General features: G+C 37.0%; 116 protein-coding genes, 12 tRNA genes and 1 other annotated feature (1 of these 129 running past the window's edge). Of the genes, 92 read left to right on the forward strand and 36 right to left on the reverse strand.

The window, feature by feature from the left end:
• Positions 1–221: 221 nt before the first annotated feature.
• The 15 genes from H9650_RS15370 (at position 222) to H9650_RS20695 (ending at position 4312) form a co-directional block, all read left to right on the forward strand.
• Positions 222–298 (forward strand) — tRNA-Met (locus H9650_RS15370).
• Positions 299–301: 3 nt separating this feature from the next.
• Positions 302–377 (forward strand) — tRNA-Asp (locus tag H9650_RS15375).
• Between the two features lie 22 nt (positions 378–399).
• A tRNA-Phe gene (locus H9650_RS15380) sits at positions 400–475 on the forward strand.
• A 4-nt stretch (positions 476–479) separates the two neighbouring features.
• Positions 480–555, forward strand: a tRNA-Thr gene (locus H9650_RS15385).
• A gap of 9 nt (positions 556–564) precedes the next feature.
• Positions 565–648, forward strand: a tRNA-Tyr gene (locus H9650_RS15390).
• A gap of 9 nt (positions 649–657) precedes the next feature.
• A tRNA-Trp gene (locus H9650_RS15395) sits at positions 658–731 on the forward strand.
• A gap of 25 nt (positions 732–756) precedes the next feature.
• Positions 757–832, forward strand: a tRNA-His gene (locus H9650_RS15400).
• Positions 833–867: 35 nt separating this feature from the next.
• Positions 868–943, forward strand: a tRNA-His gene (locus tag H9650_RS15405).
• Position 944: 1 nt separating this feature from the next.
• A tRNA-Gln gene (locus H9650_RS15410) sits at positions 945–1016 on the forward strand.
• A gap of 6 nt (positions 1017–1022) precedes the next feature.
• A tRNA-Gly gene (locus tag H9650_RS15415) sits at positions 1023–1097 on the forward strand.
• A 6-nt stretch (positions 1098–1103) separates the two neighbouring features.
• Positions 1104–1177: transfer RNA gene (locus tag H9650_RS15420), tRNA-Cys, on the forward strand.
• A gap of 31 nt (positions 1178–1208) precedes the next feature.
• Positions 1209–1290: transfer RNA gene (locus tag H9650_RS15425), tRNA-Leu, on the forward strand.
• Between the two features lie 479 nt (positions 1291–1769).
• A complete protein-coding gene (locus tag H9650_RS15430; protein ID WP_144541901.1) occupies positions 1770–2240 on the forward strand; it encodes a potassium channel family protein in 471 nt (156 codons plus the stop codon).
• A gap of 200 nt (positions 2241–2440) precedes the next feature.
• Positions 2441–4006, forward strand: coding sequence for an alkaline phosphatase family protein (locus tag H9650_RS15435; RefSeq protein WP_191697574.1), 1566 nt, complete (start codon positions 2441–2443; stop codon positions 4004–4006).
• Positions 4007–4177: 171 nt separating this feature from the next.
• The gene (locus H9650_RS20695) at positions 4178–4312 is read left to right on the forward strand and encodes a hypothetical protein (RefSeq protein ID WP_263619340.1); all 135 of its coding nucleotides are present in this window, start codon (positions 4178–4180) and stop codon (positions 4310–4312) included.
• A gap of 34 nt (positions 4313–4346) precedes the next feature.
• On the opposite strand, the gene H9650_RS15440 is transcribed toward H9650_RS20695, so the two are convergent.
• Complete coding sequence (locus H9650_RS15440) at positions 4347–5423, reverse strand: threonine aldolase family protein (protein WP_191697575.1); 1077 nt, start codon at positions 5421–5423, stop codon at positions 4347–4349.
• Positions 5424–5557: 134 nt separating this feature from the next.
• Positions 5558–5774, forward strand: a binding site (T-box leader).
• Positions 5775–5818: 44 nt separating this feature from the next.
• Here H9650_RS15440 and proS point away from each other — a divergent pair.
• The 3 genes from proS to H9650_RS15455 all read left to right on the forward strand — a co-directional run bounded on the left by proS (position 5819) and on the right by H9650_RS15455 (position 9192).
• Positions 5819–7258, forward strand: a complete 1440-nt coding sequence (gene proS / locus H9650_RS15445) for a proline--tRNA ligase (RefSeq protein WP_191697576.1) — start codon at positions 5819–5821, stop codon at positions 7256–7258.
• 124 nt (positions 7259–7382) lie between these two features.
• Positions 7383–7898, forward strand: a complete 516-nt coding sequence (locus H9650_RS15450; protein ID WP_151112963.1) for an RNA polymerase sigma factor — start codon at positions 7383–7385, stop codon at positions 7896–7898.
• Entirely contained in the window at positions 7879–9192 is a 1314-nt protein-coding gene (locus H9650_RS15455) for a hypothetical protein (RefSeq protein ID WP_191697577.1), read from the forward strand. Before H9650_RS15450 ends, H9650_RS15455 begins: the two co-directional genes overlap by 20 nt.
• 221 nt (positions 9193–9413) lie before the next feature.
• On the opposite strand, the gene H9650_RS15460 is transcribed toward H9650_RS15455, so the two are convergent.
• Together H9650_RS15460 and H9650_RS15465 are read right to left on the reverse strand one after the other, a co-directional pair.
• A complete protein-coding gene (locus tag H9650_RS15460) occupies positions 9414–9932 on the reverse strand; it encodes a hypothetical protein (RefSeq protein WP_151112967.1) in 519 nt (172 codons plus the stop codon).
• Between the two features lie 4 nt (positions 9933–9936).
• Positions 9937–10626, reverse strand: a complete 690-nt coding sequence (locus tag H9650_RS15465) for a B3/B4 domain-containing protein (protein WP_151112969.1) — start codon at positions 10624–10626, stop codon at positions 9937–9939.
• Positions 10627–10683: 57 nt separating this feature from the next.
• Here H9650_RS15465 and queG point away from each other — a divergent pair, with 57 nt between their 5' ends.
• The 7 genes from queG to H9650_RS15500 all read left to right on the forward strand — a co-directional run bounded on the left by queG (position 10684) and on the right by H9650_RS15500 (position 15992).
• Positions 10684–11823, forward strand: coding sequence for a tRNA epoxyqueuosine(34) reductase QueG (gene queG, locus H9650_RS15470; RefSeq protein WP_191697578.1), 1140 nt, complete (start codon positions 10684–10686; stop codon positions 11821–11823).
• 12 nt (positions 11824–11835) lie between these two features.
• Complete coding sequence (gene trmL, locus H9650_RS15475) at positions 11836–12309, forward strand: tRNA (uridine(34)/cytosine(34)/5-carboxymethylaminomethyluridine(34)-2'-O)-methyltransferase TrmL (RefSeq protein ID WP_144541919.1); 474 nt, start codon at positions 11836–11838, stop codon at positions 12307–12309.
• Between the two features lie 308 nt (positions 12310–12617).
• Positions 12618–12800, forward strand: a complete 183-nt coding sequence (locus H9650_RS15480) for a hypothetical protein (protein ID WP_144541921.1) — start codon at positions 12618–12620, stop codon at positions 12798–12800.
• A 374-nt stretch (positions 12801–13174) separates the two neighbouring features.
• The gene (locus H9650_RS15485; RefSeq protein ID WP_151112973.1) at positions 13175–14008 is read left to right on the forward strand and encodes an aldo/keto reductase; all 834 of its coding nucleotides are present in this window, start codon (positions 13175–13177) and stop codon (positions 14006–14008) included.
• A 388-nt stretch (positions 14009–14396) separates the two neighbouring features.
• A complete protein-coding gene (locus H9650_RS15490; RefSeq protein WP_191697579.1) occupies positions 14397–15101 on the forward strand; it encodes a DUF2711 family protein in 705 nt (234 codons plus the stop codon).
• A gap of 80 nt (positions 15102–15181) precedes the next feature.
• A complete protein-coding gene (locus H9650_RS15495; RefSeq protein WP_151112977.1) occupies positions 15182–15499 on the forward strand; it encodes a putative quinol monooxygenase in 318 nt (105 codons plus the stop codon).
• 82 nt (positions 15500–15581) lie between these two features.
• Positions 15582–15992: a hypothetical protein gene (locus H9650_RS15500; RefSeq protein WP_191697580.1), complete on the forward strand. Its 411-nt coding sequence runs from the start codon at positions 15582–15584 to the stop codon at positions 15990–15992.
• 203 nt (positions 15993–16195) lie between these two features.
• On the opposite strand, the gene H9650_RS15505 is transcribed toward H9650_RS15500, so the two are convergent.
• The 5 genes from H9650_RS15505 to H9650_RS15525 all read right to left on the reverse strand — a co-directional run bounded on the left by H9650_RS15505 (position 16196) and on the right by H9650_RS15525 (position 21058).
• Positions 16196–17533, reverse strand: a complete 1338-nt coding sequence (locus H9650_RS15505) for a uracil-xanthine permease family protein (RefSeq protein WP_191697581.1) — start codon at positions 17531–17533, stop codon at positions 16196–16198.
• 30 nt (positions 17534–17563) lie between these two features.
• Complete coding sequence (gene guaD / locus H9650_RS15510) at positions 17564–18931, reverse strand: guanine deaminase (protein WP_191697582.1); 1368 nt, start codon at positions 18929–18931, stop codon at positions 17564–17566.
• 330 nt (positions 18932–19261) lie between these two features.
• Positions 19262–20110 carry an RluA family pseudouridine synthase gene (locus H9650_RS15515; RefSeq protein ID WP_225216118.1) on the reverse strand — a complete coding sequence of 283 codons (849 nt, stop codon included), beginning with the start codon at positions 20108–20110 and terminating at the stop codon, positions 19262–19264.
• 50 nt (positions 20111–20160) lie between these two features.
• On the reverse strand, positions 20161–20631 hold the full coding sequence (locus tag H9650_RS15520; RefSeq protein ID WP_144541933.1) for a thioredoxin family protein: 471 nt from the start codon (positions 20629–20631) through the stop codon (positions 20161–20163).
• A 1-nt stretch (position 20632) separates the two neighbouring features.
• Positions 20633–21058: a disulfide oxidoreductase gene (locus tag H9650_RS15525; RefSeq protein ID WP_144541935.1), complete on the reverse strand. Its 426-nt coding sequence runs from the start codon at positions 21056–21058 to the stop codon at positions 20633–20635.
• Between the two features lie 129 nt (positions 21059–21187).
• On the opposite strand from H9650_RS15525, the gene H9650_RS15530 reads away from it, so the two are divergent.
• From H9650_RS15530 to H9650_RS15545, 4 genes are all read left to right on the forward strand, one after another.
• On the forward strand, positions 21188–22729 hold the full coding sequence (locus H9650_RS15530) for a carbon-nitrogen hydrolase family protein (RefSeq protein ID WP_144541937.1): 1542 nt from the start codon (positions 21188–21190) through the stop codon (positions 22727–22729).
• An 18-nt stretch (positions 22730–22747) separates the two neighbouring features.
• On the forward strand, positions 22748–24466 hold the full coding sequence (locus H9650_RS15535; RefSeq protein ID WP_191697583.1) for a phospho-sugar mutase: 1719 nt from the start codon (positions 22748–22750) through the stop codon (positions 24464–24466).
• Positions 24467–25219: 753 nt separating this feature from the next.
• Positions 25220–26335: a GAF domain-containing sensor histidine kinase gene (locus H9650_RS15540; RefSeq protein WP_191697584.1), complete on the forward strand. Its 1116-nt coding sequence runs from the start codon at positions 25220–25222 to the stop codon at positions 26333–26335.
• Positions 26336–26346: 11 nt separating this feature from the next.
• The gene (locus H9650_RS15545; RefSeq protein ID WP_154310043.1) at positions 26347–26994 is read left to right on the forward strand and encodes a response regulator; all 648 of its coding nucleotides are present in this window, start codon (positions 26347–26349) and stop codon (positions 26992–26994) included.
• A gap of 258 nt (positions 26995–27252) precedes the next feature.
• Here H9650_RS15545 and H9650_RS15550 read toward each other — a convergent pair whose 3' ends face one another.
• On the reverse strand, positions 27253–28590 hold the full coding sequence (locus tag H9650_RS15550; RefSeq protein WP_191697585.1) for a hemolysin family protein: 1338 nt from the start codon (positions 28588–28590) through the stop codon (positions 27253–27255).
• Between the two features lie 217 nt (positions 28591–28807).
• Here H9650_RS15550 and chrA point away from each other — a divergent pair, with 217 nt between their 5' ends.
• The 4 genes from chrA to H9650_RS15570 all read left to right on the forward strand — a co-directional run bounded on the left by chrA (position 28808) and on the right by H9650_RS15570 (position 35365).
• Positions 28808–29962 (forward strand): chromate efflux transporter, encoded by a 1155-nt coding sequence (chrA, locus tag H9650_RS15555; RefSeq protein WP_154310044.1) that lies wholly within the window; start codon positions 28808–28810, stop codon positions 29960–29962.
• Between the two features lie 463 nt (positions 29963–30425).
• Complete coding sequence (locus tag H9650_RS15560) at positions 30426–32168, forward strand: ABC transporter ATP-binding protein (protein ID WP_191697586.1); 1743 nt, start codon at positions 30426–30428, stop codon at positions 32166–32168.
• Complete coding sequence (locus tag H9650_RS15565) at positions 32165–33904, forward strand: ABC transporter ATP-binding protein (protein ID WP_151112992.1); 1740 nt, start codon at positions 32165–32167, stop codon at positions 33902–33904. Before H9650_RS15560 ends, H9650_RS15565 begins: the two co-directional genes overlap by 4 nt.
• 207 nt (positions 33905–34111) lie before the next feature.
• Positions 34112–35365: an MFS transporter gene (locus H9650_RS15570; protein WP_191697587.1), complete on the forward strand. Its 1254-nt coding sequence runs from the start codon at positions 34112–34114 to the stop codon at positions 35363–35365.
• A 198-nt stretch (positions 35366–35563) separates the two neighbouring features.
• Here H9650_RS15570 and H9650_RS15575 read toward each other — a convergent pair whose 3' ends face one another.
• The 4 genes from H9650_RS15575 to H9650_RS15590 all read right to left on the reverse strand — a co-directional run bounded on the left by H9650_RS15575 (position 35564) and on the right by H9650_RS15590 (position 39852).
• Positions 35564–37288, reverse strand: a complete 1725-nt coding sequence (locus tag H9650_RS15575) for a GMC family oxidoreductase (protein ID WP_144541737.1) — start codon at positions 37286–37288, stop codon at positions 35564–35566.
• A gap of 23 nt (positions 37289–37311) precedes the next feature.
• Positions 37312–38079 (reverse strand): gluconate 2-dehydrogenase subunit 3 family protein, encoded by a 768-nt coding sequence (locus H9650_RS15580; RefSeq protein WP_144541739.1) that lies wholly within the window; start codon positions 38077–38079, stop codon positions 37312–37314.
• Positions 38080–38153: 74 nt separating this feature from the next.
• On the reverse strand, positions 38154–38411 hold the full coding sequence (locus tag H9650_RS15585) for a hypothetical protein (protein WP_144541741.1): 258 nt from the start codon (positions 38409–38411) through the stop codon (positions 38154–38156).
• Between the two features lie 802 nt (positions 38412–39213).
• Positions 39214–39852, reverse strand: coding sequence for a GntR family transcriptional regulator (locus H9650_RS15590; protein WP_144541743.1), 639 nt, complete (start codon positions 39850–39852; stop codon positions 39214–39216).
• Positions 39853–40453: 601 nt separating this feature from the next.
• Here H9650_RS15590 and H9650_RS15595 point away from each other — a divergent pair.
• Both H9650_RS15595 and H9650_RS15600 read left to right on the forward strand, forming a co-directional pair.
• Positions 40454–41872, forward strand: a complete 1419-nt coding sequence (locus tag H9650_RS15595) for a YfcC family protein (protein ID WP_154310048.1) — start codon at positions 40454–40456, stop codon at positions 41870–41872.
• A gap of 33 nt (positions 41873–41905) precedes the next feature.
• Positions 41906–43081: a M20 family metallopeptidase gene (locus tag H9650_RS15600; RefSeq protein ID WP_191697588.1), complete on the forward strand. Its 1176-nt coding sequence runs from the start codon at positions 41906–41908 to the stop codon at positions 43079–43081.
• Positions 43082–43193: 112 nt separating this feature from the next.
• Here H9650_RS15600 and H9650_RS15605 read toward each other — a convergent pair whose 3' ends face one another.
• Positions 43194–43397 carry a YheE family protein gene (locus H9650_RS15605; protein WP_144541784.1) on the reverse strand — a complete coding sequence of 68 codons (204 nt, stop codon included), beginning with the start codon at positions 43395–43397 and terminating at the stop codon, positions 43194–43196.
• Between the two features lie 73 nt (positions 43398–43470).
• Between H9650_RS15605 and H9650_RS15610 the strand changes: the two genes are divergently transcribed.
• The 6 genes from H9650_RS15610 (at position 43471) to H9650_RS15635 (ending at position 48614) form a co-directional block, all read left to right on the forward strand.
• Positions 43471–43860 carry a ferritin-like domain-containing protein gene (locus H9650_RS15610; protein ID WP_144541749.1) on the forward strand — a complete coding sequence of 130 codons (390 nt, stop codon included), beginning with the start codon at positions 43471–43473 and terminating at the stop codon, positions 43858–43860.
• Between the two features lie 65 nt (positions 43861–43925).
• Complete coding sequence (locus H9650_RS15615) at positions 43926–45068, forward strand: DUF445 domain-containing protein (protein WP_191697589.1); 1143 nt, start codon at positions 43926–43928, stop codon at positions 45066–45068.
• A gap of 41 nt (positions 45069–45109) precedes the next feature.
• Positions 45110–45454: a YlbF family regulator gene (locus H9650_RS15620; RefSeq protein WP_151113008.1), complete on the forward strand. Its 345-nt coding sequence runs from the start codon at positions 45110–45112 to the stop codon at positions 45452–45454.
• Positions 45455–45572: 118 nt separating this feature from the next.
• Positions 45573–46352 carry an enoyl-CoA hydratase gene (locus H9650_RS15625; protein WP_191697590.1) on the forward strand — a complete coding sequence of 260 codons (780 nt, stop codon included), beginning with the start codon at positions 45573–45575 and terminating at the stop codon, positions 46350–46352.
• A gap of 704 nt (positions 46353–47056) precedes the next feature.
• Positions 47057–47611: a sigma-70 family RNA polymerase sigma factor gene (locus H9650_RS15630; RefSeq protein WP_154310050.1), complete on the forward strand. Its 555-nt coding sequence runs from the start codon at positions 47057–47059 to the stop codon at positions 47609–47611.
• Positions 47598–48614: an anti-sigma factor gene (locus H9650_RS15635; protein WP_191697591.1), complete on the forward strand. Its 1017-nt coding sequence runs from the start codon at positions 47598–47600 to the stop codon at positions 48612–48614. Before H9650_RS15630 ends, H9650_RS15635 begins: the two co-directional genes overlap by 14 nt.
• A gap of 45 nt (positions 48615–48659) precedes the next feature.
• Here H9650_RS15635 and H9650_RS15640 read toward each other — a convergent pair whose 3' ends face one another.
• Positions 48660–48845, reverse strand: a complete 186-nt coding sequence (locus H9650_RS15640) for a YhzD family protein (protein WP_144541759.1) — start codon at positions 48843–48845, stop codon at positions 48660–48662.
• A gap of 139 nt (positions 48846–48984) precedes the next feature.
• Here H9650_RS15640 and H9650_RS15645 point away from each other — a divergent pair, with 139 nt between their 5' ends.
• From H9650_RS15645 to yhaM, 6 genes are all read left to right on the forward strand, one after another.
• Positions 48985–49185 (forward strand): helix-turn-helix transcriptional regulator, encoded by a 201-nt coding sequence (locus H9650_RS15645; RefSeq protein WP_144541761.1) that lies wholly within the window; start codon positions 48985–48987, stop codon positions 49183–49185.
• Entirely contained in the window at positions 49186–49497 is a 312-nt protein-coding gene (locus H9650_RS15650; RefSeq protein WP_191697592.1) for a DUF3796 domain-containing protein, read from the forward strand.
• A gap of 17 nt (positions 49498–49514) precedes the next feature.
• Entirely contained in the window at positions 49515–49703 is a 189-nt protein-coding gene (locus H9650_RS15655) for a hypothetical protein (RefSeq protein ID WP_151113016.1), read from the forward strand.
• A gap of 90 nt (positions 49704–49793) precedes the next feature.
• On the forward strand, positions 49794–50999 hold the full coding sequence (locus H9650_RS15660; RefSeq protein WP_191697593.1) for a metallophosphoesterase family protein: 1206 nt from the start codon (positions 49794–49796) through the stop codon (positions 50997–50999).
• Between the two features lie 3 nt (positions 51000–51002).
• Positions 51003–53720, forward strand: coding sequence for an ATP-binding protein (locus tag H9650_RS15665; protein ID WP_191697594.1), 2718 nt, complete (start codon positions 51003–51005; stop codon positions 53718–53720).
• Positions 53717–54655: a 3'-5' exoribonuclease YhaM gene (yhaM, locus tag H9650_RS15670; protein WP_144541771.1), complete on the forward strand. Its 939-nt coding sequence runs from the start codon at positions 53717–53719 to the stop codon at positions 54653–54655. The genes H9650_RS15665 and yhaM overlap by 4 nt, the downstream gene beginning before the upstream one ends.
• A 267-nt stretch (positions 54656–54922) precedes the next feature.
• Here the strand turns inward: yhaM and H9650_RS15675 are convergent, their stop codons facing one another.
• Positions 54923–55858 (reverse strand): peptidylprolyl isomerase, encoded by a 936-nt coding sequence (locus H9650_RS15675; protein ID WP_144541773.1) that lies wholly within the window; start codon positions 55856–55858, stop codon positions 54923–54925.
• 139 nt (positions 55859–55997) lie between these two features.
• Between H9650_RS15675 and H9650_RS15680 the strand changes: the two genes are divergently transcribed.
• The gene (locus H9650_RS15680; protein ID WP_144541775.1) at positions 55998–56111 is read left to right on the forward strand and encodes a YjcZ family sporulation protein; all 114 of its coding nucleotides are present in this window, start codon (positions 55998–56000) and stop codon (positions 56109–56111) included.
• A 100-nt stretch (positions 56112–56211) separates the two neighbouring features.
• Here H9650_RS15680 and H9650_RS20500 read toward each other — a convergent pair whose 3' ends face one another.
• The 6 genes from H9650_RS20500 to H9650_RS15705 form a co-directional block, all read right to left on the reverse strand.
• Positions 56212–56397, reverse strand: coding sequence for a hypothetical protein (locus tag H9650_RS20500; RefSeq protein ID WP_090570160.1), 186 nt, complete (start codon positions 56395–56397; stop codon positions 56212–56214).
• Between the two features lie 68 nt (positions 56398–56465).
• Entirely contained in the window at positions 56466–57011 is a 546-nt protein-coding gene (locus tag H9650_RS15685) for a DUF3267 domain-containing protein (RefSeq protein ID WP_144541776.1), read from the reverse strand.
• 121 nt (positions 57012–57132) lie between these two features.
• A complete protein-coding gene (locus tag H9650_RS15690; RefSeq protein ID WP_144541778.1) occupies positions 57133–57666 on the reverse strand; it encodes an HTH-type transcriptional regulator Hpr in 534 nt (177 codons plus the stop codon).
• A 273-nt stretch (positions 57667–57939) separates the two neighbouring features.
• A complete protein-coding gene (locus H9650_RS15695; RefSeq protein ID WP_144541780.1) occupies positions 57940–58317 on the reverse strand; it encodes a YtxH domain-containing protein in 378 nt (125 codons plus the stop codon).
• 105 nt (positions 58318–58422) lie between these two features.
• Entirely contained in the window at positions 58423–58947 is a 525-nt protein-coding gene (locus tag H9650_RS15700) for a tryptophan transporter (RefSeq protein WP_191697595.1), read from the reverse strand.
• Positions 58948–59057: 110 nt separating this feature from the next.
• Positions 59058–59486 carry an HIT family protein gene (locus tag H9650_RS15705; protein WP_151113022.1) on the reverse strand — a complete coding sequence of 143 codons (429 nt, stop codon included), beginning with the start codon at positions 59484–59486 and terminating at the stop codon, positions 59058–59060.
• Positions 59487–59633: 147 nt separating this feature from the next.
• Here H9650_RS15705 and H9650_RS15710 point away from each other — a divergent pair, with 147 nt between their 5' ends.
• Together H9650_RS15710 and H9650_RS15715 are read left to right on the forward strand one after the other, a co-directional pair.
• Positions 59634–60383: an ABC transporter ATP-binding protein gene (locus tag H9650_RS15710; protein WP_191697596.1), complete on the forward strand. Its 750-nt coding sequence runs from the start codon at positions 59634–59636 to the stop codon at positions 60381–60383.
• On the forward strand, positions 60367–61563 hold the full coding sequence (locus H9650_RS15715) for an ABC transporter permease (RefSeq protein WP_191697597.1): 1197 nt from the start codon (positions 60367–60369) through the stop codon (positions 61561–61563). The genes H9650_RS15710 and H9650_RS15715 overlap by 17 nt, the downstream gene beginning before the upstream one ends.
• Before the next feature lie 351 nt (positions 61564–61914).
• Here H9650_RS15715 and H9650_RS15720 read toward each other — a convergent pair whose 3' ends face one another.
• Together H9650_RS15720 and H9650_RS15725 are read right to left on the reverse strand one after the other, a co-directional pair.
• The gene (locus tag H9650_RS15720; protein ID WP_144539146.1) at positions 61915–62187 is read right to left on the reverse strand and encodes a 2TM domain-containing protein; all 273 of its coding nucleotides are present in this window, start codon (positions 62185–62187) and stop codon (positions 61915–61917) included.
• A gap of 659 nt (positions 62188–62846) precedes the next feature.
• Entirely contained in the window at positions 62847–63335 is a 489-nt protein-coding gene (locus tag H9650_RS15725; protein ID WP_144539144.1) for an antibiotic biosynthesis monooxygenase family protein, read from the reverse strand.
• Positions 63336–63628: 293 nt separating this feature from the next.
• Between H9650_RS15725 and hemE the strand changes: the two genes are divergently transcribed.
• From hemE to H9650_RS15760, 7 genes are all read left to right on the forward strand, one after another.
• Positions 63629–64681 carry a uroporphyrinogen decarboxylase gene (gene hemE / locus H9650_RS15730; RefSeq protein ID WP_191697598.1) on the forward strand — a complete coding sequence of 351 codons (1053 nt, stop codon included), beginning with the start codon at positions 63629–63631 and terminating at the stop codon, positions 64679–64681.
• Positions 64682–64698: 17 nt separating this feature from the next.
• The gene (hemH, locus tag H9650_RS15735) at positions 64699–65631 is read left to right on the forward strand and encodes a ferrochelatase (protein WP_191697660.1); all 933 of its coding nucleotides are present in this window, start codon (positions 64699–64701) and stop codon (positions 65629–65631) included.
• A gap of 165 nt (positions 65632–65796) precedes the next feature.
• Complete coding sequence (locus H9650_RS15740; protein ID WP_191697599.1) at positions 65797–66276, forward strand: FixH family protein; 480 nt, start codon at positions 65797–65799, stop codon at positions 66274–66276.
• 92 nt (positions 66277–66368) lie between these two features.
• Entirely contained in the window at positions 66369–66938 is a 570-nt protein-coding gene (locus H9650_RS15745) for a TetR/AcrR family transcriptional regulator (RefSeq protein WP_191697600.1), read from the forward strand.
• A 67-nt stretch (positions 66939–67005) separates the two neighbouring features.
• Entirely contained in the window at positions 67006–69195 is a 2190-nt protein-coding gene (locus H9650_RS15750) for a YhgE/Pip domain-containing protein (protein ID WP_191697601.1), read from the forward strand.
• A 300-nt stretch (positions 69196–69495) separates the two neighbouring features.
• Positions 69496–70236, forward strand: coding sequence for an alpha/beta hydrolase (locus H9650_RS15755; protein WP_225216120.1), 741 nt, complete (start codon positions 69496–69498; stop codon positions 70234–70236).
• Between the two features lie 105 nt (positions 70237–70341).
• Positions 70342–70896, forward strand: a complete 555-nt coding sequence (locus H9650_RS15760) for a GNAT family N-acetyltransferase (protein WP_225216121.1) — start codon at positions 70342–70344, stop codon at positions 70894–70896.
• A gap of 365 nt (positions 70897–71261) precedes the next feature.
• Here H9650_RS15760 and H9650_RS15765 read toward each other — a convergent pair whose 3' ends face one another.
• A complete protein-coding gene (locus H9650_RS15765; RefSeq protein ID WP_154310057.1) occupies positions 71262–72314 on the reverse strand; it encodes an LLM class flavin-dependent oxidoreductase in 1053 nt (350 codons plus the stop codon).
• A gap of 190 nt (positions 72315–72504) precedes the next feature.
• Positions 72505–72630 (reverse strand): protein YhfH, encoded by a 126-nt coding sequence (yhfH, locus tag H9650_RS15770; RefSeq protein ID WP_144539133.1) that lies wholly within the window; start codon positions 72628–72630, stop codon positions 72505–72507.
• A 122-nt stretch (positions 72631–72752) separates the two neighbouring features.
• On the opposite strand from yhfH, the gene H9650_RS15775 reads away from it, so the two are divergent.
• Positions 72753–73745, forward strand: a complete 993-nt coding sequence (locus H9650_RS15775; RefSeq protein ID WP_144539131.1) for a lipoate--protein ligase — start codon at positions 72753–72755, stop codon at positions 73743–73745.
• 594 nt (positions 73746–74339) lie between these two features.
• Entirely contained in the window at positions 74340–74591 is a 252-nt protein-coding gene (locus tag H9650_RS15780; RefSeq protein ID WP_144539129.1) for a DUF3006 family protein, read from the forward strand.
• Positions 74592–74662: 71 nt separating this feature from the next.
• Here H9650_RS15780 and nadR read toward each other — a convergent pair whose 3' ends face one another.
• Both nadR and pnuC read right to left on the reverse strand, forming a co-directional pair.
• On the reverse strand, positions 74663–75742 hold the full coding sequence (nadR, locus tag H9650_RS15785; RefSeq protein ID WP_191697602.1) for a multifunctional transcriptional regulator/nicotinamide-nucleotide adenylyltransferase/ribosylnicotinamide kinase NadR: 1080 nt from the start codon (positions 75740–75742) through the stop codon (positions 74663–74665).
• The gene (gene pnuC, locus H9650_RS15790) at positions 75720–76442 is read right to left on the reverse strand and encodes a nicotinamide riboside transporter PnuC (protein WP_191697603.1); all 723 of its coding nucleotides are present in this window, start codon (positions 76440–76442) and stop codon (positions 75720–75722) included. The genes nadR and pnuC overlap by 23 nt, the downstream gene beginning before the upstream one ends.
• A 222-nt stretch (positions 76443–76664) precedes the next feature.
• On the opposite strand from pnuC, the gene H9650_RS15795 reads away from it, so the two are divergent.
• From H9650_RS15795 to H9650_RS15820, 6 genes are all read left to right on the forward strand, one after another.
• Entirely contained in the window at positions 76665–77369 is a 705-nt protein-coding gene (locus tag H9650_RS15795) for a response regulator transcription factor (protein ID WP_144539124.1), read from the forward strand.
• Position 77370: 1 nt separating this feature from the next.
• Positions 77371–78396, forward strand: a complete 1026-nt coding sequence (locus H9650_RS15800) for a sensor histidine kinase (RefSeq protein ID WP_144539122.1) — start codon at positions 77371–77373, stop codon at positions 78394–78396.
• Positions 78377–79147, forward strand: a complete 771-nt coding sequence (locus tag H9650_RS15805; RefSeq protein ID WP_144539120.1) for an ABC transporter ATP-binding protein — start codon at positions 78377–78379, stop codon at positions 79145–79147. The genes H9650_RS15800 and H9650_RS15805 overlap by 20 nt, the downstream gene beginning before the upstream one ends.
• Positions 79148–79185: 38 nt before the next feature.
• The gene (locus H9650_RS15810; RefSeq protein WP_144539118.1) at positions 79186–81120 is read left to right on the forward strand and encodes an FtsX-like permease family protein; all 1935 of its coding nucleotides are present in this window, start codon (positions 79186–79188) and stop codon (positions 81118–81120) included.
• Positions 81121–81296: 176 nt separating this feature from the next.
• Positions 81297–82850 carry a fatty acid--CoA ligase family protein gene (locus tag H9650_RS15815; protein ID WP_151113042.1) on the forward strand — a complete coding sequence of 518 codons (1554 nt, stop codon included), beginning with the start codon at positions 81297–81299 and terminating at the stop codon, positions 82848–82850.
• 204 nt (positions 82851–83054) lie between these two features.
• Positions 83055–85031: a S9 family peptidase gene (locus H9650_RS15820; RefSeq protein ID WP_191697604.1), complete on the forward strand. Its 1977-nt coding sequence runs from the start codon at positions 83055–83057 to the stop codon at positions 85029–85031.
• Between the two features lie 325 nt (positions 85032–85356).
• Here H9650_RS15820 and H9650_RS15825 read toward each other — a convergent pair whose 3' ends face one another.
• Entirely contained in the window at positions 85357–86724 is a 1368-nt protein-coding gene (locus tag H9650_RS15825) for an amino acid permease (protein ID WP_191697605.1), read from the reverse strand.
• Positions 86725–86850: 126 nt separating this feature from the next.
• Between H9650_RS15825 and H9650_RS15830 the strand changes: the two genes are divergently transcribed.
• From H9650_RS15830 to H9650_RS15840, 3 genes are read left to right on the forward strand one after another with little or no spacing between them, the layout of a single operon-like run.
• A complete protein-coding gene (locus tag H9650_RS15830) occupies positions 86851–87396 on the forward strand; it encodes a GNAT family N-acetyltransferase (RefSeq protein ID WP_225216122.1) in 546 nt (181 codons plus the stop codon).
• Entirely contained in the window at positions 87380–88099 is a 720-nt protein-coding gene (locus H9650_RS15835) for an ABC transporter ATP-binding protein (RefSeq protein ID WP_191697606.1), read from the forward strand. The genes H9650_RS15830 and H9650_RS15835 overlap by 17 nt, the downstream gene beginning before the upstream one ends.
• Positions 88096–88842 (forward strand): ABC transporter permease, encoded by a 747-nt coding sequence (locus tag H9650_RS15840; protein WP_191697607.1) that lies wholly within the window; start codon positions 88096–88098, stop codon positions 88840–88842. Before H9650_RS15835 ends, H9650_RS15840 begins: the two co-directional genes overlap by 4 nt.
• A 170-nt stretch (positions 88843–89012) precedes the next feature.
• Here H9650_RS15840 and H9650_RS15845 read toward each other — a convergent pair whose 3' ends face one another.
• Positions 89013–89213, reverse strand: a complete 201-nt coding sequence (locus H9650_RS15845; protein WP_191697608.1) for a hypothetical protein — start codon at positions 89211–89213, stop codon at positions 89013–89015.
• Positions 89214–89272: 59 nt separating this feature from the next.
• On the reverse strand, positions 89273–90274 hold the full coding sequence (locus H9650_RS15850; protein ID WP_191697609.1) for a S66 family peptidase: 1002 nt from the start codon (positions 90272–90274) through the stop codon (positions 89273–89275).
• Positions 90275–90417: 143 nt separating this feature from the next.
• On the opposite strand from H9650_RS15850, the gene H9650_RS15855 reads away from it, so the two are divergent.
• The 8 genes from H9650_RS15855 to H9650_RS15890 all read left to right on the forward strand — a co-directional run bounded on the left by H9650_RS15855 (position 90418) and on the right by H9650_RS15890 (position 98026).
• On the forward strand, positions 90418–90921 hold the full coding sequence (locus H9650_RS15855) for a GNAT family N-acetyltransferase (protein ID WP_191697610.1): 504 nt from the start codon (positions 90418–90420) through the stop codon (positions 90919–90921).
• A 184-nt stretch (positions 90922–91105) separates the two neighbouring features.
• Positions 91106–92950, forward strand: a complete 1845-nt coding sequence (locus H9650_RS15860; protein WP_154310067.1) for an SLC13 family permease — start codon at positions 91106–91108, stop codon at positions 92948–92950.
• Between the two features lie 50 nt (positions 92951–93000).
• Positions 93001–93483 carry an NUDIX hydrolase gene (locus tag H9650_RS15865; protein WP_154310068.1) on the forward strand — a complete coding sequence of 161 codons (483 nt, stop codon included), beginning with the start codon at positions 93001–93003 and terminating at the stop codon, positions 93481–93483.
• A gap of 263 nt (positions 93484–93746) precedes the next feature.
• Positions 93747–94388 (forward strand): class I SAM-dependent methyltransferase, encoded by a 642-nt coding sequence (locus tag H9650_RS15870; RefSeq protein WP_191697611.1) that lies wholly within the window; start codon positions 93747–93749, stop codon positions 94386–94388.
• Between the two features lie 13 nt (positions 94389–94401).
• Positions 94402–94872: an S-ribosylhomocysteine lyase gene (locus tag H9650_RS15875; RefSeq protein WP_144539095.1), complete on the forward strand. Its 471-nt coding sequence runs from the start codon at positions 94402–94404 to the stop codon at positions 94870–94872.
• Positions 94873–95802: a PLP-dependent cysteine synthase family protein gene (locus H9650_RS15880; protein WP_144539093.1), complete on the forward strand. Its 930-nt coding sequence runs from the start codon at positions 94873–94875 to the stop codon at positions 95800–95802. It begins immediately after the preceding gene.
• A 3-nt stretch (positions 95803–95805) separates the two neighbouring features.
• Positions 95806–96939 (forward strand): bifunctional cystathionine gamma-lyase/homocysteine desulfhydrase, encoded by a 1134-nt coding sequence (locus tag H9650_RS15885; protein WP_191697612.1) that lies wholly within the window; start codon positions 95806–95808, stop codon positions 96937–96939.
• A gap of 334 nt (positions 96940–97273) precedes the next feature.
• Positions 97274–98026: an SDR family NAD(P)-dependent oxidoreductase gene (locus H9650_RS15890; protein WP_225216123.1), complete on the forward strand. Its 753-nt coding sequence runs from the start codon at positions 97274–97276 to the stop codon at positions 98024–98026.
• Between the two features lie 374 nt (positions 98027–98400).
• Here H9650_RS15890 and H9650_RS15895 read toward each other — a convergent pair whose 3' ends face one another.
• The gene (locus H9650_RS15895; protein WP_144539087.1) at positions 98401–98652 is read right to left on the reverse strand and encodes a hypothetical protein; all 252 of its coding nucleotides are present in this window, start codon (positions 98650–98652) and stop codon (positions 98401–98403) included.
• A 163-nt stretch (positions 98653–98815) separates the two neighbouring features.
• Here H9650_RS15895 and H9650_RS15900 point away from each other — a divergent pair, with 163 nt between their 5' ends.
• Entirely contained in the window at positions 98816–99664 is an 849-nt protein-coding gene (locus H9650_RS15900; RefSeq protein WP_144539085.1) for a DUF2268 domain-containing protein, read from the forward strand.
• A 7-nt stretch (positions 99665–99671) separates the two neighbouring features.
• On the opposite strand, the gene H9650_RS15905 is transcribed toward H9650_RS15900, so the two are convergent.
• A complete protein-coding gene (locus H9650_RS15905; RefSeq protein WP_154310074.1) occupies positions 99672–100376 on the reverse strand; it encodes a class I SAM-dependent methyltransferase in 705 nt (234 codons plus the stop codon).
• Between the two features lie 130 nt (positions 100377–100506).
• Between H9650_RS15905 and H9650_RS15910 the strand changes: the two genes are divergently transcribed.
• The 8 genes from H9650_RS15910 (at position 100507) to H9650_RS15945 (ending at position 106688) form a co-directional block, all read left to right on the forward strand.
• Positions 100507–101052, forward strand: coding sequence for a GNAT family N-acetyltransferase (locus H9650_RS15910; protein WP_191697613.1), 546 nt, complete (start codon positions 100507–100509; stop codon positions 101050–101052).
• 13 nt (positions 101053–101065) lie between these two features.
• A complete protein-coding gene (locus tag H9650_RS15915) occupies positions 101066–101470 on the forward strand; it encodes a hypothetical protein (RefSeq protein WP_191697614.1) in 405 nt (134 codons plus the stop codon).
• A 236-nt stretch (positions 101471–101706) separates the two neighbouring features.
• Complete coding sequence (locus H9650_RS15920) at positions 101707–103014, forward strand: aspartate aminotransferase family protein (protein WP_144539077.1); 1308 nt, start codon at positions 101707–101709, stop codon at positions 103012–103014.
• A 22-nt stretch (positions 103015–103036) separates the two neighbouring features.
• A complete protein-coding gene (locus H9650_RS15925; protein WP_144539075.1) occupies positions 103037–103837 on the forward strand; it encodes a transporter substrate-binding domain-containing protein in 801 nt (266 codons plus the stop codon).
• Positions 103838–103883: 46 nt separating this feature from the next.
• Positions 103884–104540: an amino acid ABC transporter permease gene (locus H9650_RS15930; RefSeq protein ID WP_144539073.1), complete on the forward strand. Its 657-nt coding sequence runs from the start codon at positions 103884–103886 to the stop codon at positions 104538–104540.
• Complete coding sequence (locus H9650_RS15935) at positions 104533–105255, forward strand: amino acid ABC transporter ATP-binding protein (RefSeq protein ID WP_144539071.1); 723 nt, start codon at positions 104533–104535, stop codon at positions 105253–105255. Before H9650_RS15930 ends, H9650_RS15935 begins: the two co-directional genes overlap by 8 nt.
• 184 nt (positions 105256–105439) lie before the next feature.
• Positions 105440–105859, forward strand: a complete 420-nt coding sequence (locus tag H9650_RS15940) for a DUF2262 domain-containing protein (RefSeq protein ID WP_191697615.1) — start codon at positions 105440–105442, stop codon at positions 105857–105859.
• A gap of 70 nt (positions 105860–105929) precedes the next feature.
• Positions 105930–106688: a hypothetical protein gene (locus H9650_RS15945; RefSeq protein ID WP_191697616.1), complete on the forward strand. Its 759-nt coding sequence runs from the start codon at positions 105930–105932 to the stop codon at positions 106686–106688.
• Positions 106689–106818: 130 nt separating this feature from the next.
• Here the strand turns inward: H9650_RS15945 and H9650_RS15950 are convergent, their stop codons facing one another.
• A complete protein-coding gene (locus H9650_RS15950; RefSeq protein ID WP_191697617.1) occupies positions 106819–107211 on the reverse strand; it encodes an MFS transporter permease in 393 nt (130 codons plus the stop codon).
• Between the two features lie 212 nt (positions 107212–107423).
• Complete coding sequence (locus H9650_RS15955) at positions 107424–108407, reverse strand: papain-like cysteine protease family protein (protein WP_191697618.1); 984 nt, start codon at positions 108405–108407, stop codon at positions 107424–107426.
• Between the two features lie 212 nt (positions 108408–108619).
• Between H9650_RS15955 and H9650_RS15960 the strand changes: the two genes are divergently transcribed.
• The 5 genes from H9650_RS15960 to H9650_RS15980 all read left to right on the forward strand — a co-directional run bounded on the left by H9650_RS15960 (position 108620) and on the right by H9650_RS15980 (position 112492).
• Complete coding sequence (locus tag H9650_RS15960; RefSeq protein ID WP_191697619.1) at positions 108620–109315, forward strand: response regulator transcription factor; 696 nt, start codon at positions 108620–108622, stop codon at positions 109313–109315.
• 1 nt (position 109316) lies between these two features.
• Positions 109317–110252: a sensor histidine kinase gene (locus tag H9650_RS15965; protein ID WP_191697620.1), complete on the forward strand. Its 936-nt coding sequence runs from the start codon at positions 109317–109319 to the stop codon at positions 110250–110252.
• A 100-nt stretch (positions 110253–110352) separates the two neighbouring features.
• On the forward strand, positions 110353–111273 hold the full coding sequence (locus H9650_RS15970) for an ABC transporter ATP-binding protein (RefSeq protein WP_191697621.1): 921 nt from the start codon (positions 110353–110355) through the stop codon (positions 111271–111273).
• Positions 111266–111961 (forward strand): ABC transporter permease, encoded by a 696-nt coding sequence (locus H9650_RS15975; protein WP_191697622.1) that lies wholly within the window; start codon positions 111266–111268, stop codon positions 111959–111961. The genes H9650_RS15970 and H9650_RS15975 overlap by 8 nt, the downstream gene beginning before the upstream one ends.
• Positions 111962–112009: 48 nt before the next feature.
• Entirely contained in the window at positions 112010–112492 is a 483-nt protein-coding gene (locus H9650_RS15980) for a DMP19 family protein (RefSeq protein ID WP_144539053.1), read from the forward strand.
• A gap of 39 nt (positions 112493–112531) precedes the next feature.
• On the opposite strand, the gene H9650_RS15985 is transcribed toward H9650_RS15980, so the two are convergent.
• On the reverse strand, positions 112532–113164 hold the full coding sequence (locus tag H9650_RS15985; protein WP_370455706.1) for a GntR family transcriptional regulator: 633 nt from the start codon (positions 113162–113164) through the stop codon (positions 112532–112534).
• A gap of 226 nt (positions 113165–113390) precedes the next feature.
• On the opposite strand from H9650_RS15985, the gene garR reads away from it, so the two are divergent.
• Positions 113391–114284 (forward strand): 2-hydroxy-3-oxopropionate reductase, encoded by an 894-nt coding sequence (gene garR, locus H9650_RS15990; protein ID WP_191697623.1) that lies wholly within the window; start codon positions 113391–113393, stop codon positions 114282–114284.
• Positions 114285–114286: 2 nt separating this feature from the next.
• A protein-coding gene (locus H9650_RS15995) for a four-carbon acid sugar kinase family protein (RefSeq protein ID WP_191697624.1) crosses the window boundary here: on the forward strand, positions 114287–115343 show its 5' portion. Its footprint extends 383 nt past the window's final position; the window shows 1057 of its 1440 coding nt (coding positions 1–1057); its start codon is at positions 114287–114289; the stop codon falls past the right edge of the window.

The following is a 115343-nucleotide window of genomic DNA, read 5'->3' on the forward strand; positions in this document are numbered from 1 at the left end:
GAGGATTAGCTCAGCTGGGAGAGCATCTGCCTTACAAGCAGAGGGTCGGCGGTTCGAGCCCGTCATCCTCCACCATTATAAATTTTCAACACTTATTATTGTCGCGGGGTGGAGCAAATCGTTTCACGAAGAAAGCGATTAACGTCGACGCAAGCGTAGCGTGGAAGACGTAAAATTCACTAATTGCGTAGTTGATTTAAATTTCAACACTTTCTTATTGTCGCGGGGTGGAGCAGTTCGGTAGCTCGTCGGGCTCATAACCCGAAGGTCACAGGTTCAAATCCTGTCCCCGCAACCAAATGGTCCCGTGGTGTAGCGGTTAACATGCCTGCCTGTCACGCAGGAGATCGCCGGTTCGATCCCGGTCGGGACCGCCATTTATCTTTAAAATACATATGTGGCTCAGTAGCTCAGTCGGTAGAGCAAAGGACTGAAAATCCTTGTGTCGGCGGTTCGATTCCGTCCTGAGCCACCATTATGCCGGAATAGCTCAATTGGTAGAGCAACTGACTTGTAATCAGTAGGTTGGGGGTTCAAGTCCTCTTTCCGGCACCACTCACCAGTGGAGGGGTAGCGAAGTGGCTAAACGCGGCGGACTGTAAATCCGCTCCTTAGGGTTCGGCGGTTCGAATCCGTCCCCCTCCACCAGTTTTTAATAGGGGCATAGTTTAACGGTAGAATAGAGGTCTCCAAAACCTTTGATGTGGGTTCGATTCCTACTGCCCCTGCCAAATAATAAGTTAACTTTGAATAATGGCGGTTGTGGCGAAGTGGTTAACGCACCGGATTGTGATTCCGGCATTCGTGGGTTCAATTCCCATCAGTCGCCCCATATTCCTTTTAGTTAGCTCTTTTTTTTATTCTGTGGCGGTCGTGGCGAAGTGGTTAACGCACCGGATTGTGATTCCGGCATTCGTGGGTTCAATTCCCATCGGTCGCCCCATTGGGGTATAGCCAAGCGGTAAGGCAACGGATTTTGATTCCGTCATGCCCTGGTTCGAATCCAGGTACCCCAGTTTTTTGCGGAAGTAGTTCAGTGGTAGAACACCACCTTGCCAAGGTGGGGGTCGCGAGTTCGAACCTCGTCTTCCGCTCCAAATTAAGGCGGCATAGCCAAGTGGTAAGGCACAGGTCTGCAACACCTTTATCACCGGTTCAAATCCGGTTGCCGCCTCCAATTTTTAAAAAGTATTTACTGCCTTCATTATGCCGGTGTGGCGGAATTGGCAGACGCGCGGGACTCAAAATCCCGTATCTTCGGATGTGTCGGTTCGACCCCGACCACCGGTATCTATTATGAAATATCACTTACAATTTGATATTTTGACTAAAGCTTATGAATGCTGTTACCGCAGCTTTTGTAAGCTTTTTTTATATTCTCATTCATGATTATTTTTTAATAGTTTCCATTGATTTTAATTTTTTTACTTATGTTTTACACAGACGTCACAAGCTTTCTCATCTTCTATCCTCAGTTCTTTTATTTCATTAGAATAATCCCTTGAGAGTCATTTCAATGTCTTTATGTCCTATACGATCACTTACTTACTAAATTAATACTTTATTATACATATGTACACTAGCATGCAAATGTCTTAATCCATGAATTGAGAATGCATCTCTATTCCGTTTCCTATATTAATTAATTTGTATATATTTTATATTCGATTGACAAGATAGTCATATCGACATTAATTATATTCATTATTGAGGAATTCATACAACTAAAACTGAATGAACTAGAGAGACGATAAGAGAGGGATAGATGTATGTTTTCCACGATACTAATGGGATTGACGATTTTATTTATGGTAACAAACTTATACTATTTCTTTTCAGGTCGTAAGTATAAGAAAAGTTATTTTCAGTCAACTTTATTCCAAAAACTATTTTTTACTATGCTTGGCATTACCTTTGGATTTGCTGTTCTTTATTATTTATTGTCCATGGAAGGGGATGTAGTAAGAGTTAGTACTGAAGAGGGGAAAGATGGAGGAGAAAATTTTTGGGATTATCTCTATTTCAGTGGAGTCACCATATTATCAGTAGGTTATGGGGACTTGGTACCTGTCGGAAAGGCGCGATTCTTTGCACTTATACAAGCAGCCATCGGTCTTTTGTTGCCAACCGCATTTTTTATCAGAGCTTTGGGTGAAAAGGAAGATAGCCCTGGGGAAAGCACAAAAAACGAAAAAGAAGGTGAGCAAAGCAATGGCGGTGATGGAGAAAAAGGTAGTTGAAGCGGATGAACAATTTTGATTCTTATAAAGATAAATCAACCGGTGAAGGTGTTTTCTTTTTATGTTTGATATATATAAATGGATGTCGATTAATATTTTTACATACTTTCTGACTAAACATGAGTTTTTAACATTAAACAAGCATGTATTCATTTGTAAATCACCATACTAAAGCTACGAATGGAAGATAGGTGACTACAGTGAAGAAAACAATACTCATCATATTAGCTTTATTGCTTGTTATATGCGGAGGCCTTGTATTGAGTATTTCTATGTCTCCGACAAAAAATCTTAATGAAGTAAAGATAGCAGCCTCCAAAAAGCCGGTGATTCTTATTGTTGTCGATTCATTAATGACTGAGCCGCTACAAGAGGCACTGAAAGAGGGGAAGGCACCTGCTTTCTCATTTTTAACAAAGAACGGTGATTTTTATCCAGAGTTTATTAGCTCTTATCCAACTATGTCAGTTACGATTGATAGCACCTTGTTGACGGGAACATATGCAGACCGACATAAACTACCAGGATTGATATGGTTTAAAAAGGATGAGAATCGTATGATTAGCTATGGGAGTGGTATAAGGGAAATGTGGGATAACGGGATAAAGCATGTGGCAGCGGATAGTGTTATTCACCTGAATGAATCGCATCTAAGTAAAGATGTTTTTACGATTCACGAAGAACTTGCGAACGCCAAAATGCAATCTGCTTCCATCAATGGTCTCTTATATAGGGGAAGCATTCCCCAAAAATTAAATGTCCCTAAGCTTCTTTCTTTTGCAGATTTATTGCCAAAAGAACTAGAGGTGAATGGTCCAATGATTTTGTCGCTCGGTGCCTTATCTCAATATAATCCAGAGAACGACAAATATAAATACAACTGGAAACGAATGGGTGTTAATAATGATTTTACCGTAAATGAGATGACGTACTTAATTGAACAAAAGAAGCTTCCTCCGTTTACGCTCGCTTATCTTCCGGATGCTGATGCTTCCATACACAAAAACGGTCCTACTGATAGTACAGCGATTGAAAAGGCTGATCAAGCGATCCAGGAAATGTTCGGTAGTTTTGGATCTTGGGAAGAGGCCATTCAAGAGGTAACCTGGATTGTCCTTGGTGATAGTGGACAATCATCAGTTAAGGAAAAGAAGGAAATGGGTTTAATCGATTTAAATGACTTGTTGAAGGGTTACACATTCTGGGAACGTGGAAAAGAAAATGTGCAGTTGGCAATCGCAATCAATGAACGAATGGCCTATATTTATTTGCAGGATGAACAGATTCCTTTTACTGAGGTAGTAGATATTCTCAAAAAGGATGAGCGAATTGGTTTTATTGCATGGAGTGATCAGCAAACGAATCATGTCGTGAGCGCAAGTGATAAAGAATTCACCTTTTCACCAAACGGACCTTATATTGATGAATATAAGCAGTCGTGGCAGTTGGATGGGGATATGTCTATTTTAGATATAAAACCGGATGAGCATGGAACTATACTCTATCACACGTATCCTGATGCGTTAGCAAGACTACACGGAGCGCTTCACTCGCAAGAAGGCAAAGTTATTATAGTAGATGCAAAGCCATCTTACGAATTTATTGAAAAACATAGTCACGATCATGCAGGTGGAGGAGCGCATGGGTCACTCCATCGGGTAGATTCTGTTGTTCCCTTGGTGATTGTTGGTGAGACAGAAAGACCCCCTTCTAATCGTCTTGTGGATGTAAAGGAATGGGTTATAGAATTGTTGGGTGGCTCTTAAGTATGGAGCCACTTTTTTTCTGATGCTTCTTTTAAATACAAATTCTTCAGTAGTAGTCATTCAACCTTAATATGAGTATAAATATGAAATAACATAATTAGGAAGTTTTATTTTTCTAAAATAGGGAATAACATACCTAGACGCGATAAACATGAAAGTGAGGAATTTAAAATGATTAAAACATACAATTTTATTATTGACGGAAAAATTATCGAGGTACATGCAACTTCCAAAACAGAAGCTGAAAGTAAGGCAAACCATATATATGAAGAACTAAAAACAGAGCAATTTCAACAGCAACAATAAAAAACTCTCAACTAAGCGTTGAGAGTTTTTTATATTATTTCATTTCTTCTCTTAAGCTATCGAATAATTTGTCTATTAGATTCTTGAGGATTTCTAAGCAAGAGTCTCCGATACTAAGTTCAAAAGTACAGCTATTCCCATCTTGCTTGCTTAGATAGCTTGTAATCCCTATATGGTTAGCTAACTGTACTTTCGCCAAGATAGCTGCTATTTCTTCTTGGTTACGCTTAAAATGCACATGAAACATATTTGAAACTGGTACCTCTGGAATTGTATAAATATCCTTACAGTCATTAAATAGCTTTGCGAGTTCCATTGCACTATTATAATATTGTTCCATATTATTTGCTCGTTTATCAAAATAATAGTCAGCTGATAGAATATAAGGATATAAGCTTATGAGCGTTCCACCATAACGTTTTCTCCAGACTTTAGATTTCTCTATGAAATCCTTATCACCGGCTAGTACTGCTCCTGCAATCCCGCCAATTCCTTTATAAAAGGACATATAGACACTGTTAAAAAGGTCGCAAACTTCAGCTGCAGTTTTTTTGTAAAAAGGCAACACTTCTAGAAGACGTGCACCGTCCAAATGAAGCATAATAGACTTTTCACGACAATAAGCGGAAATCTGTTTTAATGTTTCAAAACTAGGAAGTTGGCCACCGATTTCTCTTTGGGGTAGTTCCAATAAAAGACAGGCAATGTCCTCTTCAAGGTTTACCACATCATCTAACTCTATGACTCTATCTTTGTCAGCTAATAAAATAGTCTTGATATGGTGTATTTCCTTTAATCCATCCATTTCATGAATTTCTAAATGGGATAAGGGATGATATGCAACCTTATTTAATTTTTTCTCATCGCACCATATGCGTAAGGCGATTTGTTGGGCCATTGTACCGCTAGGGAAAAACGCAGCTGTGCCTTTGCCTAGTAATTTAGCCATTTTATTTTGGAAATCTTCGATAATATGCCCCTCACCATATATATCACTTAGCTGTTCTCCAGAAATGTCCTTCAATGCATCTTGTAAAACAGAAACGTCTCGTTTTCCATGACCAGCTAATCGATAAGTACACTTGTCATAGGAATTTTTTAAATGGTTCATTTAATTTCCCCCAACGTATTTTTACTTTGTTATAAGATAAGTATAATGTATTTTTTATCTTCTGATAGTTTAAATTTTTGGTTAAAAAGAAGTGCATTGTATTAAAGCTCTGATTTTGGTATATTATTAATAATATATAATCTGTGATGTGAACAAGTAAATAAGAATTGTGAGACAGAAAATATAGCAATTGCTGAGAGCTATATCACCGCTTCTTGTTGAAACCTACCACTGAGATGTTATGCAAACATAACCGATTCGTTTTCGTTACCAAACGTTTAGAGGGCTTAAATTATTTTAAGCTAAACTAAGGTGGTACCACGTCTATTCAAGCACAAGGACGTCCTTTTCCAAGGACAGCTTTGTGCTTTTTATATTTTAAGGAGGGAATTATCATGACTAATCAACAACAAAACGATTTTACTAAATGGTATATTGACACAATCCAAAATGCTGATTTAATGGATTACACACCAGTGCGTGGATGTATCGCATTTAAACCGGACGGGTACGAAATCTGGGAGCATATCCAAGCAGAAATGAACAAACGCTTTAAAGAAACGGGACACCGCAATGCGTATTTTCCAATGCTAATCCCTGAATCTTTTTTCCAAAAGGAAAAGGATCATATTGAAGGTTTTTCTCCAGAGCTTCCATGGGTAACTGAGGCAGCAGGCGAAAAGCTGGAGGAACGTTTAGCGCTTCGTCCAACTTCCGAAACAATGATCGGTCATTTGTATTCTGATTGGATCAAGAGCTACCGTGACCTACCTGTATTGATCAACCAATGGGCTAACGTGTTCCGTTGGGAAAAGAAAACACTTCCTTTCATACGCACTTCTGAATTTTTATGGCAGGAGGGTCATACCGCTCATGTGGACGAAGAAGAAGCTCGTCAAGAAACAATGCAAATGCTAAATATTTATAAAGAGGTAGTGGAGGGTCTATTGGCCATTCCAGTATATGATGGACAAAAAACTCCTTCAGAGCGCTTTGCAGGGGCTGTAGATACGTTTTCTATCGAGGCAATGATGAAGGATGGAAAAGCGGTTCAAGCGGGTACATCTCATTATCTTGGGACTAAATTTGCTGAAGCATTTGATATTAAATATTTGAACAAAGAAAACAAACACCAACATGTGCATACAACATCTTGGGGAACATCTACTCGATTAATCGGCTCTGTGATTATGGTTCACGGTGATGAGCAAGGTCTTGTATTGCCACCACGTATTGCACCGACACAAGTTGTATTAATACCAGTTGGACCATGGAAAAAGAACCCAGCAATTATTGAAAAATTAGATGAAATTTTTGCTGCTTTAAAAGCAAAAGGTATCCGTGTTCGATTAGATGACTCTGATCAATCACCTGGATATAAATTTAACGAGTGGGAACTAAAAGGTGTACCAGTTCGTGTTGAGCTAGGACCACGTGATTTAGAAAACAGTCAAGTGCTTATGAAGGCACGTGATTTAGATGAAAAAGAATCCATTGATATTAATGGCATCGTTGAGCGCGTAGAAGAAGAGCTAAATACAATGCAAACTCGTCTTTTAGAAAAAGCACGTGCATTCCGTGATGCAAACTCTCATACTCATGTAGATTCCATGGATCAGCTAAAACAACATTTAGACGACTCTGCAGAAAAAGGAGAAATCCCAGGATGGATCCTTGCAGGATGGTGTGGAGACGATGCTTGTGAAGAGCATGTAAAAGAAGAAACGAAATTCACAACACGCAATATTCCATTCAATCCACCTGCTGAGAAATCAACTTGTATTAACTGTGGAAAAGAATCGAAACACACAGTTTGGTTCGGAAGATCCTATTAACCAAATAAGAAAGTACAAATCAGTCATTGTTTATTCAATGGCTGATTTTTTTATTTTCAAAAATCCTGTAAGATTAAGTAAAATAGATCGTCTAATTAAATAGTAGAGAGATAGGGGGGATCACTTGGAAAGGCAGCTAATCGAGGAGTGGTTTGAGTTATATGAGCGAGATGTAACCAGTTTCCTCATTTACTATACAGGGTCAATGGATGTACAGGATCTTGTACAGGAAACTTTTCTTCGTGGAATGAAAAAGATTGCCCATTTTAGAGAAGGGTCACATCCGAAAACATGGTTAATAACGATTGCCAAAAATATCGTCATTGATCGGGCTAGAAAAAATAATATTTGGAATCGGATAAAATACTTACTACGAGATGAAAAACAAACAGAAAATCTAGACCATACTATTTTGCTTGGTGAGATGAATCGTGAACTTTATATAGCAATTAATAGATTGCCAGCAAAAAACAAAGAGGTAATAATTTTAAAAGCAATACTTGAAATGACCTCTAAACAAGTAGGAGAAATACTAGAGGCCAATGAAAACCATGTGAATGTTCTTTATCATCGATCGCTCAAGAAACTGAAGAGCATTCTAGAAACGGAGGGATTTGAGTATGAAGCGAGAACACGATGATTTAGAGGAACAGCTTAGAAACCTTCCGAAGCATTCTCTTACTCAAGAGGATAAAAGAAAAGTTATCCATAGTATTCGCAGTGCTGCAAAACCAAATCGTTTAAAATTTCTAAAACCGCTATCTGTATTTGTAGCAGCAGCTTGTCTTTTAATGGTTGCTTATTTAGCAAGTCCTATGTATAAATCAGAGATAACTCAAGAGTTGAAGTTAGGTCTCGGTTCAATGGAGGAACAGAATTTTTTAAAAAGCTTTGAGCTCGAAATAGCCGGCATTAAAAGCTCGGAGGTCACAATGGATTCATCGAAGGAGACATTGCATGGAGTAAGAGTAAAAGTATTTTTGAAATCTAAGAAGCTTATACCAATCGATGTGTGGAATTCTGTAGAGTTTCGAGCTGCTAACCCACACCTCTTCTTAAAGGATGGATATGGTATTGGAAATTCAGTAAGCTATAGTTCAACCCCGAGCGAGGATGGATACCATTATACGGTAGCTTTTGAATCACTGTACGCAAATTATTCGGAAGTGGAAATACAAAAATTATTAGAGGCAAGCGAAGAAATCAAGTTCACTATGGAATATCAGGGGAAAATATATGAACTAAATAATAAATCTCAAAAAACGGTTAAAGTAGAAGCGCCATTAGCTACTTCTTTTACTTTACCTGATCGAGATCAAAACGTAATAGGGCTGGATGGAAAAATTGGCATCCTTGGTCCTGAGAATTTCGTGGCAGAGGACACTCGTCGAGTTGCGAAACTCATGCTCTACTATTGGGGTAATCCTGAATCGTTAGTAGGGAAGGAATATAAAGTGGAGGCTATGAACATTTACGGAGAGACTTTTCTATTATCAGAGGGAGTATTAAGCGCTGGTTTATATAGTGAAGATGCTCACATTTTAACAAGTTTCCCGGCTTTTACGGGAGAGGGAGAATGGCAGCTTTCCTTTTACGTAGAGGAGAATTTGTTCGAGGCATTTAGAATTGAGGTTCTTCCGCCCTTACCAAAAACCGAAAACTATATCCTTTTAGATGCACCAAAAGAAATCCCAGTTGGAAAGACTCATGAACTAATCATAGAAAACCGCAGTGGTGAGGAACAAAGTATAGAGGTACAGCTGATGAATTCAAAAGGAATAATAGAGCAAGAAAGTATATTTCAACTAGATCCCAATGCCCCTTATGATAATCAAGGAACAATTTATCATTATCAAGGAAATATTACAATTCCAGAAAAAGGGGAATGGTCCCTTGTCATAGACGGAGAACAAACACAGCTATTTGAAAATTAACCAAGTAAAAACGCTCCCTCCAAATATGGAGAGGAGCGTTTTTCATAGCAGAAGGTCGGGTAAAACACTAATTAATTGTGGGTTGATTGCCATTGCAATGGTTAGTCATTAGTCATTAGTCACAAAGTAAATGGTAAATGGTCATTGGTTTGCCATCATTTAAATTGTAATGACCTCCTGCTATGCCTTGGCAAGGAGTCTCACCTTACCAAGGATTTATGTTAAGCATATTTTTCTTCATCAAAGGCAATAGTAACAGAATAGTTTTTGGCATTAATAAGTCCAGATAATTTATTTGCGTCCTTCTCAAAGTCCAATGCTTTTTTTCGATATTCCTCTGGCTCATATAAGGCAACCTCTACATAAGTAGTTCCTTCGCCATAGCCTCCAAACTGGATTCTTTGTTTTTCATGGCTTCCTAACTGTTTATATACTCTTGCCTGTGCGCGTAGCTGAGTAGCAAGCTCAATTGCCTCTACGATGGTGAGAGGGTCTTCTTTATAGGTAATTGTATTATTTAAGTTTGCCTCGTAAATAAGTCTATCAAGCTTTCGGATATCATTGCGAATATCGTTCATTTCTAAATCTATTGCTTCCACAGTTCTTATAGGAGGAGCAGGAAGAGTCCCCTTTTCAATAACAGTGAAACCAACGCGCATGATTTCCATTTCCAATTCTTGAACTCGTTTCAATAAAATACTCTTTAGCTTCACTGCCTCTGCAAGAAGTATATGTGCCATAAATTTATATCCTCCATTCAACTTGGTTATTATCTAAAATAATGCTTGCGGCTTCTCCACCATGAACTTGGGTAAACATTTGACCCATAGATTCTAATAATTTATCCGCCTCTTCTTGACCCATAGAAGGTCTTAGAAAGACTACCTGTAAAGCACTCGTTGTATGTTCTGTAACAGCTGTCCGCTTAGAATCGACAAATGGACTTCCAAATGCTTCAACTTCATCTTGAAGTGTTAAAATCCCACTTAAGTTGTTTTCTCTACCATTCAGCCCAAGGTAGCTTGTTTCTTTATTGCCAACTGTGAGGAAGATATCCCCTTTAACCTCATCCAGATCATAAATTCCTAATGGAATTTCATATCTCATGGAGAAGAAGTTATTTAAATCTACAGCAGAATGCATAGGTGTGATATAATTTTGTTTTGCAATCCTTCTATACATTGCTTCCATGGAAGGACGATAACGATTCGGGTCCGCTCCAAGCTTTTTCCAAAGAGCTCGCCATTCCTTTATTCCTTCAAAATCATTAACAGATTTTTCCTCTAGTTCGAAGAATAATTGTTCTTGAAATAATTGGAGACGCCCCTTAAGCATTTGTGGCGAAGTGGATACAATAATTTTGTTATAATAAATAAGGCCGATTTTAAAAGTAGGCTCTATTTGTAATAGAGCTGTATCTAATTTTACAAACATTTTAAACCATCCTTGTATATATTTTCTTCATTGTAACATAAAGAAAGGAGAACTCTAGTGAATATAAACCAGTTTCAACAAAACCTCATAGAATATGCTGCTACCATTGGAATTGATAAAATTGGGTTTACCACTGTTTCTCCATTTCATGAGTTGAAAAATAGATTGATTCGCCAGCAGGAGCTAGGATATGCTTCAGGCTTCGAAGAGCCTGACCTTGATAAAAGAACTCACCCTGAGCTTTTATTGGAGGAAGCACAAAGTATTATTTCGATTGCAATTGCTTATCCATCTAAGATGAAGAACGCTCCACAAAGTGTAAAGGGAGCTAGAAGGGGAATATTTGCTAGAGCATCTTGGGGAATAGATTACCACACAGTTTTAAGAGAAAAGCTTGCTCAATTAGAATTATATATTTTAACGCATATACCAGATGCTAGACTACGTTCTATGGTCGACACTGGTGAGTTGTCTGATCGTGCTGTTGCTGAACGCTCCGGGATTGGCTGGAGTGCAAAAAACTGTTCCATAATCACACCAGAGTTTGGATCCTATGTCTATTTGGGTGAAATGATTTCCTCTATTCCCTTTGCACCGAGTGAACAGATGGAGGATCAGTGTGGGGACTGCAGTCTTTGTTTAGACGTTTGCCCTACTGGAGCTTTAATAGAAGGTGGTCAGCTTAATGCACAGCGATGTATCGCCTTTATCACTCAGACAAAAACGATGGTTCCAGATGAGTTTCGAGCAAAGATAGGAAATAGAATTTATGGCTGTGATACATGTCAAACGGTTTGCCCAAAAAACAAAGGCAAGGCTAATTTACACCAAGAGGCCTTCACGCCTGATCCAGAGTTAGTGAAGCCTTTACTTTTACCACTGTTAAGCATGTCAAATCGGACCTTTAAAGAAACGTATGGGCATATGTCTGGTTCGTGGAGAGGAAAGAATCCTATTCAGCGGAACGCAATCATTGCATTGGCTCATTTTAAAGAAGAGGCAGCTGTTCCCACTCTTATAGAACTCATGCTTCACGATGCAAGACCAGTAATTCGAGGGACTGCAGCATGGGCAATAGGGAAGATTAATACAGAGGAAGGCTTAATTGCCTTAAAGAAAGCCGAAAAAAAGGAACAAGAAGAACAGGTAATAGAAGAGATTCGTAAGGGTCTTGCATTTTACACAATTCAAAATTAGGAAGTGGAAACATTGAGTATTAATGTTGTATTATATCAACCAGAAATTCCTGCCAATACAGGTAATATTGCTAGAACCTGCGCAGGAACAGGAGCTAAGCTACACCTTATTCGTCCATTAGGTTTTTCTACAGACGATAAAATGTTAAAGCGTGCAGGACTTGATTATTGGGAGCATGTAGATATTACTTATTATGATGGGTTAGAAGAGTTTTTCGCAGCACATCCTGAAGGTGAATATTATTTAATCACTAAGTTTGGTGCGAAGCCGCATACTACGTTTGACTTTAGCGATTCAGATAAAGAACATTTCTTTATATTTGGACGTGAAACGAAGGGACTTCCTCGTGACTTCATTGACGCACATCCAGATCGCGCCCTTCGAATTCCTATGAATGATAATATTCGATCCTTGAACTTATCGAACACTGCAGCAATTCTTATATACGAAGCATTGCGCCAACAGGATTATCCAAACTTACATTAAAAAAACGGACGAAGTCTTATAAAGACTCGTCCGTTTTTATGTTGAATATTAATTATTTTTCAGATGCACCTGGTTTGTCGTCGTATCCTGCAGTGAAAATTGCAGAAAGAAACGTAATACAAACGCCAAGAATAAGGATTAGTTTCATACTTAAGCGCCTCCTATATATATTCTAATCATTAGTATAACCTAATTCTTGAAAAAATGAAACGAAACAATAATACGAAATTATGTCCGAATTATTTCATGTTAAAGTTGCATGTAACGTGTGATTCTACTAGGATAGATAAAAAGGAGTGATTTTTTAAATGGATAATTTGAAAAATGGTCCAGAGAACGGTTCAATGGCAACAAACATGGACGAAGTAAAAACATTAGGTAAACAAATGGAACGAATGAGAGATAACCAAGAGCTAGAAGAAGATAATCGTGTATCAGACCCTGCACAGTCCGACAGTGCTACAATTATGAAGAAGAGGAAAGACGACTGATTCTTCAGTCGTTTTTTCTTGAAAGTTAAAGCTGTAAAGCTGCCTCCTCGCATGTCCCCATTTGCTTGTCGGGGCAAACATAGGCACTTGCGCTTTTCTAATTGTCTAGCTCCATCGCCTTGCCCCTCGGGGTCAAATAGGAAAATACTGCGGTGGCTGAGAAGCTGCCTCCTCGCATTTTCCCATTTGCCTGTCGGGGCAGATATAGGCGATTGCGCTTTTCTTATTGTCTAGCTCCATCGCCTTGCCCCTCGGGGTCAAATAGGAAAATACTGCGGTGGCTGAGGAGCTGCCTCCTCGCATTTTCCCATTTGCCTGTCGGGGCAAATATAGGCGATTGCGCTTTTCTACATAAAAAGGGAAGGATGATGTAAATGGAATTACTAGAGAATTCAACAAAGAGACTGGCTAATGGAGTGGAGATGCCACGTATTGGATTAGGAGTATATAAAATGACAGAGCCAGAAGTTGCTCTAAAAGCTATTACCTATGCTTTGGAATCTGGTTACCGTCATGTTGATACGGCTTCTCTCTACGCAAATGAAAATGAGGTTGGAGAGGCAGTACGAGCTTCTGGAATTTCACGTAATGAAATATTTGTTACTACTAAGGTTTGGAATACAGATCAGGGCTATGACCAAACTTTAAGAGCTTTTGAAAAGTCATTGAAGCTATTAGGAATGGATTATGTAGATTTATATTTAACACATTGGCCAGTTGCTGACAGTTTTGTAGATACATATCGTGCCATCGAGCGTTTGTACGAGGAAAAACTTATTCGAGCAACAGGAGTGTCTAATCATAACCAGCATCACCTTGAAGCTATAGCAGCTAAGGCTAATATTAAGCCTATGGTCAATCAAATTGAGTGTCACCCTCGTTTGACGCAGTATGATTTACGAGAATATTGTGCTTCTCAAGGTATTGCAGTTACCTCTTGGTCCCCACTTGCAAGAGGTGGATTACTTGGGGAACCAACTCTGTCTCGAATAAGTGATAAGTACGGAAAGTCTACCGCTCAGGTAATTATCCGTTGGCATTTACAGCATGATTTAATTGTTATTCCAAAGTCTGTAACGCCTGAAAGAATACACGAAAATTTTGATGTCTTTGATTTTGAATTATCGTTTGAGGATATGAAAAACATTGATGCACTCAATCTAAATGAGCGTACTGGAGCAGACCCAGACAATTTTAGCTTTAAATAATACAAAAAGGTCATTACTGAGGGGATATCAGTAATGACCTTTTTTATGCGCTGTTATTATTTGATTGTAAGAATTTTCCCTGAGAGAAAGTATAGGAAGTTATAAAAGGGAAAACAGCGTCAATAAAGGGGGTTTATCTTAATATTTCCCATAAGGCGATACTTTATACAAAAAAATTGAAATTGATTTACGCTTTCACACATGTTGTGATGTCTTATCTGTCTCACACATCCCAACGGAGTCGCCGTCTGCCGCTACAATCAACAAAGAGGGTTCGTTTAAAGTTGGTAAAGAACTATTTAAGAAACAACTGAAATAAGAAGGGAATAATAATCTTTTCTAAAAATTATGTTAGAAGGTATGATGTTTCTTCAAGGAGGGATTACTAATGACAAAAGAGAGGATTTTACCTAAACCGGATAGATATGCTGTTTGTTCGACAGAAGGTATTCCAATTAAGGAATATTACAAAGGAGTATTTGAGGAAGTTTTTCTCTTTTTTCATCCTTTTATTCAACCAAAAACGATTACTTATGAACTCTTTGAGCCAGATACATATCCAATGATAAATGACATTATAAAACATTGTGAGATGCTTACTTGGAAACAGTTTTTAAAAATATCTAAGATTGAAAACTATAAACAATTGGATATTGGACTAAGAACTAGTATTTCAGGGCTAAATAAGAATGTTGCAAATGAAGATGTAGCTAAGACAATTCTAGATGTATGTAAAAATGAAGAGATTATTGCTCCCTCGGAGGGATGTTTTCCAGTACTGTTAATAACAGGTTTACTTGAGAGTATAAAAAAAGAAGGACATGAATGGATTTGGTATGGTGATGAATTAGGTACAGAGCGAAAATTAGAATATATTGATGATTTAGTTGGAGATTGTAACGCATTTCCTAACCATCCAATAAACCTCTTTACTCATGATCATAGTATACTGTTAACCACCCATTGGGATAGTCATTTCTCCATGTTGTGCTCAGATAAAAATACAGTAAATAAAATAGTTAAATCTTGTAATCTGGAAGGCTTTTATTGTGGTGAACGCACTAAAATATACTGGAGTTTATATCAATGCTAACAAACATTCTTTATAGAAGGTAGGATAATTATCTCTCAATGTAGAAATAATTACCAGGTGACATAATAGAGGAGGAAAATATGAGTAAATTTAGTTTGTTTATTAAGTTTATAGTACAAGAAGGCGAACGAGACGCAATGGTAGATATTTTGTTAGAAGCAGCAGAATCAATGAAAAATCTGGATGAATGTGAGATATATCTAATAAACATTTCTGAAAGTGAACTAAACTCTGTTTATGTTTATGAAGTGTGGAGCAATGAAAATGCCCATCAAGCTTCTCTTACTCATGAAGCTACTCAAGAATTAATAAAACGTGCAAAACCATTTATTACTGGAATGGAAAGAATCCGCACCTTAGAAACAAAGGGTGGGAAAGGTATTTTATCGAATTTCTAATAGACCACGGTGCTATCTTTAGTAACAAAGGACAGCATTACTTTGGAACTTAACAAGCTTTAACAGAAATGAGGGGTGCCAAATGTCATTTGATGAGCTGACGAAAGAAGAAGGATATCATATTTCTTTTGAGAGTATTTCCGAACCTCGAAAAGATGAAGTTCAGCTTAGAATAATAGTAAATCAAAGTAAGAATCCAACAGACTTACTTATTTATCCCCACCCAGATAGCAAGGTGACGAGGTTACAAATTGATTTTAAAAACTATATAACGTATTCCGTTATCTACGATGACTATACACGTTGGAATAATAAGGAGGAATTTCAAGGTGATTCCTTCGTAATTTATAAAAGGTCAAATTTATTAAGCTCTCTTCCAAAAGTTAATTCGTATTTTCCAAATGGTACACTTGTACATTACTCATTACATTGTATTGAACATATAGTAAATATAATTTCAGTATATGAACCAATAATTATAGAAATAGATTAAAATCGTATTATCATTGTTATGCAAAGCTTTGATGAATCAATCAAAATTAGCGCACAGGATCAGAACTAGACAATTTTAAATGTATATAAAAAATGGTCATTACTGAGGGGAATATCAGTAATGACCATTTTTTTGCTACTATTACATTGGGAAAAATCTTATGTAAATGAAGGGAAAGCATCTGTTATACTAAGCGGTTCCTCTTATTGTTTTCCACTAGGTAATATTTTATTCAATATAATTGCAAGAAGTGATGCAACTGCAATTGGAGAACTGAACATGTATTGCATAGTAGAGGGTAATGAATATAGAAATTCATCAGGAATAAGTGTTAAAGCTAAAGTCACAATCATTGGGATGGCAACTACATACATTTCTTTTTCACCAAAAGAAATATTGCGTATTACCTGTAAACCATTTATAGCAATAATTCCACATATAATTATAAACACGCCACCAATTACTGCAGAAGGAATAGATGCTATTAAAGCAGCGAGCTTGCTAGAAAATCCAAATAAAACGAACCAAAAACCTACAGCAACAAATACTCGACGACTTGCAATTCCAGTGATAGAAATGACGCCTGCATTTGTTGAATAACCAGTTACTGGTGTAGAACCTAACAAGGATGCTACGAAACAGCCAAGACCTTCTCCGATAACACCTTTGTTTATTTGGTTATCTGTTAAGGGCTCATCGATTACATTACTGATAGCAAACCATGTTCCAGTAGTTTCAGCCATCAATACAATATATATAATAATCATTGTTATAATAGCAGAAAGGTTGAAGGAAAAACCGAAATCTACAAAAGGTATTTGCGGTAAGCTAAACCAGCTGGCTTGGCTAACAGCTGACAAATCCAAAACGCCCATAGCATTTGCTGCCAAGCATCCAACTGCTAATGCAATAATAACGGAAGTGATTTTAAAAATCCTTCCCTTATTTTGTAATAATGAGCTAAGCATAACGCAAAGGATTAAAACAGATGCCGTAATAATTGCCAAAAAGACATTTTGATTGACGGTAGCTCCAGCCCCGTTGTATATATTATCATTAATCGCTACGGGCATAAGGGAAAGACCGACAACGAATATGATCGTACCACCTACTAATGGAGGAATGAATATCTTCACAATTTTGTTGAATAGCCCTGTAAAGCCTAAAAGTATAACTAATGCAGCACCGATTAAACTTGCCCCTAAAACAGAGCTCCATCCAAGTGAACCACTACCACTCGCTGCGTAAATCCCAACGATGGCTCCTAGAGGAACATAAGAAGGCCCTTGAGCGATTGGTAGCTTCATACAAAAAGATGTTTGGATAATGGTCGCAATTCCTGCTGCTATAAAGGTAGATTGGATTAAAGCAGTTGACTGGTCAGAGGATAATCCGATTAATAATGCAACAAGGAATGGAACTACATAAATATCCATTGCCAACACATGCTGTAATCCTAGTAATGTAGATTGTCCAAAAGATACTTTTTCATCAGGTAATACGGTTAGTCGTTGTGCGTTATTGTCTTCTTTTAAATTCACTGGAAAACCCTCCAAATATTTTTGAGATTACTATTTTCGAGAATGTACCTTTTCGCCTTGTACCCATACTTCTTGAATGTTTTCTGGACGGACAAGGTACATTATTTTTTGGAAGATATCTTCTAGACTCTCTTTTTCTTCAAATAGAGGAAGCTTTGCTGTCGGAAGCTTTGTATCTATAATTTGAATATCCCATGTATATTTTTCTTGAATACGCCCTATTGGAAGACTTAAGCTTTCGCCACCTCCGGCCGTGGCAAGGTAAAATGCTTCATTAATAGTAATACGTGAGTTTGGAACACCACGTTTTGTTGACGGAAGGTTTTTGTCCACTCCATCCTCTAGCATTCTAGAAGAAATTACTGCCTGACGAGCATTATCGAATAGGCTAGGAGAAAAGCCTCCCGAAATATCAGAGCCCAATCCAATTTCTACTTTCTTAGAATGTAGATGTGCTATAGGTATAACACTGTTTGCAAAATAGGCATTGGATACAGGGCAATGTGCTACCGCGGTACCAGTTTGTGCAAAAAGATCAGCATCAGCATCATCAAGAAAATTACAATGTGCCACAACCGATTTCTCGGTTAAAAGACCAAAATCACGTAAGGCATATGCGTCATTTTTTTGAAAACGATCCTGAACATAGCCATGCTCCCAGTCACTTTCACTGCAATGCGATTGAATATGAGTATCATATTTTACTGCTAATTCTCCTAAGCCCTTTAAAGCTTCATTTGTACAGCTTGGTATAAAACGAGGCGTCACGACTGGATACACTCCTTGTTTTGTTTTCTCTCCTAACTCCTTAACGGCTATGATAAATTCCTCTGTATCTGTTAGGGCAGTTAGGGTATTAACATCACGATAATAATTAGGAGTCTGATCTGGATTGTCCATGACAACTTTTCCAACTAAGCCACGCTGTCCTTTTTGAGCACAAATTTCTGCCAATAAAATACTTGCTTCCTTGTGTACTGTAGCGAAATATAAAGCGGTTGTTGTACCGTTCGCTAATAAGGTATGTACCACTTCCTCATACACATTTTTAGCAAAATTCAAATCTGCAAACTTGGATTCGATCGGAAACGTATAGCTGTTTAACCAATCATATAAAGGGAGGTCTAATGCAGTTCCTGCCTGTGCCCATTGTGGAGCATGAACATGAAGATCAACAAACCCAGGTAGAATATATTGTCCTTCTTCTAGACGATGAAAATTTTCTTTATGTAGATAAGTATCTAATATGGCTTGATATTCAGGATTTGCAGGAGATACTATCCGTTCAATTAACCCTTCTCCATTTATACAAAACAGATTGTCTTTAAGAATTTTTACTTCCTTTGGTGTGCTGCTAGTAAAAGCTGTACCTTGGAAAACCATCGAATAATTTAACATATAAACCACCTTAATGTTCGTGTTTTTTAATTTTTATAATCATATTATATTAGGGTATTAAGTAAATGTCTACACAAACCGAACGATGGCTATTGGGGTTTTTCTTTTGTGAGCAGATAGACGGCGATTCTGTTGGAAAATGAGATAGATAATCCAAAAAGAGGAAATCAATTAAACTTTAATCAGTGAAAGTGTAAAGATCTTGTTCGTTTATAAAGATGAATAAGGAAATATGAAGTTATTCAACTATATTTTTCTTAACTAAAAAAACACCCAATTATTTCAATTGGATGTTTTTGTATGATAGTTAGTATATAAGAGGATAATCTTTTAGCGTTTATCCTCAGCAATAATCATTTGTCCTGTAATAGGATGCTTGAACTGTACTTTGAATGCATGTAATTCATACGTTTTGGTAGGTGATTTTTTTGCTCCATATAAATCATCACCGACAATTGGATGTCCTAGATGGGCTAAATGTACACGAATTTGATGAGTGCGACCCGTCTCTAAAATAGCATGAACCTTTGTAAATTGTTCATCTCTACCTACTACTTCATAGTGAGTGATGGCTAATTGTCCAGAAGGAGATACACGTCTTCTAGTAGGATGATGACGATCAGTGCCTATTGCTGCACGAATCGTTCCATGATTGCTCTTCATCTGTCCTTCCACAATCGCTTCATAAGTACGTACAATTTCCTTTTGTTCGATCATTCGATCTAGCATCCCTTTAACGATTGGATTTTTTGCAACTACTACCAATCCTTTTGTACCTTCATCAATTCGATGAACATGCTCACCATATTGATGTCCCTTGCTTTGTAAATAGTGGCTAACAGTATTCATCAAAGTATGATTTTGTCCTTGTTCATTTGGATGTGTTGCAACCCCTCGTGGCTTTGAAACGATTAATATATAGTCGTCCTCATATGCTACATATAATGGTATTTGATCGGATGGGAGATATTTAGAGGATTCTGCTTCCCATTTGAAATTTAAAACATTTCCCTTCTGTTGAGGTAATTTCCATTGTAAGAGTTCCCCATCTTGATCGGTTACTGCTTTTTGCATGCGTAACTCGTGAATAAGCTTCTTACCGAGTTTCCATTTAGTTTGAAGAAGCTGATCAATAGTCAAGCCGTCCTCTTGTACTGTATAAGTAAGTATATGTTGCATAATCTCTCTCCTTTAAAAAAGGTCATGCCAATTAGACATGACCTTTTTCTTTATTTTAATACAACTTGATCAAAGAATGCTTGAATATTTTCGTTTGGCTGAGCATTTGGCATACGAGCTACTTCTTTTCCATTTTCAAAATGAACTAAAGTAGGTGTACCTTCGATATTAAAATCATCCCAACCTTGTTCATACTCTAAAATATTGTATTTGAATATCTCAACATTATTTTCCTCAGCAAGTGGTGTTAATCTTGGTGTCATTTCCTTACAGTGTGAGCATTCTGGACTGAAGAAGTAGACCGTAAAGGTTTCACCCTTTTCAATCTTTTCATTTAGATCCTTTGGTAAAATAATGTTTTGATAGTTTGGATCATCGAGTAAGTCAATTGTAGATTGCTTTAGATTATCTGTCTCATAAGGATTGTCCTCTAAAGCATTTTTATTTTTTTGACTGTTTAAAACAAAAATTAGTACAAAAACTAATACTATTACTCCACCGATAATGGCGATTTTCTTCATATTACTTGTCCTCCTTGATACTCTTTAAAATAACTAAGCTACTAATTGCTATTAACAGAAACGCTACCAATGCTAAAAACGGGATAGTGATGAAGCCGAATACATTTATATATTCCCCAGTACAAGGTACTCTTCCGCAAGCTGGAGCTACGTCTTGTAAAAAAGCCAACTTTTGAAGACTATAATGGTAAATAGAAAAGCATAATCCTATTATAGAAAATGTAAGTGTAGTGGCGGCAATTTTAACATTTTTTTGTAAAATAGCTATACCTAGTATAATCACTAGAGGATACATGAGAATCCTTTGATACCAGCATAACTCGCATGGCTCGTATTGTCGTATCTCAGAAAAATACAAGGAACCAAGTGTTGCAACAAAAGCTACAGACCACATGAATAACATAATATTTTCGATTTTCTTTGTCATAGTATGCTCCTTTGAAATGCTTTGAACTCAAATTAAATTATAAGCGTTTGGAAAGGGCATGTAAAATATTTTATATGTGACACAAAGAGTTATATAATGAAACATAGCATTTAAAAGAGGAGCGGTAAAATGTCGGAAGAATTTGATTTGTCACAGTTTGAAAAAAGTATGATTATAAGAGAAATGACTTTCTCAGATATAGATTCTATATTAGAAATATCTAGTTTTTGTTTTCCAGGTATGGAGCCATGGAAGGTTGAACATTTAAAAAGTCATTTAACCATTTTTCCAGAAGGGCAGTTAGTAGCCGAATTAGACGGTAAAGTCATTGGCTCCTGTTCAAGTCTTATTATAAATTTTGATGAGTACGATGATCGTCACTCTTGGTCTGATGTGACGGATGAGGGGTACATCACAAATCATAATCCCGACGGATACAATTTGTACGGTATTGAAGTAATGGTGCATCCTAATTATCGACGCATGAAAGTAGGGCAGAGACTATACGAAGGTAGAAAGGATATTGCTCGCCAATTCAATTTAAAATCTATCATAATTGGTGGCCGTATACCGTATTATCACAAGCATGCAGATGAAATGTCACCTAGAGAATACGTAACAGCCGTATCACGACATAAAATATATGATCCAGTTTTAACATTCCAGCTTATGAATGGGTTTACGCTAATGCGTATTAATCCAAACTATTTACCAGATGATGTTGCTTCTGCTAAATATGCAACTTTAATGGAATGGAATAATGTCGATTATATTCCTCTGTCTAAGCGTCACTTTAAGACGAGCTATCCAGTACGTATTTGCGCAGTTCAGTATATGATGCGGAAGATTAACTCTTTTGAGGAATTTGCTAACCAATGTGAATACTTTGTAGATGTTGCTTCTGATGCTCAATCTGACTTTGTTGTATTTCCGGAAATCTTTACAACACAGCTAATGTCTTTTTTAGACGAACAGTCGCCTAGTCAAGCTGTACGTAAGTTAACAGAGTACACTCCTCAATATATGGAACTTTTCTCTGATCTTGCGGTAAGATATAACATTAATATTATTGCAGGATCTCATTTTGTTGAAGAAGAAAATGAGGAAATCTATAATATTGCATACTTATTCCACCGTGATGGATCTATTGATAAGCAATATAAAATTCATATTACTCCTAACGAAAGAAAATGGTGGGGAATCAGTGCTGGAGATTCTGTTCAAGTATTTGATACAGACTGTGGGAAGATTGCAATTCAAATATGCTATGATATTGAATTTCCTGAACTTGCGAGAATTGCGACAGATATGGGAGCAAATATTATTTTCACTCCATTTTGTACAGAAGATCGCCAGGGCTATTTAAGAGTACGATATTGTGCACAGGCGCGCGCTATTGAAAATCAAATCTATACAGTAATCTCTGGGACTGTAGGAAATTTACCGCAAACAGAGAATATGGATATTCAGTATGCTCAATCAGCAATATTTGCACCTTCAGACTTTGAATTTGCTCGTGACGGCATTGTTGGGGAAACAGAGCCTAATGTGGAAATGGTTTTAATCGGAGACGTAGATTTAGAAATTTTAAGAAGACAGCGTCAAGACGGCACCGTGAAGCATTTAAAAGATCGTCGACATGATGTATACAGTATAGATTATAAAAAATGATGGATGGAGCAGAGATATATGTCCTATAAAAAACTCTTCGAGCAGTGGAATAATGTAAATGAAATGGAAGCTGTATGGAAGGATGACCTCAAGCTTTTAGCAAATGATGAAAAAAGACAAGAGGATGCTTTTTATCGTGATTTAGAATTTGGTACTGGTGGAATGAGGGGAGAAATAGGAGCTGGAACGAACCGTATAAATAATTATACGGTTCGCAAGGCTACTACTGGTTTAGTGGAATACATAAAAGTGGCTGGGACAGAGGCAATGAATCGCGGTGTAGTGATTGCCTATGACAGTCGAAGATTTTCACCCGAATTTGCCAAGGAAGCAGCTCGAACACTAGCTGCTGGAGGGGTAAAGGCCTATGTATATACGGAGCCTAGAACAACCCCGCAGCTATCTTTTTCGGTTAGAGAGCTAAATGCCTATATGGGAATTGTAATTACAGCGAGTCATAATCCACCAGAATATAACGGTTACAAGGTATATGGACAAGACGGTGCACAATTAAATTTATTGGATGCAGATTCGGTAATAGAATATGTAAAAAAAGCAGGAGATGCACTATCTATTAAAAATGATGAAGTCAATGAGGAGCTCATCGTTTATTTAGACGAAAGCATAGATGCTTCTTACATAGATGCTCTAAAAACTGTCCAAGAGAATTCAACTCTTGCTCAAAAAACAGATTTAAAGGTAGTCTTTACTCCCTTACATGGTGCTTCTGGGGAGACAGTCCAGCGAATTTTAAGCGAAGCAGGCTATCAGCATATCTTTTATGTGAATGAACAAATGGAACCAAATGGAGAATTTCCAACCGTTGTTTCTCCTAACCCGGAAGAGAAAAGTGCATTTGAATATGCTATTCAATATGGTGAAAAGCATGGTGCAGATTTACTAATCGCTGTAGATCCTGACGGAGATAGAGTGGGAGCAGCGGTTAAGGCTGATAGTGGCTATAAGCTTCTAACAGGCAACCAAACCGGTGCTATCTTAATAGAATACTTATTGATGATGCGCAAGGAAAAAGGGACGATGCCTGCAAACGGTCGAGTGCTTAAAACGATAGTTACATCCGATTTAGGCAGAGTAATCGCTGAGTACTACGGAGCAAGTACAGAGGACGTGTTAACTGGCTTCAAATTTATCGGAGAGAAAATTAAAAACTATGAGGAAACGAAGGAATTTGAATTTCTATTTGGCTATGAAGAGAGCTATGGCTATTTAGTGAAGGACTTCGCACGAGACAAGGATGCTGTACAAAGTGTATTGGTATTAGTTGAAGCAGCTGCCTACTATAAACAGCAAGGGCTGACATTAGTAGATGTCTTAAACAATCTTTATGAAAGACATGGCTATTATCTAGAAGGCTTAGTGTCAGTTACAAAAAAAGGGGTAAGCGGTGCAAAGGCAATTGCTAATCTACTGGAGCAAATAAGAGTGAACCCTATAAAGGAAATTGCAGGTATAGAGGTGTTGTCTCAAGAAGATTATTTATCATCTATAAGAACATTTACAGACGGCAGAGAGCAAGAACAGATTTTATTGCCATCTTCTAATGTGTTGAAATACTTTTTGGCGGATGGTTCCTGGGTTTGTGTACGACCTAGCGGTACTGAGCCTAAAGTAAAATATTATTTTGGGGTAATAAGTGAATCTGCAGAGGAAAGTAAGCAAAAGCTTGAAGCGATTAAAGAATCATTTTCGAGTAATTTAAATCAATATTTAGAGTAGAGACAAGGCGCTGAATTATTTTATTCAGTGCCTTTTTTTAGCAAATAATTATATATTTACATGAAAGTCATGCACTTTAGATGGTTGATTTACGCTCTTGGCGGGCGCTTTCCGTGGGGTGAGCGATAAGCCATCACCGTCGCTTGCGCGTCGTTTGTGATGGCTTATCTGTCTCGCTCATCCCTCAGGAGCAGCAGCCTGCCGCTCCAATCATAAGTTTTGTAGTAAAGAGAAAGGCATATAGATAAAACTAACTCAATTATTTAAAGCTATTAATAAAATACTTTTCACTTTGATTATTTGATTAACAAGTGATGGCTGATTTCCGCTCTCGGCGGACGCTTTCCGTGGGGGGAGCGATAAGCCATCGCCGTCGCTTGCGCGTTGTTTTGTGATGTCTTATCTGGTCTCACTCGTCCCACCGGAGTCGCCGCCTGCCGCTTCTATCAAATGTTAAGTAGTTAATGAGAAAGTCATTAGGAGATGAATTTAACTCCAGAATTTATCTTTTTAAAAGATATTAAGGCTACAGGTAGATTTTTCATAGAATAGATTGTTATATTTGCCAAACGAAATATTATCTTCTCCGACCTGTTTAGTATTCTGCTTATGTCTTACCAGTTGCTTGTTGGGAGGAATAGTTGCTCGCTCTATTCTTATTTTCAGTCAAAAGTATGATGCTTCTATTATTTATAGGTAGACCTTTTCCATGATAAGATGAATATAACAGGTAGGTTAGATGGAGGAATTGAAATGCACTCGAAGGAACTTTCCAATATAGAGCTGTTGAAGGAAATAGCAGAACTTTTAAATGAAGAGACAGAAATGGAACAAATGCTACAGGGAGCACTTCGAAAGTTATTGGAGGGTACCATTTTTGAGACCGGCTGGATTTTTTTTATTGGAGAAAAAGGAAAGCAGGAGTTAATTGCTCATGAAAATCTCCCGAATACTTTAGAACAAAATAACTGTCGTCACCTACAAAAGGGTGGCTGTTGGTGTGTTTCTAGATTTCGAAATGGAGAGTTGAAAAAAGCCTCTAATATAATCGAATGTCAACGGATTGAAAATGCTAATAAAACTAAAGAGGTTATTGAAGAAGAGATTACACATCATGCTACGGTTCCTTTACAATCTGGACAGGAACGCTTTGGACTATTAAATGTTGCTACAGCCAATACAGTCCGCTTTGAGGATGGGGAGTTAGCTCTATTAGAATCGGTCGCCTTTCAAATAGGCTCAGCGATTAAACGAATTTTGCTGACCAAGCAGGAGCAACAGGTAGCTCTAGTGCAAGAAAGAAATAGATTAGCTCGAGATTTACATGATTCTGTAAACCAATTGCTTTTTTCGGTAACCTTGACTGCTCGTGGTGGTATAGAAATGACAGAACAGCCTGAGGTAAAGGGAACGTTTAAAGAGATTCAATATTTAACCCAGGAAGCATTAACTGAAATGCGCGCACTTATTTGGCAGCTCCGCCCGAGGGGATTAGAAACTGGAATAATAGAAGGGTTAAAGGGCTATGGAGACATACTGGGTTTAACCCTAAATATTCAAGTGAAGGGGGTTATCAACCTCCCAGCAAAAATTGAGGAAACATTATTTCGAATTGCCCAAGAAGCATTAAATAATATCCGTAAACATTCAGGGGTATTAAAAGCGGAAATTTATGTGACGGTTACCTCTACAGATGTTTTATTGGTCGTAAAGGATGAGGGATGCGGATTCCATATGAAAGATTTAAGAATGCTTCCTTCTATTGGATTACAAAGCATGAAGGATCGCGCAAACTCTGTCAGTGGCACAGTGGACTGGGTGACTGAAGCAAACAAAGGGACAGAAATTTTAGTCCGATTACCTTATTAGGGGGGATAAAGATGATCAGAGTATTAATAGCTGATGACCATCACGTAGTTAGACGAGGATTAATGTTCTTTTTGAAAACACAAAAAGATATGGATATAGTAGGGGAAGCAACTAATGGAAAAGAAGCTGTAGAACTGACAGAAACGTTGAAGCCGGACATAATTTTAATGGATCTAGTTATGCCGGAAATGGATGGCATTCAAGCTACCAAAAGAATTAAAGTAAAGTATCCTTCTATTCAAATACTAATGCTAACAAGTTTTTCTGACAGGGATCATGTGATACCAGCTTTAAAAGCAGGAGCATCAGGATATCAGCTAAAGGATATCGAGCCGGACGATTTAGCAGAGGCTATTAGGAAATTAATGCGTGGTGAAAACACTATCCACCCAGAGGCAACTAGTCAAATGGAAAAAGAAAATGAGCCAAGAGAAGTGCTGCCGCATGAGGAATATCCTCTAACTCCAAGGGAACAGGATGTGCTAGCCGAGCTAACAAAAGGTAAAAGTAACCGTGAGATTGCTTCTTCGTTGTTTGTGACTGAGAAAACAGTAAAAACCCATATTTCCAATATTTTTGCAAAGCTACAGGTCCAAGACCGTACTCAGGCTGCATTATATGCAGTTAAGCATGGTTTGACTGAGTCAAGTGGTCAATGAGAGGACAATTTCCAAAGAATATGTTATGAGAAGAAAGGAGTGCTGTAATTATCACAGCACTCCTTTTAACTATTAATTTTTTTCTATCGTTAATAGTAATTATGAAATTGATTCAGACTACAGGCTCGACCCGTGCACCAGGAGAACACCGACTATGTAGTAGAAAAGAGTACCAGAAATTTACTAACAGGTAAATTTCTGGTACTCTTGAATTTATAAGGCAGGTTTTGTCCCAGCCTCTATTTTATGGTGTATTATTTATTCTTCTATGGATTCTTCTTGCTCCTCTTGTTCATCAGGAGCTTTTACAACTTCTAAGTATTGAATATGATGTCCGTCGATTTCTTTGACAGTAAATTCGTACCCCTGTTCCAGGAGCTTTTCACCACTTACAGCATCGTAGCTTTTTGTCATAAACCACCCACCAATAGTATCAATATCTTCTTCATCGATATTAATATTGAGTAAGTCATTTAAACTTTCAATTAACATTTTAGCGTCAATTATATAATGGTTTTCTGCAACCTTCTGAACCTCAGGTAGCTCATCTGTATCAAACTCATCGCGGATATCACCTACGATTTCCTCAATGATATCTTCAATCGTGACAAGACCAGAAGTACCACCGTATTCATCCATTAAGATGGCCATATGAATACGTTCACGTTGGATTTTAAGTAATAAATCAGCGATAGGCATGTTTTCAATCACTCGAATAATTGGTTGCATATAGTCTGCTACTGGAGTAGAGGCATTTGCAGGATCACGTATGAAGGCAGTTAAAAGATTTTTCATATTAACTAGTCCAATGATATGGTCCTTGTCTCCGTCAGTTACAGGATATCTTGTAAATTGTTCGACGCCTACTACTTCAAATACTTCACTAAGAGTTAAATCCTTATCGATAGAAGTAATTTCAGTTCTAGGTACCATAATTTCCTTCGCTATGCGATCATCAAATTCAAAGATTTTATTTACATACTTATATTCTGCTTGATTGATTTCTCCACCTTTAAAACTATCGGAAAGAATCATACGCAATTCTTCCTCTGAATGGGCTACTTCTGATTCTGAAACAGGCTCTAATCCAAACACCTTGGTTGCTAAGAAACGTGCAGATCCATTCATTCCATGGATTACAGGATACATAACTTTATCAAAGATGACTAGAGGCTTGGCAACTGCCAATGTAATCTGTTCAGATCGTTGTATAGCAAATGTTTTAGGGGTTAATTCTCCAACTACTACATGTATGAATGTTACTAATGAGAATGCAATGATAAATGAAAGTATGGAAGAAACACTTTCAGGAAGCTCAAAATACTCAAATGCTGGATGTAATATTCTTTCTATAGTAGGCTCTCCCAACCACCCTAATCCTAATGCGGTGATGGTAATACCAAGCTGACAAGCAGATAGGTATTCATCCAAATTAGAAACAACCTTCTTAGCATTTATAGCTTTCTTGTTTCCCTCAGCTAAAAGCTGATCGATTCTTGTTGTTCTTACTTTTACTATTGCGAATTCACTTGCAACGAAAAATGCAGTGAGTGCGATTAAGACAGCAAATGCTGTCAACCGTATGGCTATGTCCAAATAATTACTTTGTCCCTAACCCAAATGAGGGGTAGAACAAAGTGTACACCTCCTGTTTTCTAAAAAATAGTTTCTAGGTTTAATAATAAAATATATAAAAAGAAATTACAAATCTTTATTCTTTATGTTGAAACTTTATTACCCCAACTGTAATCTTGAAGTGTATATTTCCTATTACATGAATAATTTTTTAGGCTGGGGAGGAGTGTAAAAAACAATGAAAAAGTATATTGAAATAGCAAAGACTTCAACAAAGCTGGGACTTACATCTTTCGGAGGTCCGGCAGCTCATCTTGGATATTTTCGGGAAGAATATGTGCTGAAAAGAAAATGGCTTGACGAGAAGCTGTATGCAGATATTGTAGCAGTTTGTCAGTTCCTGCCTGGGCCCGCATCCTCTCAAGTGGGCATAGCCATCGGAATTATGCGAGGTGGTCTAATTGGAGGAATCGTTTCTTTTTTAGGTTTTACGTTACCTTCTGTCCTATTGCTTGTACTATTTTCTGCACTTCTATCTTCTACTGGCTCATTCGATAGTGGTTGGTTACAGGGCTTGAAAATTGTTGCTGTTACTATTGTTGCTCATGCTTTAATTGGAATGCAAAAGTCACTGGCACCAGATCGTATAAGAATTTCTATTGCAATATCATGTGCCATCTTAACTTTACTTATCCCAACTATAGTAGGACAATTTAGCATTCTAATTGGGGCAGGGTTGTTTGGGTATATATGTTTTCGCTCAGATAGTAATGAGACTGATACAAATATAGTGCTTCCGTTTGGAAAAAGAACTAGCATATTTGCTTGGCTATTGTTTTTTGGGCTTCTTATTTTTCTGCCCTTGCTAAAACCTTTTACCCATTCTGTTTATTATTCTATTTTTGACACTTATTATCGTGTAGGCTCTTTAGTGTTTGGGGGAGGGCATGTCGTCCTTCCTATGCTTCAACGAGAAGTTGAGCTTTCTCCTGATGTGTTTTTGGCTGGATATGGGGCAGCACAGGCAGTACCCGGACCATTGTTTACAATCGCTAGTTTCCTTGGACATGCAACTGCCGGAATTCCAGGTGCCTTGTTGGCAACCTTCGCTATTTTTTTACCATCGTTTCTTTTGGTAATCGGTATTTTGCCTTTTTGGTCGATTATACGGAACAAAAAAGGGATTCAAAATGCGTTAAAAGGTATAAATGCGGGGGTTGTTGGAATTCTTCTGGCTGCATTATATAATCCAGTTTTTACAAGTGCTGTAAAGGAAACATCTGATTTTATAATTGTATTAATCACTATTACTCTATTAGTAATTTATAAATGGGCTCCATATAAGGTAGTAATTTTAAGTGCATTTTTAGGTTTTGTTTTTCATATTATTTAACAGAGTTAAGATTCTTGTGCACGAGTGCCTACTGCTTAATATCCTGAAAAGATGGACTATACTTTATTAGGATGAATGATTTTAATTGTCTATTTTTTCGAAATGTATTGACAACGAAACTTTTATTGAGATAATATTAAGTGACACTAAATAATTTTGAAATGGAGGTATGAATAATGATTCGTTTAAAAGATATCGCAAATAATTTTATAGCTTGTTCATACCTACCATTTGACGCTAAATGACTGTTTAATAGCATAATATTACTATGTCTATTTTAAAGTGCATTACCGTATCATGGGTAATGCACTTTTTTTGTGTCTATTATTTCCAAATTTTGGTGTATAAAATGAGGGGGGAGTGTTGAATATGATTATTCAACGAGCAAAGCAAATCTTAATAAAGGAATCTCTTGAAGGTGGATAGCCGAAAAATGTAAAGGAAAGAAAAGAGGGACAAACGAATGTTTTCAGTATTATTTAAGTTAAAGTGGTTTTTTAAAGATCATTGGAAAAGATACACAGTCGCTGTCGGTGTGCTAATCATTGCGAGTGCATTTGAAATTTTGCCTCCTTGGCTAGTAGGAAGAGCGATTGATACGATTACGCTAGGCAATATGAATAGTGACTTATTATTGAAATATGTAATTTATTTTGTAGGCATCATTATTGTTGGATATATCTTGAATTATGTTTGGCAGTATCAATTATTTGGTGGTTCTATTTCTATTGAGCGTATTTTACGCACTAAGTTGAATCGTAAGTTTTTAAGCATGACACCGACATTTTACGAGAAAAATCGTACAGGTGACTTAATGGCCCGTGCTACAAATGATTTAAATGCAGTAGCAACTACAGCCGGCTTTGGAATTATGACCTTAATAGATTCGACAATGTACATGGCAGCACTTATCTTAGCAATGGGTTTTCTTATTTCATGGAAGCTTACTTTTTTTGCGCTATTACCTATACCAATTCTTGCACTTATAATGCAATATTTAGGTAAGATTATCCATGAAAAGTATATGATTGCACAGGATGCATTTGGTGATTTAAATGACCGTGTGTTAGAGTCTATCGCTGGTGTAAGAGTAATTCGTGCGTACGTCCAAGAACGTGCCGATGAGAAGAACTTTGCTGACATGAGTGAAGAGGTTTACCAAAAAAACATGGTAGTAGAGCGCATTGATGCATTGTTCGGACCAATCACTAAGGTAGGTACGGGGATTAGTTATGTAGTTGCACTTGGATATGGTGCTTATCTAGTCTCTAAGGGTGAAATGACAGTAGGAAATCTAATCACTTTTAACGTATATCTTGGTATGGCTATTTGGCCAATGTTTGCTATCGGTGAACTGATAAATGTTATGCAAAGAGGAAATGCCTCGCTTGATCGAGTACAGGAAACGTTGGACTACGACGCGGATGTCAAGGACCCAACTGCTCCAGTCAAACTAAAAGATGTTACGTCTATCGGTTTTGATGAGGTGGGCTTTCAATACCCATTGTCTCAGGTGAAAAATTTAGAAAATATCCGTGTGAACCTACAAAGAGGTCAAACGCTTGGAATTGTTGGTAAAACAGGCTCGGGGAAAACCACCTTTATGAAGCAACTATTAAAGGAATATCCAATAGGAGCTGGTCAACTGACTATTGGGGATATTCCTATTTCAGAGCAAACAAAGGATCAGGTGTTAGATTGGATTGGATATGTCCCTCAGGATCATGTTTTGTTCTCCAGAACGATACGTCAAAATATTCTTCTAGGGAAAGAAAATGCTTCAGAAGAAGAGCTAGAGGAAGCAATTCGTTTAGCACACTTCCAGCAGGATTTAATGAATCTTCCAATGGGATTAGAGACTTTGGTTGGAGAAAAAGGGGTTTCCTTATCTGGTGGACAGAAGCAAAGGGTATCGATTGCCCGTGCACTTATTAAAAATCCAGAGATTCTTCTATTAGATGATTCACTCTCAGCAGTGGATGCTAAAACAGAAGCGAAAATTATTGAAAATATACAAAATGAACGTAGTGGGAAGACAACAATTATTACGACGCATCGTTTGTCAGGCATTCAGCATGCCGACCAAATCATCGTTTTAGATGAAGGAATCATTATAGAACAAGGTACGCATGAGGAACTTCTAAAGCAAAATGGTTGGTACAAGGAACAATATGATCGTCAACAGCTTGAGGGGGTGTCGTCATGAGTACAGGAAAACGACTCTACCATTATGCGTTATTTTATAAAAAACCAATTGTTCTTGGTTTAATCTTTCTAACTATCGCTGTAATTGCTGACTTAACAGGACCTTTTATCGCAAAAAAAATCCTTGATGATCACATTACATCGGGTGCTATCGATCTAGAGCCGATTCTAATGCTCCTAGCAGTATTCTTTGGCTTAAGTATCGTCACAGCAGTTTTTAGATATTTTATGTTCATTAACTTGCAGGTTGGAGCGAATCGCGTTGTTCAGAAGCTTCGTAATGATGTTTTTCAGCACATTCAAACTTTACCTATACAGTATTTTGATAACTTGCCTGCAGGTAAGGTAGTAGCTCGTGTGACGAATGATACGGAAGCCATTCGCAATCTTTATGTCCAGGTACTATCACAGTTTGCTACCAGTATTATTTCTATTACTGGAGTTTATATAGCAATGTTCATATTAGATGTAAAAATGGCAGCAATCGCATTGTTTGTTGTACCAATAGTTTATATATGGATGCTTGCTTATCGAAGATATGCATCCCAGTATAATCATATTGTTCGAACAAAGATTGCAGATATGAATGCTATGTTAAATGAATCAATTCAAGGAATGTCCATCATTCAAGCTTTTAAACGAGAGAAGCAAATGGATCGTGAGTTTGAGGAGATGAATGAAGAGCATTACAATTATCAGCGTAAGCTCTTAAAACTGGATTCTGCTACATCCTTTAATTTGGTCCAGGTTCTACGGTCTATCATGTTCGCTCTATTTATTTTGGTGTTTGGGAGCCAGTCAATGGAACCTGGTGCAATCGTATCTGCCGGTTTACTTTATGCATTCGTAGATTATACGACTAGGTTATTTAATCCGATTACAGGAATAGTAAATCAGTTTGCACAACTAGAGCGTTCACTTGTGGCTGGAAGCAGAGTATTTGAGCTTTTGGATGAAAACGGTGAAAAAGTAGAAGATAATCGAATGGAACGATACGAAGGAAATGTGGAGTTTCAAAACGTATCCTTTGCCTATAAAGAAAATGATTATGTATTAAAAAACTTGAACTTTGTCGCGAACAAGGGAGAAACAGTTGCCCTAGTAGGGCATACAGGATCGGGAAAAAGCTCTATTATGAATTTGTTATTCCGATTCTATGACCCAACAAAAGGGAAAATTTTAATAGATGGAATAGATATCACTTCACTACCGAGACAGACAATTCGTAATCATATGGGAATTGTATTACAGGACCCATATTTATTCTCAGGTACTATTGAAACAAATGTCAGCTTAAATGACCCAAGTATTTCACGAGAAAAGGTAGAGGCTGCGTTAGAAGCAGTGGGTGGAGAGAGAGTATTAAAAAATCTTGAAAAAGGGCTAGATGAACCGGTGATTGAGAAGGGAAGCACACTATCATCCGGTCAAAGACAGCTTGTATCCTTTGCGAGAGCACTTGCGTTCGACCCGGCTATTCTAATACTAGATGAAGCAACCTCTAATATTGATACTGAAACAGAAGAAATTATCCAGCATGCGATGGATGTATTGAAAAAAGGAAGAACTACCTTCATCATCGCACATAGACTTTCTACTATTAAGAATGCTGACCGTATTTTAGTATTAGATCGTGGTGAAATTGTAGAAAGTGGTACTCATGACGAGTTGCTGCAACTACAAGGTCGTTATGAACAAATGTATAAGCTACAAGCAGGAGTATCTCCTCACGCATAAGGCGAGAGGGGGTATTCCCTTTTTTTAGTGCTATCACTGTGCTCATCAGTAAATATACTTTTTATTTGTTAAATAGCTATGTGAGCCAAGCCATCTAAGTCAAACGAGGAAATAGAACTTATAAAATATTAATATTTTATAGATTGTATTTTTCTAACGCACATCGTATATTTAGTGTATCGAAATAAAATAGAGGAGGTCTTAAATATGATTCCTTGGCTTGCAGACTGGAAAAAGAAGATTGCAACGTTTAACCTGAATATCCAAATGTTTATGCTAGCGAATGTACTCATCCAGATTGGAATGGGTGTTTTTTCTGTAATGTACAATTTGTACATAAAAGAGCTTGGTTATCCTGAAACATTAAACGGAAAAATAATTGCAATGACCTCCTTGGCCTCTGCGCTTATGCTAGTCCCTGCTGGATTTTTAAGCGATCGATTTGGAAGAAAGAAAATTATTATTATCGGTGCTGTCGTTGCTTCTTTTACGTTGTTTTATCGAAGTTTAATGATTGGGGAGCAGTCTTTAATCTATGCAGCTTTTTTCACCGGCCTTTTTATGGCACTCGTCCAAGTATCAGGAGTTCCTTTTTTGGCGGAGAACTCCAAAGCGAGTGAGCGGATGCATCTCTTTAGCATTCATTTTTCTCTTATGACGGTAGCTGGTGTTATCGGAAGTCTTGGTGGAGGGGTTATGGCAGATATGCTCCATACTTTTGGAGATATTTCAGTTGTCAATTCCATTAAATACGTGTTAATTTTAGGGGCTGTTATATTCACACTTGGTCTCTTGCCACTCCTACGATTACAGACAGTGAAAGCAAAGGAAATGGCTGCTGACCAGGTAGCGGATAGCAAAGAAGGGCCAAGTGGCTTTCGTAAAAATTTAAAGATAATCATATTGTTTGGCTTTGCCAATCTACTAATTGGTACCGGCTCTGGATTGGTTATCCCGTATTTAAATTTATATTTTTCTAATCGTTTTGGAGCATCCAATTCGTATATAGGTCTTATTTTGTCGTTAGGTTCTGCTATGACTGCCATAGCTATGCTACTAGGGCCAGCTTTAGTCAAACGGGTGGGTAAGGTAAAGGCATTGGTTATCTTTCAACTGTTATCTATTCCCTTCCTATTTATAACTGGCTACACTAATTCTCTTGTGATTGCTTCTATTGCCTTTCTCATGCGCCAAGCGCTTATGAATGCTGGAAATCCTATACAGAGCGCAATAGCGATGGATTTGGTACAGGATAAATATAAAGGTCTGGCGAATTCCGTGAACCAAATGGTCTTTAATGTTGGGTGGGCCAGCACAGGGGCAATTTCAACAGGATTAGTGATGACCTTTGGATTCTACTGGGGCTATGCCTATACATTTACAATTACAGGCATTTTGTATTTAATTGCCTCCACTTATTTTTTTATTGTATTCGGAAGAAAAAAACTAGATAGTACATAAAGTAAAACAACCTATGGAAATTTCCAATAGGTTGTTTTTTCTTTTTATTTTAATGAGGCAATGTTAAAGGTGAGGGAGGCAGCTCTTCGCTCAAACGTTATTTTATAGAAAATCTATACACTTTAACATTTTATAAAAAGCTCCTGATCGCAAATTGTATGCGAGTCAAGAGCTCATTTATAGTACAACTAGCTGTTATTATGCTTTAACTAGTATTCCGCCTTCTTTTAGGTATTTTTGAATTCCTTCAGATGCACGATACGAAAGAGCACCAAGTGTGCCAGTTGGATTGAAGCAACTATTATGTGGGAATGCAGATGAACCTACCACAAATACGTTTTCAGCTTCCCACATTTGTAGGTATGTGTTAAGAGCAGATGTTGCTGGGTCAGCACCCATAATAACACCGCCTGTGTTATGTGTGTTGGTATCTTTGTTTACGTTAAATGGAGCTTGTTCTTCACTTGTATCAATAATATCTGCACCAATTTCTTCTGCAATTTTGCGCGTGATTGTTGACATGTATTTACCCATCGCACGATCATTATCTGTATACTCATATGTCATACGTAGTAATGGATATCCAAATTCGTCTTTAAATTCTGGGTCGAGATCCAGGTAATTTTCTTTATGTGGTAAAGAAGCACCTTGTGTTTTAACTGGGAAGTTTGAGTTAGCGTATTTAATAGATTTTTCTTTAAACTCCGCACCCCAGGTTGGTGTTCCAGCAGGTACACGGTTTACTGCAATTGGACGGTCCCCATATTGTGTTGAACGAATGCCAGCACCGTGTATGAAGTCCACTTCAGAATGGTCAAAGTTATCACCCATATATTCAGCAATCTCCATGCCTAATGCTCCAGCACCACCGTATAGATTAAACTCTCTGTCCTCAAAGAATAGCTGAGAACCTCCAGCTGTTATTTGATAACAGTAGTTTTTACCAATTGTTCCTTTACCTGTTTTTGGATCATAAGGAGTACCTAGACCAGAATTTAGAAGTAAACGAGCATTGTTGAATACATAGCTTGCAACTACAACTACATCGGCAGGCTGCTCAAATTTTTCTCCCGTTAGCATATCAACGTAAATAACTCCGGTTGCTTTGCCACCATTATTGGTTAATTCTAAAACATTAGAATGTGTACGAAGTTCTAGCTTACCTGTTTGTTTTGCAACCGGAATTACTGTTACAGCAGGGTCACCTTTTGCTCCATATTCACATCCAAAGTTTTCACAATATGCACAGTATTGGCATGCGCCACGAGAGATACCATCTGGATTTGTATATGCTTCAGAAAGGTTGGCTGCAGGCATAACAAAAGGTTTGTATCCTAAGCTTGTTGTTGCTTTTTCAAATTCTTTCATTAATGGTGTTTTCACTAAAGGAGGCGTTGGATATGGATTAGTACGTTTCCCCCATAGTTCTACTGTTTCCCCTGATATACCAGCCATTTTTTCGAATGTATCATAATATGGTTCCATCTCATCATAAGTTAGACCCCAGTCGCTTAGACCTTCCATCCAAGCAGGAATTTTATCGATTCCGTAACGCTCAATTGTTTTCGTACGAATTTCGAAATCATAGGGTAGGAAGCGATAAGTTTGTCCATTCCAGTGACTACCTGCACCACCAACTCCGTCTCCTACTATGAATGTACCGTATTGACGCATCGGTAAAGCTTTACCTGATAATGTATTACGATAAGTAATCGTTTCTTTTGAAAGATCCTGCATTAGCTCTGTTCGATGTTGGTAACGAAGTTCATCATGTCCCATTATATAATCAGCTGTTGTCCGGTCTTTACCCCGTTCTAATCCAACAACACTTATTCCTGCTTTCGTTAGTTCAGCTGAGACGATTCCACCAGCCCATCCCATCCCTACTACTACGACAGGTACTTTAGGTAATTTTGTAACCATTTATATGTCAGTCCCTTCAATTATTAATGTCCCATATGAGAATTTAAACTTTGTGGTTCAAGTTCGATAAATTTGTCATCTTGTATTTCAGCCACGTATTGCATACGAGAACCTGGATACTTACGCATACTCCAGCCCTCCATTTTATTATTACCACCATACATTGGGTCTGCATATACACCCTCAAGAGTTAATGTACGTAGCAAACTGAAAAACTGGGAAGAAGAAACTTTTCCGTATAATTCAACTTTACCTTCACTAAAAGCAAGAAGAACTTCATCTTGTTGAGTAGCTTCTAAATCTTTAAAGTCAAGTTCAAATTGTTCGTTACTATAGGTGTTTAAGCTATTTAAACCAGCTAGAAATAGATCTTTACGTAGAATTTTCGTTTGTGGACCTTGGTTTTCTTCAGCTTTATAAAAAGCACCTAAACGATAATCTTTTACGTTAGAACCCCATGGACCAGCCAATTGGTGATCAATATAAATAGCAGCGTTCAGTTCTTTGGCTCCAGGGCCATTTGCATCTTCAGGGAAAATACGTTCCACAGCTGCTTGAGTAACTTGGTATTGGTTTGGCGTGAAGAACATTAGAGCTACATTTGGATTAGCAGTAGGCGTTGCTGCGTGATTATGAGTTTCAGTAGTTGTTGATTTATCATCTTTTATTAAAAGACTTCCTAAAGCTCCACCTAAAACAACACCACCAACCGTCAAACCAGAATTTTTGATAAACGTACGTCTAGAAGAACGTTTGTCTAAAACGGAATTTTTATTTTCTTGTTCTGACATAATAATACCTCCCATAAATTTATGATTTTTTATTTAACTAATTAAATAAAAAAAGTGCAAAAATTATTCTTCTTTTAATGCACAATAGAGCTCCAATTATAAACAATCGTATGAAGAGCTGAAAAAACAAGTAATGAAGCTATAAAAATAGTGTATTTTCTTCCTGCCCAACAAAAAACAATGATGGCTAAACCAATTCCAGAACCTATTAGGGCAAACCAAGGGAATGGACTATTATAAAAAAAGAGTAAAAGTGCAAAATCAGCTACGAGAAAAAGGGCAAGTAGCACTTGATTGAGCAACCTCAATTCTTCTAAATTATACTGCGTCATACTTATTCTCCTTTCTTATGCGATAATTAGCACTAATTAAAAAAGATATTTTTGCATACAAAATAAACTTTTTTGTATGCAAAACAACATTATTCATTCTACTACAATCTTTAGTTGTTTGTACACATTAAAAATTATACATATGAGGATATATAATCATTAACTATTTTTGATCATCAAATTGATTGTTAATAAGAAATGTTTTGAAGAAAAAAAGTTATTCTTAATAACTGAGACAATAAATTAAGTTATTCCAGTAAAGGTCGCATTTCCAGAGTATGGCTCAGCTTTTTTTTGCAATGGCCATTTTCTTAGGGGAATAGATAATTTAGAAGAGGTTCTGAAGGTTATTACAATGGGGATTATTGCTTGAAATATATTGAAGTATACTGTGAATATAAATAAGAGATTTTATAGAAAATTATTAAAGGGATTTAAATTTGTATTTATCGCATTTGCTAGGTATGGAGTTTATTGGCATCCTATGATGTGAATAGGTTACCGTAGAAGAATAGTTCACAGAGAGACATCGACTCTGTAAGAGGAATTGCGATAGAGGTGAATTATCGAGAAAGTACTACAAATATTACTTGGACTGGCAATGGTACAGTAATGCAACAGACATACATTAGATGTACCAAATGATCAATTTGATTTTAGCAATCAATAACAAGTCACTCAATTAAAGCTTTCTTTTTTCGAAGACCCTTTTGAAGTTAAATAGCGATTCGATCAAGATAAGTATTTAAATATTATTGTTAAAAAAAATTTAGAGCGATTCAATCGTATAGTTTGAATCGCTCTAATACTGTCCTTTTCTGCCAATAATCTCTAGTGTGAAATTCATGTCTTTATATAAATGTTTGGTCATGAGTTCACCGGCAAGTTGTTCATTCTTATTCTTAATCGCATTGTAAATTTCTTCATGCTCATCTATTAAATGCGGACGATTATATATATCAAGCTTTAGGCTAAACAAATAGAAAACTGTCTGAGCTTTTTCTAATCTTTCAATCATTAAAGGATTTTGGCATTCATGTATAATTAGTTCATGAAAGCGTTGGTTTGAAGTGTATATTTTTTTTGACTGCCCTTCCATAAGCGAATTACGAGATTGCTTTATGGTGTTCTCGAGTTCTATTAACTTTTCTGTTGTCATATTTTTCGCTGCTCTTTTTGCTGCAAAACTTTCTAGTACAATGCGCATCTCATATATGTATATTAAATCTTGTGCAGTAGGACTATAGATATGTTTATTTTTAATTAAACCTTCTTGCTCTAGTCTTTTAATTGCTTCACGAATGGGTGTGCGACTAACACCGATCTCTTCTGCAAGACGTTCTTCTACGAGTTTCATGCCGCCTTTATAAGTTCCATCCAGCATACGTTCTTGAATGTACTCATAAGCCAGTTTTTGTGCATTCATTTTGTTGGAAACCATATCTTAACCCCTTGAAATTAATTTAATTAATACACATCTATTATACTTTATAATTTATTTTTTTTGAATAATATTACATCCTCCGTTACAAATTGCTTTTTTAGAATAGCGATGAGTTACGTAGCTTTGACACGAAAGGTTTCTTTTATAAGTAATGCAAGAAGGTGTTTGTTCGAGGCTAATAGATACAAGCATGAGAATTTATTTGATATTTATTGCTTGATGGAGTTCATGTTTTTTTAAACAAATGCCCTAACTAGATTAGAGAATCTCCTAATTTTTTCATTTTACTAAAAAACAAATTTTCTGTACAATTTGAAAAATAACATAATTTCATCAGGGTAAAATTTTGGTGTAAAAAGGAGGGATGCGATTTGATTAGATTAGCTGCAGTCAGTTTATAAAAAGCAAATGATCAAATCTTTTACTAGGTTTAAGGCTAAAATAGTTTTGCCCAACGGGATAGTATATAAATTATTTCTGTCACTATGGGTACATGTATATCGCTTTATTCCCCAAAAAATTTTGGAATTCCATCTTAGAAACTTTGCTCATTTACTCAAGAAACGAATATTTAAATTATATTAAAGGGGAATTAGACATGACCACAGTTATTAAAGAAGAATCGGTTAAAAAGAAAAAATTTAGAGAAGCGCCACATCCATTTGTCATTCTGTTTACAGTTGTTATTATTATGGCTGCTTTAACTTACCTCATTCCAGCAGGGCAATACGACCGAGTAGAGGATGCGGATGGTCGGACAATTGTTGTAGATGGTTCTTACCAAACAATTGATTCAAGTCCAGCAGGTTTTTTAGATATATTTAATGCTATACATAAAGGAATGGTTCAAGCTGCTCCAATTATTTTCTTTATTTTTATGGTGGCTGGCTCATTCAATCTATTTAGAGAGTCCAAGGCAATTGAAGGTGCATTTGGTTCCTTGTCTACTAAAATGAAAGGGAAAGAAATGCTAATTATCCCGGTAGTGATGATGTTTTTTGGAGTTGCTGGGGCAGCTGTAGGAATGTTTGAAGAGGCACTTCCCTTTATTATGATTTTAGTACCGATTGCAATAGTTATGGGATTCGATTCAATTGTAGGGGCAGCAATGGTTATTGTTGGCGTATCTGCTGGTTTTACAGCAGCATTCATGAACCCATTTACAATAGGGGTTGCTCAAGGAATTGCAGAGGTTCCAATTTTTTCAGGAATGGGCCCGCGTATAGGCTTTTGGGTTGCTTTCATGGCTATATCCATTGGGTACGTTATGATTTATGCAAATAAAATTAGGAAAGATCCAACGAAGAGTATTATGTATGAGGAAGACAAAAACCGAAATATTGATATAGAAGCTATGCAACAGGATAAAATTACTAAAACACAGGGAATTATTATAGGGGTTCTAGTGTTAACACTAATAGGTCTGGCATTTGGAGTATTAAAATTTGGATGGTTTATAACGGAGATTTCAGCTTTATTTTTGATAATGGCAATTGTTATAGGTTTAATTAATCGATTGAATTTTAATGAGATTACTAAATCCTTTGTTCGAGGCTGCGAAGAAATAGTAGTAGGGGCATTAGTGGTTGGTTTTGCTTACGGGGCATTAGTCATTTTAAACGATAGTAACACCATTGATACTATCTTATATGGAATTACTAATTTAGTAGAGAAATTTCCTTCAAGCTTAACAGCAATCGGTATGTATATCATGCAGACCGTGTTAAATCTTATTGTTACGTCCGGGAGCGGTCAAGCAGCATTAACTATGCCGATTATGGCGCCTCTTTCAGATTTGTTAGGTGTGAGCAGACAAACTGCTGTATTAGCTTACCAAATGGGAGATGGCATCACGAATATTATCGCACCAACTAGCGGACTTATATTGGCAGCCTTAGCGATGGCTAAGATTTCTTACGGTAAATGGGTTCGCTGGCTATGGCCACTAATTTTGATTCAATTTATAATGGGAGCAATATTTATAACTGTGGCACATATTTTCTTTTGGCCAGCTTGATGCAGTGCGTTTGTTATTTAGGAGGTTTAAGAAATGGAAAAACTATTTAATAGATTAGTAGAAATTTATCCTGAGTTAGTTGATTTTCGAAGAGATTTACATATGCATCCAGAGCTTTCTCATGAAGAGGTAGAAACACCAAAAAAAATTGCTGCTTACTTAAGAGAACTAGGGTTAGAGGTTAGAACTGAAGTTGGCGGAAGAGGAGTTTTAGGCTTTTTAAAGGGAGGTAAACCGGGTAAAACTATCGCACTTAGAGCAGACTTTGATGCTCTTCCAATTCAGGACGAAAAAGAAGTAGCATACAAATCGAAGGTACCAGGAGTTATGCATGCATGCGGGCACGATCTTCATACATCTGCTCTTTTAGGTGTAGCAAAGGTACTAAGTGAGCGGAAAGAAGAGGTTCCAGGTATTGTTGTTTTCTTACATCAATTTGCTGAGGAGGTCACCCCAGGCGGCGCCGAATATATGATTAAGGATGGTTGTTTGGATGGTGTGGATGTTATCTATGGAGCACATGTAATGTCATTGCAGCCCTATGGAAAGTTTAGCGTAATAGAGGGGTATGCTTCCTCTGCCCAGGATGATTTTTATATAACTATCCATGGGAAAGGAGGACATGGCGCTTCTCCTCATGAAACAATTGACGCCTTAGTGACAGGGAGCCAGCTAGTAGTAAATTTACAACAAATAGTAAGCCGTAGAGTCGACCCTTTAAAGGCTGCAGCTATCACAGTAGGTTCATTTCAAAGTGGAAGCACTACCAATGTTATTCCCGATACTGCCTTTATCAAAGGTACAGTTAGGACCTATGATGAGGATGTTCGTGTCATGATAGAGCAAAAACTAGAACAGATAGTAAAAAGCACATGTGAGGCTGCTGACGCTACATATGAGTTAAAATATGTGAAGGATTGCCCTTCCATCTACAACGATCCAGCCGAAACAAAACGCGTGGAGAAAGTGGCAGGCTATGTCGTCGGAGAGCAAAACATTATTCCAGGAAAACCGATGAATGGCAGCGAGGATTATGCCTACTATCAACAAAAAATTCCGGGAGCCTATTTTATCATTGGCGGTGGTAACGAGGAATTGAAGGCAACTTACCCACACCATCATCCTAAATTTGATGTGGATGAGCGTGCAATGATAGATATAGGAAAGATGTTTATTGGAATAATTTTCGAACAATCGGACAAAAAATAAATCATATTAAAGGCCTATGCGATAAAAAGCATAGGCTTTTATATAGACCAGAAAGGAAGTCCTAACTTTCCCCTTTTGTATTTCGGAATAGACATAGGTGCTTGTGCTTTTCTTAGTCGTATACGTGGAAGAGCATTAGCTCGTGAATCATTTTTTTTACTGTTTCTTCATCAGATGGTGTCTCACCATTCCACTTAATAGAACCATCTGGCTCGTAGTTTGCTGAATATCTTTTTTGTTTGTAGAAGAAAGAAAGTGACCAGCCAGGTAGTTGTTTGTTTTCATAGAGTGGCTTAAAGCTGAAATGCTGTAACAAAGAAATCATACCTTTCATGTGAGTGAATTTGCGCGCATATACTAGTATAAATGACTAGTGAAGGAGCATCTAATTGTTTATTGAAAAGCTTGAACAAGCAATCAAGAACGAGTACGCTGATTATCATCATTATATGGATATGTATAAGCTGACAGACGATCCGTATTGGAAGGAATTCATCGAGCATGTTTATGAGGATGAAAAAAGCCATTACGAAATGTTTCAACAACTCTATTATATGCTTACAGGGAGTTTTGTTCAAAACTTACAAAAAGTACCCCCATGCACAGACTTAAAATCCTGTGCCAAGCAGTCTGTGAAAGATGAATTGGAAACAGCAGAAGTATATAAGGAAATGCTGCTTCAAATTCCTATTCAACAAGCCTATGCTCCTCTATTTTGCGCTATGCATGATGAGACGGAGCACGCAATCCGATTTTCAATGATGTACAATGCACTCTAATTGTTTTTGTGTTTCATACTCCTCTGCTATAATAATCTAGAAGCTAGAGGAAAAAGGTGAGATAGATGGGTTTTTTATGGACAATCATATTCATGGCAGTCGTTGGAGCAGCAATTGGAGCGGTTACAAATCACCTCGCCATTAAAATGCTTTTCAGACCTCATGAAGCAAAGTATATAGGATCATGGAGAGTACCGTTCACTCCAGGCTTAATACCAAAGCGTCGGGATGAGCTTGCTAAACAATTAGGAATTACTGTTATCAAGCATTTATTGACACCTGATATTTTTAAAAAGAAATACTTCAATGATTCGATGAAAATGAAAGCTAATGATTTCATTGTAAAACAGCTTAATAAAAATATATTTCAGTCAGAGAAGACGATAGACGATTGGCTAAAGCTTGCAGGTATAGAATCTGTGCCTTCTCTTGTAAATGAAAAAATAGAAGAACAGGTTGATATACAATTTAATCGGGTTAGGACAAAGTTTGAAAAGGAAACAATACGTCAAATTGCTCCACTAGATTGGCAGTTGAAGGCCGATAGCAAGGTCGGTGATATTGTTTCCTATATTCTTCAAAAGGGCGAGGAATTTTTCCAATCAGATGAAGGTAAAAGTACAGTTAAGAAACTGATTGATGATTTCCTTTCTACCAAAGGAACATTAGGTAACATGATTCAAATGTTTATGGGAGAGTCCTCTTCACTTGCTGGGAAGGTACAGCCTGAAATATTAAAGTTTCTTCGTGCCCCAGGAACAAAAGTAATGCTTGAAAATATTGTTCAAAATGAGTGGGAAAAGCTTAAGGACCGACCTTTGGCTGAGATGATGGAAGGCTTTGATTTTGATCCATTGGTGGTCAATGTAAAAGCATACTTAAAGGAACAACTTGCAATTGAAGAAAGATTAAATTATAGTTTAAACCATTACTTCCCTGGTGCCTCAGATTGGTTAGAGACTCAAATGGTACCAAAAGTAACTAATTTTGCTTTTGTCGAAGCAGAGGCAAAACTAGAGGAAGTATTACGTAAAATGAAGCTTGAGGAAATGGTTAAAGAGCAAGTTGACTCTTTCCCAGTAGCGCGATTAGAGGATATCGTACTTGGAATCTCCAAAAGAGAATTCAAAATGATTACTGTTCTCGGTGGTGTGCTCGGGGGGCTTATAGGAATCATTCAAGGCCTAATTGTATTTCTAACTAGCTAACAAAAGGCTAGGACAATGCCTAAATAAAGGAGCTTACAAACATGATTAACATTTACGATGACATTAACAAACTAGAGGCATCACTTCGCCAGACCGATCAATTCGCAAACGTAAAAGATGCAATAGAATCAGTAAAGGCCGACCCAGAAGCACTTGCTTTATTTCAAAGCTTCCGTAAAATTCAGCTTTCTTTACAAGAGAAACAAATGCAAGGTGAGGAAATCTCTGGTGAAGAGATCGAATATGCTCAAAAAACAGCACAGCTTGCTCAAACAAATGAAAAAATATTCCATATGCTACAAGCGGAAATGGCACTTAGCCAGATGATCGAAGAGATTAACCGTGTGTTGCTTAAACCTGTCCAAGAAATGTATGAAGGAATATAAAATGAAAAGGCTCTAAGCTCTTTGGCTTAGAGCTTTTTTTATTGGCTTAAAAAGAAGGAATATATGAATAAATGCCGAATTATAAAAATGAATGACTATTCACAAAGGGGATTTAAATATGTATAAAACTTTATTATTTGAACAAGAGGGTCGTATTGCAACATTAACTTTAAATAGGCCAGATGCTATGAATGCAATGGATGAAACTATGATGGAAGAATTAGCGGAGTTATTGGAGGATTTAAAAGAAAATAAATCTATTCAAGTCCTTATCATTAAAGGGGAGGGTCGTGCTTTTTCAGCTGGTGGCGATATTAAAGCAATGCTAAACGATGAAAATCCTTTAGACATAGATGCAGCAATGGATTATTTAACTCGTATCGCACTAAACCTTTATACTTTGCCTCAAATCACCATTGCTTCCGTTCATGGAGCTGCAGCAGGTCTTGGATTTAGTATGGTACTAGGTTGTGATATTATAATCGCTGAAGAAAATAGTAAGCTAGCGATGAATTTCATAGGAATCGGACTAATACCTGATGGAGGGGGCCACTTCTTCCTAAAAGAACGAGTAGGGATACCAAAGGCAAAGCAACTTATGTGGAGCGGACAATTGTTTAACGGCAAGGAAGCACAAAAGTTAGGACTAGTAGACGAGGTAGCACCAGACGGAGCTGGTCATGCAACAGCCGCAGCCTATGCACAAAAACTTATTGAATCACCGGTTGCAGCAATGATCACCTCTAAAGAAATTTTACACTTATCCAAAATTCATGACTTACAAGCAATTTTAAAAGGAGAATCAAAAGGTCAATCGGCAATGCGTAAAACAGCAGATCATAAAGAAGGTATTCAAGCATTCGTTGAAAAACGTAAACCGACGTTTAAAGGAGAATAATGAGTGTGAAAGAGTCGAGGTTAACTAACCTTGGCTCTTTTTTATTGGAGAGCTTGGTTTCGGGGAAATGTTTCGCCGCTAAACGGTTGAATGTGTGAGCATACGCTCGTAAAAAATGCGAATGCGCTCCTAAAAGTAGAATAGTGTCTCCTAAAGTGAGCGAACCCGCTCCTAAACGGGTGAAAAGTGCCCGTAAAGTGTATTTCCGCCCCTAAATCATCAAAAGGCGCTCCTAAAAGTAGAAAATTGTCTCCTAAATGAAGAGGAACCGCCCCTAAACGGGAGAAAAGTGCCCGTAAAGTGTACTTCCGCCCCTAAATTATCAAAAGGCGCTCCTAAAAGTAGAAAAGTGTCTCCTAAATGAAGAGGAATCGCCCCTAAAAGGGTTGAAAGCGCACCTAAAGTGTACTTCCGCCCCTAAACGATCAAAAGGCGCTCCTAAAAGTAGAAAAGTGTCTCCTAAAGAGAGCGGAACCACCCCTAAACGGGTGAAAGGCGCCTCCTAAAGTGTACTTCCGCCCCTAAATAATCAAAAGTCGCTCCTAAAAGTAGAAAAGTGTCTCCTAAATGAAGCAGAAGCTCCCCTAAAAAACCATCAAATCCGCACCACTTAATCCCAACACCTATATATTTTACAAATAAATTAATTTAGACTGTAACAATATGCATGTCCAAACGTTTTAGGTTAGAAGGGAGGCAAGGAAGTGAAGAAACAAAGGAAAGATGACTTAGAAACAGTCTATTTAGCTTATGCTAAGCCTCTCTACTTCTACTTACTTAAACTAACGGGATCCGATTCGATTGCGGAAGAGCTTGTTCAGGAGACCTTTTATAGAGCGACTTTGTCCTTGGATTTATATGACGGCAGGCAAGTTAAAAGCTGGCTATATAAGGTAGCTAGAAATACATATATGGATGAATGGCGAAAACGGAAGAGGTGGAAGTGGGTACCGCTCTACGATTATCTCTCTAATTCCGAGGAATATGTTAGCCCATATGGAGTGCCAGAGGAGGATTTATTGAATCAAGAAAAATCCGGTGAGATTCAAGATATATCACTGCTCCTTCCGGAAAATTATCGGACTATATTATATTTAAGAGAGTATGAGGAATTTTCATACGAAGAAATTGCAGAGACATTAGAGATTACATTAGATCAGGTTAAAGTAACAATACATCGGGCTAGACAGAGATTTAAACAGCTGGCAGATCGCCTTGGAAAGGATTTTGATAGGAGTGGAAAAGATGGAATGGAATGATGATAAAGCAAAAGCAATTGTACAAAAGCATAAAAAACGTTTTTCATGGAAATTATCTTTCAATGTCATTCGTGTGCTTTTAGGGATTTTTCTTGTATATGCTGTTTATATGATCTCAGTATCAATCATTTATGAAGCTACTAACGTAGGTAAGCGGACGGAATTTTATCAGAAATTAGCCGTTGATTGGACTTATCCAGGATATATCTCCACTAATTCAAGAAGTGGGACAAATGAAATTACTCCCTTTTTAACACAGAAGATTGACTTCCCTTTGCTGAAAATAATAGGTAAAGAGGAGTTTGCTATAACAAAGGTTAGCCTAAATAAACCTCTTATAGACGCTTATAGCACCACTACTGTTAATGAGTATTTTCCCTATAATAGTGACAAGGGCTTTAATTTTTCTTTGCCCTATAATCCTGTAACGAATGAGAAGTTAGACGAAACACAAACACCTAATGTGTGGAATCAGTTAGAGCAAATACATGAAGGAAATGTGGCTCAACTAGCTTTTTCCATAAACGATTACTACTCTCCAGAGGAATTATTAGAATTAGTTTCTCCTTATCAAATAGATGTTTTGTGGATGCCAATTTATATGGGAGAATTAAAGAATTCCATTGAAGGCGGCTGGAGTGGCAGTGAAAACGATATCTCATTAGCAAAACCCTGGGGATTATCAGGATTTAAAAAAGTAGATGCAGACTTTAATATCAATTATTCAACTAGCATTTTAAACAATCATTCAGTCAAGGAAAGCCAATCAGCAATGCTTAGGAATATGAAAATGATGCTCGACAAAGATAAAAACCTAGCGGAAACATTACTAGGAACAGCATATCTTCAAGAAAGATATGATTATCTTCAAAAAGAAGGATTCCAAGCTTACGGAGCAGTTGTGACAGGTCCAGTGAAGGAATTACGGAAGCTTAAAGAGCTAGAGGGCATTCATAGTGTTCAGCTAGGGGAAATTAAGCCGTGGAATTGGATCGAAGAATAGGAAAAGGGACTTAAACCGTTATATCGGGTTAAGTCCCTTTTTATATTACACATGAAACAATATAAGCTTGCCGGAGCTGTTAACTAAGCGATGTGTTTTGTTTCCATAGCCTTTTTCGTGTATTGCTTCTTCCCCTTGTTTCTTTGCTTCGTCGTCGTTTTCATAATTCCATGTTTCCTCGACGATTAGTTCCCCTGTTGGTTCAAATGCTGTGAATTTGTATGCTTTCATGTATCATACACCCCTTATGTATTCTTAAAATTCATTATACAACAAAAATTAAAAAATAAAAGTAAAGTCTGCTTGACATTTATTTAATAAGTAAAGTATACTTTACGTAAAGTTAGCTTTACTAAAAAGGAGGGTAACAGTGAAAAATTATGTTCGGGATAAACGAATGGAACTAGGGATGACCCAGGATGAATTATCGGAAAAGTTAGAGGTGTCCCGGCAAACTATAATTTCTTTAGAAAAAGGAAAGTATAATCCATCTATTAATTTGGCTTTTAAGCTTTCCAAATTGTTTCAATGCCATATAGAAGACATTTTCATTTACGAAGGGGAAGATTAAATGAGTGGAGAATTTGATTGGTTTACGTTTTTAATTGGATTGCCAGCGGCGATAGCAATCATGGGGATTACTTTTTTTATTTTTCGTAGAGTCGGAAAGAAGAAAAGATTATTTGATGAACGGTATAATCAAGTGCATTCAACTGCAAGATCTTATTCTTGGAAAGTCACAACATCAGCCTTATTAGTAGCATGGATGATTGTCATCATTGTGGAGGGGCCCGGATTATCATTTTTTATTATGACTGGCCTCTGGATTACACACATCGTCTCTTATGGAATAGGTGCTGCAGTAGCGGAAAAGAAAAACTAGCAAAGGAGGAATAAATCATGACTAAAGCTAAGTGGGCACTAGTGGCATCAATTTTTGCTTTAATCGGTTTACCATTAATTTTCTTAGGAATCTCTCTATATACAGGACAGTGGTATTACTTCCTATTTAGCCTACCAGCAGGGTTAACGGCAGGGATAACTGGTTTAGTTACATCTCTAGTACAAATACAAATGGAAAAGAAATAAAAAAAGGGCTATTACACATTTATTTGTGTATAGCCTTTTCTATATGATAAAATAAGAACAAATATTCTGTTTTTAGTGAGGTGTAGTAGAATGGCAGCTATTCGGTTTTTACATGTGGCAGATTTACATTTAGACAGCCCCTTTAAAGGATTATCATCTATCCCTAAAAATAGATGGCAGGAAATTAGAGAAAGTACATTTCATGCCTTTAATAATGTTATTCAGCATGCTTTGGCAACTAAGCCGGACTTTGTTTTAATAGCCGGTGATATTTATGATGGAGAAAATCGTAGTCTGCGAGCTCAGCATTTGTTTCAAAAGGGAATGGAAGCTCTTGGAGAAGGCGGAATACCGGTTTTTATTTGTCATGGAAACCATGATCATTTGAGTGGAAGCTGGGTTCGTTTTCAGATGCCAGAGAACGTAGAGGTATTTGGACGAGATGTAGAAACAAAAACACTTAATGTTAAAGGCGAGACTGTACACATTTCTAGTTTTAGCTATAAGGAACGCCATATTCGAGAAGCAATGCATACCTATTTCCCAAAGGCAAATGGTCAGGACTTTCATATAGGAATGCTACATGGAAGTTTAGAAGGAAATAAAGAGCATGATGTCTATGCGCCGTTTCGTCAAAGTGATTTAATCGGGAAGGGGTATGACTACTGGGCGCTTGGGCATATACATAAGCGACAGGTTTTACATATGGATCCAGCAATCGTCTATCCTGGCAATATACAAAGCAGACATCGCAATGAAAGAGGGCTGAAAGGTTTCTATGAGGTAACTCTGACAAAGAACAATACAGACCTGCAATTTATCCCTTGTAGTATGTTTATCTACGATCAGCTAGAGGTTTCCTGTAAGGATATTGTCCACGCCAATGAATTGATTAGTCGGGTAGAACACCAGCTAAAAGATTATGTGGAAAGCAATGGAAACGCCATTATAGAATTAACGCTAACCGAAATTACAGAAGAGACCTTTGAAATGCTTGATACATCCTCGAGGGAGGAATGGCTAGCCATCTTTCAGGAATCTATGGATCAGCAAAATCCCTTTATCATCCTTAAGGATTTAGTTATTGACTTACCTATTAACCAACTCAATGAAACGCTGATGTTGACGGATATATGGGAAGAGTGGGACTTTACACATTGGAAGCTGGCTGTGAAGGAGTTATATCAGCATCCAAAAGGCAGTCGCTACCTTCCAAGCATAGATGAGGATTTTATTGAAGAGGTAAAAATGGAATCTAAGCAATTACTGAACAAGGCTGTAACGAGGGGAGTGTAACATATGAAAATAGAAAAGCTCCATATATACGGTTTTGGAAAGCATGAAAATATAGAAGTGGAACTTCATAAGGGGATAAATGTATTCTTTGGGGAGAATGAAGCAGGAAAGTCTACGATTCAGCAGTTTATACTGCATATTCTTTTTGGATTCCCACAGCGAAATGCACAGCTCCTTAGGTATGAGCCAAGAAGCAACACCACTTATGGCGGGAAGATACAAATCCAATCAGATGAAGGTAAGAGAGTCGTGATTGAGAGGGTAAAAGGGAAGGCGAGTGGAGATGTCACCTTATTTTTCGAGGATGGTACTCGTGGAGGAGAAAAGGAGCTTTCCACTATACTTCATTCCTACAGTCGAGTAGATTTTGAAGCTATTTTTTCATTTTCTCTGCTTCAGTTACAGGGCTTTGAAAAAATGACAGAGGAAGAGCTGACTCGTACACTACTCTCCTCTGGAACAACAGGAATGGATACGTTATCCAATGTGGAAAATCAGTTTGCAAAAGAAATGGGAGAGCTCTACAAGCCGACTGGTAGAAAGCCACTCATCAATCAAAAATTGGAAGAGTTAAGGCAGCTTGAATCTGGGTGGAAGGAGCAAATGGAACAGGTGGAGAAATACGAGCCATCTATCCAGCGTCTAAATGAAATAGAGCAGCTCTTAAGTGAAATGATAGAGCGTGAGAAGGAGCTGGCGGGGCAACTACAGAATTATTCTCGTTGGAAACAATTAAAGCCACTAAAAATAGCTGAAATCGAGCTTATCGAGGAGTTGGATAAGCTTCCAATACAATTATTTCCACCGGAAGGGATTCGCCGCTATGAGGCTATTAAGGATAAGCAGACAAATACACAAATTGCTGCAGAACAACTAAACCAGGAGTTGCAGCTAACGGTTCATGCTACTGAAACAATTTCACCAGAGAAGCTGAATGAAATTCAGGGATTTTTGAGTCAGGAATCTCATTGGCATCAGTTACGTGCCAAGCGAGTTCAGTTAGAGGAAGAACAGAACAAAACTCTACAGCAACAAATGCAACAGCTTAGCCTAATTGGCATGGAGTGGGAAAAAAGTTTAGTCAGTATTATTGACGCAGATATGTCTATGCAGCAAGAGGATCGGCTCGTGACAATGCTTCAAGAACAAGAGCAACTAGACCACCAGCATCAGCAAGAAAGCCGTTTACTGAATCTGAAGAAACAGGATTCGGAGCAGCTACAAAAAAAGATACAGGAATCGAAACGCTCTCGGTCATCATCTAGTGGCCAAGGTAACGCAACGGGTATCTTATTTTCGGTAATAGGATTTATATTAGTTATTGGGGTTATCTTTAGCTTTCTTGCCTCCAATTGGTTTATTGCTCTCCTTGCAATTATTATTAGTGTTGTTGTCTATGGAGGCTTTAAATTGCTCGTTAGAGGGCTGAATAAAGAGAATGATGTCCGTCAATATACAAGCTTACTAGAAAACGAGCTAAGCGGACTCACTGAACAAATTACTCAGCTAGAAGAAACAATAATAGAAATAGAACAGAGGAAGAGGGACCTGAAACAAAGAGTTTCTGTATTTTTAAAGAAATATCATATTAATGAGGAGCTTTCTCCTAATTTATTAACGGACCTGTTTAATCGTTTAAGAATGATTCAGGATTACCAAATTCAACTGGACCAAATGGAAGGTAAGTTAGAGGAAGTAAGCAGAAGCTTGCGAGACTTGAAAAATCGTGCTCAACATTTGACGAACTTCCAGTTAGCAGATGACCTTTTATTCCACCAACTACGTGAAATTTATTTATCAGAAAAGAAGAAGTTAGAGGAAGAGCAGACGACTATAAATAAAATAACGAAACTCAAGGAAAAGCTTAAGGAGCTACAATTGTTATTAAAAGCTCAGGATCAACAGATGACATTGCTTTTCCAAGAGACTGGGGTTACAACAGAAAGTGATTATTATCAAGCTCATTTAGTGTCTCAAAAGAGAGCTACATTAGAAAGAGAATTAGAGCAAGTTAGGATACAATTAGGCGATAGTCAAGTAGGTATCGATGATTTTGAGGAAGGCTTTGAAGAAACAGCTAGAAAAGCTCTAAATGAGATGAAAGAAAAAAGTCAGGTTCTTTTAGAGGAAAAGGCATCATTGCTATATGAAACGAGTCGCTTGCTCGAAAATGAGAAGCAAAGTGAAAAATTACAAGAATTAGAAGAAAAAAAATCCGAGCTGTATGAGCTAGTTAAAAAATGGGCTGCTTATAAAACAGTGACAGAAGCTATTAAACAGACATTGTTACAACTAAAAGAAGAAAGACTTCCGGAGGTTCTTGAAAAAGCAAAATGCTATTTTCGGATATTAACTAACGAATCCTACGAGCAGTTAGAGTTTACGCCTGACGGTCTTTTCGAAGCAGTCAAGCCTAGCGGAGAACGATTTAAGATAGCAGAGCTAAGTCAGGCCACAAAGGAGCAGGCATATATTGCCTTAAGAATTTCCTTAGCAGTTTCGTTAAAGAATAAAATTTCTTTTCCTATTATTCTGGATGATCCTTTTGTACATTTCGATCGAAACCGATTAAAACAAGTGGTACAATTAATGCAAGAGCTACAAGATGAACATCAACTATTGTATTTTACATGTCATGAGCATATGCGTCTTAGTTGGAATGAGGCTCATATAATAGAGGTAGCGACATTACAAGTTGGAAGTGGAGGGGTTTTGAGATGAAGGGAATTACACAGCTACGAGTAGGAGATCCTGTCGATCATTTCTTACTGATTAAACAATCAACTAAAGGTGTTACAACAGTTGGAAAACCATTTATGTCACTTGTACTGCAGGATAAAAGTGGAGATATCGAGGCCAAGCTATGGGATACCAACGAGGAGCATGAAAAACAATATGCTGCTAGTCAAATAGTGCGCGTTGGGGGAGAAATACAAGATTATCGTGGAAAGTTTCAGCTACGTGTAAAGAGTATTCGACCTGTTAAAGCAGATGAGACGATAACCATTCACGATTTAGTTCCATCAGCAGAAAAGTCAAAAGAAGAATTGATGGAGGAATTACTACAATTTTTCTTCGAGATGAAAAATCCTTTGATACAACGAGTAACGCGCCATTTACTAAAAAAACATCAAACAGCGTTTATGACTTATCCAGCAGCTACTAAAAACCATCATGATTATGCTTCTGGTTTAATTGATCATGTCGTTTCTATGCTAAAGCTTGGAAAATCCCTATGCGACCTTTACCCAACATTAAACAAAGATCTTCTTTATGCAGGAATCATCTTACATGATATAGGGAAGGTATTAGAACTATCGGGGCCAGTAGCTACTACGTACACAGTTGAAGGTAACCTGTTAGGACATATTACGATTATGGTGAATGAAATATCAAAAGCAGCAGAGGAGCTTCAAATTGATGGAGAGGAAGTAATGCTACTTCAACATATGGTGCTTTCTCATCATGGAAAAGAAGAGTGGGGTAGTCCGAAGCGACCGATGGTGCGTGAAGCAGAAATACTGCATTATATTGATAATATTGATGCTAAGATGAATATGCTTAATCGAGCATTGGATAAAACGAATCCGGGAGAATTTACAGAGCGTTTATTCCCATTAGAAAATCGTTCTTTCTATAAGCCTACTTTTGAATAAAGAAAATCGTAGAGGCCATGCAAGGCCTTTACGATTTTTTTATTGAAAAAAAGCTCCAAATGATTATTAATAGTGATGTTTAGCATAAGTTCCAAGGTCTTGAGGGCAAATGGAGATGTCCCCGAAAGAGAAACCTCCATACTTCCGTGGGTTATGTGTACAAGATGTTTTATAGGTTTAACGTTTTCATGTTTATAGATATAAAAAAGGGATCACGGCATGAGCCGCGATCCCTTATAGCAAAATAGTTAATCCTGCTAGTTTGAATTATTTTTCGCTTTTTTCAGTAGAAGCATCGTCTTTTGTTTTTGATTCATCTGTAGTATCGGCAGCTTCACCAGCATTTAAAAATTCATCAAGGGCAGCTTCTAAATCTTTATCCTTGATATCAATTTTAGCATCCTTTAATAGCTTAGCGATTTTTGGTAGTAATGCAGATTGGTCTGCTTTTTCAAGCTTCAAGTTTTTCTCTATTTCAGCTTTTTTGTCTTCATATGATTCTTTAACTTCACGCTTGTCCGTTACTTCGATAATATGGTAGCCAAAGCTAGATTTAACTGGTTCACTAATTACATTAGGCTCTAAAGCAAATGCTGCTTTTTCAAATTCTGCGTCCATAGCACCTTTACCGAACCATCCAAGCTCTCCGCCGCTTTCTTGTGCAGCAGGTTCTGTAGAGTAAGCTTTTGCAACTTCAGCAAATTCTTTACCAGAATCTAATTCAGCTTTAACTTTTTTAGCTGTTTCTTCATCTTCTACAAGCACGTGGCGAGCATTAACTTCGTTTTTGGTATTTTCATATTCCGCTTTAATTTCATCTTCAGAAACCTTTACATCTTCGATCATAGCAGCTTCTTGTAAAAGATTAAGGCGTAAATATTTTTTGTATGATTCTTCTGTGTATCCTTGTTGAGCTAGCAACGTTTCAAAATTTTCTCCTAGCTGTTCTTTATCAGCTTTTAGCTGAGCGTCTACTTGTTTATCGGTAACATCGTACTTAGAGTCAAGTACTTTTTCAATCATAAGAAGTTGGAAAGCTTGTTCTCCAATGGAAGCTTTCATTTCTTCATATAAATCATTTTGTGTGATGTCGCCTACTTTAGATGTTGCAATTACTTCGCTGCTATCAGCAGAATCATTGCTACATGCTCCTAATGCAAGAACAGATGCTGCTAATGTTAATGATAAAACTGTTTTTTTCATGGAAATCTCTCCTAACTTCATCATGTTGCAAGTGTAACTATAACATAAACGAAACAAAAACAAAAATAGTTCCCGTTCATTTGCCTACCATATTTTGAAACCACAGCATAGGATAAATTAGAAAAGGGAGGTGTTCTAAATGGGTGGACAATATAACAACTATGGCGGTGGCTATGGATCAGGTTCAGGCTTCGCTTTATTAGTAGTTCTGTTTATTCTTTTGATTATCGTTGGCGCTGCATTCATCTACTAACGAAATCAAGAACTGAGATCGCTTAGGCGATCTTGGTCTATATTTCTTTCAGAAATAAGAAATGACCCAATCATTTTAATGATTTGGGTCAATTTTTCTCTTAAACTGCGTAAACCAACTCAACATAGAAAGATACAAGAAGAATCGTAATTAATATATTAATGGTTCTAAAAATCTTAGGATGTTTTTCTTCTGGGATTTCTTTTGACATTACAAGCGCATAAGTCATTCGATTAATTTGTAGCAAGTAAAATGCCGAGAATAGAACTAAAGTAAATATAATCATGTCTAAACTCCCTTCATATACACTAAGCATATCAAATAAGGAGTAGTAGTTACAAGTGTAACATATTGCTAATAATTCGAAACAGCTACTAAAATTTGATAACCAGCGTCAGTTTCTTCAATAAATGCACTTTTAGGTGACTTGCTTAAATTCTTTACATAAATTAAGTCTATAAAACACATTCCGCAGTGATAGGCAAAGAGCATCGTAAAATAATGTGCAAAGGTTGGTGCTAGCAATGCCCCTATTAAAATAGCAGAATTGATAAATATAAAAGGAGCAATTAATGAAAATAAAAATCTATTTTTATTGATTGGATCGCACACTCTAATAGAAACGATTGGAAGAATACCATACCGTCTCTTTACGGTAACTTTAATATTATTTCGAATTGTAAACAATGGAATAAAATGAATTATTTTATGAAGCGGATAAACCATTAATACCCCAATAGCGAATAGCCAAAAGAAGTCATCAGATTTATGAGAATCATTTATAATTCCTAGTAAGGCATATGCGATAGAAAAAACGGCAATTACCATAATAGATGATAGAAGAAATAAACGCTCCATGCCGTATTGTTTTTTGACATTAATGGTTTTCCAGCAATGCAAGATAGATGCATCTCCTATAAAATAAATTATATTTCAGATACATACAATACGATGTTTCTATAAAAAATACAAGCTTAATAAATATTAAAATTTATAGAGCGCTTACATTGCTGGTTTAACGCTATTCTGCCTTAGTAAAAGAATCATCAATGTTCTGAATAGAACGCTCAAATATCTCCATAAAATCGTCGCCATATATATTTCGGATTACAGCCATCACATCCATGAACTCTGGGAACCTTCCATAAAGATCCTTTACAGGACGAGAGCCTTCAATAACAGAATGAGGAGTTTCATGATAATTTTCATACATTTCCTCTAAAAGCTGCTGACCTTTTTCAGTTACATCTACGTATGTGTTACGCTTGTCCGTATCTCGTTTAGAAAAAGAAAGTAATCCTCTTTCCTCTAGCTTTTTGGAAAAGTTAAAGGCAGTAGACACATGCATTACTCCAAATTTTGCAACATCGGAAATAGTAGCGCCTTTAAGGTGATAAGAAATCCATAAAATATGATGCTCATTAATATTTAGATCATAGGGCTTAATCCAAGTTTGCCAATCTTTTTCGACTGCCTTCCAAAGAGCTTTTGAAAGTTGAGCTATTCGCTGACTATATAGCATTGCTTCCTTCATCGTATAAAATTGATCAGTCATCTCGTATGCCTTCTTTCTGAGTTATAATCTTTACACATTATAGCAATAAAGTAAGGAAGTTGAAATAAAATATTTAAAAATATTATTAATTTTATAATAATTTAATATAGAAAGAGACAAAGAGAAATACGATTTCGCAATGCCGAACAATCTATTAAAAAAGATCTTCCTATGCTTACAACAGAGAAAAATGAAAAAAGGAGGGGAAAGCACCTCCATATTCTTTTAAAAAAAGTATGCCTTTAATCTAAAAGACTAAATGCATACTTCTGTTTAGCGGGTTTCTGCAACCTCATTTTTCTTAGGAAGTGCTTGCTCAAGCTGTTCAATAGCTGATTGGATAGAAGAAATTTCATTTTGTAGTTGTTGCTGGAGAGGCAGTGTACCATTTTGCCACTTTTCGACGCTTTCTTTTACGTCCTTTACTGTTCTTGGAATCATTACCTGTGATTCTGCCTTTAAGCTTTGTATGGATACTTTTACTTTACGTAGCTGATCGTTAATATCAGAGAGCTTTTCTTTGTAATCGGCAGATACGGTTTTAATATTTTCCCTAACTTCTGTACCACTTTTAGGGGTGGATAAAAGTACGGTCGTAGCACCTGTTAATGCTCCAAGAGCTACACCAATTAATAATTGTGATACTTTCATTCAAATCACTCCTTATATGTATATATTATTCCTTTCCTTTCCATTATTAAAACATAATATTGAATACAAAAAAAGCTTTCCTTGTAAAAGGAAAGCTTTTGGTATTTAAATAGTAAGTGCTGTCTTAAAATTGGAGCGTCTTACAAGTTTTCCGACAATCGGATAAATGATAAAAAACGCTATACCGTTTATAAAGACCGCTGGTAAAACGACAATTACGAAAAGTTCTGTAAAGACTGCGCCTGCATTGAAGATGAATATAGCAGTAGATAGGAATACAGTACCAGAGACTAATGTTCCAATACACGTTAAAACAATTGCAGTCGCTAATTTGTTTGCTAACTTTTTAAGTAATATCACTAATCCGAAGAAAACTAAAGCAGTTATTAACTTGTCAATAATATTAGGAACAAATCCTCCAGGGAAGGTAGAAAACAATCCCGATATAATTCCTGTAGATAGCCCTAGTAAAAAGACATTTTTAATTTCTGGGAATAATAATATTCCAATAAACATCATCGTCAACATAAAATCTGGCTTCATACCCCCATTAAAACCTGGAATAATAATATAAAGCACAGCTCCCACACCGACTAGCAACGACATTAGCACAAGATTTTTCGTATTCATTTCTCATCTCTCCTCAACTTTTCTCAACTATTTGGTTCTTCTAACGTATCCTCATGATCGTTAGCAAGAATCTTATTTATGATTGTAAGGCTTTTTCCTTATAAAAGCAATTAGTTGGACATTAATTTATCTGATAGTTCTTTGGCTAACTCTTGAATCATTTCTGATGAATAAGTTTTTTCTTTTGTGTTCCAAGTAAGCTTCAGTCCGTCTGTTTGATCGTAGCGTGGAATGAAATGCAAGTGAAAATGGAAGACGCTTTGCCCAGCTGGGGCACCGTTATTATTTAATAAGTTCATCCCAACGGGTCCGAATGTATCCTTCAATACAGTCGCGATTTTTGGGACTACCTTAAACAAGTTGCTTGCCTCTTCTTCACTTAAGTCATATACATTTTCCTTGTGACTTTTAGGAATAATTAAAGTATGTCCTTTAGTTAAGGGCATAATATCCATAAAAGCATAGACATACTCATCCTCATAAATTTTTGCACTTGGAATGGAACCATCAATTATTTTACAAAAAATACAGTTAGTCATGAAAAAACCTCCTATTCATTGTTAGGATGAGTTTAACATATAATAGGACAAGTTTGTTTTTCTTTTCTAAACATTGATTGAAATTGAAAGGAGATTTTTAAGGCAGGCTTTGGTAAAATTATAAATAAGAAGAATAGAGGTGTAGAAATGACTGTATTAGAAGTAAAAAATGTAACAGGAGGATACACAAGAAAGCCTGTATTACATGATTTAGACTTTTCCATTAATAAAGGGGAATTAGTTGGATTAATCGGATTAAATGGAGCAGGGAAGAGTACAACAATCAAACATATAATTGGAACAATGAATGCTGCAAAAGGGGAAATTCTACTTAATGGTAAATCATTAAAGGATGACCCAGCACTTTATCGCTCTTCTTTTTCTTATATTCCTGAAACCCCAGTGTTGTATGACGAGCTAACGTTAAATGAGCATTTAGAGCTTACAGCAATGGCCTATAATTTAGATAAGGACGTATTTGAGGTAAGAAAAGCATCTCTATTAAAAGAGTTTAGAATGGAAAAAAGGTTGAACTGGTTTCCAACCCATTTCTCAAAAGGGATGCGACAAAAAGTAATGATTATGTGTGCATTTTTAGTTAGCCCATCCTTGTATATTATTGACGAGCCTTTTGTTGGGTTAGATCCCCTAGGAATTCAGTCGTTGCTTGATCAGATGAAGTCAAGAAAGGACGAGGGCGCTTCTGTTCTAATGTCCACTCACATATTATCAACTGCCGAAAGATACTGCGATCGTATTCTTCTTTTGCATAACGGGAAAATTCGTGCACAAGGGACTATGACAGATTTACGAGCAGCATTTAAAATGCCTCATGCAACTTTAGATGATCTTTATATTGAAATGACAAAGGAACAACAAGATGAACAATTTGCGTGAGGTATGGAGTAAACGATTTGTTTTCTATATAAATGAGCTGCAGAAATATTTGAAGTTTATTGTTTCTGGTCATTTGGCTATTGTCATCGTATTTGCAATTGGCGCTTTAGGTTATACGTATAGCGAATGGCTAAACTCAGCTCCTAAGGATTTTCCCGCATATTTGGTTGTAGCTTTAATATTAAGCATCTTAGTTACATTAAGCACGCCGGTTACACTTTTGAAAAATGCGGACAGCGTGTACTTTTTACCATTGGAGACCAAGTTAGGGGAGTACATACGACTTGCTCTTCGATGGACTTATTTCTCCTCAATATTTGTCACCCTAGCAGCATTTGTCGTTGCTATACCTTTATTGACAAGAGTGGCAGGTAGTACAAAGGAAGAAATCATTGCTCTATTAATTTTTTTATTAATATTCAAGTATTGGAGTATCCATACTGAATTCAACTTTCGTTGGGCTTCAAATGGAAGAGGAGTATGGGGAGATCGTTTTCTTCGCTTCCTACTAATATTGGTATCATTGTACTTCCTATTGAATGGAAGCTATTTATTTATGATTTTAGTAGTTATTGTGCAATTCGTTTACACAATGGCATGGGTTAAAAAGAAAAAAGAAGTTCCATTTCCTTTCGAGCATTTTATTGTAGTCGAGCAATCTCGTATGATGAGATTCTATCGATTTGCTAATTACTTTACAGATGTTCCGCACATCCGCGGAATGACGAAAAGAAGAAAATGGTTAGATGCATTCTATAAACTTGCCGGATATGGACAAAGGAATACACAGCTTTACCTAGTTATGAGAACTTTCATCCGTACAAATGACTTCTTCTATTTATGGCTGCGTTTAACTGGGCTTGCAATGATTGGAGCTATATTCATCCCATTCCCAATCGTGTCTATTATATTTGCGGCTGCCCTTGCGTTTGCTACCGTTATTCAGATAAAGCACGCTTTATTGTCTGGACATGAGTTTAGAATGGACCTATTGTTTCCTATTGAAAAGGATGCAAGAAAGCATGCAGTAGCTCGTATGATTCGATTCCTTCAGTTAATTCAGGCGGTTGCTGTTTTAATAGGTGTTTTAATCCAAGGTGATTATGCTTCTGTAATGTTCTTAATACCAGTAGCAGTGCTAGGAATATCAGAAGTGACTTTACGTATGACTAAAATTTAAATTAAAACCTCAAGTAATTGAGTATACTGCCCCGTAAATGTTAGACACCAAACTAACAATTGCGGGTTTTTTTTGTTTATATTTTTTTACTAGATTCCTTATTAGTAACAAGTTGAGGATGAACAGCAGACAGCTTAAGATAGAGAAACTTCACTTTAATAAAATGGGTGTTTGTAATTATGTAGGAAATAAAAATACAATGAGCTGGAAAATGTATATTTCCAAGCTCATTGTATTTCGCTTTCTTTAAAGAACACAGCCAGTTTTAATGTAATCATTTACAAATTAAAAGTTGGTTAATTTCAAAAAATTTAAAACTACCTAAACTTACATGTCTTAAAAACATAGGTTTCAGATTTTATCTTTCTCTATATACTCTTTAATCTTACGTTCTTCCCACTCTGCTCCTAGCTTCCCAAGGGAAAGAGTTGTAAAACCATGTATAGCAACACCTATTCCCCAACCTCCAAGAGGATATAAAAACCATAAATAACTTGGGTCAGATATTATATTTATCAAAAAGAGCATTAGGTTAACTAGTACATAGACCGTTAAATGAATATAAAACGATTTTAAATTCTCTACCTTCTTTTTAGCTCGTAGATAAATCTCATCTTGTTCCATTTTCTCATTTCCTCCATTACTGCATATTTATACCTAATTTAAATTTACCATAAATACCAAATATTAAAATGGATTTTTAAAAATTATATATTCTCGTAAATATACAACTGTGGGGGAATCAGTATGATCTTTATCGGGGAGGTATGGCTATGTATTTTCCTCCCATCTACTTCTATATAATCTCTTCTATATTAAAAGTAGGAATACTTTACTTAATGTCAATTATTACCCGAACAGTTTGATATGGGGGTATAAATCTATGATAAAAATAAAAAAATTTTATAACTCAAAGTTCGGAGTGAAAAGAATGAGAAATGAACAAACTGCTAATAAAATTGAGACTTTGTAGTCCGAGGAAATATCAGCTTATGCTGAAAAGTATATGCAAATTACGTAATTAATGAAGCTACTCAGCTTACTAGCAAGATATATAATGGTAATTACTATTCATAGATTCTTTAAGGACCGGAATTCTTGGAACTCGGGAGCTTAAGTTAAACTGTGTAGGACAATGTGTGGAATATAGACTATTATCTTGTTGTTAAAGATTTATATAAGGAAACGCTAATTACTTAGGTGGTAAACTAATAATGCTAGTTACCACCTAAATAAAAACTTCTATAAGTACTCGCCTTCTCATTAATTTGCCTAATCGTTTATTACTCTTCCTCTGATTTGGAACGATAGGTAGATTTATATGGGGCGCTTGTGAAAAGCTGTTGCTTATCTGCTACGCTTGTGAAGTCTAGAGTAACTGATTTTTCCCATGTTTCGTAGCTGCTTGCTCCTGTCCATTCTGATAAAATGATGTACGTGTCTGATTTTAAAGGCTTTAGCACTCTTAATGCTATAAAACCGGGATTTGATTGCACTGTAGGGGATAAATTTGTATATTGGTACTCAAAAATAGACTTACCTTCGTCCGATACTGGTACATGCTGAAGGACAAAGTAGCCATTCTCACTAAAATTACCGAGCGTTTCTAAAATTTCATAAACACGAGGGACTTGGAAGACGGACTTTCCAGATGTTTCTTGTATGAGGACAGAGTTTCCTGCACCATGTAAAATATACAAATCCTCTTTTGGATTTTTATCTTTAATGGATTGCATGAATTCAGGTGTTCCAGATGTCATGTATAATTTCATATAATTTCCTCCTAAATATTTTGTATTTATACTTTTCCCCAATTTTGCAAATTTAAAAACTTTCATTTCAAAGTAAGGTTTGAAATCAGGACAAATTTATGACAATTACCGTATATAACTATACATTAATTAAAGAAACGTCTATAGTTGAATCGTATATTTGAAACGGGATGTAATCGTTATCAAAGCAATTAAAAAGATTTTTTTTTTACATTGTAGTAAAGTATGAAGAGAATTCATCGTAAAAACATTAGGTCTAAAATAACATGTTATCAAGAAAGGCAGGAAATGAAATGACGACTTTTAATGACACACTTTTACGTGCAGCGCGCGGGGAAAAAGTGGAACATACTCCTGTATGGTATATGAGACAAGCAGGCAGGTCCCAACCAGAGTACAGAAAAATTAAAGAGAAATACTCTTTAGAGCAAATTACTCACGAGCCTGAGCTTTGCGCGTATGTAACACGCCTACCAGTAGAAAACTATAACGTGGATGCAGCAATACTTTATAAAGATATTGTAACTCCGCTTGTAGGAATTGGAGTAGATGTAAAAATAAAATCAGGTGTTGGGCCGGTCATTTCAAATCCAATACGCACAGTGCAAGACGTGGCGAATCTAGGCGAGTTCTCTCCAGAAGATCACGTACCATTTGTACTAGATACTATTAAGTTATTGACTACTGAACAATTAAGCGTTCCTCTAATTGGTTTTGCAGGTGCTCCATTCACATTAGCGAGCTACATGATTGAGGGAGGACCTTCCAAAAGCTACAACAAAACGAAAGCATTTATGGTGTCTGAGCCACAAGCATGGTTTGCTTTAATGGACAAGCTTGCCGATATGATTGTTGTGTACATAAAAGCACAGGTTAAAGCGGGAGCTAAGGCTATTCAAATTTTTGATTCGTGGGTTGGTGCATTAAACGTATCGGATTATCGTATTTTCATCAAACCGATTATGACACGTATCTTTTCAGAACTGCGTGAAACAGGCGTTCCTTTAATCACATTTGGTGTAGGAGCAAGCCACTTAGCAATGGAATGGCATGACCTACCTGTAGACGTAGTGGGAATCGACTGGCGTTTATCCATCGAAGAAGCCCGTGCAAAAGGACTAACTAAACCATTAATGGGTAATTTAGATCCTTCTTATCTAATTGGTGAATGGGCGGAAATTGAAAAACGTGCAAAACTGATTATTGAACAAGGTGTGGCTCATCCAAGTCATATATTTAACCTTGGACACGGAGTATTTCCTGAAGTAGATCCTGATGTCTTAAAGCGCTTAACTGCTCTTATCCATGATTATAGTAGAGAACTTATTTCAGCGAAATCTAATTAAAAAATTTAGAGGTGAGAATTATGAAGAAAACAATGGGACTATTAGTAATGGCATATGGAACACCATACGAGGAAGCGGATATTGAACGTTACTATACGCATATTCGTCATGGTCGCAAACCAAGTGAAGAACAACTAGAGGATTTAACAGGTCGCTATAAAGCAATTGGAGGTATTTCTCCACTTGCAAAAATCACGGAAAACCAAGCAAAAGGTCTTTGCAATCGTTTAAATGAAGTACAAGATGAAATCGAATTTAAACTATATATAGGTTTAAAGCATATTGAGCCATTCTTAGAAGACGCAGTTGCAGAAATGCATAAAGATGGAATTACAGAAGCAGTTTCCATCGTATTGGCTCCCCATTTCTCTACGTTCTCTATTAAATCATATAATGGACGTATTAAAGAAGAAGCAGAAAAACTTGGCAACCTAAAAATTACTTCAGTAGAAAGCTGGTATACAGAGCCTAAATTTATCCAGTATTGGAGCGATAAAGTAAGCGAGGCATTTGCAAAAATGTCAGAAGAGCAACGTGAAAAAGCTTGTTTAATCGTATCTGCTCACTCTCTTCCTGAAAAAATTAAGACAATGGGAGATCCATACGAAGATCAACTAAAAGAAACTGCAGAACTAATCGCAGAGGCTGCTGGCGTGAAAAATTATGCAGTGGGCTGGCAAAGTGCAGGTCAAACACCAGAGCCATGGATTGGGCCAGATGTGCAAGACTTAACTCATGATTTATACAAGGAAAAGGGTTATACAACATTTGTTTATACTCCAGTAGGATTTGTTGCAGAACACTTAGAAGTTCTTTACGACAATGATTACGAATGTAAAGTAGTTTGTGATGAAATTGGTGCTAATTATGTGCGCCCAGCTATGCCAAACGACCAACCTCAATTTATTGATGCGATGGCAGATGTAGTACTTAAGCATTTAAAAGCTTAGTCGAAAAAACGATAAGTAAATAAAATGCTCTAAAAGTTGATAGCTTTTAGAGCATTTTTAATAAGCGAAGTGGAAGAAACACTACATATAACGGTATACGATCACTGGGGTAAAAAGAACAGCTGCTGTAAATAATTATATTGCCAATCTAGGAGGATTATACGAATGAAAAAGACAATTATGGTGCTTGCGCTACTAGTAGCTTTCACGCTAGTCGGATGTGGAGAGAAGGAAGAAACTCATACAAGTACGAGCCATCAAGGAACATTGGATGAGGTTATTGTAGAAATTCAAACACCTGAGAAGTTACAGGTAGGTGAAGAGGTAGTTCTTTCTGCAAAAGTGACACAAAGTAAGGAAGCCGTGAATGATGCAGACTCTGTGGAGTTTGAAGTTTGGGAATCAGGGTTGCGTAAAGAAGGACATATGGTAGAGGGAACACTTACAGAAGATGGTGTTTATGAAGCGAATTTTACCTTTGATCATGACGGAGTTTATTATATGTTTGCTCATACAACAGCAAGAGGCCTTCACGTAATGCCAAAACAAGAGCTTACCGTTGGAAATCCAGATATGAGTAAAGTGTTACCAGATGATAGCGATAACTCGATGGATCATATGGAGCATAGTGATGGAAATCATTAAATAACACTTGCATAAATAAAAAATAGAGAGTATTATAATGACTAGTTGACCGAAATGGTTTTCTAGTCATTTTTTAGTGAGGGGGTAACCAAATGGACCGTAAACAGGAAATTTTACTAGCTGCCAATAAGTCCTTTTCTCTTTTCGGATATAAAGCTACTACAATGGAGCAGATTGCAAAGATTGCAAATGTAGGAAAAGGTACTATTTATAATTTTTTTGAAAATAAGGAAGTCTTATTTCAAGAAATTGTTCTCCGAATGATCGAAGAGATGAAGCAGGAGGCTCTTAATGTAATTATTGAAGAAGCACCTTTCCAACAAAATGCTCATGCTGCTCTAATGAAGATGCTTGAGTTCCGAGAAACTCATCAATTGTACGCTAAAATAATTGATGAAGAAACACAATGGAAAACCCCAGCAGTAAAACAAGTAATTGGACAAGTCGAACAAGCTATTGTTTCGTTCATAGGCGAAAAGATTAATAAGTATGTACAAAAAGGTGAAATCCGACAAGTAAACGAAGAACTTGTAGCATATTTATTATTAAAGGCATACGTTGGATTTGTGAATGACTGGAATTTAACCCATGATGATTCTTTAACCGAAGAAGAGATAGCTAACTTCTTTCAAGACACAATTTTTCGCAGTCTCGCAATTTGAGACTCATTTTTTTAGCATAAAATGACCGAATGGACATATCGGTCATACAGTATTAGGAGGTATTTAAATGATAAAATCGGAATGGAAAAGTATTTTTAAAAACAAAAAGTTATTGATTTCAGTAATTGCTGTTTTATTTATTCCAGTGATGTACGCTGGAATGTTCTTGTGGGCATTCTGGGATCCGTATGCTAATCTAAGTGACCTGCCTGTAGCGGTCGTTAACTCAGATGAGGGAGCGGAATACAACGGTACTGAGCTTTCCCTTGGTAAGGAACTAACAGATAAGCTCCGAGAAAGTGGTCAATTTAAATTTGTATCTGTGTCTGAAAAAGAGGCTGATGAAGGCCTATTAAACCAAGATTATTATTTATTAATCGAGATTCCAGATAACTTTTCTGCACATGCAACAACTTTGTTAGATGAGAAGCCAGAGAAAATGGTGATCACTTATAAAGCAAACGAAGGATATAATTTCTTATCCTCTCAAATAGGAGAAACAGCTATGGATCGAATCCGAGCTGAAGTAAATGAACAAGTATCGGCAACCTATGCAGAGCAATTATTTGATTCCATTACTAAGCTAGGGGATGGATTTGCGGAGGCATCTGATGGTGCTGGTCAACTAAAGGACGGGGTAGTAGAAGTTAATAATGGTGCCTCCAATTTAAAAGGATATCTTGAACAATTAGCTAGTAGCACGATTGAGTTAAGAGACGGCACTAGTACGGTTGTAGAGGGTATCCAGTCGGCTGCTAACGGTTCTGTAGATTTAAACAAAGGTTTAGCAACGCTTGCTGATGGATCTTCCCAGTTAACGAATGGTGTTAGTCAAACAGCATCAGGGGCTACTGCATTAAATAGTGGGATCCAAGACTATACTGCAGGTGTAGATAAATTAAATGAAAGTTATCAATTACTAAGTGAGAAAGAAAAAGGTCTGCTTGATTCTTTAACTAAGCTACAAGCTAGTAGTTCTAAATTGAACGACAGTACAAATCAACTAGCTCAAGGTTCTGCTAATGTAACAGCTGGCATTCAAGCATTGTCTCAACAATTAGGCCAAATAACAGCTGCTTTACCAGCAGAACAGTCTGCTGCAATTACAGAAACCTTGGCAAAACTAGAAGCTGGTAGTACTTCTGTTTCCTCTGGCTTAGAGCAATTGGCTGGTGGAACAAAAAATCTAACTAGTGGAACAGCTCAAATAGTTAGTGGAGCAGAACAATTGAGTGGAGGTTACTCTCAAGCTCAACAAGGGGTTTCACAATTAGCCTCATCTTCCACAGCTTTATTAGAAGGTTCAGCAAGTCTTGCTGGCGGTACTAAGACTTTAGAAGAAAAAATGAACGAATTTAACGCAGGTATCAATCAAGCATATTCCGGCTCATCAAGTCTAGTGGACGGCTTGAACGAATTAGCATCAGGTTCTTCTCAATTGAAAGAGGGAACAGGTACACTTGCTGAGAAGTCGGGAGAATTAGCGGATGGATCTACTAAACTAGTAGAAGGTACACAGTTATTAGCTGATGGAACTGACACTTTACAATCTAGTTTAAAAGAAGCGAGTGAACAAGCAGGAGAAGTAAATGCATCTGAATCTACTTATGAAATGGTAGCATCTCCGGTAGATGTTGATGTTATAGGAGTCAATGAGGTGCCTAACTATGGAACAGGGTTCACACCTTATTTCTTATCACTTGGTTTATTTGTAGGTGCTTTGTTAATTTCTATCGTATTCCCATTTGTTCAGCCTGTTATTGCTCCTACAAGTGGGGCTAGATGGTTTACAAGTAAAGTAACAGTTCTTGGTGCAGTAGGGATTATTCAATCGTTGTTTGTAGTAGCAGTAGCACTATTTGTTTTAAAACTAGAAACTCAAAGTGTTGGATTATTCATCCTTTCTGCAGTTATTACAAGCTTCACATACTTAGCGCTAATACAGTTGTTAGTTTCTATACTAGGCGATCCAGGTCGATTTGTTGCAATCGTAATCTTGATTTTGCAGCTTACTACAAGTGCAGGTACATTCCCATTAGAACTAATACCAGCACCGTTACAATTCTTTAATAAATTGCTGCCAATGACCTATTCTGTTCAAAGCTTTAAAGCATCAATTTCTACAGGTGATTTAAGTCATTTCTGGCAAAATAACAGCTTCTTGCTTGGATTTATGGTAGTCTGCTTGGCGATAACATTTGGTTACTTTATGTTATTGTTTGCAAAACGCTATTCTAAACAAACAAAAGAAGCATAATGTGAAAGTCCATCTCTATAATTGAGATGGGCTTTTCTAATTAATTGAATCAATTTCATAATTTCTATTTATGTGAAAAGACACGAACAAAATAACCGCATAAGTCCTGGCCTGTCGTTCCACTCAACAGAGTGACAAATGTACATGTATTAATAGTATATGAAATTAACAAATATATGCTATGTTAAATGGAAAAGGTTTTTATCGTAAAATGGAACGGTGACACCTACACTATATTAGTTTCCGCTCTAATAGAATATTTAATAAAAATAAAAATAAGTTAGTGAGGAGCTCAAAATTATGATGAAAATAATACCTCCTAAGCCTTTTTTCTATAAAAGTGGGGACAAGGCAGTTTTACTATTGCATTCTTTTACAAGCAATACGAATGATATGAAAAAGTTAGGAAGGTATTTGCAAAAGAACAATTATTCTTGCTATGGACTATTGTACAGTGGGCATGGTTTAACAGCAGAAGAACTTCTGACATATAGACCATCAGATTGGTGGCAAGATGTGCTAAACGGCTACCAGGTATTAAAGGATGAAGGTTTTGAAAAGATTGCTGTGATTGGTCTCTCTCTTGGAGGTGTGTTTGCATTAAAAGTTAGTCAAGAGTTGGAGGTAAATGGTGTTGTGACAATGTCAGTTCCAATACATAGGGAAGCTAATTTTCTACAAAAGCGTGTCTTTCATTATGCAAAGAGATACAAACAACTAGAAGGGAAGAAAGAAGCCCAAATAAACTTAGAAATAAAACACCTTCAAAATATGTCTATCGATTCATTAGTTGAGTTCCAGCAGCTAATTGATATAACGATGGATAAATTATCACTTATAACGTCACCAATCAGTATTTTATATGGTGAATTGGATGAACTATTGTATAAAGAGAGTGCAGAGGTAATTTTTCAAAGCGTAGCGACGAACCAAAAAATAATGAAGGGATATCCGAACTCTAAACATTTAATGACATTAGGCGATGATATTAACGAAGTTAACAAAGATATTCTTACATTCTTAAATGATTTAACATGGTAGTTTTAATGAGCCTTCAACTTAACAGTAGCTTTCCTTCTAGATGGCGGGTGGAGTGCTTTATGTATTGTTTATTAAAAGAAGAATAGCTTAGAAGGGATATTTTATATGCATCCAGATAATATGAAGATAAAAAAGATTATAGAGTGCGATATTGACAATGAACTGACTGAAAATATTCAAGAGTTATTGACGGAGTGCTTTAAAGATATTTATCCAAATAATAGAATTTATTTTAAACAAGTGCCTCATTTTAGATTTTTAGTTTTTAATGAGGAGAAACACCTTCTGGCACAGGTAGGGTTAGATTACCGAGTGATGAATCTTAATGGAAAACTTATAAAAGTGCTAGGTATAATTGACTTATGTGTTTCACGAGAATACCGCTCCAAAGGAATTGCTTCGCTTTTACTTTTAGAAATTGATAAATACTGTGTAAAGAAAGATATTGATTTTTTACTTTTATTTGCCGACAACAAGACATTGTATTTAAATAATGGATACAAATCTGTTAAGAACAAATGTAAGTGGTTAAAAATCGATGACAGAAATCAAACTATTTTGGGTATAGGCTATGAAGAAAGAAGTGACTTGATGGTAAAGAATATTAGTACAAACGAATGGACAGAAGGAGACTTAGATTTTCTAGGATATCTCTATTAAATCTCGGTTCTACTTAAATTAAACGTATAAAGGATTATTTTTATTACATATCAAAAGAGATTCCAAGGATTTTGCGTCGCCTGTGCTAGGTTGTTATTGTACTAATCAGTAAAAAAACGATTGCAAAATATAATGAGCTTGGAAAGATCTTTCCAAGCTCATTATTATTAGTACTTTTAGAATTTTGGTATTTAGAATACTAAATTTTCAACAAGAAAGGAGAAATAGTAAAATGATTTTCGCTCTAGGCGAATGTGTTCAGAGGGAGAGCAATTAGCTAATCCATTATCCTAGCTTGGAGTCTTGTTTGTGAGTGCTCATTTGTCTCTCTTAACCCACATGAGTTACACTCACGTATGAGTTAGTCAAACTTCTTGCTTTTCCCTCTTAAATTTCTCTACTAGAGGCATTACCTGTTCTGCGAAACGCTTCATTTCCCTATGTTGAGGAGAAAATTGGAGAATTAATAAGTTTACGCCTATTTCCTCAAAGGCAATAATTTTCTTAGCAAGTTGTTCAGGAGTTCCTATTAGGTCTGGTCGCAATCCTCGGTTAGATACAGAGTAATCCTTGAGCTGTACTTCAACGTTAAGATGAGACTTGCTAACAAAATCCTTGTAACCCTCATAACCCGCAGACCCTTCTTTTACTTCTGTGATACGAGCAAGCTCCTGTTGTACTTCCTCCTCAGTATCTCGACAAATAACATAAGCAGACATACCAAATGATTCTAAAGGTTTATCACCAAGCTGTTGGCGTCTTTTTTTCATGTCCTCAATCTTTTCAGCGACTTCCTCTACTGTGCCCCCATGCATTACATAGGAATCACACGTTTTAGCAATTGTTTGCTTTCCAGTTTCGCTTTCTCCTCCGGCATATAAGGGAATATGCTGTTTCGTTGGCTTGGGTGATAAATAAGTATTTTCGTACTGATAAAAATGGCCTCTATAGGTAAAAGGGTTTTCCTTCCATAATCCTTTTAAAACAGCTATAAATTCCTCAGTTCGGGCATAGCGTTCATCATGTGCCGTGAAAATTCCTCCATATTGCTTAGCTTCACCCTCCCACCATGCAGATACAACATTAAGTGAAAAACGTCCACCGCTTATCTGATCAATATTAGTGGCAGCTTTGGCTGTTAAAGCAGGATTATGAAAGCCAGGTCGGATGGCAGTCAAAATTTCTAGACGTTTAGTTACCGCTGCAATAGCTGCTGCAGTTGACCACGCATCTAAGGAAGGGGATTCAATCCCTTTAATATCATTTAGATTTAACTCAGCTATTAGTGTTAAGTCATAGCCTAAAAATTCCGCTTGTTGTGCTAAGTCTTTGACATATTCAAATGTTGCCGGCATTTCTTCATCTTGTACATTACGTAACCATCCACCGAATACAGGTAACCAAAAGCCATATCTCATTTAATATCCAACCCTTCTTTAAATATTGTTAATTCAGAAAATTGTTAATATCATTAATCCTAGCATATTGCTTGGTTATAAACAATAATTCATTTCACTAAAGCGTTAAAATGATTAATTAGTTTCAGAGATCAAAGAACGCAAAAAAACCAGCTAGAAAGGGGAGTTTCTAGCTGGTAAATAAATAAAATTATAAGTTGTTGCATTTATCACAGTGGTTCCCATAGCATTCATGTTGCTCTTCAATTGGCTCGCCGCATGTAGCGCATTTCTTTTTGGGCAGGTTACGGAAAAATTCTAATACGTTTTCTAACATATAAATTCCACCTCCATCTGTTATATAACTGTTTGAATTGAATTCATTGTAATATAACACAGAATGTTTTGTCAACAAATTCCCTTGAATTTTGTTAAAATAGGAATAAAGGAGTGATAATGATGTATTTTATTGATAATAAAGGAATTACAGATCCACGCATCAACCTGGCGATTGAAGAGTATGCCTTAAATACAATGGATGTAGAGAAGGATTCATTTCTTCTTTTTTACATAAATCAGCCATCGATCATCATTGGTAGAAACCAAAATACAATCGAAGAAATTAATACAGATTTTGTTGAACAAAACGGTATAATTCCAGTACGTCGACTTTCTGGAGGAGGAGCAGTTTACCACGATCTTGGAAATTTGAATTTTAGCTTCTTAACAAAGGATGATGGAGACAGCTTCCGTAACTTTAAAAAGTTCACACAACCCGTTGTAGATGCTCTAAAAAAGATGGGTGTAGACGCAGAACTTTCAGGTAGAAATGACATCTTAGCTGAGGGGAAAAAAATCTCCGGTAATGCTCAATTCTCCACCCGTGGTAGAATGTTCAGCCATGGAACATTAATGTTTGATACAGAGATTGATGCTGTTGTATCAGCACTAAAAGTAAAAAAAGAAAAAATTGAATCTAAAGGGATTAAATCAATTCGCAGCCGCGTTACAAATATTGTTGATTTATTAGATGAACCGATGACAGTAGAGGAGTTCCGTTTAGCAATACTTTCTTCTATTTTTGGTGGAGAGGACAAAGTTCAATACTGGGAATTAACCGAAGAGGACTGGGCTAATATCCATAAGCTATCTGAGGAAAGATATCAAAAATGGGAATGGAACTATGGTAAATCACCGAAGTTTAATATCCAGCATTCCCACCGATTCCCTACAGGCAGCGTAGACGTTCGTTTAGAAGTGAACAAGGGAGTTATAGAAGAGGTTAAATTCTTCGGCGACTTCTTTGGAGTAGGAGAAGTAGAAGAGGTAGAGGTTTTACTAGTAGGAAAAAATTACAGCAAAGAAGCAATTGAACAAGCATTAGAGTCTGTAGACGTACCTAAATATTTTGGTGGGATTACCAAGGAAGAGTTAGTTCATCTTATATATTGATTATGTAGCTTGAAAAATATCGATTAGTTTTAAGGGGAAAGCAGTCTATATCTGACATGAAATAGACTGCTTTTTTTGGTACACTTTGAATCATCTCTGCAACAGTTCCGAGATTTCCCGCAACACTTCACCCCTTTAGCGCAACACTTTGCACCCTCTCCGCAACAGTTCTGAGATTTCCCGCAACACTTTTCGTAAACGCACATTTTGAGCTATCTCTGCAACAGTTCCGAGGTTTCCCGCAACACTTTTCTTACCCGCAACACTTCGAACCATCACTGCAACACTTCACCCCTTTAGCGCAACACTTTGCACCCTCTCTGCAACAGTTCTGAGATTTCTCGCAACACTTCTCCTCTTTAGCGCAACACTTTGAGCTATCTCTGCAACAGTTCCGAGATTTCCCGCAACACTTCGAATCATCTCTGCAACAGTTCCTAGATTTCTCGCAACACTTTTCGTACCCGCAACACCTGACTAATTCTCAGCAACATTTCTCCCCGAATAACGATGCATCTATCGTAATGAAATTAACATATAAAAATATTTCATTTCTCTTAACAGGAGTTGCAGATACTCAGGGAGTGAAGGTAAGTGAGCTCAAATAAAAAATATACACTTGATCGAATTGAAGAAGGTATGTACGTTTTTTGGGAATCACCAGAGGAAATGAATCAACTGGTTCTGCCAACTACTACTTTTGATGTCACCGTAGAAGAAGGAGATATTGTCTGTATCACCTTTGATGGCATCAAATATCACTTGGAAGTTTTCAAGGAAGAAACATTAGAAAAGCATAAAAAAGTAAGTGCTTTATTAGAGAAACTAAAAAATAAAAGTAATTAAACAAATCCCATTCCAATTTGGAATGGGATTTTGGATTTTACTTATTGTAAGAAGACTTTAGAGCTCTATGGTCATAACTTCAAAGAATTATTTACGATTTCTATACATTTCTGCAGGCGTTCTGTACGATTTTGTTCATCCACTATATGCAGGGTTATACCATAATCACGAAACAAAGCTTTTAAATAATCATTATCTCTTAATCTCATTTCTTCTTCCACAGGCAATCTCGTTCCATCCATTTCATAATCATTATGAGGCTCTAAGTATATATAAGTGTCAATTTGATTGACCTTATTTTTAATCATTTCCTCTAATACTGTGCTTTTTTCACCAAGTCCTTTCATCCGAAAAAATTGTGTATAAGTTTCCTCGGTATCGATGAATAGTACTTTATTGGAGGTTGGTATGGCTTGTTGTATAGCATGGCTATGTCCAAATGCAATTTGATGAAAATCCTCTGGCATATCAATATCGAAGCAACCGTTAATGTCATCGTAGAAAGTTCTACCATATTCTTCTATAAAGTTCGTAAGATAATGAGCAGCGAGCAGCTTGGTCATAGTGGATTTTCCGGTAGATTCTATTCCACATAAACAAATCCTTTTCACATACGATTCTCTCACAGCAGAAGGGAGCATATCCCAATATGAATAGACACCACTTGCTCTTATTTCTGTTGCTGAAATAGGAAACGGACTATTATTGCGGTCGAAAATAATATGCTGGCTAGCTGGAAAGTACTTGTTAAAGTATGTGTCATATTCTTGTTCGCTGCTAAACACATAATCTAGCCTTCCTCCAAGCTTTTGAAGCAAACTATCATTGGCTTGCTTAACTAAAGGGTCTGTCATATGATCAGGTGAGCGTCGTTCATAGTGAGATAACACTCGAACATTGGGCAAATTCTTAGTAGCTTTTGTTACCCAGCGCTCTCTTAGTCGGGAAGATACCCATTTAAATTTACTATGTTGGCAAAGCTTTTGCTCATACCCTTCATCATAACCAACTACCACGAACAGCACATCTACCATAGATGCTGCCTTAATAATGCAGCTTAGATGGCCCATGTGAAAAGGGAGGAACTTGCCTCCGTAATAGCCAAACGTTAAATTTGGATCATACTCACTAATTTGAATGCCGTAATTCATAAGCTTCTCCTTGTATATTATGCTGTTGCTTGTGCATTTTCAGCCAGTTTACATACCCATAAATGGAGTTAACTAAAAATGCTGACCACATAACAAGCATAGCCCAGTCATTACCACCAGTTTGTAATAACACAATAACCCATAACACAATGGTCAATCCATTTACCATAATCCATAAAACCCATTGCTCAGCAAAGCGTTTAAGCATCAAAATCTGAGCGATAACAGATAACACGACTGCTGCTGAATCCAAACGTACCTGTTGTCCGCCAATAGCATTTAGTAGGTACGCATATGCGATGGAACCTACTACGGCAGTCCCAATTACATATATCCAACCTTTTTGGTCGAGCCTTTTAACAGATACATCCTCCCCAATCGTCTGAACCTTTGTTAAATTCTTCTTCCACAAATAGATTCCGATAAACTGTATTGGAAAATAGAACAGCGTATTTAGCATAGACTCCCCATACAATCCGTACGTATAAGCAATATAAGCATAGCTCGAAGTTTGAACAATACCAAAATAATAATTACTGATTTTCCCTTTTGCGACTAATACAACGCAAAGCATACCTGTAATAGAGCTTATAAATCCTAATAACGAGTCTTTGAAAGCGAAAAAAAGATAAATATTTACTAAAGTAAATACACCCAACCAAACTTTTTCAAACAAAGTCCAGTCCTTGAACATTCCCATCACGCTCTTCCTTTTTAAATTTATAGAACAATAAAACAATAATTTATTTTGGAAATAAATTCAATATGCATACTAAAATGAAAATATTTGGGAGCAATACTAAAGACATTTATAGCTTGTAAAAGAAGAATATTATTATTGTATGAAATATTAGAGTGTATAAAGAATAATAAAGGTATTTTTGATATGATAAAGACAGAAAGATATAGGAGGAGGATTCCTGTGGAAACACACCGCGTGCTAGTAGTTGAAGATGACAAAAAAATTGCAGCTCTACTAGCTGATACTTTAAGAAAATACCACTATGAAGTGCATACAATAGAAGACTTTGATCAAATTTTGGAGGAGTTTACTGCCTTTAACCCTCACATCGTATTGCTGGATATAAACTTGCCATCCTATGACGGCTATTACTGGTGTCGTCAATTAAGACAGCTGACTACTTGCCCAATTATTTTTGTTTCTGCGAGATCTGGCGAGATGGATCAAATATTCGCTCTTGAAAATGGCGGTGATGATTTTATCACCAAACCTTTTCATTACGAAATCGTCCTAGCAAAGATAAAAAGTCACTTAAGAAGAACCTATGGTGAATATGCAACAAAACAAGAGGAAAGAGTAGTTAAGACAGGTAAGCTACAGTTGTTTTTGGAGCGCATGGAGCTACATATTGGAAACGAAGAAATTCCTTTACAAAAGAAGGAATGTACGATATTAGATTTACTTATCAGAAATCATCCAAAGGTCGTAACACGGGAACAGCTTCTGGAGGAACTATGGGACGATCAATCATTTGTGGATGAAAATACGCTGAATGTGAATATGACACGTGTTCGAAAAAAGCTAGCGGATTATCATGTTATTTCTACGATTGAAACTGTACGAGGAGCAGGTTATCGCTTAAACCTAAGTTCGGAGGAATCATAAGATGTTTCGTTTATTTATAAGAGAGCATTCCATCTTTATTATATTTCAGTTTTTTCTTGTGCTATTTATTATGCTCCTCTACTGGTTGGACGGCTTTCGCAACATAGATACTGCAGTTTATTCCATTGTTATTAGTACAATCCTTACACTAACCTTTTTAGGGACCCTTTTTGTAAAAAGGATGTCTTTTTATAAAAAGATTCTCTCTGTTCCCAACAAAATTGAGGTTGTCCTACAAAAAGAAGCTCATTCACCTGAGGTAAAGCAGGTTGAAATCTATTTACAGCATATTTATCGCTTGTACCAAAAAGAGGTCCAGCTCCTTTACGCTACTCAAAATAGACATCTGCAATTTATGAACAGTTGGGTGCATCAAATGAAAACCCCAATTTCAGTATTAGAAATGATGAGCCAAAATGGAGAGCAGGTAGATTCAAAAAGTGTTCTAGAAGAGACCGACCGGTTGAAGCGTGGATTAGAAGCGGTTCTCATGAATGCCAGACTAGACACATTTGAAGAGGATATGCATATCGAACAGGTTAATTTGAAGGAAGTTGTGACAGAAGAGGTTTCTAAAAATAAACGATTATTTATTAGTCATCGTGTTTATCCTGTCATTGAAATGGACGAGAACTGTGTAATAGCGACAGATGCCAAATGGATTCGTTTCGTAGTGGCTCAATTTTTGACAAATGCCGTTAAATATACGATGAATGAAAATAAAAAAATATTTTTTGAAACAACTATTGAAGACGACAAAGTAATACTGTGTGTAAGGGATGAAGGAATTGGCATACCGGCTTCAGACATTAAACGAGTAACCAAGGCTTTTTTTACTGGAGAAAATGGACGAAAAAGTGGAGAATCTACCGGTATGGGATTATATCTTGCGCAAGAAATTTGTAATCGTTTAGGCCATAAAATGAAAATTAACTCTAACGTAGGTGAAGGGACGACTGTTTCTATCCTGTTTGAAAAGCTAGAATCAATAGAAAGGACTGAAATGGATGTCGATATTAGTACTTGATGATATAACAAAGGTTTATGAAGGGAAAGTGGCTCACCTCGCCATCAATCAGCTGAGCTTTGAAGTGGAAAAGGGAGAATTTCTTGCGGTAATGGGACCTTCAGGAAGCGGAAAAACCACACTACTCAATATAATATCCACCATTGATCGCCCTACTTCAGGTGACCTTCTTATTAATGGTTTAAATCCTTTAGAGCTTAACAAGGATGATTTATCTCTATTTAGAAGAAGACAGCTTGGCTTTGTATTTCAAAACTTTAATCTGCTCCCAGCGCTCACTGTGGAGGAAAATATGGTCTTGCCTTTAACATTGGATGGGCAGCCAGTGGAAAAAATGAAGGAGAAAGTAGAAAAAATTGCGGAATCACTAGACCTGATGAATATTCTGGAGAAGAGACCAGCCGAAATATCTGGTGGTCAAGCACAAAGAACTGCAATAGGTAGAGCTTTGATACATAGACCTTCTATTATTCTTGCTGATGAGCCTACAGGGAACTTAGATTCGAAAGCTGCACGAGACGTGTTAGAAGTATTGACACAGGTTAATAAACTGAGTGACACGACCATTATTATGGTGACACACGATCCAATAGCGGCAAGCTACTGTGATCGAGTGTTGTTTATCAAGGACGGAGAATACTTCAATGAGATATACAAGGATGATCGTAGACAAACGTTCTTCCAAAGAATATTGAATGTTCTTTCTCTGTTAGGTGGAAACGTGAATGACCTGAATTCATTACGAATCTAATTTAAATTCTTGGAAATAAAAAATAGGTGGAAATGTAAATGACTTTTCAACAATTTGCTTATCATAATGTCATAAGGAACAGCAGAGTATACGCGGCTTTTTTTCTAGCTAGTAGCTTCTCTGTCATGGTGTTCTTCGTCTATACGATGCTAATGTTTCATCCAAAGATAGAAGACCAGTTTTTACGTGATATAGCATTTGGTGGGATGCTTATTGCCGAGATTATATTAATCATTTTTACTTTGTTCTTTTTGTTTTATTCGATGAGCGCATTTATTCAGGCTAGGTCACATGAATTTGGCGTCCTATTGAATCTAGGAATGCAAAAGCAACAGCTGAATCGTATGATTTTCATAGAAACGATGCTGTTAGGGCTAATATCAGTCACAGTAGGAATATTTTTTGGATTCTCCTTTTCTAAATTCTTTTTTATGGTTATCCGTGAGCTTTTCTTGCTGGATAGTCTGCCTTTATATTTGTCGTGGAAACCATTTGCACTGACAATTATTGTTTTTGTCACGTTGTTTGTTGTAATATCCATCAGTAGTGTAGTGTTTATTCGAAAAAGAGACATTATACAGCTGCTCAGAGGCTATAGTAATGATGAGGGACCTACCTCTTATAAGAAGTGGCGAGCAGTTTTAGGCTTTGTGCTCATTTTAACTGCGTATGGTCTAGTGATTTACTCCGCATTTCAAATGCATATTGCACTTAGCTTTGTTATAGTGATTCTCGCATTTTGGGGGACCTATTACTTTTACACGGACAGCATATTATATTTGTTACAGGTTATTAGGAAAAAGAAAAAACTATACTGGCATCCCTTTCGATTAATCGCTTTTGCAGATGCATCCATTAAAATACGAGAGAACGCTAAAATGTTCTTTGTAGTAACAATCGTTTCCTGTATAGCCTTTCTTTCAGTGGGAATAGTAACTTCTTTTACTTCTTTCACGACACAGTTTAGAGAGCTGAATCCCGTAAGTATCTTCTATTCAAGCGATTGGGACAACCCCTTTGAACAGCAGCATGTGATGAAACTTACAGGGGAACTGCAACGAGAAGGACTTTCCTATGATTTAGTTAAGTTTCATTTGAAAATACAGACTTCTTCTAGCACTAGAGATCCTATAAACATTATTAAAGAGTCTGAAGTGAATAGTCTAGCACTCGCTCTCGAGATTCCATTTATTGATTTACAATCGGGGCAGGCCTTGCTAGTGCCGAATACGAAAGAGGATTTTGGTAGCGTGCAGGTCGAAAATGAACAGACAGTCCTTGAGGAAAGTAATATTCCTATTCGCATTCAAGGCATTTATACAAAGCTAATATTCCCATCATTGGCTATTAAGAATAGATCCATAATAGTTAGCGATGAGGATTATATGCTTATAACCGAACCACTTACGGGCTATGGGATAAAGGAATCATCGATGACTTTTTATGCTTTTCACGTTTCTGAATGGCTTCGGACCAAGGATATAGGTACGGATCTTGATCGAATTATGAATGAGACGGTAAATGCAACAGGAACGAATCCTAATCCATTTTATTATGTAAATCCAGGTTTAAACTATTCTATTATTCGTGCAACCTTCTCCTTGCTTCTTTTTACGGGACTGTTAGTAGCAGCAGTGCTCATCCTTGCGGCAGGTAGCTTTGTCTACTTTAAGCTCTATACAGACTTAGAAAGAGATAAAAAGCAATATGATGTACTGAGAAGAATGGGAGTAACAGATCAGGAATTGGTTAAAATCGTCAATAGACAGCTTATTCCGCAATTCTTCTTACCATGGGGATTGGCAATGATTCATAGCACCTTCTCTTTTTTATTTTTACAGGCATTCTGGGTAGAGCTAGCTGCCGTATCTATAGCTAAAGAAATGCTATTAGTGTTAATAGCCTTCACGATTATACAGCTCTCCTATTTTTACTTGATCAGATGGAGATATATCGCGCATATTCTAGAATAAAATTGAAGTGGGAGTAAGGGGGATTTCCTTGCTCCTCATTTGATTAGTTGGCATATTAGATATCGCTCAAATGGTGCAAACCTTCATTTTATATTGAATTGTCAAAACTTTTCTTATATAATTAATATTGGGGATTATGAATGACCATTCATTCAAAATAGATGGGAGTTGTAAAAATGAGTTTAGTGACACACGTTCAACAAAGGGCATTAAAAAATCCGGACAAAATTGCATATCATTTCATGGGGAAAGATACAACATACGCAGAGTTCAATCAGTCCGTAGAACGTTTTGCGGCAGCTTTGAAATCATTAGGGGTAGAAAAAGGAGACAATATTGGCTTCTTGCTCGGAAATTCACCCCATTTTTTAATATCTCTTTATGCTTCGATGCGTTTAGGGGCAACTGCAGTACCGATCAATCCAATTTACACACCAGATGAGATTAGCTACATCGTAAAAAACAGTGACGCTAAAGCTATTATTGCGTTAGATGCTTTTATACCGTTAGTAGAAAAGGCAGCTGGTGTTTTTTCATCCGTGGAGAATTATATAATATGTGAGACTGATCCAACTACAGCTGAGAAGCTAGCGGCTCTTCCCTCTCTATTAAAGCCAAAGGTGAAATCGTTTACATATTTGATATCTACTCCGGCTGAAGCAGTGCCTCTAGTGGATGTAGATTCGGATGATACAGCTATTATTTTATATACCTCTGGGACAACTGGTCATCCAAAAGGTGCCATGCTGACATTTGACAATATTTATTCGAATGCTCGTGACGTGGCTGAGTATTTAAACTTTAGCACGGACGATCGCATAGTTGCGACTCTTCCAGTGTTTCACGTTTTTGCACTGACAGTTGTTGTGAATGCGCCATTATTAATGGGAGCTACTATTTTATTAGTTCCTAGATTCAGTCCACAGGAAGTTTTCCAAATCATTAAAGAGCAGAAGGCAACTGTGTTTGCAGGTGTGCCAACGATGTTCAACTTCCTATATCAATTCCCAGAAGGAAAAGTGGAGGATTTCTCTACAATCCGTTTAGCCATTTCCGGAGGTTCTTCTTTACCGGTTGCTCTTTTACACAATTTTGAGGACAAATTTAAAGTTCGTATTTCGGAAGGGTATGGTTTATCCGAAGCATCTCCAGTTACTTGCTTTAACCCAATCGATCGTGACCGTAAGGCGGGCTCTATTGGTACTTCTATCGTTAATGTAGAAAACAAAGTGGTTAACGAATTAGGGGAAGAGGTACCGGTGGGAGAGGTTGGCGAACTGATTGTACGTGGACCAAATGTCATGAAGGGCTATTATAAGATGCCTGAGGAAACGGAAAATGCAATCCGAAACGGCTGGTTATATACTGGAGACCTAGCTCGTCAAGATGAGGAAGGGTATTTCTATATCGTAGACCGTAAAAAGGATATGATTATCGTAGGTGGCTACAATGTTTACCCTCGTGAGGTTGAGGAAGTGTTGTTTGCGCATCCGGGTATTGTGGAAGCAGCAGTCATTGGAGTTCCAGATCCTAACTTTGGTGAAGAGGTTCTTGCTTTCGTTGTGAAAAAGGATGAATCTTTAACTGAGGAGCAACTTCATGATTATTGTGCTGAAAAACTAGCAAAATACAAAATACCAAAGAGTATAGAATTTTTAGAGGAGCTTCCTAAAAATACGACAGGTAAAATATTGCGTCGTACTTTGAAGCCAACATCTAAAACTAAATAAGCTGCCAAAGTGCCTCCTAAATAGGAGGCATTTTTTGTTCAATGAAATGCTAGAGTACTAGACACATAGTAGAATGTACTCTTAGTTTTCTTTGATATAATGTTAGGAAATTAAAAAATGATTCATTTTTAAGGTGAAATAAAGGGTATTGATTTCGAATGTCGAAATAAATGGAAATACAGAAATGAAAGAGAGGAATAATGAATGAATAAAAGAAAGCTAGAAGCAAAGGATTTATTCAAGCTACAGTCCATCACTAATCCTGTAATTTCTCCATCTAACAAGGAAGCAGTGTTTATCCGTACGGAGATGAGTGAGAAGGATAACAAATATTATGCATATTTGTATCATGTTAATTTAGAAACAGATGAGGAGACCCAGTGGACACACCAAAAGGAAAATATTTCGTCCCCTAGATGGTCCAACGATGGAAAATACATAGCCTTTTTGTCTAACCGAGAAGATAAAAATCAACTGTTTTTATTATCAACCAAAGGTGGAGAATCAAAAAAGCTAACTAATCTAGAAAAAGGAGTTACTAGTTTTAATTGGTCCCCTTGTGGCAAGAAAATATGGTTTGTTGCACCTTTAAAAGAGGGAGCGAACTGGGATGATGAGCCTAAAAAAGAAGAAAACAAGAAACCAGAAGCATACGTAGTAGATAAAATGAAATATCATGCAGACGGTGTTGGATTATTACCTCAGGACGTATATAGACAAATTGGAAGAATCGATCTTGAAACAGAAGAAATCGAACAGTTTACAAAAGGTAATCATCAACATAGCCTTCAGGCAGTCTCTTATGATGGCAAAAAATTAGTCATTGGAGTTAATAGAGAGGAAAATCAAGACTTTTCATTTAAGCAACCGATTTATTTGGTTGACACGGAAACAAAAGAAGAGAGCTTATTAGTGGATGAGGATGGATATTTCGGCGGAGCTTCTTTTTCCTATGACAATCAGTATATTGCTTTTGTTGGAGCGAATAGAACTTTTCAAAATGCTACCCATGCTGAAGTGTATGTATATAATACTCAAACTGGTTTAAAAGAAATACTAACAGAAGGTATTGATGCGCCTGTCGGTGATTATGCTGGAGGTGATTTACAACAAGGTTCCAGTGCACCGAATGTTGTGTGGACAAAGGATAACCATTTATATTTCCAGCTTTCTTCTATGGGAGATGTGCGGCTCTATTTTGCTTCTTTAGAGGGTGAACTATATCCAGCAACACCTGAAAATGAGCATGTATACGGCTACGATATTGCAAATGATGGCACTTTTGCGCTTGGTACAATTAGCAATTCAGTATTTCCCGGGGAATTATTTAGGCTTAATTTGACGACTGGTGAAAGAAAAGCACTTACTTCATTCAATGAAAAGCTTTTAGAGGAAGTAGAGCTTGTCGAACCGGAAGCGATTGTTTATAAAGGAGCGAAAGAATGGGATGTCCATGGCTGGCTTATTAAACCAGCAGGCTATGTAGAAGGGAAAAAATATCCGCTTGTTGTAGAGATTCATGGTGGTCCACATACGTTGTACGCAAATACATTTTTTCACGAACTGCAGCTACTGGCGGCCAAGGGATATGGTGTTTTATATGTAAATCCGAGAGGAAGCCATTCATATAGTCAAGAATTTGTAGATGCCGTAAGAGGTGACTATGGTGGAGGGGACTATGAGGACATTATGGCAGGTGTTGACTATGTATTGTCTGAATACGATTGGATTGATAAGGAACGATTAGGGGTGACTGGAGGAAGCTATGGTGGTTTCATGACTAACTGGATTGTCGGACATACGAATCGCTTTAAAGCAGCCGTGACCCAGCGTTCTATCTCCAATTGGATTAGTTTTTATGGAGTTTCCGATATAGGATATTACTTCACACCTTGGCAAATTGGTGCGGACATGACAGATATTGATAAGCTATGGGATGCATCTCCTTTAAAGTATGCTGTGAATGTCGAAACTCCTTTGCTTATTTTACACAGCGAAAATGATTATCGTTGTCCAATCGAGCAGGGGCAACAGCTCTATATCACTTTAAAGGGAATGGGGAAAGAAACAAGCTTTGTCCGTTTTCCTCAATCAGATCATAATTTGTCGCGTGTTGGACTACCAAACCTTCGTCAAACAAGACTCGAACAAATTACTGGCTGGTTTGAAAAATATATCTAGAAGTAAGAAAAAGAGGCTGGGACATAAGTAGATTCAGCAAGGTAAAAATGCTGTGAGTAGATTGATACTTTATTCTGAATGAATTTCGTTTTGGTAAATATTAATTTAACTAAAGATGTCCTCTTTCACTTGATTTCGAAGAAATTTTAGTTGTTCGGAGCGAAGGTGCGACTCCTAGGGGACAAGCGCGTGGGAGACTCAACATGTGCCCACAGGAAAGCGTCTGCTGTAGCGGAGAACAGCGAAAAGAGTCCCGGAAATTTACTAATAGTAAATTTCCGGGACTCTTGAATTTATAAGGTGGGTTTTGTCCCGGCCTCTTTTTTTACCGTTGATTTGACTTTTTATGAAAACCATTTTTGTAATAACTAAAAACTAAGCCGATGATCCAAATCGGTCCAACTATTACAGCAACTCTAGTGTCAGGGAAATATGCCATAAGACCAAGCACTAATATTAAAAAGGCTAGCACAATGTACGAACCATATGGATAAAATAATGCCTTATAGGAAAGCTTTGAGACTTCACCCTTAGTTAAGGATTTACGGAATTTTAATTGGGACAATAAAATAATTCCCCACGTCCAAACAGCTCCAAAGGTGGATATGCTCGTTACCCAAATAAATACCTTTTCCGGTACTAAATAATTTAGTAAAACTCCTACTAGTAATAGCGTAGCTGAAAAAATAATTGCTTTAGAAGGAACGCCCGTGCTACTGATTCTTTTAAAGGATGCAGGAGCTTGCTTTTGCTCTGCCAGATTAAAGAGCATTCTTCCTGTGCTAAAAATTCCACTGTTACAGCTTGATAAAGCAGCAGTCAATACGACAAAATTAATAATACCCGCTGCAGGTCCAATACCGATTTGTTCAAACATTAAAACAAACGGACTACCATTATTTCCAACTTCGTTCCAAGGATAAATCGACATAATGACGAACAATGCTCCAACATAGAACAATAAAATACGCCAAAATACTGTATTGATAGCATTAGGAATAACTTTTTTAGGATTTTTTGCTTCTCCTGCAGTTACCCCAATCATCTCTACGCCTAAATAAGCGAACATGACCATCTGAAGGGACATGAAAATGCCGGAAATCCCATTCGGTGCAAAGCCACCGTTTGTCCATAGATTGCTAATACCTACGGCTACACCGCCATTCCCGATTCCAAAAATAATAACTCCAAGTCCGACGAAGATCATAGCAAGGATTGCTATGATTTTAATAAGCGCAAACCAAAACTCGAATTCTCCATATGCTTTAACCGCTATCAAATTAACTAATGTCATGATAACTAAAGCTGCTAATGCCCAAATCCATGATGGGGTATCTGGAAACCACATTTTCATGTATACACCAACCGCTGTAATTTCGGCCATACAGGTAACTACCCATAAAAACCAATAATTCCATCCGGTTATATATCCTGCTAGTGGACCCAAATAATCCTTTGCGTATCTGCTAAAAGATCCCGATACTGGGTTATGTACTGCCATCTCCCCAAGGGCACGCATGATGATGAAAATAGCTAGACCGCCAATAATATAGGAGATTAGGATGGCTGGGCCAGCTAATTGAATGGCTGTTGCGGAGCCTAAAAATAACCCCACACCTATTGCAGCACCTAATGACATTAAGGTGATATGCCGTTGTTCTAAGCCTCGTTGTAATTGCTGATTTCCACCCAAGAGAGTAGCACTCCTTTTACATATGTACTTTTTTACAAATAACACTCTACCACAATAGAAACTATTTAGGAAATATTCTTTAAAAAGAATAGTGTGATAAAATTATATGCAAGTATGTTAGGGGGCATGAAAGTGCAAGAGATTATTATAAGACCTGTAAAAGAAGATGAATTATATCGTTTATGGGAATTGAGCCTAAAAGAGGATTATCCAGAATGGAAAAAATGGGATGCCCCCTTTGAGCCCTACACTTCCATGACATATGAACAATTTATCCAGAAAAAAGACTATTTCATGAACCAAGAGGATTTTTGGGGGATATATGTGAACGACGATTTAGTAGGTTCGCTTTGTTATTATTGGGAGCATGAGGCTTCCCTGTGGTTAGAGATGGGGATCCTCATTTACGATCCAATGTTCTGGAATTCAGGCATCGGAACCAAAGCGCTTAAAATGTGGATTGATCATCTTTTTCACGAAATGCCCCTGATACGTGTTGGTTTTACAACATGGTCGGGCAATGAACGAATGGTCAAGGTTGGAGAAAAGTTAGGAATGACAATGGAAGCGCGCATGAGAAAGTGCCGTTTACATAATGGGGTCTATTATGATTCTATCCGTATGGGATTATTAAGAGAAGAATGGGAAGAACAAAATGAATCATTTACTTGAACTAAATAGTGTAACTAAAAATTACTGGAAAACAGAAGGGGATAGTCATCGTCCATTTTTGTTTGAAAATATCACTACTATTATTACCTCTCCGCAACGGGTGGTTTTATTGGGTAAGTCAGGTCAGGGAAAAAGCACTCTGCTACGCACAATTGGTTTAATGGAAGAATTTGACCAAGGAGAAATAAAATATAAGGGTAATTCCTCCAAATCTCAGGATGCTCGTGAATGGAGAATGAACATCGCTTATGTGTCTCAGCATCCGGTTATGCTTCCAGGAACTATAGAGTATAACTTGAAAACAGTAAGTCGTTTACATGATAAACCCTTCGAAGAGAAATATGCAAAAAGTTTAATGGTGCAGTTGGGGCTCCAGCATCTCAGCTGGGACAAGCAAGCGAAGGATTTATCAGGTGGGGAAAAGCAACGAGTGGCTCTTATCAGATCACTTCTGTTAAGACCAACTATTCTATTATTAGACGAAGTAACCGCTTCTCTTGACCAGCAGAGTAAGGAATACGTGGAGGGTCTACTTCTAAAGCTTCACAAGGAAGAAGACATTTCATTTATTCTTATCACGCATGATACCCAGCAGGCAAAGAGTATTGGTGAGCGGATATGGCTAATGGAGGATGGCAAGCTATCAATTGATACTGATGCTCGTTCATTTTTTGATGTTTCGATGGACGAGGTGTTCAAATGAGTTTTTTAGCGCTTAGTTTTACTCTTTTATTCGTGATTATTACGATGCTAGTTTCAGTTTGGCAAAAGCTTGATTTGGAGAAAGATATTGCAGTAGGAACGGTTCGTGCTGCAGTCCAATTACTAGCAGTCGGTTACGTCTTACAATTTGTGTTTCAGTCCGAGAATATATTTTTTATCATTTTAATAATATGTGTGATGATCGTAGTGGCAGCTATGAATGCGGCAAAACGTGCTAAGGGAATGACTGGCGTTGTCTGGAGAATCATTTTGTCGATCGCGACAATGGAGATATTAATGATGGGGTTGCTACTCAGCCTACATATTATTGAGGCGACTCCTCAATATATCATTCCACTAAGTGGGATGACCATCGGTAATGCAATGGTTGCTTGCGGGTTATTTTTAACTCAATTAAAACGGGAGACAGATACTTCAAAAGGAGAAATAGAAGCACTTCTTTCACTCGGAGCTACAAGCAGGCAAGCTGTACAAGACGTGCTAAAGCGTTCAGTTAAATTCAGTATGATTCCAACTATTGATGCCATGAAAACAGTGGGGCTAGTCCAGCTCCCAGGGATGATGACAGGAATGATTATTGCCGGAGCAGACCCAGTTGAAGCAGTTCGCTATCAAATATTAATCATTTTCGTATTTACAAGCTCCTCTGCCATCACAAGCATGATGCTAAGTATGCTTTGCTACAAAAACTTATTCACGAAGGACTTACGCTTGAAGAGTTAATATACTGGAAAATATAAAAGAGATCGGGAAAAGTTAGTGAACTTTGTGAGTAAAACAGCATTAGTGCAAGGTTCGGCTCCGTCTCTGCAATGTTTCAATTGATCAGTGCAAGGTTCGGTCGCAACTCTGCAATGTTCTACTCCATCACCGCAAGGTTCTCTCAAGTCTACTTAATATTTCATGCTCTCTGCAACACTAAGCACCTTCTGCGCAATACTTTCCGAGTTATGCGCAACACTTGTCCACGTCACTGCAACACTTTCCGAGTTACACGCAACACTCCCAAGGTTTTTCACAACACTTACTTCCATCTCCGCAACAGTGTCATTTCCCGTAACACTACGTCCCATCCACATCCACGGTCTCCACATCTGTACCTCCTAAAAGACAAACCCACACTAAAAGGGTGTAGCTCACGGGCTACACTCTTTTAGTTAATCCATTGTTCCATAATTGTTACTTCTTTGTTCGTAGCATCTAGCTTTACCTTGCGACCAATTGGCATCGTTAGCATCGGATGAGTGTGACAGCAGTCGAAGTCTACTAGGATAGGGATGTTTAGGTCCCCAATGGTTTCTATGAGAATGTCGTATGGTTGTCTTGCCGTTTCGGAATCATCAAATAGCTCATGCTTCCCTAAAATAATGCCTCCGACTCGGTCGAAAACGCCATTGACCTTCAATAAATTGAAGTTTTTTTCTACTATGGAGGCTGATTTCATGGTGTCCTCAATCATTAGGATATCGCCTTCTTTAATGCTTGGCATATAGGGGCTTCCCCAGAATCCATACATCGCGTTCAGGTTGCCACCGATGAGTCTTCCTTCGGCAATTCCTTTATTTATGCAGATCCATTGGTTGTCTCGCTGCTCTTTATCCTTTGTTTTATCCTCCCAATTGGCCATTTCGTCTGTCCAATACGGAGGAGTTGGAATAATGTATGGAGCTTGTTGCTGCTCGATTAGCATTTGAGAGAAGTAATCATATGTATAATCGACGAAAGGCTCAAATTCTCCAAAGGAAGGAACGAGTGCAGGTCCATAAAAGGTTGGTATTTCTGTCTTGGCATAGAGCGCTAAAAGGACGGCTGTTGCATCAGAATAACCGATTACTATTTTTGGATCCTTCTTAAATGCTTCATAGTCTATGTATGGAAGAATTGCATTCGAGTTCGTACCGCCAATAGTGGACATGATGCAACGGATTTCCGGATTTCGGATTAGCTCATTTAATTCCTCTGCACGATCCTTAATACTTCCTGAGCGATAGTGGTCGTGCTTTCCGGTCAAGCTTCCTTCAACTATCTCAAAACCCTTTGAGCGAATAAAAGCCTTTGACCTTTCGAAACGCTTAGGTGAGGAATAAGTAATAGGCGACGAGGGAGAATAAATTCCAATTTTATCTCCTTTTTCTAATCTGTTTAATAATGTCATTTAACTTCCACTCCTTTATACATACTATAAAAGAAATATAGAACGCTAACTATAACTTTTTTAAAATTTAGACAAGTATTTACAATTATATTTGGAAAAGAGTATATTTAAATGAAAATAAAGAAAATGGATGTGAATGAATAATGTTACATATTAAAGAGGCTATATTAATAGAAAAGAATGGTTTTTATATTAGTACGGATAAGAGTTTATTAGATATAGACGTCATTTATAATTTTTTAACGAATGATTCCTACTGGCTCAAAGGAGTAACAAAAGTTTTGGTCGAGGCCTCCATTGAGAACTCAATTTTATGCTATGGAATTTATGAAGGAAATCCTACATCTGGAACAGCGAAACTGGTCGGATTTGCTCGAGTAGTTTCTGACTTGGTTAGACATTCATGGCTAGGGGATGTTTTTGTTCTACCTGATTACAGAGGGAGAGGGCTTAGTAAATGGCTAATGAGCATTATTGTGAACCATCCATATTTGAAGGGGACAAACTTCCATCTGGCAACTAAGGATGCGCATACCTTGTATGAACAATATGGATTTCAGCCATTAGAAAGCATAGAAAAGAGAATGGCTAGACCACATGATTGGGATGCCATTCATGCGGCCTATAACAGTGTAAATAAAGGTTAGTAGAGATGTGAAAACGCTGGTTAGTTGGTAAACAAATCATTTTGCTCTTTCCCATCATTATTATTTACTCCTTCTTTAAAGCTCTGATATTAATTTGTAACAACCTTCGATCTATTTGGGGGTTACTTCGTCCATACTTTTTATATAATAAGAGGAGACGAAAACAGAAGGAGCTCACTTAGATATGCAGTTAGCAATAACATTTAGTATATTGGCGATTAGTATCGTTTTATTTATAAGCAATCGAATTCGAGCAGATTTAGTGGCACTACTTGCACTATTGGCATTTGTTATTACGGGTGTATTAGACCCTTCAGAGGCGCTTGCAGGGTTTTCTAACTCCGTTGTAATTATGATTGCAGGATTATTTGTCGTTGGAGCAGGAATTGTAAGAACGGGACTAGCCCAAAGCGCAGGTAATCTTTTACTCAAGTGGTCTGGAAAAAGTGAACAAAAATTATTTATTTTGCTGTTACTTATTACAGGAAGTGTTGGGGCTTTCATGAGTAATACAGGAACGGTTGCATTAATGCTACCAATTGTCATCAGTATTGCAATCAGCATCAATAGCAGTCCGTCCAAGTATTTAATACCACTTTCTTATATAAGTAGTTTATCGGGTTTGCTAACCTTAATAGCGACACCGGCGAACCTGATTGTTAGTCAAGTGCTTGTTGACAATGGCTATGAAAAGCTTGGTTTCTTTGAAATAACTCCAGTTGGTGTGATTGCTATTATTGTAGGTATCTTATACTTTGTTGTGGCAAGAAATTGGGTTCTACCAAGAGCAAGTAAGAAGGATGCAGTCAGAGATGGTCATAAGCTTTCACCTAAACAGCTAGCTGTCGATTATGAGCTTGGGGGCAATCTGCATCGCTTGAAGGTTCCTGAGCATTCTCTAATGATTGGAAAGAAATTAACGGATTTAAAGCTACCTGCGAAATATCATTTAGCTATTTTAAAGATTGATCGTAAATCGATGGAAGGGATGAATCTTTTGCCAATGACGTACCAAGAGATGGCAGGTCCTCTAAGTACGATTCAGGCGAAGGACGTTCTCTATATTCAAGGTTCTTTGACAAACACCGAGGATTTGGCAAAGGATTATTTGCTGGAAGTGGATGATGACGATTCGATGCCAGACTTGCTAGTTTCTAAGCAGCTTGGAATTGCAGAGGTATTATTGACTCCACATTCTAGTCTGATTAATGAAACAGTTGCAAGCATCGGCTTCCGTGAAAAATATAATCTAAATATATTGGGGATAAATCGTAAGGGTGACTATGTATTGAGTGAGATGGCAAACGTACGACTGCGATTTGGAGATGCCTTGCTTATTCAAGGAGCCTGGGAGGAAATTGAGCTTTTAGCCAAGGCAACAAATGACGTAGTAGTGGTAGGACAGCCAAAAGAACACGCAAGTATGGCAGCAGCAAGCGGAAAGGCTCCTATTGCAGGAGCAATTATGGTGCTAATGATTGTATTGATGATTTCAGAAATATTCCCTGCCGTAATTTCTGTTTTAATAGGAGCAGTATTAATGGTCGTAACAGGATGCTTGCGTAATATGGATGATGCTTACGGGAAGATGAACTGGGAAAGTATTATTCTTATAGCAGCTATGCTACCTATGGCTACAGCTCTAGAAAATACAGGTGGTATGGTCATTCTGTCTAAAGGAATAATTGACCTCCTTGGTGGTTTAGGTGCATTGGGTGTATTGGCAGGTATTTATTTTATTACAATGGTATTTGGTCAGTTTATAAGTAACACAGCCACCGCCGTTCTTTTTGCTCCAATTGCAATGAATGCAGCACTTAGTATGGGTGCAAATCCTTATACTTTCTTAATAGCCATTGCCGTTTCATCTAGTATGGCGTTCGCAACACCTGTTGCGTCTCCGACTAATGCTTTAGTGATGACAGCCGGAGGTTATAAATTCTTCGATTTTGTAAAGGCAGGTATTCCTTTACAGTTAGTCATGTTCATCGTCATGATGATTTTTATTCCTATTTTCTTCCCACTGTAACATGGTAAAATACCCTTATATAGAAATTTTTTCAAATAGGGGGTATGAAGATGAATATGCCAACGCATATTTTAGCTGCAGGCGGAATTGTAGAAGATGAAAAAGGCAACATTCTTTTAGTGAAAACAGAGCATGGTGGATGGGTTTATCCAGGGGGGCAAATCGAAAACGGAGAAAATGTTATCGAAGGCTTAATCCGAGAGGTAAAAGAGGAAAGCGGTATAGATGTGGAAGTATTAACGCTATACGGTGTATATTCCAACACAGGAACCTACAAATGGCATGATGGGGTAACAGATGTTCCGACTAAAATCATGATGGACTTTGTTTGTAAACCAATTGGTGGAAGTCTTTGTACCTCTGAAGAAACGTCTGAGGTAGCATGGGTGCCGAAGGATGAGGTACTAACTATGATAACTGCAGATGCAATTCGGTTAAGATATCAAGCTTATCTAGAATTCGAAGGAAAAGTAATTTACAAGGAATATGTAACCAACCCAACCTTTGAATTAAAACTAAATAGATATATTTAATGATTAGCATATTTTTTTGAGTTGATGTTTGTTGAAATTGTTTTAAAACATCAGTCAGCGATAGCTAAAATAAATTTACATTTCTATAAAAATTCTAGAGCAAACCTTTACCTGGTTTGCTCTTTTTGTTTTTTTGTATAGAGAAGGGGTATAAAAATAGAAACATCTTCCTTTTATTCGTCTGCTGAATATGATATAAATAAAAGTGTTAAAACAAAGTAAACAACTTGGTTTAATATACTTATTAAAAGGGGTTTTAACGAATGGGTAGAGAATTTGTAGATATTTTTGATGGATGGGCAGATTCATACGAGGCTTCGGTTTCAGGAAAGGATCCCGAGTATCGTGATGTTTTTGAAGGCTATGACTCTATTTTAAATGAAGTAGTCAATCGTGTTTCTGGGATTTCTGTCGTTGAATTTGGTACAGGAACTGGTAACTTGACAGCAAAGTTAGTTGAAAAAGACTTTTCTGTCATTGGCATCGAGCCGAACGAAAAAATGAGAGAGATGACAGCAGAACGTTTCCCAAAAAGAGAAATAATTGATGGTGACCTATTACAGTTTGAAATAGGGAAATCTCATGTGGATTCTATTGTCAGCTCTTTTGTATTTCATCACCTGACGGATGAAGAAAAAGGAATGGCTCTAAAGCTATATTCAGCGCTTCTGAAGGAAAATGGCAAAGTCGTGTTTGCGGATACCGCATTTATCACAGAGGAAGCAAAGCAGGACCAGATAAAAAAAGAAAGATCTAGAAATTTTCATAATGTAGCGGATGATTTAGAACGAGAATACTATACGACCATTCCAATTTTAACGAAATTATTTGAAGAAGCAGGATTTCAGGCACACTTCTCGAAGATGAATGATTATGTCTGGATCATGGACGCAACGAAAAAATAAGGAGCGAATAATGATGAAAAAAATGAACGTAGAAAGCTTTAACCTAGACCATACAAAAGTAGTCGCACCATTCGTACGCCTAGCAGGAAAAAAAGAAGGTATCAATGGAGATGAAATATACAAATATGATATCCGATTTAAACAACCAAACAAAGAGCATATGGAAATGCCGGGATTGCACTCACTTGAGCATCTGATGGCTGAAAATATTCGCAATCATACGGAACAAGTGGTGGATTTAAGTCCAATGGGCTGTCAAACAGGATTTTACCTCTCTGTGATCAACCATGAGAATTACGATGAAATTTTAGAAATTCTTGAAAAAACATTAGAGGATGTTCTTCAGGCGACCGAGGTCCCAGCTTGTAATGAGGTACAGTGTGGATGGGCTGCAAGTCATAGCTTAGAAGGGGCAAAAGAAATTGCATCTGAAATGCTAGCGAAAAAAGACGAATGGCGACAAATTTACAAAGAGGAAGCATAAATGAATATTTATCGAAATGTCCAGGAGTTAATAGGAAATACGCCACTAATAGAAATAACAAACATTTCAATTCCAAACAATTGTCGTATTTTTGCAAAATTAGAATACTTAAACCCTGGAGGAAGCATAAAGGATCGATTAGGTTTGTCTTTAATAGAGGATGCCGAGAAATCAGGTAGACTTGTGCCGGGTGGGACGATTGTTGAGCCTACAGCTGGAAATACAGGGATAGGACTTGCACTCGCTGCCATTGGAAAGGGATATAATGTTGTATTTGTCGTTCCAGAAAAATTCAGCCAAGAAAAGCAAACGCTGATGCGGGCGCTAGGTGCAGATGTCATCAATACGGATACATCATTGGGTATGCAAGGAGCCATTAATAAAGCTCAGGAGTTGGTAGAGAAAACAGCTAATGCATTTTCACCGTCGCAGTTTTCCAATCCAGCTAACCCGAACACTTATGTTCAAACTCTGGGCCCAGAGCTTTGGAGGGATTTAGAAGGTCAAATCGATGTGTTTGTGGCAGGTGCTGGTTCAGGAGGTACCTTTATGGGTACTTCCATCTTTTTAAAGCAACGGAATGAAAAAATAAAAACAGTAATTGTTGAGCCAGTTGGATCCATCTTGAATGGAGGAGAAGCTGGTTCTCATACAACGGAAGGTATCGGTATGGAATTTTTACCGAAGTTTATGGATTCATCCTACTTCAATGCAATTCATACTGTAAGTGATAAGAATGCCTTTTCCGAGTTACGTAGACTATCGAAGAAAGAGGGTTTACTGGTTGGAAGTTCCTCTGGCGCAGCATTCTATGCAGCCATTAAGGAAGCGGAGGTAGCTAAAGAAGGAAGCCATATCGTAACCATCTTCCCAGATTCTAGCGAACGATATTTGAGTCAGAAGGTATATGAATTATTCAAGGAGGAATAAAATATGCGCGCAAAAACAAAGCTTATTCATGCAGGGATCGTTGGAGATGAAGCAACAGGGGCAGTGTCTACACCGATTTACCAAGTAAGTACGTATAAGCAAGAGGCAGTAGGTAAATTTAAGGGATACGAATATTCACGTACTGGTAATCCGACTCGTCATGCATTAGAAGTCCTGATTAGTGATTTAGAGGGAGGGGTAGCAGGTTTTGCTTTTTCCTCAGGCATGGCAGCAACAAGCTCTATAATGATGCTCTTTAGCAAGGGAGACCATGTCATATTAACAGATGATGTTTATGGTGGGACTTTTCGAGTTATTTCTAAAGTATTGAACCGTTTTGGAATTGACGCAACATTCGTCGATACTGGAGACCTTGCCAATGTGGAGGCTGCTATTACAGATAATACAAAGGCTATTTTCTTAGAAACTCCAACAAATCCTTTGCTTAAGGTTACTGACATAGAGGCAGTCGCAAAATATGCAAAGGAGAAAGGGCTGTTAACTATTGTCGACAACACGTTCATGACACCTTATTTCCAACAACCAATTTCTCTAGGTGCCGATATTGTTGTGCATAGTGCTACAAAGTATTTAGGCGGTCATAGTGATGTAGTGGCTGGCCTAGCTGTAGTTAATTCTGAAGAGTTAGCTAACGAACTGCATTTTGTTCAAAACTCAGTTGGAGCAGTATTAGGTCCACAGGATTCATGGCTATTGATGCGTGGTATTAAAACATTAGGGCTACGCATGGAAGAGCACAATGAAAGTGCCCAGCGAATTGCAGAATTTTTAAATGAGCATGAGGCGGTTGGGAAAGTATTTTATCCTGGACTTTCTACCCATTCAGGGCATGAACTAATGAAAAAACAAACTACTGGCTTTGGAGGCATGATTTCCTTTGATGTCGGAAGTGCTGAAAAGGCAGATGAACTTTTAGCGAAGCTTCAATACTTTACTCTTGCCGAAAGTTTAGGAGCAGTAGAGAGTTTAATCTCTGTGCCTGCTCGTATGACTCACGCATCAATACCGAGTGACCGCAGAGCAGAATTGGGCATTACCGATGGGTTAGTTCGTATTTCTGTAGGCATCGAGGATGTAGAGGATTTAATTGAGGACTTAGAGCAAGCATTAGCTTAAGTAAATAAAAAAACACACCACCTTTGTTATGAACTGCCCCGTAAAAGTTAGACACTAATCTAATTTTTACGGGGTTTTTTTATAGCACTTTGCCAAGAAATTAATTAAATTATAATTTTAGAAAATATTGCATATATAATTGTTCTCTTCTTAATTGTTCGTATGTCTTCATAAAAATAGGTGTTATGAAATTAACTCAAGTATGATGAAGGAATTTTATATCATAATAATACGAGAGACTTTATAGTTTCCCTACTATATTGAAATAATGTTTTATGAGTTTAGTTTAGGGAATTTAATAAGTGAAAGCTAACGTAAGAAGGGAGTTATGTATATGAGTACAAGTAAGACAGCAATCATTACAGGTGGCGGTGGCGGGCTGGGTCGAGCAACAGCCTTAAAACTTGCAGAGTCAGGCGTCAATATTAGCATTATTGATGTGTCAGAGGAGCAAGGGAACGAAACTGTTCGTTTGATTGAAGAAAAAGGAGCTAAGGGCATCTTTATCAAGGCAGATGTTACTAATGCTGAAGAGGTTAAGCAGTACGTAGACAAAACAGTGAGCACCTTTGGCTCGGTAGATATGTTCTTTAATAATGCAGGAATCTCAGGGCCAGGTAAAAAATTCTTGGACAATTCGATTGAGCAAATTGATCTTGTTTTGGATATTAACTTAAGAGGTGCCTTATACGGCCTATATTACGTACTACCGGAAATGATTAAAAATGGGGGAGGTAGCATAGTTAATACTTCCTCTACGGCTGGATTGGTAGGACAGGACAGTGTAGTAAGTTATTCAGCAACAAAGCATGGTATAGTCGGTGTTACCAAATCTTTAGCAGCCGAATATGCAAATCAGGGAATTCAAATTAACGCAGTAGCTCCAGGATCTACTGAAACCCCTATGGTTAAACAATATAGAGAAATGAATCCAGATGTATTTAAGGCAGTTTCCGCTACAATTCCACAACGTCGTTTAGGACAACCAGAGGAAGTTGCTGAATTGGTTTCCTTTTTATTGATGAGCGAGGCTAAATACATTAATGGTGCTGTCGTACCAATTGATGGAGGATTTACTGCTATCTAGGTAACTTATTTGGACAATTGCATACTATAACATTAAGGCATACCGCTTATGTGGTATGCTTTTTAAATTCAAGAACATCTGTATCTTAAACGCCTTAAGATCAGCAACATCACTGTTCGGCAAACAGGAAGACATACTAATTAAGAGTATTCGAGTCAACAGCACTTTACCGGTAAAGCACTAACATTTATTAATATGTAATTGTAGTGGCAGGCATCAAATCCATCGGTATAAATCCGCGCGTAGAAAGCATTTATCACAAGAGAATCTGAATTTTCTTTTACATGCAACGGGCATTTAATACAATTTAATCTAAAATGAAAAAGGAATAGGTCCTAGCCCATTCCCTTTTTTAGAAGTATAAAAAAGAAGTATTACCAGAAAAAAGCCCCAGCTAAAGCAATTCCAGTAATTGCACCTAATGCAATACCGTAACCAAATCCTGGTCCGAATCCCCAGCCCCAACCTAAACCATATCCTCCAAAGTTATTGTTAGGCCGAATCCATACCATATCCCGATCAACCTTTGTAATTTGTCCTACATGTGTTCTACCTTGGTTGTCCGTAATTCTTACTCTTTTTCCATGGTATCTACAGCATAAATCATATGTTTGTGATTGATTCATTTTTTGTCCCCCTCTCTCAAAAAATTACATACAAGTATGTTCTATAACATATGCCGTATGGAAGTTTTCACAGTAGACAATCGTCTATGAATACTAGGCTTAATAGTTTTAAGATTTATACAAAACCTGAAATGATAATAGGAAATGAGAAAGGAATGATAGGTTGGCTGTTATCAAAACTTCTAGTTGGTTATATGAATTTATTGAATCCTGCGAAAAAGAAGAGAGGAAAGATGTCTATCAGCTTCAGGGTGAATTTCTATGTGAGCCGCTGATGGATATTTTTCCTAAGACAAATAGAGAAGCAATTCATTATGAACTTCTACGATTTGGATTATTTGAACCAAACGAATGGCAGGAAGTGAAAAGCATTGTAGAAAAAATGGAGGAAAGGAAAGTATGGGAGCTAGTAAATAATGAATATAAGCAGTTAAGAAAACTGTGGAATGGTCCCAAGGTGCCGATTTATATCTTCCCTATTAAAATAAGAGGCACAGGCCAGGCAAGAGAGCCCTTACCAGTTAAAAATGGCGTGGCCTATAAAAAGGCATTGTTTTTATTTGTGTCTAAGGATCTTTCTGATGAGGAAATCAAAGCTTCCCTGGTACATGAATATAATCATGTTTGCAGGCTCCAATTTTTGAACCTTTCTCCTTTAAAAACAACCTTGGAGGATTCTCTCATAATTGAAGGTCTGGGGGAATATGCAGTAAAAGAGGTTTGTGGAGCAAAAAGGTTAGCCCCATGGATTGAACTCTATTCACACGATGAAGCACTAGAAATATGGAAAAAGCATTTTATTCCCTCTTTAAAAGTAAAGGATATAAAAAATCATCAGATCTTTCTATTTGGCCAACCTAGAAGTCCCTTTCCAAAATGGATAGGGTATCATATTGGCTTTCATTTAGTAGATTCCTTTGTAAAAAAACAGGGGCCATTCCCAAATGGGGAACTATACCGGAAAACAGCAAAGGAAATTATTGCAGGATCTAGTTTTTCAATTAAAGGTTAATAGATATCTATAGACGACATCTAAAAATCCGGTAGCCTACTACGTCACTATATTCATTTAGAAATTGGTTATGCTCATCCCAAAGATCATAAAGTGACATATCTATTTCGCTGGATGGATTTATGTCGTCGATGTCTATTTGTTCCATATTGACTGGAGGCTCAAGCATTTCAATATGCTGAAATCCTGCCTTTTGCAAACAATCTTTCCACTCTTCCTCACTAAATAGCTGTTGAACGCCATAGAGCTCCTTCACTTTCTCCTTTACTTGCTCCGAAAGATTGGAGGTGCCAGTCATTTCAATCAATAGTAGCCTGCCATCCTTCTTTAGCATTCGAGCTATTTCACTTAAGGTATTGCCTATGTTAGTAAATACAAGGACTGATTCGGAAATAATGACATCATAAGAATTCTCTTCTAAATTTAAGTGTTCGATATCCCCTTCGATTAAATGAATGGTACCCTCCAGTAAATCCAAACGCTCCCGAGCTTTTTTTATCATAAGGGGATGGTTATCAACAGCTGTTACACTGCAACCATACTTAGTAGACAAAAACGCAGAGGTTTTTCCTGTTCCACAACCAATATCTAAAACAGACTCAGACGCTTGAATTTTCTCTTTTCTTAAAAGAAATTGTGTTAATCCAAACCCACCTGGATGAGCACTTCCAATTCCAAAATATGATAGTAAATCTAGGTATTTGTTTGACATGAAGCAACCTCCCGTTTTCATTATAAATAGCATATGCGTCAAATAACTAATTAGCTAGGTAGATTAAAGGGAAAAAAACGTATAAAGGAGAATAACATAAGAAAGTAAATAGAAATAGGAGATTCCTCAAATGGAGAATGGACTAGAAAACAACACCATATACTTAACTGAAATGACAGATGGCTTTCTCATGGATATTCATGGTTATGCATCTAACGAAGAGGTTTGCAAATACCAGCCTTGGGGACCAAATAGTATCGAAGACACTAAAACTTACTTGAAGGAAGTCTTAGCTGACGTTATGAAAGATAAAAGAACTAGGTATGTGTTTGCTGTTGTAGAAAAGACAAGTAATAAGATGATTGGAGCTGGAGAACTATTTCATGTAGATTACGCCAATAAGAATGGAGAAATGGGCTATATAATACATCCAAACTTTTGGGGTAACGGTATAGCTACACAGGTTGCGCATTTACTACTTGATTTTGGATTTAAAGAGCTGAAGCTAAACCGTATTTCTGCTACTTGTGATGTCCGAAATATTGCATCAGAAAAGGTTTTAAAGAAAGTAGGTATGATACAGGAAGGATTATTAAGAGAAAATATTTTATTGAAGGACGGCTGGAGAGACTCTTTTCTCTATAGCAATTTGAGCCGGGATAGGATGACAAAATAATAGGGGGGATTTGATGGCAGATGTTTTTCAAACGTCCGTAGAACAGTTCACACAAGTGCATGATGACTTTATTCAAGCATGGAATGTAGCAATGTCTACCGGTAAAACTGAAGGTCTTGAAATTATGACTCAAAATTACTATGTTACTTTTTTTAATGGTCATGTTGAAAGGCCAGAGTTCTTTGACCGTCCAGAAGCTGTACAGGGGATGAGGGAGTCAGTGGAAGCCTTACAGGGCGCCAAAAAAAGATTTGAACATCGAATTATTAGACAGCGTGATGCAGGTAGGTTCGTAGTATTTTATGAGATGATTATTGAAAAGAACGGACAAGAGTTAACTCGTTTTTTTACGTTAGAGGATTGGGAAGAGATAAAGGGACGTTGGTTGTTGACACGAGAAATTACGGAGCATATTTGAGGTAAGCACTCTCTTCAGTAAGAAGAGAGTGTACTCTTGAAAATACTAATTATTTTTAATTTGAAAATTCGACATATTTAAACTTTTATTTTGCATAAATTTACTATTGTATAATTATACATAAAGGCATATATTATATAAATATTAGAAAAATCCATTAGCTAATAAATATTTAAATATATATTCTATGATTCTATCTGGAAAATGATAGTAGAAGAAAAGCGAAGGTGAGCAATATGAGTAATTGGTTGAATTTATATGATAATATGGAAGACTTTCTGGCACCTAGTATGGCAAAGGACCATCCTAATATTCCAATAGTCAAGGAAGAAGGCTGTTATTATTTTGGTGCAGACGGTAAAAAATATTTAGATTTTACTTCAGGTATAGCCGTAACGAATACTGGGCATCGTCATCCTAAAATCGTTCAAAGCATCAAGGATGCTGCCGATCAATTAGTACATGGTCCGTCAGGTGTCATCATGTATGAATCCATTCTCCAGCTTTCCAAAAATCTTGGTGAAGTGTTGCCTGGAGATTTAGATTGTTTCTTTTTTGCAAATAGCGGAACCGAAGCTATTGAAGGGGCTTTAAAGCTAGCGAAGTTTGTCACTGAAAGACCTTATGTGGTTTCGTTTACAGGCTGTTTTCATGGACGTTCACTTGGTGCATTAAGCGTTACAACATCCAAAAGCAAGTATCGGAAATTTTTACAGCCATCGCATTTATCCTACCAAATTCCTTATGCAGACGCGAAGAGCTGTCCAGAGGGTATGGACCCGGAAGTATACTGTGTAGAGCAGTTAGAAAAAGATTTCAAGCGGCTCTTTAAGCATCAGGTAACTCCTGAAGAGGTTGCATGCGTTATTTTAGAACCAGTTCTAGGCGAGGGCGGCTACATTATCCCTCCTAAATCTTGGGTAAAGAGAATCCGAGAGATATGTGATGAACATGGAATACTATTAATATTTGATGAAGTTCAAACTGGATTTGGTCGAACTGGTGAATGGTTTGCTTCCCAATATTTTGGAGTAACTCCCGATATCATGGCCATCGCTAAAGGAATCGCCTCTGGGCTGCCACTTAGTGCAACTGTTGCTTCTAAAGAGTTAATGAAGAAATGGCCAATTGGTATGCATGGAACTACTTTCGGTGGAAATCCGATAGCGTGCTCTGTGGCATTGACCACATTAGAAATTTTTCACGAGGAAAACTTAGTTGAAAACTCTAAAGTGGTAGGGGCGTATGCAACGAAGAAATTAAATGAGCTAAAAGCAAAATACGCGATAATTAGTGATGTTCGCTCTGTCGGCTTAATGATCGGAATTGAAATCTCCAACCTTGAAACAGGAGAGCCAGATGGACAGGCAGTCATGAAAATTCTCGATTACGCATTAGAGGAAGGCGTGCTCTTCTATCTCTGTGGAAACGTGGGCGAAGTTATTCGTATGATTCCTCCATTAACAGTAACAAAGGAACAAATTGATGATGGATTAAAAATGCTTGAAAAAGCAATTATTCGATATACAAATGAAACAAAATAAAATAGAAAAAGGAGTAACAATCATGAAAAATAAATTACTTTTAGTTATATTAGCAATGATTATAGCAATTCTAGCAGCATGTGGAACAAAAGAGGATACGGCGAAAGATTCTGGTAATGCATCATCTCCTTCAGAAGAAAAACAAGTTTTAAAAATGGGTACTTCAGCAGACTATCCACCATTTGAATATGTAGACACTGCAAAAGGTGAAGAAATTATTGGTTTTGATATTGATTTAGCAAATTTAATCGGGGAAAAACTAGGATATGAGATTGAAGTGGAAAACATCGATTTTAACGGTTTAATCCCAGCGATTCAAGCAGGTAAATTAGACTTCGTATTATCAGGAATGACACCAACAGAGGAACGCGACAAAGTAGTTGACTTCTCTGTTCCTTATAACGAAACAGTGCAAATGGTCGTAACTAAAAAAGATAGTGGCATTAAATCAGTGGAAGATTTAGCTGGTAAAACAGTTGGTGTTCAAATTTCATCTATTCAAGAAGAGCTAGCGAATGAAGTAGCGCAAACAGTAGATATGAAAGTGGAGAGCCGCAACTTAATACCAGAGGTTATTCAAGAATTAATGACAAAGCGTTTCGATGGTGCAATCATTGAAGATATTGTTGCAGAAAACTATGTAAAGCGTAATGATGACCTTACATTCTTCCCAGTAGTAGTAGATGAAATCGATTATAAGGCAGCTGTATTTCCAGAAGGCAGTGAACTTAAAGAGAAATTTGATAATGCTATCAATGAGCTAATTGAAGAAGGAAAAATTGATGAGCTTAGAGAAAAATGGTTTGTAGTAGAAGCAGAATAATTTAGCATAAAAAATATAATAGTTAGATAGAAAGGAGGGTAACGATATGTTAGATTTTTCTGCAGTCGTTCCCTCTATTCCTTATATTGCAAAAGGAATAGGTGTTACACTTCAAATAGTTGTTGGAGCCACAATTATCGGATTAGTTTTAGGTATTTTATTGGCTCTATGTAAAATTGGTAAAATTACCGCATTGAGATGGTTTGCAGACTTTTATACGTCCATTTTTCGAGGAACTCCACTCGTTTTACAATTGATGATTATTTATTATGCAATTCCTCAGCTTTTTGATATTAATATTGAGCCAATGCCTGCAGCAATAATTGCATTTGGTTTAAACTCTGGTGCGTATATCTCAGAGATTATTCGTGGAGGTATCAATGCTGTTGATAAAGGCCAGTTGGAAGCTTCATTAGCTTTAGGCATTCCATACGCAAAGATGATGAAGGATATTATCCTGCCACAAGCTATGAAAAATATCATGCCTGCTCTTATGAATGAATTTATAACTTTAACGAAGGAATCTGCAATTGTAACAGTGATCGGGGCTTTAGATATAATGCGTCGTGCTTATGTCGTTGGTGGTTCTTCTTATCGTTATTTAGAGGCATTAATGATTGCCGGAGTGATGTACTATATTCTTACACTTATTTTATCATTCCTTGGCAAAAAGCTAGAAAAGAGGATGAGTAGAAGTGATTAAAGTAGAAAAATTATATAAATCATTTGGAAAAAATGAAGTCTTAAAGAACATTTCCACGGAAATAAAGGAACAGGAAGTAATTGCAATCATTGGACCATCCGGTTCTGGTAAGTCTACCTTTTTGCGTTGCTTGAATCTTTTAGAAATCCCAACAAGCGGTGTTATTAGTATTGGAAATGATGTCGTGACGGATAAAAAAACAAATATTATGAAGGTACGTGAAAATGTAGGAATGGTCTTTCAGCATTTTTATCTGTTTCCTCATAAAACGGTATTAGAGAATCTAACTTATGCACCAATGCAGGTTCAAGGGAAATCAAAGGCAGAGGCGACAGCCACTGCTGAGGACCTTTTAAGAAAGGTTGGACTCTTTGAGAAACGTTCAGAATATCCAAATCGCTTGTCAGGAGGACAAAAGCAACGTGTAGCTATTGCCCGTGCCTTAGCGATGAACCCTTCTGTGATGCTATTCGATGAACCGACATCTGCCCTAGACCCAGAGATGGTAAAAGAGGTTTTGGCGGTTATGAAGGATTTAGCTGAATCAGGAATGACGATGATTATCGTGACACACGAGATGAACTTTGCCAAAGAGGTAGCAGATCGTATTTTATTTTTGGATGGTGGAGTATTAGTAGAGGACACACCACCAAATGAATTCTTTAGTTCTCCAAAATCGGAGCGTGCAAAAGAATTCCTAGAAAAGGTTTTATAAGAAAATATGTATTCAAACGGCAGCAAGCTCAATAATTTGGAGCTTGCTGTCTTTTTTAGCATTAATAAATTGCAAGGATGACTGAAAAAGGTATTAGTGCTGTATTTGTAGAATTAAAGAGAATATTGTTATACATAAACTGAGTAGCTGTTAGATAGGGAAGAGTAATAATGGGAGGTAAAATGTGGAAAATAAATGTATTTTTGATGTTCTAACCTTTGATATAGATAGGGGTAATTATGAGGGAAAAGTCGAAATACAGAAAGGTTATTTTATAGATGTAACTATATCTGTTGAGTCATTTGATAAAGATTTAGTATTTGAAGTAGCTGAAAATACCTTTGAAACAATAAAAGTCTCTGAGGAATTATATAAAGAAAAAATAGCAGAGGATTTAATGCAGCTACATAACGAAGTGTGGAATGAAGGAAGAATGACCAATAAGGATGAATTTAAAAAACGAATTAAAATGCAGGGAATGTTAATCTTTTGTGAGGGAAACGCAGAATTATATTATGACGATGGAGATTTATTTTGGGGACACACGATAGTAGTAGATATTGATGAAAACGGTTTGTATCAAGATGCTCAAATTTTTGGATGAGATTAATTTGTTGTTCGGCTATAAAAAAGCCTACAAGAGATGAATAAATAACTGAGAATAGAGGTTACATATGGAGGTTTCCGATAATATTAGTTTAGAAAAGATACCTACAAATATAAGGATAAATGTTTTAGATAAGCAGGTAGATTTAACAGAAGAAATAAGAACAAAAATAAATCAATACTGGGAGAATATTAACAGAAAAGGGATTTTCAATCGAGGAAAGGTTTTTAGTATTGATCAAGTTCAAGAAGATGAAAAGAATCTACTTATTTCCCTTACCCATACTGATTATGCCCATTTTCTTTATAGTAGGAAAACGGAGTTACCATCTCAGTATGACTGTATTGTTGTCTACCCCGCTACACTCATCCTTACTTCGGACCAATATATAGTTTTTGGTCATATGAATGAAGGAACAGCTAATCCAGATAGAATTCAATTTGCGGCTGGTGGATTAGACGAAAATGATTTAGAAGAAGGGCATATCAGTATACATAAAAACATTGAAAGGGAGATTCAAGAAGAGCTAGGGATTGACCTAACTAAAACGAAATGTAAATCTCCATTAAGACCATGGTTGATCAAACATGGAGGTAAATCATTGGTTTTACTTTATCAAGTAACTATCGATTTAACCTCTAAAGAAGTAAAAGAAATACATGAAAAATACAAAAATGATTTATATAGTTTAGGGAGTACTCCAGAGTTTAAGAGACTAGAAACTATAAAATATAACCGTACGGAGTTAACTAGACTGTTGTTAAGTGAACATCCAAAGGCCGATTATATAGACCCAATTTGTACGTATTTACTAAAACAATTATAAAAATAACAAGCTCTGAACATGAAAATAGTAAATGTTGAAGTTTGTAGTTAACGAACTACATGATCCTTTAAAAAAATAGTAGAAGCACCTTCATTCACTTATTTGGATGATGGTGCTTCTTTTTATTAGCTTACTCGACTATTTCAACTTGTGTCTGACGTTTTTTAGAGAACAACATCCCGAAAAGGAAGGTCATGAAAATAACTCCCATAACAGTAATGACAATGCAGCGAAGGATATAATCAGAGTCCATGGCAAAAATCACATCTTTGCGGAACCAGTTTTGGAAAGGTAGACCAAACCCTAGGAGAACAGTGAAGAATAGGAGTTTAGTCCAAATGCTTTTCCCCTTCATTTTTTTGATAGCACTATTCACTAATAAACGCAGTAAAGCTAGCCCTAATCCTACACAAAAGAATATCATTAGATAAGATACTATGTCGTCGTTGGTAATTACGGCTGCAAGGATCAATCCAATAGCTATAATTAATGAACCAAACATAAAAATATATTTTTTATTCATTTTACATTCTCCTTTACTTAATTACTGAACAATGTGTTGTCTATTTGCTTTATTATCATATAAAAACAGGATAATGAAAGCAATCGACAGATTTTTAGAAACTGTTCAGTGGTTAGTAGGAAGACCTTCGTATAGATGTATGGATGTTGGTTTTGGAAGTTGGGGTAACAAAAAAAGAGAGCTTTGACGGTAGTCATTGCTCTCTTTATAATTTATTTTTTATAATCTACAACGATGTAAGGCTGTAATTGGAATGGCTTCGGCGCAATATTACGATCATTCCATTGTCCAAACCATCTTTCTAAAGGATAGAAGTAATATCCATCCTGCCAATGGTCTGATGTATCATACGGGTCAGCAAAGATGAGCATGTCATCACCAATACCAGGTGTACCATTATTATCATAGCCAATGATTGCTTGCCAATGTCCGTCCCAATCTGCCCACTCAACCATAATTGGACGGTCGTTGGAAAGGTGGCTAGTTAACCACTTAACAAAGTAGCTATCCTTTGCATCTGTAACCCAAGCTTCGGTTGTATCGCTGTTTTCAGAAGCATATAAGCTATTCCACGTGAAGGTAGCAGGTAGGTTTCCTACATTGTTTCCAGTTGCTCCATCTGTTTCTTGAATAATATCCTCTGTTGAATAATTCACTCTATAGCTTGTCTCAACAACTTCAAAGCCTTCTAAACTAGTAAAGAAGTTGTGAAGCTGGCTAACGTCAGTTCCATATTCAGGGAAGTTATTTGCTGAACCAGGTTTAGCCCCCGGAGTGTCTAAGTCGGTCATTGCTTTCATCTGCTCTGCAATATCCATCTCCGTCATTTCCGTATATCCAAAATGATTAGCAACCATTAAAGCTGTTGCTGGTCCACAAGACCATTCCGTTGTTTGCTGCATCGTTTGAAAATTTTCGATTAGAAGTAATTGATCATCTGATTTCATGTTATAAAAATCAGGAGCTTTGAAGTAACGAGACTCTGCATTGTCGCCTGCTTCTGCATATGCATCAGCACCGCCCATTTCATCATAGTCTTCGCCTTTAATCATTGTTGGTTTAACTGCCACAGTAGTTTCGGCTGACGCTTTTGTGTCTACTTCCTTGTTAACCTCCGCTTGTAAATCTGTGTTCTCTGAGCACGCAGATAATAATAGCATTGCGGATGCTAAAACTGCTGTAAGGGTTCTTTTCATTTATCCCCATCCTTTTCATATTTTTTTGAAACACAAGAATTTATTATATAGAAAGTAGGACACAATTCAATAGATAAATTTATATTATTTTTTTACTTTATTTTGAAGTAGCTTATTAAAATAAACATGGAGAAAAATTAGTTTATATATATATTTACTTCCATTAATTAGATATGATTAAGAGAAAAAGCGTATAAAAGAGGTGTAAAGGAATGCCTAAACATATTTTATTAGTGGAAGACGATGAATCTATTTGTGAGATGGTAGAAAAGTATTTAAGAAGTGAAGGTTTTCTAATTACTACCGTAAATAACGGAGAAGCTGCAATTCAACAAAATGTGGTGTCAGCCTATGACTTAGTTATCTTAGATATTATGATGCCAAAATTAGATGGCTTGGAAGTGCTGAGAATTATTCGTGAGAAAAGCGCTGTACCTATACTAATCATGTCAGCAAAGGATAGCGATGTGGACAAAGCATTAGGACTGGGATTAGGGGCAGATGATTATCTTGCCAAGCCTTTTTCGTTACTCGAGCTTTCTGCCAGAGTTAAGGCTGCTATAAGAAGAGCCACAAAATATTCAAAGGAGCTAAATGTAAGCGAGGATGTCCTTATAATAGGAGATTTAAAAATAGATGTTAAGAATTTTACTGTTACTAAAGGAAATGAAAATTTAAAACTAACTGCAAAAGAGTTTGCTATCTTAAAGTTATTTGCTGCCAATCAAAACCGTGTATTTACTAAACAACAAATTTATCAGCTAGTTTGGAACGATGAATACTATGGGGATGAAAATATTATTAATGTGCATATGAGAAGGCTTCGGGAGAAAATTGAAGTAGAACCATCTAACCCAAGGTATATAAAGACTTTGTGGGGGATTGGCTATAAGTTGGAAGGTTTCTGATATGGTGCTTATTTTATCTATCCTAATTGCATTGTTAATTGGTTTCATTTTTTTTCAATACAAAGAAAAAAGAAACCTTACCTCTAACATTGCCTATGCACACCAAAAGCTTCAAATGATTGTTCAAGAAAACACTATAGAGAAAGTCTTGGCACATACAGAACATCAAGAGCTCATGCAATTGTTAAATATGATTAATGAGCTATTAGTCGAAAAACAAAAGGTTCTAGTAACCCATACAAGGTTAGAAGAGTCCATGAGGAAGATGCTCTCAAATGTATCCCATGATTTAAAAACACCGTTAACAGTGATTCTTGGATATATTGAAATGCTAGAAATTGACCACTCCTTGAATGAGGAGGAAAGAAGACAATTACTTTTTAAACTACATACTAAAACAAATGAAGTACTTAAAATTATTCATACATTTTTTGATTTAGCTAAAATAGAAGCGGGCGACCAGCACTACCCACTATCTAAGGTAAACATAAACGAAATATGTCGTAAGAACATTCTAACCTTCTACGATATGGTAACAGCGATGAATATGGATATTAAAATTGATATTCCAGAAGCCCCACTTTATGCATTTGGTAATGAAGAGGCAATTGATAGGGCTTTGAACAATCTTTTATCTAATGCTCTAACATACGGTGCTGAAGGCAAGATAATTGGATTAGCTTTGAGAAATGACGAAGCTTACATCTACATTGATATTTGGGATAAAGGAAAAGGAATTGATGAATACCATGTGGATCGGGTCTTTGAAAGAACATACACCATGGAGGATTCTAGAAACAAATCCTTCCAAGGCAGTGGTCTTGGCCTAACGATCACAAAGCGACTTCTGGAAATAATGGGAGGTTCTATTCAGCTCTCAAGTATTCCTTATGAAAAGACTGTCTTTACAGCTACCTTGAAACGAATAACATATTAAAAAAGCTAGAAGAACTTAAGAAATTCGTAAGATTGTATTAATAAAAAAGAGAGGTTCATTTCCTATACTAAGGATAGTAAGAAATAGGGAGAGGGTTCTAATGTCGTATATATTGAAAACCAATCATTTGACGAAAGTATTCGAAGGAAGGGAAGTTGTATCATCTGTTAACATGCATGTGCAAAAGGGAGAGATTTATGGATTTTTAGGTCCTAATGGTGCTGGTAAAACAACTGTCATGAAAATGATTACTAATCTTATAAAGCCAACAAATGGGGAAATAGAGATTTTTGGTGAAAAGCTAACAGATCGGTCATTTGAGGTACTTAAAAGAATCGGATCAATAATTGAGTACCCTATATTTTATGAGAAACTAACTGCTAGAGAAACACTGGATCTTCATTGTGAGTACATGGGCTTTTACGACAAGAAGGAAATAGAGAAAGTATTAGAAATGGTGAATCTTCATACAGGAGGTAAACGAGTAAAGGAGTTTTCCCTTGGAATGAAGCAACGTTTAGGAATTGCGCGTGCCATCATCACAAAGCCAGAATTGCTTATTTTAGATGAACCAATAAACGGATTAGATCCCATTGGCATTAAAGAAATGCGAGAATTATTTGGAATGCTTTGTAAGGAATATGGAATTACGATTCTCGTCTCTAGTCATATATTAGGTGAAATAGAACAATTAGCAGATACAATTGGTGTTATTAATAATGGAAAGCTAATAAAAGAAATCTCTATGAATCAGTTAGCTCAAAGTCAATCTGACTATATAGAATTGGTCGTTCAGGATGGAAAAAAAGCCGCTTTTCTATTGAGCGACAAATTACAGCTAGTTAACTTTAAAATGGTTGATGATCATTGTATTCGAATATATGAATCGTCAGTCTCCCAACAAATGATTTCCAAAGTATTGTACGAACATGATATAGAAATTGAGGCCATTAGTAAAAAAACGAGCTCTTTGGAGGATTATTTCATGAAGCTTATTAATGGAGGTGTAGTAAGTGTTTAAACTGATGAAGCTAGAAATGAAAAAGTTTAAGTTGTCTTCCTATTCACGCAACGCGATAATTGCTAATTTTGTTATTCTCGGTTTTATGTTTCTTATTTCCTTTATATCTAAAATGGAGGGAGATACTGACTTTGTGAATTATCAAGAGGCTATAGGAGTTATCGAATCCTTTGTCCGAGCGACCTTTATCATCTTTGCCTCCACTCTAATAGCTAAGCTAATAATAGGAGAATTCAAAAAGAAAACGATTACTACTTTATTTATGTATCCAATAAGCAGAAAGAAACTTATAGCAGCAAAGCTGACAATTATAATTATTTTTACCTTTACATGGATTATTATTTCTAATGTTTTTATTACAACTGTCTACTACTATCTAACCGTAAACTATCAGCTAATTCCAGGTTCGTTAACAGCTGACTTTTTGCAAGAACATAGTGTGAGTGTATTGATGAATGCAATTTCTGCCTCATGTATGGCACTAATTCCGCTTTACTTTGGAATGAAGAAATATTCAATTCCCACTACTATTATCACTTCGATTTTGATAGTAATGATTGTTTCCAACAATAATGGTAGCTTTTCATTAAACGATATAATTATAATTCCGTTATCGTTGGCAGTGATTGGCCTAACCGTTGCGTATCTTGCTATTCGAAATATTGATAGGCTGGATATAAGAGTATAAGTAAAGCTTGAGGAGTATAGTTCAAAACCAAGTCAGGGGGCTCCAAACATGAAAATCAAGCGAAGTGAGATACTCACTAACGATGACATTTGGAATGCAGTTTTAGCCGCCTATGGAAACTACTCTTTTCCGACAGAAAATGAAAAAATGAATGATTTCTATATTTTATTTAATTATTTTTGTGAGATGGAAAGCGGTGGACATGAAAGCTTACTCAATTGGTTTTCACAGCCAATCAAACAGATGGGTACTCACGAATACTTAAGACGACTGGCTATAATGTTGGAGCAGATTGGTGCTAATGATTACGCTGAGATTGAGAAGGCTTATTTGAAAGAAATGGTGAATATTTTTGAGGTAATAGAAAGCCGTGGATTTGAAGGTCCTAATTATGAAAGTCTAGAAGCAGATTTCATAAAAATAATTGAAAAAGCCGATAAGGAATATAGAAATTTAGATGAGCAGATAAATGCTCAAATATACAAATATGCCTTGATTATATATAAAGAGGTACTTGAGCTAGATAATTGATGGAAAAAGGATGGTGTGACATTGTCACAACCATCCTTTTTAATTTCTTGAAACATTGAGAATATGGAGACAAAAGTCTAAATCTGCTTGTAAATGCTTCTCCATCAACTCTTTTGCTTGTTCGGTATCCTGCTGGGAAATAGCCTTGTAAATTTCCTCATGCTCATCTATCAGTTGTGGTCGCTTATATAATACTACAGTTTTTCGGAACAAATAAATAATAGATTTCATCCGATCAATTGTTTCAATCATATGAGAATTACCACTAGAATTAACAATAATTTGGTGAAAGAGTTCATTTGCCTCCATAATTTCTTCGGGAGTTCCTTCCCTACCAACCTTAATACAGTTTGCTAAAGTCTCCAAATCTTGCTCTGGTAAATAGGTAGCTGCTGTCTTTGCAGCAAAGCCCTCTAATAGAATCCTCATTTGAAAAAGGTTCCGTAGGTCCTTTTCGGAAGGTTGAACGACTTTTTTGTTTACGATGAGGCCTTCGTTCGTTAGCTGACGAAGAGCCTCGCGAATAGGAGTGCGACTAAAGCCTGTTTCCGTAGCAAGTTTTTCTTCAACTACTTTTGTGCCTCCAGTAATTTCTCCATTTAAAATCCGATCTCTTATTTCCTCGTATGCTTGCTGGGAAGCTGTCCGACTATTTGAATGTAACATTCCCATTTAATTCACTCCTAAAGTCCATTAATTCTCTACCATAAACTTAACAAAAATAAAGAAAGAAAGATAGTTTAGAAAAAATCTTGATTTTTAATGGATACAAATGTGTCTAAAATGTATACAAAAATGAAAAAAGAGTATACAATAGCTTTATTGAAATAACCTGCAAGCGGTTTCAATTATAAAAACTTAATAATTATTACAAAAACACTAGGAGGAAATATATATTATGGCTAAAAAAGTTGGCTTTATCGGATTAGGAATTATGGGAAAACCAATGGCGATAAATTTATTGTCTAAAGGTTTTGAAGTAATGGTAAATGATTTAAATAAAGAAGCAGTGCAGGCATTAATTGATGCCGGGGCAACTGCGGGAGATTCAGCAAAGGTCATTGGGGAAAACAGTGAAGTGATTATTACAATGCTTCCTGCATCTCATCACGTACAGCAAGTAGTGCTAGGAGAAAATGGAGTACTTAGTGGAGCTAAAGAAGGCTCTGTAATTATAGATATGAGTTCTATTTCTCCTGTAGTTTCTAAAGAAATTGCGGAGAAGGCGAGAAAACAAGGTGTAGAAATGTTAGATGCGCCCGTAAGCGGAGGAGAGCCAAAAGCAATCGACGGTACACTTGCAATCATGGTTGGTGGGAAAGAAGAAGCTTTTGATCAAGTGAAGGACGTTTTATATGCAATGGGAGCTGAAATTACTTTAGTTGGTGGGAATGGTAGTGGTACTACTGCAAAATTAGCAAACCAAGTTATTGTGAACTTAAACATTGCAGCAATGTCCGAGGCATTAGTGCTAGCTGCTAAAGCAGGAATCGATGTAGAAAAAATGTACCAAGCAATCCGTGGTGGATTAGCGGGAAGTGCAGTGCTAGATGCAAAGGTTCCATTAATTCTAGACCGTAACTTTGTTGCTGGAGGAAGAATTGACATTAATCTTAAGGATATGACAAATGTGATGGAAACAGCGCACGAAATTGGTGTTCCTCTTCCATTGTCAAGTCAGCTAGTCGAAATTTTCCATGCTTTAAAAGTAGATGGAAAAGCAGCAGATGACCATGGTGGAATTGTTCAGTATTACGAAAAACTTGCGAATGTTGAAGTAGGGAGAGCGTAATGATGATAAACAGTAAAGAAGCACGCAATGCACAAGAGGTATTAGCATCTATTCCTTCAGTAGATACAAAATTAGTTCAACAAATGCTGAAAGATGAATTACGTGATTTAAATAAAAAAATTATCGTTTTAGATGATGATCCAACCGGTGTTCAAACCGTACACGGAATTTCTGTTTATACAGATTGGTCTTTAGAAAGTATTGAGATGGGCTTCAAGGAAGACAATACAATGTTCTTTCTATTAACCAATTCTCGAGGCTTTACTGCGGCAGAAACGGAACAAGCTCATATAGAGATTGCTGAAAATATTGTAAAGGTAGCCAATAAAGTAAACAAAGATTTTATTGTTATTAGTCGAGGAGATTCCACTCTAAGAGGTCATTATCCACTTGAAACGGAAGTATTAAAAAATACGGTTGAACAGAATTCAAATGTTCAATATGACGGTGAGGTAATCCTTCCTTTCTTTAAGGAGGGCGGTCGTTTCACAATAGACAATATTCACTATGTGCAATATGACGAACAATTGATTCCTGCGGGAGAGACAGAGTTCGCAAAAGATAGAACCTTCGGATATAAAAAATCACATTTAGGTGAATGGGTAGAAGAAAAAACGGAAGGTAAGTATACTGCTGAAAATACAACTTATATTTCATTAACTAGCTTACGAGAATTGAATGTAGAAGGTATTACAAATCAACTGTTACAAGTTAAAAATTTCGATAAGGTAGTCGTGAATGCAGTAGATTACGTAGATGTAGAGATTTTTGTTATAGCCCTAGTGAAGGCCATGAAGGCTGGAAAGCAATTTATGTTTAGAAGTGCAGCAGCGCTCACAAAGGTTATTGGAGGAGTTAGCGATAAATCACTTTTAACAAGAGAAGAATTGATTAAGGAAGAAACAAATCATGGCGGGTTAATTTTAGTGGGATCTCATGTGAAAAAAACTACCGAGCAATTAGAAGTGTTGAAAACAAACGAATCTATTGAATTTATCGAGTTTGATTGTCATTTAGTTTTAGAGGCAAATAAATTCCAACAAGAAATTGATCGTGTGA

This window comes from Psychrobacillus faecigallinarum, assembly GCF_014836595.1.
Taxonomy (GTDB): domain Bacteria; phylum Bacillota; class Bacilli; order Bacillales_A; family Planococcaceae; genus Psychrobacillus; species Psychrobacillus faecigallinarum.

Excerpts from the sequence above, each read along its gene's own strand:
- yhfH (WP_144539133.1), bottom strand. The coding sequence starts at position 72,630 with ATGTTAGAAAACGTATTAGAATTTTTCCGTAACCTGCCCAAAAAGAAA.
- H9650_RS15890 (WP_225216123.1), top strand. The coding sequence starts at position 97,274 with ATGAGTACAAGTAAGACAGCAATCATTACAGGTGGCGGTGGCGGGCTG.
- H9650_RS15545 (WP_154310043.1), top strand. The coding sequence starts at position 26,347 with ATGATCAGAGTATTAATAGCTGATGACCATCACGTAGTTAGACGAGGA.
- H9650_RS15800 (WP_144539122.1), top strand. The coding sequence starts at position 77,371 with ATGTTTCGTTTATTTATAAGAGAGCATTCCATCTTTATTATATTTCAG.
- chrA (WP_154310044.1), top strand. The coding sequence starts at position 28,808 with ATGAAAAAGTATATTGAAATAGCAAAGACTTCAACAAAGCTGGGACTT.
- H9650_RS15715 (WP_191697597.1), top strand. The coding sequence starts at position 60,367 with ATGAACAATTTGCGTGAGGTATGGAGTAAACGATTTGTTTTCTATATA.
- H9650_RS15870 (WP_191697611.1), top strand. The coding sequence starts at position 93,747 with ATGGGTAGAGAATTTGTAGATATTTTTGATGGATGGGCAGATTCATAC.
- H9650_RS15655 (WP_151113016.1), top strand. The coding sequence starts at position 49,515 with ATGACTAAAGCTAAGTGGGCACTAGTGGCATCAATTTTTGCTTTAATC.
- H9650_RS15675 (WP_144541773.1), bottom strand. The coding sequence starts at position 55,858 with ATGAAAAAAACAGTTTTATCATTAACATTAGCAGCATCTGTTCTTGCA.
- H9650_RS15540 (WP_191697584.1), top strand. The coding sequence starts at position 25,220 with ATGCACTCGAAGGAACTTTCCAATATAGAGCTGTTGAAGGAAATAGCA.
- H9650_RS15930 (WP_144539073.1), top strand. The coding sequence starts at position 103,884 with ATGTTAGATTTTTCTGCAGTCGTTCCCTCTATTCCTTATATTGCAAAA.
- yhaM (WP_144541771.1), top strand. The coding sequence starts at position 53,717 with ATGAAGGGAATTACACAGCTACGAGTAGGAGATCCTGTCGATCATTTC.
- H9650_RS15560 (WP_191697586.1), top strand. The coding sequence starts at position 30,426 with ATGTTTTCAGTATTATTTAAGTTAAAGTGGTTTTTTAAAGATCATTGG.
- H9650_RS15620 (WP_151113008.1), top strand. The coding sequence starts at position 45,110 with ATGATTAACATTTACGATGACATTAACAAACTAGAGGCATCACTTCGC.
- H9650_RS15910 (WP_191697613.1), top strand. The coding sequence starts at position 100,507 with ATGGAGAATGGACTAGAAAACAACACCATATACTTAACTGAAATGACA.
- H9650_RS15960 (WP_191697619.1), top strand. The coding sequence starts at position 108,620 with ATGCCTAAACATATTTTATTAGTGGAAGACGATGAATCTATTTGTGAG.
- H9650_RS15835 (WP_191697606.1), top strand. The coding sequence starts at position 87,380 with ATGAATCATTTACTTGAACTAAATAGTGTAACTAAAAATTACTGGAAA.
- H9650_RS15755 (WP_225216120.1), top strand. The coding sequence starts at position 69,496 with ATGATGAAAATAATACCTCCTAAGCCTTTTTTCTATAAAAGTGGGGAC.
- garR (WP_191697623.1), top strand. The coding sequence starts at position 113,391 with ATGGCTAAAAAAGTTGGCTTTATCGGATTAGGAATTATGGGAAAACCA.
- H9650_RS15480 (WP_144541921.1), top strand. The coding sequence starts at position 12,618 with ATGGATAATTTGAAAAATGGTCCAGAGAACGGTTCAATGGCAACAAAC.
- H9650_RS15520 (WP_144541933.1), bottom strand. The coding sequence starts at position 20,631 with ATGAAGAAAATCGCCATTATCGGTGGAGTAATAGTATTAGTTTTTGTA.
- guaD (WP_191697582.1), bottom strand. The coding sequence starts at position 18,931 with ATGTTAAATTATTCGATGGTTTTCCAAGGTACAGCTTTTACTAGCAGC.
- H9650_RS15830 (WP_225216122.1), top strand. The coding sequence starts at position 86,851 with ATGAAAGTGCAAGAGATTATTATAAGACCTGTAAAAGAAGATGAATTA.
- H9650_RS15810 (WP_144539118.1), top strand. The coding sequence starts at position 79,186 with ATGACTTTTCAACAATTTGCTTATCATAATGTCATAAGGAACAGCAGA.
- H9650_RS15750 (WP_191697601.1), top strand. The coding sequence starts at position 67,006 with ATGATAAAATCGGAATGGAAAAGTATTTTTAAAAACAAAAAGTTATTG.
- nadR (WP_191697602.1), bottom strand. The coding sequence starts at position 75,742 with ATGAATTACGGCATTCAAATTAGTGAGTATGATCCAAATTTAACGTTT.
- H9650_RS15725 (WP_144539144.1), bottom strand. The coding sequence starts at position 63,335 with ATGAAATTATACATGACATCTGGAACACCTGAATTCATGCAATCCATT.
- H9650_RS15660 (WP_191697593.1), top strand. The coding sequence starts at position 49,794 with ATGGCAGCTATTCGGTTTTTACATGTGGCAGATTTACATTTAGACAGC.
- H9650_RS15530 (WP_144541937.1), top strand. The coding sequence starts at position 21,188 with ATGTCGGAAGAATTTGATTTGTCACAGTTTGAAAAAAGTATGATTATA.
- H9650_RS15915 (WP_191697614.1), top strand. The coding sequence starts at position 101,066 with ATGGCAGATGTTTTTCAAACGTCCGTAGAACAGTTCACACAAGTGCAT.
- H9650_RS15575 (WP_144541737.1), bottom strand. The coding sequence starts at position 37,288 with ATGGTTACAAAATTACCTAAAGTACCTGTCGTAGTAGTAGGGATGGGA.
- H9650_RS15980 (WP_144539053.1), top strand. The coding sequence starts at position 112,010 with ATGAAAATCAAGCGAAGTGAGATACTCACTAACGATGACATTTGGAAT.
- H9650_RS15495 (WP_151112977.1), top strand. The coding sequence starts at position 15,182 with ATGAGTAAATTTAGTTTGTTTATTAAGTTTATAGTACAAGAAGGCGAA.
- H9650_RS15680 (WP_144541775.1), top strand. The coding sequence starts at position 55,998 with ATGGGTGGACAATATAACAACTATGGCGGTGGCTATGGATCAGGTTCA.
- H9650_RS15640 (WP_144541759.1), bottom strand. The coding sequence starts at position 48,845 with ATGAAAGCATACAAATTCACAGCATTTGAACCAACAGGGGAACTAATC.
- H9650_RS15965 (WP_191697620.1), top strand. The coding sequence starts at position 109,317 with ATGGTGCTTATTTTATCTATCCTAATTGCATTGTTAATTGGTTTCATT.
- H9650_RS15570 (WP_191697587.1), top strand. The coding sequence starts at position 34,112 with ATGATTCCTTGGCTTGCAGACTGGAAAAAGAAGATTGCAACGTTTAAC.
- H9650_RS15440 (WP_191697575.1), bottom strand. The coding sequence starts at position 5,423 with ATGAACCATTTAAAAAATTCCTATGACAAGTGTACTTATCGATTAGCT.
- H9650_RS20695 (WP_263619340.1), top strand. The coding sequence starts at position 4,178 with ATGATTAAAACATACAATTTTATTATTGACGGAAAAATTATCGAGGTA.
- H9650_RS15490 (WP_191697579.1), top strand. The coding sequence starts at position 14,397 with ATGACAAAAGAGAGGATTTTACCTAAACCGGATAGATATGCTGTTTGT.
- H9650_RS15595 (WP_154310048.1), top strand. The coding sequence starts at position 40,454 with ATGACCACAGTTATTAAAGAAGAATCGGTTAAAAAGAAAAAATTTAGA.
- H9650_RS15985 (WP_370455706.1), bottom strand. The coding sequence starts at position 113,164 with ATGGGAATGTTACATTCAAATAGTCGGACAGCTTCCCAGCAAGCATAC.
- H9650_RS15525 (WP_144541935.1), bottom strand. The coding sequence starts at position 21,058 with ATGACAAAGAAAATCGAAAATATTATGTTATTCATGTGGTCTGTAGCT.
- H9650_RS15945 (WP_191697616.1), top strand. The coding sequence starts at position 105,930 with ATGGAGGTTTCCGATAATATTAGTTTAGAAAAGATACCTACAAATATA.
- H9650_RS15580 (WP_144541739.1), bottom strand. The coding sequence starts at position 38,079 with ATGTCAGAACAAGAAAATAAAAATTCCGTTTTAGACAAACGTTCTTCT.
- H9650_RS15625 (WP_191697590.1), top strand. The coding sequence starts at position 45,573 with ATGTATAAAACTTTATTATTTGAACAAGAGGGTCGTATTGCAACATTA.
- H9650_RS15875 (WP_144539095.1), top strand. The coding sequence starts at position 94,402 with ATGAAAAAAATGAACGTAGAAAGCTTTAACCTAGACCATACAAAAGTA.
- H9650_RS15885 (WP_191697612.1), top strand. The coding sequence starts at position 95,806 with ATGCGCGCAAAAACAAAGCTTATTCATGCAGGGATCGTTGGAGATGAA.
- H9650_RS15815 (WP_151113042.1), top strand. The coding sequence starts at position 81,297 with ATGAGTTTAGTGACACACGTTCAACAAAGGGCATTAAAAAATCCGGAC.
- H9650_RS15745 (WP_191697600.1), top strand. The coding sequence starts at position 66,369 with ATGGACCGTAAACAGGAAATTTTACTAGCTGCCAATAAGTCCTTTTCT.
- H9650_RS15615 (WP_191697589.1), top strand. The coding sequence starts at position 43,926 with ATGGGTTTTTTATGGACAATCATATTCATGGCAGTCGTTGGAGCAGCA.
- H9650_RS15700 (WP_191697595.1), bottom strand. The coding sequence starts at position 58,947 with ATGAATACGAAAAATCTTGTGCTAATGTCGTTGCTAGTCGGTGTGGGA.
- H9650_RS15585 (WP_144541741.1), bottom strand. The coding sequence starts at position 38,411 with ATGACGCAGTATAATTTAGAAGAATTGAGGTTGCTCAATCAAGTGCTA.
- H9650_RS15845 (WP_191697608.1), bottom strand. The coding sequence starts at position 89,213 with ATGTGGAGACCGTGGATGTGGATGGGACGTAGTGTTACGGGAAATGAC.
- H9650_RS15665 (WP_191697594.1), top strand. The coding sequence starts at position 51,003 with ATGAAAATAGAAAAGCTCCATATATACGGTTTTGGAAAGCATGAAAAT.
- H9650_RS15500 (WP_191697580.1), top strand. The coding sequence starts at position 15,582 with ATGTCATTTGATGAGCTGACGAAAGAAGAAGGATATCATATTTCTTTT.
- H9650_RS15805 (WP_144539120.1), top strand. The coding sequence starts at position 78,377 with ATGTCGATATTAGTACTTGATGATATAACAAAGGTTTATGAAGGGAAA.
- H9650_RS15925 (WP_144539075.1), top strand. The coding sequence starts at position 103,037 with ATGAAAAATAAATTACTTTTAGTTATATTAGCAATGATTATAGCAATT.
- H9650_RS15820 (WP_191697604.1), top strand. The coding sequence starts at position 83,055 with ATGAATAAAAGAAAGCTAGAAGCAAAGGATTTATTCAAGCTACAGTCC.
- H9650_RS15740 (WP_191697599.1), top strand. The coding sequence starts at position 65,797 with ATGAAAAAGACAATTATGGTGCTTGCGCTACTAGTAGCTTTCACGCTA.
- H9650_RS15970 (WP_191697621.1), top strand. The coding sequence starts at position 110,353 with ATGTCGTATATATTGAAAACCAATCATTTGACGAAAGTATTCGAAGGA.
- H9650_RS15955 (WP_191697618.1), bottom strand. The coding sequence starts at position 108,407 with ATGAAAAGAACCCTTACAGCAGTTTTAGCATCCGCAATGCTATTATTA.
- H9650_RS15895 (WP_144539087.1), bottom strand. The coding sequence starts at position 98,652 with ATGAATCAATCACAAACATATGATTTATGCTGTAGATACCATGGAAAA.
- H9650_RS15840 (WP_191697607.1), top strand. The coding sequence starts at position 88,096 with ATGAGTTTTTTAGCGCTTAGTTTTACTCTTTTATTCGTGATTATTACG.
- H9650_RS15720 (WP_144539146.1), bottom strand. The coding sequence starts at position 62,187 with ATGGAACAAGATGAGATTTATCTACGAGCTAAAAAGAAGGTAGAGAAT.
- H9650_RS15905 (WP_154310074.1), bottom strand. The coding sequence starts at position 100,376 with ATGTCAAACAAATACCTAGATTTACTATCATATTTTGGAATTGGAAGT.
- H9650_RS15850 (WP_191697609.1), bottom strand. The coding sequence starts at position 90,274 with ATGACATTATTAAACAGATTAGAAAAAGGAGATAAAATTGGAATTTAT.
- hemE (WP_191697598.1), top strand. The coding sequence starts at position 63,629 with ATGACGACTTTTAATGACACACTTTTACGTGCAGCGCGCGGGGAAAAA.
- H9650_RS15650 (WP_191697592.1), top strand. The coding sequence starts at position 49,186 with ATGAGTGGAGAATTTGATTGGTTTACGTTTTTAATTGGATTGCCAGCG.
- H9650_RS15710 (WP_191697596.1), top strand. The coding sequence starts at position 59,634 with ATGACTGTATTAGAAGTAAAAAATGTAACAGGAGGATACACAAGAAAG.
- H9650_RS15765 (WP_154310057.1), bottom strand. The coding sequence starts at position 72,314 with ATGAGATATGGCTTTTGGTTACCTGTATTCGGTGGATGGTTACGTAAT.
- H9650_RS15695 (WP_144541780.1), bottom strand. The coding sequence starts at position 58,317 with ATGAAAGTATCACAATTATTAATTGGTGTAGCTCTTGGAGCATTAACA.
- pnuC (WP_191697603.1), bottom strand. The coding sequence starts at position 76,442 with ATGGGAATGTTCAAGGACTGGACTTTGTTTGAAAAAGTTTGGTTGGGT.
- H9650_RS15880 (WP_144539093.1), top strand. The coding sequence starts at position 94,873 with ATGAATATTTATCGAAATGTCCAGGAGTTAATAGGAAATACGCCACTA.
- H9650_RS15515 (WP_225216118.1), bottom strand. The coding sequence starts at position 20,110 with ATGCAACATATACTTACTTATACAGTACAAGAGGACGGCTTGACTATT.
- H9650_RS15460 (WP_151112967.1), bottom strand. The coding sequence starts at position 9,932 with ATGGCACATATACTTCTTGCAGAGGCAGTGAAGCTAAAGAGTATTTTA.
- H9650_RS15485 (WP_151112973.1), top strand. The coding sequence starts at position 13,175 with ATGGAATTACTAGAGAATTCAACAAAGAGACTGGCTAATGGAGTGGAG.
- H9650_RS20500 (WP_090570160.1), bottom strand. The coding sequence starts at position 56,397 with ATGATTATATTTACTTTAGTTCTATTCTCGGCATTTTACTTGCTACAA.
- H9650_RS15590 (WP_144541743.1), bottom strand. The coding sequence starts at position 39,852 with ATGGTTTCCAACAAAATGAATGCACAAAAACTGGCTTATGAGTACATT.
- H9650_RS15865 (WP_154310068.1), top strand. The coding sequence starts at position 93,001 with ATGAATATGCCAACGCATATTTTAGCTGCAGGCGGAATTGTAGAAGAT.
- H9650_RS15535 (WP_191697583.1), top strand. The coding sequence starts at position 22,748 with ATGTCCTATAAAAAACTCTTCGAGCAGTGGAATAATGTAAATGAAATG.
- H9650_RS15855 (WP_191697610.1), top strand. The coding sequence starts at position 90,418 with ATGTTACATATTAAAGAGGCTATATTAATAGAAAAGAATGGTTTTTAT.
- H9650_RS15430 (WP_144541901.1), top strand. The coding sequence starts at position 1,770 with ATGTTTTCCACGATACTAATGGGATTGACGATTTTATTTATGGTAACA.
- H9650_RS15635 (WP_191697591.1), top strand. The coding sequence starts at position 47,598 with ATGGAATGGAATGATGATAAAGCAAAAGCAATTGTACAAAAGCATAAA.
- H9650_RS15455 (WP_191697577.1), top strand. The coding sequence starts at position 7,879 with ATGAAGCGAGAACACGATGATTTAGAGGAACAGCTTAGAAACCTTCCG.
- H9650_RS15690 (WP_144541778.1), bottom strand. The coding sequence starts at position 57,666 with ATGACTGATCAATTTTATACGATGAAGGAAGCAATGCTATATAGTCAG.
- H9650_RS15465 (WP_151112969.1), bottom strand. The coding sequence starts at position 10,626 with ATGTTTGTAAAATTAGATACAGCTCTATTACAAATAGAGCCTACTTTT.
- H9650_RS15600 (WP_191697588.1), top strand. The coding sequence starts at position 41,906 with ATGGAAAAACTATTTAATAGATTAGTAGAAATTTATCCTGAGTTAGTT.
- H9650_RS15760 (WP_225216121.1), top strand. The coding sequence starts at position 70,342 with ATGCATCCAGATAATATGAAGATAAAAAAGATTATAGAGTGCGATATT.
- H9650_RS15705 (WP_151113022.1), bottom strand. The coding sequence starts at position 59,486 with ATGACTAACTGTATTTTTTGTAAAATAATTGATGGTTCCATTCCAAGT.
- proS (WP_191697576.1), top strand. The coding sequence starts at position 5,819 with ATGACTAATCAACAACAAAACGATTTTACTAAATGGTATATTGACACA.
- H9650_RS15920 (WP_144539077.1), top strand. The coding sequence starts at position 101,707 with ATGAGTAATTGGTTGAATTTATATGATAATATGGAAGACTTTCTGGCA.
- H9650_RS15775 (WP_144539131.1), top strand. The coding sequence starts at position 72,753 with ATGTATTTTATTGATAATAAAGGAATTACAGATCCACGCATCAACCTG.
- H9650_RS15565 (WP_151112992.1), top strand. The coding sequence starts at position 32,165 with ATGAGTACAGGAAAACGACTCTACCATTATGCGTTATTTTATAAAAAA.
- H9650_RS15860 (WP_154310067.1), top strand. The coding sequence starts at position 91,106 with ATGCAGTTAGCAATAACATTTAGTATATTGGCGATTAGTATCGTTTTA.
- H9650_RS15950 (WP_191697617.1), bottom strand. The coding sequence starts at position 107,211 with ATGAATAAAAAATATATTTTTATGTTTGGTTCATTAATTATAGCTATT.